The sequence below is a fragment of the Embleya sp. NPDC055664 genome (assembly GCF_053618075.1).
Genome location: NZ_JBSHGZ010000001.1, coordinates 318667 through 432444, shown reverse-complemented (window position 1 = coordinate 432444; position 113778 = coordinate 318667). Strand labels below are relative to the sequence as shown.

The window sequence follows — 113778 nt, the reverse complement described above, 5'->3', positions numbered from 1 at the left end:
CGCCATGTACTCCTGCCAGACCGGCTTGAAGTCGGCGGGTTCCTCGGGCCAGATGTTGGCCAGCGTCCAGGTCGCCCACTGATCGCCGAGCCGACGACGCTCCTCGTCGCCCAACTCGCCCGTGGTGTGCGCGGAGAAGGCTTCGCACAGGTCCGGAGGCGACGTTCGACCGATGCTGCGCGCGGTCGTGCCGCCCATCCGGCGGAAGCCGGATACGCCGGGGCGATTGGCCACCAGGTTCTTCTTCTCGTCCGGCAACGTGAAGAAGCCGTTGGTCGCCGTGTACATGCGGTCCACGAGATTCGCCGGGACACGGTGGTTGACGATTATGAAGAACCCGGAATCCTCGCACGCTCCGCCGATGGCGTCGGCGATCGCGGCGCGCCCCCGGGCGCTGTCCCTCGAAGACAAGTCGATGAGCGGCACGTAGCCGTCCACCACGGTGACCGGTGACCGATCACAGTCCATGACCAATCTCCTTCCCAGCCGCTGCTCTCTCGGTATTCCTCAGGAACCCACTTCGACGCTCGGGACCGCCGTCTCCGGTTGCGGGCTCGGCGCCGTCTGCCTGCCGCGGGAGATCAACCCGACGGCGAGCGCGCCGACGGCGAGCACACCGAAGGCCACCCAGAGCGCCACCGAATATCCGTGCACGATCCCGGACTTCACCGCGGCCTTACCGTTTCCGTGGTCGTCCAGGTAGGACGAGGTGACACTGGTCTGAATCGAGTTGAACAGGGCCGTACCGAGCGCGGCGCCCACCTGCTGGACCGCGTTGTACGCCGCGGACGCGATTCCCGCCTCGTGCCAACCGACGTCGACCATGGCCAGGTTCGTGGCCACCGCGAGCAGGCAGCCGAGGCCGATCCCGGTGAGGATCTGCGCGGGAACCAGGTACGCCATGAACACGTGCGAGCTGTCCGCTTCGAGCTGGGTGAGGATCAACAACCCGGCCGCGGCGGAGAGCAGGCTGAAGACGATCAGGAATCGCGGGGCGACCCGATTGTGCAGCTTCGCGGCGATCAGCATGGAGCCGATGATCGTGCTGACCGCGTTCACGAGCAGCGACATGCCGGTCTTCACCGGCGAATACCCGAGAATCGTCTGCGAGTAGTAGCTCATGAACAGGTAGAAGCCGTAGATCGAAATGAACATCACCCACACCGACACGAAGGCCGCGCCGCGCACCTTGTGCAGGACGATGTGCAGGGGCATCAGCGGGTTCTTCGACTTCGTCTGCACGCCCACGAACAGGGCCAACAGCACGATGCCGCCGAACAGCAGGAGCAGGACCAGCGGGTCGTCCCAGCCGCGCGGCTCGGCCTGGGTGAACGCGTAGACCATCGCGACCAGACCGCTGGTGCTCAGCAGTACGCCGGGCACATCGATCGTGCGCAGGCTGCCGCTGGGTTCGTCGCGCAGGATCAGCGGGACGCCGGCCAGCGCGATCAGGCACATCGGGATGTTGATGTAGAGGCACCAGCGCCAGTCGGCGTATTCGGTGAGCAGACCGCCGGCCACCACGCCGAGGGCCGCGCCGCCCGCGCCGACCGCGGCGAACACGCCGAAGGCCTTGCCGCGTTCGACCGCGTCGGTGAACGTCAGGGTCAACAGCGAGAGCGCCGCCGGGGCGAGCAGTGCGGCGAACAGCCCCTGGGCGGCGCGTGCCCCGACCAGGGTGCCCACGTTCTCGGCGAGGCCGCCGACGGTGGAGGCGACCGCGAAGCCGAGCAGGCCGATCGCGAACGACCTGCGGTGGCCGAGTACGCCACACACACGTCCGCCGACGAGCAGTAAGCCGCCGAAGGCCAGCGCGTACGCCGTGATCACCCAGTGTCGGTTGGCGTCCGACATGCCCAGGTCCTGCTGTGCCGAAGGAAGCGCGATGTTCACGATCGTCGCGTCCAAAACGATCATCAACGTGGCCAGGCTGATTACCGGGAGGGTCCACCATCGCTTGTTCGACTGCGCTGGGGACTCGAAGGCTTCCTGCTGAATGTCCGTCACAACCAACTCGCACTTCGGTCTAGGTACTCGAACATTGGTCTAGTAGTCGACGAGCGTACTACAGCCCGACGCGCGGTAACGCTCCGAATCCGCGCGCCCGACAGCCCGCGCGGAGCCGTCCGAAGGCACCAACTGCCCTTCAAAACAAGGGAGTTCACCACCCGCGCCAAATTTCGAATCGACCAGGCGGCGGCGCGGGTCACCCCTTCGTGGGGGAGCCGGTTCGTCCTCGCCGGTGGCGGGCCGTCACCATGGAGAGGCGGTGCGCGGTCGGACCCGACCGGCACCACACCCGGGCCCGCGCCCGCGCGAATCGGGGCTTCGGCTTCCGTTTCCCGGGGCCTCGACCCCGGAATGCACGACAGCGGAGCGGAAGCAGGCACGACCCGCAGTGATACGTTGTGCGCACCTTTATCGAGGCGGCCACGTGAATATGGAGGTGAAGGTCATCGTAGATAAAGAGCAGAATTCGGGTAGCCACGCCGGCCGGAGCGTAGGCAATGTCTGGCTGCGCCCCTCACGCGGAAACAAAAGCGGTGAGCCACCACTCACCCGGGCCCGCATCATTCAGGCGGCCGTCGCCCTGTTGGACGAAGAGGGAATGGAACGGCTGACGATGCGTCGGCTGGCCGAAAAGCTTCAGGTGGGCGCGACCACGCTCTACTGGCACGTGGCGACGAAGGACGACGTCATCGACCTGGCCGTGGACGCGATCTTCGGCGAGGCACCGGTCCCGACCGGGCACACCGCGAGCCCCCGGGACGATATCGCGGCACTGATCAACGATTGGCGCCAGGCGATGTTGCGCCACCCGTGGGCAGCCACGGTGCCCTCGCGGCAGCGCCCGCTGATAGGCCCGAATTTCCTGACCTGGATGGAATTTCTGCAATCGGCACTGCTCCGTGCCGGGCTGGCCGAGAATCGACTGAACCCGGCAACCTGGGCACTCTATAACCATGTGATGGGCGCGACCGCCACCCAATCCAGCCTCCAGCTTTCACCGGAGGAGACCCGGATCGGCCAGGAATACCTGGAAAGCCAACGCGACTGCTATCCGACCGTCGCCGCCCACAACTACATCGCCGACACCGACTGGGACCACAGTTTCGCCGTCGGCCTCGAATTCCTGCTCGACGGAATGGCAACCCACGTCGATTCCTGACCGCGACCGGCCGGCCCGCCCCCCGGCCGCCCGCGCCGCACCAGAGCCCCCACTCGAACGGCACCCCTCGCCCCGCCCCTGGGCATACGACACGTGCGGACCGAGACAAGTCTCGATCCGCACGTGTCATGTACAACCTGTGGGCGATGAAGTTCGCCGATGTTCCTCGGTGTCCGAGGGGGGACTCGACCCATACCCCCAACCGATCCACCTGAGCGGATCCTTCGCTCCTATCGCTGCGTCCCACGCTAGCGCTGCTGTCCGCGACGATGCGTCACCCACAGGCGTGAACCTCACTCAGTTGCGGAGCCTGCCATGAGCGGCCCCGCGAACGCTCAGGCGTCCTCACCCTTGCGCGCCGTCACCTGGATCATCGGCGCCGTCATCGGTCTGACCTTCCTCTTCGGCTTCGGCAACGTCTGGGACTTGGCGCTCCGGCTTGAAGTCACGCCATGGGTGGCGCCGCTCGTCGCACCAGCCGTCGACCTGTCCATTCTCGGCTTGTTGTTGGCTGTGCGGTACCTCGCGCTCCATGGAGCTACGCCAGAGCAACTGCGCCCTGCGAAGCGACTGTTGATCTTCTCCAGCTTGATTACGCTCGCTCTGAATGTGGCTGAACCACTGATCACCCGACAGTTCGGCAAGGCGGCCTTCGATGCGGTGGGCCCGTTGCTGCTCATCGGCTGGTCCGAGGTTGGACCGAGTCTGCTCCGGTGCCTGAAGCAAGGGCAGAAGCCGGACGTCCTAGGAACCCACGATGCTGTAGTAGAAGGCGAAACGCTCCTGGGAACCTCATGTGCGGCGGTGCGCGACGGCACATCGCGAGTGGATGTTCCTTTGCTTGAGAGGGATCAACAGAAGGTGCATGGCGCCGCGGTGCCGGTCGAAGGTCTGATGACTCGTGCCCGCCATGAGAACGCGCAGCATTGGGCACTGCACCGGCGCCCTATCTCCGCCGAGAATCTGCGCAAGCAACTCCACATCGGTGCCGGAAGGGCCAGGTTGCTGGTCGCCGAGTTGCGGCAGGAAGGCGCCGTCGACAGCAATGCGGCAACAAGTTTCGGCAGCGTCGCATCCTTCTCTGATCACCATGGGCACGCACCCCCAGCGGCCAAGAAGCGTTCCCGGTTCGCATCCAACACGGGCTGATGGTCATCTCTCTTCAACCGAAGGATCAGCTCGGTGCCGCCCGAACTTCACGGCAGCATCGATAGAGGCGCTGGATGTGAGGCGGCCCGCAGGGTTGCGCATCTCAGACCCAGACGATGCGTCCCTCACGCAAGATGTAGTGGCAGCGGGTTGTGCCTCGTCGCTCGTCGATGCTCGGGATGACGGTGAGCGGCGCGGGGTTGAGGATGCTCCAAGCGGGCCAGTTGTCGGGATCCAGGTTGATCATGACTCGATGGTGCTCCCGGCAGGGGCAGTCGAAGACCAGCCACTTCCGATGGGTACCGGAGCCCACCAGGATGGCTGTTTTCCTGCGGAGCCGTTCCGGGACGTCATGCACGCTGGGCACGGTCGAGCCGACGCTCCATCGTCGACGCCATGGCCAGGCCAGCCACGCCGGAACTCCTACGCGGTCCAACCGAGTCCCCAGTAGCGATCCGTGTCCCCAAGCTGGGTGGGGTCTTCGCCGGCGCAGTAGTGACCGGGTGTGGGCTCTTGGTGATTGCTGGAGATCTCCCGATCGTGCAGCCGGAGTAGGACTTCGCTGGGGCGGGAGTCGGGGCCGTAGCCAACGAGGCGTTCAAGAAGCTCGCCGACTGCGGCTGCAGCGGTCGCGGTGGTGTAGGTGACCACGGCCGGCTCGATGCCAGGGAGGGCCGGCGCGTATCCCTCCTTCTGGAGCCTCAACTGTTCTTGCACGGGGCGTTCTTGCGCCGCCGCGATCGGCATCGAGACCCGCCCTCGGCAGGGCAGGCATGCGGCGCCGGGATGCAGGACGGTGACACGTCCGATGATGTCGCGGATGGTGCCGTTGCTCGTTGCGTCGATCTGGATGCCGCAATCGATCACAGGAGTCAGGTAGGCATAGGAGAAGCGCGAGAGCCTGAGACGACCTGCGTCGTCGTCGGTACAGCCGAAGACAACGTCCGCCCCGACAACTTGCCGTGCGATGCGTTGCCGGCTGACTGTTCCGCTGACGCGCGTGATGTGCAGGTTCCTCGCGATGCGTTCGAGGTGATCGGCGATGACGTCGACCTTGTCTCGACCCACGTCCTCAAGGGTGGACCCGTAGACGCGCGTGAGGTTGCTCTCGGAGAGGGTGTCGGGGTCGACGAGAGTGAGATGGCGAACGCCGAGTCGGACGAGTTGTTCTGCCACTGCGGAGCCCGTCCCGCCCGTACCGATGATCGCGATGCGCAGTTCACCCAGAACACGTGGGATCTCGGCGCCGAAGGCGCGGACGTGGCGGTCGTGCAGACTCGGGAGTTTCGGAACCCTGGAGTCGAAGGAACGCAACAGTTCGAAGCGCTCGCCAGCCACGAATATCCGGTCGATCTTCGAGTGCTCTCGTCCTTCGATGTGTCCGGTGAAGGTCAGATGTCCATCGCGGTGGCCGAGTGTGAGCGCGCCGTAGAGTCCCGAGCCGGTACGTTCGGCAAACGTGCATGCGAGTTGCGCGTCCACTTCCCGGTCGTGTCGGCTGGGTCGAGGTGTCGAATCCCGAGTGGGGTGGGTGTGAACCCAGAGGGCGACGCACCCGTATTCCTCGGCCACGCGCAGGGCCGGCATGAAGCCCTCCGAGGGAACGCCGAGGCTCCTGGCTGTCCGCTTCAGATAGAGGTCGTCGGGCACTTCGAAGAGCTGGGCACCGACAAGGCGAAGCCTCTCGTTGTCCAGGCGGGCTGTGCGGGTGAGTAGTACGGCACCGCTCTCTACAGGGCGTTGGACCATTCGCAGGAGGTCGTCGGCCAAGGATTGGGAGAGTGCCAGCGTGGTTGTGTTCATGCCGCGCCTCCTGCTGCGGTGTGCAGTTCGGCCCGGATCAGCGAGAAGTAGCTCTCGAAGCCGTCGATGCCCGCCAACCAGGCCCCTGGTGGGAGATGGCGGGACCAGCGCTGCCACGTGCCTCCGCGAAAGGTCTCTTGGACTTCGGTGGCCGGGATGACAGCGCCTTGGGCGGTGATGAGGGCCGGTGAGACCCACCACATATCGGGAGGCACGTCGGGGTAGAGCGGTGCCAGGCGGACCAAGACATCCGCGTTGCCCGCGCTGAGGCCTTGGGGCAGGTCCACGTTCGTGAGCTGAACGCAGAGCATCCCACCGTCTTCGAAGACCTCGTAATCGAAGCCTTCCCGACGCAGGAACGAGTGGTCCTCGGGAGGAAGATCCATTTGCATGGCTCCTACCGTGAACCGGGGTTGATGCGCCCAGGTGCGGTGAAGAAGCGCATCCCGTCTCGCAGCCGGACGGTCTCGTCGTCGGCGATCTTCTTGTCTTGCTTGTCGACGATGTCCAGCCACAGATCACGGTCGGCCGCCACCGGGGGCACGGGTACGGCCCGCAGCTCGGCTCCGGTCATCCGCTTCCGGGTGACCGTGTAGGCGGCACGATCAATGTGGATCGAGATCTCGCGAATCTCACTGAAGAACCGCATCCCCGGAACCAACGCGATTGTCTCGTCCTCCTCCAGGGGGCGGTCCAACGCGTCGGGGATGTCGAGCCAGATCTCCTTGTCCTGCGGGATCGCAGGCCGCGCGAGGTGGCGGAGGTTCGCTGCGCTGACGTGTTCGGTGCGGGATTCGTACTCGTGGCCGTCGATGAAGATCGGGATGCGACGTCCGGCCGCTTCCGTCGTGCTCATGGCGCTTCTCCTTGCTGACGGACAACGAGTGCCGTCGTGGTTTTCGTCGTGGAACTGCGTGAAGCGAGGCGTCTGATGCCTCAGAGACCTCAGGCGCCACGTCCATGACAGCACGATGATCGCGTGTTTGACTACCCCTTGGAATGACAATTTGGCTGACATGGACGAGTGTGCGAAAGGGCCGCTGTTTGCGGCCCGTTCGTTTCGACTGGGTTGCTCGCCCGAGTGGGCGATGCGTTCTAGGTGGGGTCGGAGATGATGCCCAGGTTCATCAGCCGGTAGTTCATGGCGGTTGTGCTCATTCCGAAGCGCTCGGACAGGCGTCGGACGAGCTCATCCGCCGAACTGAACCGGACCTTCCTGGCTTCGCGTCGCACCATCACTTCCGGCGCCAGGAGGGCGGCGGCGAAACGATTGGCTTCGATCTCCTCTCGATCCGTGGCCATGCTCGAAACGCTGTCGCGAAGGTTCACACGGGTCCCCGTGTCGAGGATGAGCGGTCGGCCTGCGTGAAGCAGGAGGTGGCCGAGCTCGTGCGCCACGGTGAAGCGCTGGCGCACCTCGGCATGCCCTTCGTTCACGCCGATCACCTTCTCCTCATCGCGACGCAACAGCATGCCGGACACTTCGTCGTCCATCTTCTGAGCCACCACGAGAACGTCGAGCTTGCCGGCCAGTACCCAGGGATCGACGGGTGGCTCCACGATCCCGAACTGTGCCAGGAGGGCGGTCGCAGTCGTGTCAGCCCTGGCCATCGGAACCTCGCATTTTTTGTGCCGCCGAAACGACGGACGCGACAACGTCGGCAAGGTGCTCGGGCAGGTCATGGGCGGGCCCGGCGTCCACCAGCGGAGGAAGCAGTTCGGCCGGCTCCACTTCCAGTGCCGCGGCGATGCGTGCCAGGCGGTACGGCGGAGGTGCCTGGACGCCTGATTCGATGTTCGTGATCGATCCTCGGGTCAGTCCCGTCTTGCGAGCCAGGAGTTCCTGGGTCAGACCAGTGCGCACCCTGGCGGCGCGCACTCGTTGCCCGATGCCCGCATTGAACGCACGCTCGTTCACATCTCTCCCGATGTCAGTCTCACTGACATTCAACCTAATGCACTCCACTGGAGAGAGCCACAGCGCCACCCTCCCGGCTTGCGATTGCGTGGAGGGTTCGATGATGTCGACGCGGTAACGGTTGGGGAGGGTCAGGCGGGCGAGCAGGAGAGGGATGTGAGGTTCACCTTGTATGGCCACGCCATGCTCGGACTTGGATGAAGGTTTCGCTGCCGATCGCACGTGGGTGGCCGGTCCGGTCGCCGGAGTGCCGGCGAACGCTCCGGTCACCTGCTAGGGGTTGCCTGCTCAAGCGGTGTTGCGGTGGTTTGAGGCATGGCCGGGGTGGCGGTGAACAGCGCGTGGACGGTGGTGCGGACGTGGTCCGCGACGACGTCCGGGGTGGACGCGTCGAGTTTGCCGTCGAGGTGCAGGAACGCCAGGCCGTGGACCAGGGCCCAGACCATGGTCGAGAGCGCTTCGGGGTCGCCGTGGGGGAAGGCGGCGCGGGCGATGCCGCGCACGTAGTCCTTGATGGCGGCGGTCGCGTCGACCCGGTCCTGGTTGGTGGGGTCGCAGGGTTCGGCGAACATCACCCGGAAGACCGCGGGGCGGTCGAGCGCGAAGCGCACGTAGGCGACGGCGACGTCGGCGAGTTCGTCGGGGGTGGCCGGTGACGGGTGCGCGGCGACGAGGTGTTCGGCGAGTTCGCGGTAGCCCTCGGCGGCCACCGCGGACAGCAGAGCCTCGCGGTCGGCGTAGTGGCGGTACGGGGCGCCGGTCGATACGCCGGCCCGCCGGGCCACCGCCCGCAGGGACAGCGCGGCGCTGCCGTTCTCCTCCAGCAGTTCCCGCGCGGCGCGCAGGCATGCCGTGCGCAGATCGCCGTGATGGTACGAGCCGCCGTTTTGCGACATGGGTCACACCCCTTCGTGTATGCACCGCTTACATCGATGCTCTAATGTGAGCAGTGCACACATTGTAGGGGATTCCGAGATCGAAAGATTGAGAGGAGAACGCGGATGACCAGCGAGTTGTTCTCGCCGCTGGCCCTGCGCTCCGGGCAGGTGCTGGGCAATCGGATCGCGAAGGCGGCCATGGAGGAGAACATGGCCGGACCCGGCCAGGTTCCCGGCGCCGGGCTGATCGCGTTGTACCGGCGCTGGGCGACCGGCGGAGCCGGGCTGCTGATCACCGGCAACGTGATGGTCCACGCCGAGGCGCTCACCGGCCCCGGCGGCGTGGTGCTCGACGAGGCGGCGCCGTTGGAGCCGTTCGCCGCATGGGCCGAGGCGGCCAAGTCCGGCGGCGGGGCGGTCTGGATGCAGATCAACCACCCCGGCCGCCAGGTCCGGGCCGACATGCCGGGCGTCGTGTGGGGACCGTCCGACGTGGGCGTCGACCTCGGCCGGCACAGCAACCGCTTCGGCCGCCCCACCGCGATGACCCCCGAGCAGATCGAGGCCACGGTCGCCCGGTTCGCGGCCACCGCCCGGCGCGCCGAGGAGGCGGGGTTCGACGGCGTGGAGGTCCACGCGGCGCACGGATACCTGCTGTCGCAGTTCCTGTCCCCGCTGGTCAACCGGCGCACCGACGCCTGGGGCGGCCCGCTGGAGAACCGGGCCAGGGTGCTGCTGGACGTCGTCGCCGCGGTGCGCTCGGTGGTGTCGCCGTCGTTCGCGGTCGCGGTGAAGCTCAACTCTGCCGACTTCCAGCGCGGCGGTTTCGGCGTCGACGACGCCCGCCGGGTGATCGCGATGCTCGAACCGCTCGACGTCGACCTGGTCGAACTGTCCGGCGGCAGCTACGAGAGCCCGGCGATGACCGGCCGGCCCGCCGACACCCGCACCCGGGCCCGCGAGGCCTACTTCCTCGACCTGGCCACGGACCTCGTCACGACCAGCCCCCTCCCGCTGATGCTCACCGGCGGCATCACCCGACGCGACACCGCCGACCGCGTCCTCGCCGGCGGCGTCGCCCTGCTCGGCATGGGCACCGCCCTGGCCGTCACCCCGGACCTGCCCGAACGCTGGCGCGACGGCCGCGAGGCCGACCGGGAGCTGCGCCCGGTGACCTGGACCGACAAGTCCCTCGCGTCGGCCGCGAGCATGGCGCAGGTCCGCCACCAGATGCGCCGCATCGCCCGAGGCGGCGCCCCTCGGCCCGGGACCCACCCGGCGCGCGCCCTGCTGTGCGAGCAACGCCTGCAGCGGCGGGCACTGCGTCATTACCGCGCCTGGCTGCCCACCGCCGAAACCTCACGCCCCCTGGACCACGACGAGTAACGGCCGATCGCCCGCGGCCGTACATGGACGGACGACGATCAGGGGTATCCGTGCCGGGTACACGCGGACGGCGCCGGCGTCCGAGCCCCGAACGTGAAGGAGAACGACATGACCAAGGTCCTCATCGTGGTGTCCGCGGCGGATCGCTGGACCCTTCGCAACGGCGTCGTGCACCCCTCCGGCTTCTGGGGTGAGGAACTGGCGATGCCGCACAAGATCTTCACCGGGGCCGGCTGGGAGACCACGATCGCCACCCCGGGCGGAAAGCCGCCCACACTCGACCGGCTCAGCATGTCCTGGACCGCCGGTCGACCGTCCAGACTGCGCGAAGTCCGCCGGTACCTGGACACCATCGAGACCCAGACGGCCGACCCCCGATCGCTGGACGACGTCGACCCGGACGCCTTCGACGTGGTCTTCTACCCCGGCGGCCACGGGCCGATGGAAGACCTCGCGGTCGACCCGGTCTCCGGCGCGCTGCTCACCCGCGTACTGGCCTCCGGCAAACCCCTCGCGCTCCTGTGCCACGCACCCGCCGCCGCCTTCGCGGCACACGACGCCGACGGATCTTGGCCCTTCACCGGGTACCGGATGACCGGCCTGTCCAACGTCGAGGAGAAGTTCAACAGCTTCGGCCGCAAGGCCCAATGGCTCCTTGAGGACCGCCTGCGCGACAGCGGCGCCCACTACACCAAGTCCCGCGTACCGCTGCGCCCGTTCGTCGTCGTCGACCGCAACCTCTACACCGGCCAGAACCCGGCCTCGTCCGAACCCCTCGCCAAGCGTCTCGTCGCCGACGTGGGCTGACCCGACCGCCCGGCCGGACCGCGCGTTCGACCGTCGCGGGGACCGCTGTCTCCGCGCGCCCGTGTATGCGCCCGATCGGCGTCGCTTCCGTCGGGCACCGTCGTGACGTGGGCGGCGCCTACCTGGGCTCGACTGCGGCACCACTTCCGTCGCGCGCTGTTCCAGGCCCCGGTCCGCCGGCTCTTTCGACCGGCGATCGGGCGATGCCCCTTCACGATGGTGTCCGAGATCCTCGCCCTGCCCGCCTTGGAAGCCGCAGCCGTGGGCCGCGCTCGGGTCCGGCCGACGGTTCATGTTCGGCGCACCGGACGGGTTCGGCGCGGCTCACGTCATCATCCGGCGAACCCCGGCCTCGGTCCTCGAAGCGGGGCGTTCGTGCGCCGGTGGTACGCCCTCGGTTCGGCCGTCGAGTCGTTGTCATGAGGGCTGTGGTGAATCGGGACGTGGTCACCGCCGCCGCGGTGACCACGCGGCCGGTGCCGTGGGTGCCGCGGCGGCGCTGCTTCGCAGGTCAGCGGACACGGGCGGCCTTCAGGACCTTCAACGCGCCGGTGAGCGCGGACGCCCAGGCTTCGGGTGAGACGCGTGCCGGCGGGGTGAAGCCCTGGATGCGCTGGTGGGCGACGGTTTGGGGTTCGGTGTACTTGAGGATTCCGTCGGCGCCGTGGCGGCGTCCGAGTCCGGAGTCGCCCATGCCGCCCATGGGGGCGTCGATGCTGCCCCAGGCGGCGGCGAACGCCTCGTTGACGTTGACGGTGCCGGCGTGGACGCGTGCGGCGACGGCCCTGCCGCGGGCGCCGTTGCGGGACCAGACGCTGGCGTTGAGGCCGTAGGGCGTGGCGTTGGCGCGCGTGATCGCGTCGTCGACGTCGCGGTAGGAGTAGATCGAGACGACGGGGCCGAAGGTCTCGTGCTCGTACACGGTCATGTCGGGGGTGACGTCGGCCAGGATCGTCGGTTCGTAGAACAGCGGCCCGAGGTCCGGGCGCGCCCTGCCACCGGCGAGGACGGTCGCGCCCTTGGCGACGGCGTCGTCGACGTGTGCGGTGACGGTGGCCAGTTGGGACGGGGTGGTCAGGCTGCCGACGTCGATGCCGTAGTCGTACGACGCGCCGAGCTTGAGCTTCCCGGTGCGGGCGACGAAGGCGGCGACGAACCGGTCGCGGACGGATTCGGCCACGTACAGCCGCTCGATGGAGACGCAGAGCTGGCCGGCCGAGGGGAAGCACGCGGCGACGGCGCCGTCGGCCGCCTTGTCGATGTCGGCGTCGTCGAGGACGATCATGGCGTTCTTGCCGCCGAGTTCGAGGGACGCGCCGATCAGGCGCGCCCCGGCGTCGCTCGCGATGCGGCGGCCGCTCGCGGTGGACCCGGTGAACATCATGTAGTCGGCGTTGTCCATCAGCGCGCCGCCGATGGAGCTGCCGCGGCCGACGACCATCTGCCACACATCGGCCGGCAGGCCGGCCTCGTGCATCAGGTCGAGCGCCCACAGTGCGGTGAGCGCGGTCTGGGTGTCGGGCTTCTGGACGACGGCGTTGCCGGCCATCAGCGCCGGGATGGCGTCGCCGGCGGCCATGCTGAGCGGGTAGTTCCACGGGGAGATGACCGTGACCACGCCCTTGGGGTGGCGCAGTTCGGTGGTGTGGGTGAGCACCGGGATCGCACCGCGGCGGCGCCTGGGCCTCAAGAGCTTGTCGGCGCCGCGCGCGTAGTAGCGGGAGGTGATGGCGATGTCGGTCACCTCCAGGAACGCGTCGCGGCGGGTCTTGCCGTTTTCCGCCTGCATGAGGTCCAGGGCCTGGTCCCGGCGGGCCAGGACCAGGTCGTGGAAGCGCAGCAAAATCCTCGCGCGCTCGCGCAGCGGTGTGGCGGCCCAGGCCCGCTGGGCGGTCCGGGCTCGGGCGAACGCGTCCTCGACGTCGGTCGGCGTGGACACGGGCAGGTCGGCGAGCGGGGCGCCGGTGTACGGGGCCTCGGTGGTGACCCGGGTCGCGTCCGCGGCCGCGGCAACGCGGCGGGTCAGGCGCCTGATCAGGTCCGGGGTCAGCGATGCGGGCAGGCGCGCGGTGTGGGTGTCGAGAAGGGCGTGGTCGGTGGACATAGGGGCTCCTGTGCCTAGCGGCGGGTCGGGACGGAGACGGGGACCGGCATGTGCAGGGCGAGTTGTCCCTCGGTCATGACGTCGAGCCGTACGGTCCTGGTGGGGTCGAGTGAGCGCAGGTCGTCGGCCATGCGGCCCTCCCCGACCTCCAGGACGAGGTCGCGGGGGCGGCGCCTGGTGCCCGCCGACAGCACGTTGGTCTGGCTGAAAGTGGAGTGCCACGCGCCGTTGATCGACGTGTACGAGGTCAGGGCCGAGACGCGCTCGCCGCTGGGATACGCGGTCTGGCGGGGGGTGGGCACCGAGAGCGAAACGTCGGTCCCGCCCGTGTCGTTGGCCACGCGCGCGGTCGTTCGTTCGGCGTCGATGTCGACGTCGAGTCCGGTCACCCACTTGGGGAAGCCGTAGCCGTCGTGCCCGCGGACCTGCGCGATCCGTGTGCTCACCGGCAGGGACAGCACGTACGAGTCGAGGTGCTCGTTCTTGAGGGCGGCGGCGAGGTCGACGAGTCCGAGCCCGCCGTGCCGGGCCGGTTTGACGGCGATTCCGACGGCGGCCTCGGTGTAGAAGTCGATGTCGCACACGTCGTAGCGGAAGAACATGACCGAGACCAGCCCGAAGCCCGGCGCGACCTCCAGCGGCGCGAGCTCGGCGGGCAGGCGCCCGCGGATCGCGCGGGAGCGGGCCAGCATCGTCAGCCGGGCCGTCGAGACCCGGTAGTAGAAGTTCGGGGTGAGCGTGCTGCCGATCGGCGAGTCGACGCGGGTCTTCGGCAGACGCCGGAAGAAGTCGACGCCGCCGACGCGGGGGTCGCGGGCGACCTCGTCGAGATCGGTGTCCATCCGGTACCGGTCGTACAGGCCGCCCTTGGGGACGGTGACGGCACGGCCGCCCAGATCGACCTCGACGGTGTCCTGCTGGGGCGATGACATCGGCTTACTCCTTCATATGTGAGCAGTGCATACATCAGATTAGCCGGGGATGTAAGCACCGTCAACAATGCGGTGGGCCCGGGACCCTGCGTCACCGGCCGAGAACGCGAAAGGGCCGGCCCCGCCCGCGCCACGTGGGCGCCGGCGGGCCCGGCCCGGTGTCTGTGCGAGGAACGCCGAGCCGCGTCAGCCGCCGTGCAGCGCGGTGCGCAGGGCGTCGACGGCGAGTGTGCGGGCGACGTTCGCGGCGCGGGTGTCGCGCAGGCTGTCCAGGAGGAGGAAGTCGTGGACCATGCCGGCCACGCGGACGGAGGTGACGTCGACGCCGGCTTCGCGCAGCCTGTTGGCGTACTGCTCGCCCTCGTCGCGCAGCACGTCGGCCTCGTCGGTGATGACCAGGGTGGTCGGGAGGCCCTTGAGCTGGTCGAGGCTCGCCCGCAGGGGGGAGGCGTGGTGTTCGGCGCGTTGGGCGGGGTCGGTGGTGTAGGCGTCCCAGAACCACTTCATGCCGTCGCGGGTGAGGTAGTAGCCCTCGGCGAACTGCAGGTACGACGGGGTGTCGAAGTCGGCGTCGGTCACCGGGTAGAGCAGGACCTGGGCCTTGAGGTCGATGCCGCCGCGTTCCTTGTTCATCAGCGCGAACACCGTCGACATGCAGCCGCCGACCGACTCGCCGGTCACCGCGATCCGCGAGGTGTCCAGACCGTGCTCAGCGCCGTGCTCCAGGACCCACTGCCCCACGGCGTAGTTCTGCTCGATCTGGGTGGGGTACTTCGCCTCCGGCGCCCTGTCGTAGACCGGGAAGACACCGGCGGCGCCCGCGCCGACGGTGAGTTCGCGGAAGAGGCGGTCGTGGGTCTTGTCGTCGCCGAAGACCCAGCCGGCGCCGTGGATGTAGAACACCACCGGCAGCGCACCGGTGGTTCCCTTGGGCCGGATGATGCGGGTGCGGACGGTGCCCCACTCGCCCGCGTCCACGTCGACCCACTCCTCGTCGACGTCCGGGCGGGGCACGCTCGGGTCGCTCTGCAACTCCAGCAGGATCTCGCGCCCCTTCTCGGGGGGTACCTCGTAGATCCGGGGATGCGGGTCGGTCGCCGCGCACAACTCCCGGGCGGCGGGTTCGAGGTAGGGCGTGATCGGCGGGGGAAGCGGGGTCATGTCGGCTCCAATCACGGGCACCTGCGTGCCTTGGAAGGTGCGGCCCGCCCGCACGGCTGCGGTCGGCGGCCCGCGGGACGAGGCCCTCTCGACCAATCCTGGTGCGCGGCCCGCGCACCGCAACCCGACGCGAAGGCTCCACGCCGCCGACCGTCCCGTTCCCCGTTGCGGCGTGCACCCATTCGGCCGCCCGGACCTGCGTATCGGAGCATCGCGCCGGACCGTGGGGACATGACACAGAGTGTGTGGGCCGAGGTGAAGGACGCCGTCACCCCACGCGCCACGGTATTGGTGATCGGCGTGATCGCCCTCCAGATGCTGTTCATCGCCTCCTACGTGGGGGCGCTGCACGACCCCAGGCTCAAGGACGTGCCCTTCGGAGTCGTGGCGCCGCGGGCAGCGGCGGAGCAGACCGTGGCGCGTCTCGACAAGCTGCCGCGCTCGCCGTTGGACCCGCGCGCGGTGGCCGACGAAGCAGCCGCCCGGAAGCAGATCAAGAATCGGGATATCGACGGCGCCCTCGTGGTGAACCCGGCCGGCACGACCGACACTCTGCTGGTCGCCTCCGGCGGCGGCAAAGCCCTCGCCCTCGCCCTGGACGCGCTGACCGCGACCGTGGACCGGACGCAGGGTCGCACCGTCCGCACGGTCGACGTGGCGCCGGCCTCGTCGCACGACTTCAACGCCCTGTCGGCCTTCTACCTCGTCATCGGCTGGTGCGTCGGGGCCTACCTGTGCGCGTCGATCCTGGCGATCAGCGCCGGCGCACGCCCCGCCAACCCCACCCGCGCAGCGACACGGCTGGGCACGATGACGCTCGTCGCGATCGCCGGCGGACTCGGCGGCGCGGTCATCGTCGGACCGATCCTGGGGGCCCTGCCGGGCAGCGTGGTGTCCCTGTGGTGGCTCGGCACGCTGATCATCTTCGCGGTGGGGTCCGCCACCCTCGCCCTCCAGGGACTCTTCGGCATCATCGGCATCGGCCTGGCCATCCTGCTCGTGGTCATCGCGGGCAACCCGAGCGCGGGCGGCGCCTTCCCTCAACCGATGCTGCCGCCGTTCTGGCAGGCGATCGGCCCGGCCCTGCCACCGGGGGCGGGCACCTGGGCGGCCCGCTCGATCGCCTACTTCCACGGCAACGCCACGACCTCTTCCCTCCTGGTCCTGTCGGCCTGGGCGCTCGGCGGAATCCTCGTCACCATGCTCGCCGCCGTCCTGAGGCAGCGGCGCACAGCAGCCCCGGGCGCCCCGGCGACGGAACCCGGCAACCGCCGCGACGGGCACACCGGCGGGTAGCAGACCCGCGGCAGAGCGACGCTACCGGCGCCGGGCGCCCGGCCGATCCAGTTGGCCGAACATGTCCTCGATGGACTCCTGCGCAGGCCGGTAGCGCACACCGAGCGCCCGGCGACTCCTGGTGGTGTCGGCGCGCAGGTGAAAGCCGATGTTGCGGCGCAGGTACGCCCGGTCGAGTCCGGCCGCCGGGGCAACCGCGACCGCGACGGACTTGGGGAGCGCACGCCGCGGCAGCGCGTACCGCGACCCGTAGGCGGGCAGGAGCCTGCGCCCGAGGTCGACGGTGTCGGTGCTCTCCGCGACGACGAGATGACGCCCCTGCGCGTCGGGCAGGAACGCGGCCGCGAGGTGCGCGTACGCCACCTCGCGCACGTCGACGACGGCCAATGCAACGCGGGGAGCACCGAAGCGCACCGCGGCGCCCGCCATCTGCCGGGCGATGGTGAAGCTCTCGCTGGTCGGGTCGGGGTTCAAAGCCGGCCCGACCACCAGGCCCGGGTTGATCACGACGAGGCGCCATCGGTCCTGCGCCTCCGCGATGCGCCACGCCTCCTGCTCGGCGAGGGTCTTGGAGTAGCTGTAGGGCTCGCGGGTCAGCGACGAGGTCGTGTTCCAGACCTCCTCGGTAACGATCCGGCCCGGCAGGTGCACGATGTCCTGGGCGTCGCCGATCATCGCCGCGATCGAACTGGTCAGCACCACCCGCTCGACGCCGGGCACCGTGTCCGCGGTGCCGAGCACGTTGCGTGTGCCGCGTACGGCCGGGTCGACCAGATCGCGCTGCGGGTCCCGGACCACGCGAACGAACGGGGAAGCGGTGTGGATCACGATCCGGCACTCCTGCATCGCCGGGGCGTACGAGCCGTCCCGCAGCAGGTCGGACGCGAACAGGCGCAACGCCCCCGGCGCGGCGCCGGCAGCATCGAGCAGGTGCCGCACCTTCCCGGTGTTGCCCGGGTCCCGGACCGCCGCATGGACGGTGGCGCCGGCGTCGAGCAGGCCCTTCACGATCCAGCCCGCCACGTAGCCGGTGGCGCCGGTGACCAGGACCGGCGAACTCGTGTCGACGGGCAGACCGGCGAGGTCGATCCGGGTGTCCATGGGACTCCTTTCACCGCTTACGCGCACGTCGCGGCTGTTGGTTCCGCGCCGCCGCCACCGGGGCGGCCACGCCGCCACGGGATCGGGCCGCCGGGCCGGCACCGGACGGCGGCGCGGTCTGCGCCTCCGTCTCGGCGTCGGTCCCGACGCACCCCCGTCGGCACGGCGTGCCTCAGGCGTTCACCAGCACGATCTTGCCGGTGTGCCCACCCGACTCCATCACCCGATGCGCCTCGGCGGCCTCGGACATCGGCAGCGTCCGGTCGACGACCAGCCGCACGGCCCCGCTCTCGATCATCGGCCAGACGTGGCGCTGCACGTCCGCGACGATGGCGGCCTTCTGCGCCGCGGATCGGGTGCGCAACGTGGTGCCGAACACCGACACCCGCTTGAACACCAGCTCCGCAAGGTTCAGTTGACCCTCCAGACCGTCCTGCAGACCGATGACGACCAGGCGCCCGTCCGCGGCCAGCGAACGCACGTTGCGTTCGAGATAGCCGCCGCCGATCACATCGAGGATCACGTCGTAGGGACCGTGCTCGCCGAAGTCCTCCGTGCGGTAGTCGATCGTCACATCGGCGCCCAACTCCCGCGCCCGCGCCGCCTTCTCGGGCCCGCCGACCGTGGTCACCACACGGGCCCCGAGCGCCTTGGCGATCTGGATCGCGAAGGTGCCGATGCCTCCGCCCCCGCCGTGCACGAGGAGCGTCTCCCCCTTCTTCAGCCCCGCGGTCATGACCAGGTTGGACCACACCGTGGCCGCCGCCTCGGGCAGGGCCGCCGCCTCGACCAGGCCGACGTTCCCGGGCACCGTCAGCAGTTGCCCCGCCGGAACGGCCACCCTCTCGGCGTAGCCGCCCCCGGTCAGCAACGCGCACACCTCGTCGCCGACCCGCCAACCGGTCACGTCCTCACCGACGGCGCCGATACGGCCCGAGACCTCCAGGCCCGGATACGGCGACGTGCCCGGCGCCAGCGGATACAGCCCCCACCGCTGCATGACGTCCGCCCGGTTCAGAGCACCGGCCGCCACCTCGACGACGACCTCCCCCGCCGCCGGCACGGGATCGTCGACGTCGATCCACTCCAGGACCTCCGGGCCTCCCGGCTCCTTGATCGATACAGCCTTCATGGCACTCCGTTCACACGACCTGTGAAGGGCTCACTCCCAAGTCGAGGCGAACACGGCCGCACGCCCCCGTCAAAACGTGCACGCGTCGCCCGCCCGGACCGCGGGGCCGTCACCGCGGTTCCCGGCGATCCACGCCTCGAGGAGGATCGCCGCAAGCCCAATGTATGCAGTGCTTACACTACGGGTCGAAGTATGCACCGTCAACATCGGTGGGCGATCCCGCGCAGATTGATCTTCGAGAAACCCCCGTCCCGAAACTCAAGGCGTGAGGAGCTACGCGCCAGCCGCATCCCGCGGGCCGCCTCGACGACGGGACGCGGTAACTCCCGGACGAGGGGCGGCAGCGCGAGTACATCCGCGGCCGCTCCCTCGGATGCCATGAGTCCGCCCACAGGTGTGGCAAGACCATCGGCGGTGCGAGTGTCACCGACGAGGACATGCCGTCCATGGCTCTCCATCTGCATGACCAGGAGATGAGCCTGTGCGACATCGCCGAGCAGCTCGTCTGCGCCCGGGCGGGCGGTGCCGGCCGAATCTACCGAAGTATCCCCGCCGATCTGTCGGAAGTGCGAGGTCTACGCACCGGTAGGAGGCATGACGCTGATCTCGTGGGCGAGTTCAATGAACAAGTCGGTGTTCCGCAGAATCAGACGAGCGGTCAAGTAGCGCTGGAAAAGCAAACGGCATACCCGGATACCAGCGGGGCCTGTTCGGATAAGCCGGTCGTGGCGGGCCAGGCGCTTCGCCGTGATCAGGTGCGTGAGGTTCTGCTCAAGAAGTCGGGCCCGGGTCGGGTAGCGGCTGCCGAGCCACGGCAGGATCAAGTGGCTTGGCATGAGTTCCCACACCACGGTGTCCTGTGGCCCTGATCTGCCGACGACCGTGACCAAGTGTGCGATTCGTGCAGCCTGTTCGGGCCGTCGGGGCCGGGCGGGGCTGGTTACGCACGGGATCCTGAGGCCGCAGGCGGCGCGTTGGGCGCGAAGGTGGGCGGAGTAGAGCAAGGCCAGGCCCGAGCGTGCCGGCGGGACACCGGGCGGTAACAGGGTGATGGCCTGGACACGGGGGCCGGTGAACTCGAAGACAGTCCTGCTCTCGGGCCGTTCCGAAGGAGTGTGGACGGACACGGAGGGCGTCCACCCCGCGGCGGATTCGTCTTCGGGTCGAGTAAGTACCAGGATTCGCGTGCGCGGAGCGAATGTCTGCGTTGGTGGCGGGATTTCAGGGATCTCGCGGTGGGTGAACCACCGCTCGCCGTGCCATCCCTTCATCGCTTCCCCCTGCCAGGGGGCTCCGCGATGTCGTCGAGGGTGATGATCCCCATGCGTAGTCCGGTGACGGTTGCGGATGTGCGGTTGTCGACGTTGAGGCACGTGAACAAGCGCTTGATGTGACTCTTCACAGTGTGCGGGGCAATACCCAACGCGGTGCCGATCTGGCTGTTGGTCGCGCCGCGGGCGATGCCCACGAGGATCTGTAGCTGGCGGGCGTTCAGCTTCGGCGCCCGGCCGTACCGGCACAGGGGCGGGACGATGGACTCGGCGGAACGTGCGGCTTCGTACGCCAGGATCCCGACCTGTTCCGTGGTGAGCGGCAACGCCTTGAGACGCGCGGTGCCAAGCAGGGTGCGGAATATGCGGACCCGCAGTTCGGGCGCGGGAGCGGTACGAGGCATTGCTGCTGTCTCCTTCGACGAGCGTGGAGTGGAGCAAGGCGGGGCGGGCAATCCTGTGGGCCGTTGGGGGAACGGTGGTTCGCCTCGCCCCGCCTTGCCGCTTGTGGTCGCCGCCGGATCGCGAGGTCAGATGTGACTGTGATCCGAGGCGGGGCTCGGTGGGAGCTTGAACGCGACGGCGACGGTCTTGCCGTGCGGTGAGATTCGATAGTCGAAGCACGCCGACAGGGCTTTGACGATGGCCAATCCCCGGCCGCGTTCTGACAGTTGATCGCCCGGGGAAGAGTCCGGGAGGCGGCAGGGAAAGCCGTCTCGGACGCGGATCCACAACAGGTCCCCGTGCCGCGCGATGGACATTTCGAAGCCGCCCCGATGGCCGGCGTGCTGGACGGCGTTTGCGGTCAACTCCTGCACGACCAGCTCGGGTTCCGAGCCGTCGATGCCCACCGCTGCGCAGATGAGGCTCACCCGCTTGCGGGCCTCGACAACGGAGGAGAGGTCGGGCGGCAGGGAAACGACGGCTGATTCGAACTCGGCCAAGGCGACCTCCTGTTGCTGGAAGCGCGTAACACCTGAAGGCCGTACCGCGTGCCCTGGTCGAGCGATCGACCGAGCGGCGACGTCGGATACGCCCGCAGCGACCCTGCCTCCGGAATCAAGCAATGCGCCGTCCGCAGGCCGCATGCATGCTCACGGCTGCTCGATGTGAGTCAGCGTGAACGTCTACCAACACAGTGTCAGTGAGATGTGCCTCATGCAATGTGCATGGCGTTATTAACGCAAGATCTTTGTGCCCTCAGTAGGATCCGGAGTCGCGACCCTCGACAGGGGTTCGCTTGCTGGGCCATGCGCCGCCAGACACACTGTCGGCAGACCTTCGAGGGGGTGTATCCGTGACCACGGGGTCACCTACCGTGCGGCGCCGCAGACTTGGCTTGGAGTTGCGCCGCATTCGCCTTGCTGCCGACCTGACGCTGGAAAGCGTCGCCGCCCGGCTCGGCTGGAGCCACACCAAGGTTTCGCGTCTCGAAACCGGGCAGGGTCGTGTTTCTCAAACGGACGTGGACGCGTTGGCCCGGCTGTACGCGACCGGCGACGACATGCACCAGGCGCTGGTCACCCTCGCGCGCGAATCGCGGGCCAAGGGATGGTGGCACGACCATGCGAGTGCCGTGCCGAAGTGGTTCAACTTCTACATCGGTCTGGAGGCGGCCGCCGAGGATCTGCGCAACTACGAAGCGGAGTTCGTCCCAGGCCTCTTGCAGACCGAGGACTACATCAGGGCGCTGTACCGAGCGGTTCGTCCACGCCCGGAGGACGAGGTCGATCGACTCATCCGGGTACGGCTCGAACGTCAGCGGATTCTGGTTCGCGACGACCCGCCCACGCTCTGGGCCGTCATCAACGAAGCGGTGATCCGCCGAGCGATGGGCGATCCCCACGTCATGCGCGACCAGTTGACGCACCTCGTGGAGATGAGCGAGCTCCCGCACATCACGCTGCAGGTCTTGTCGTTCGCCGCGGGCGGGCACGCCGGTATGGACGGCGCGTTCATGATGCTCGGGTTCGAAGGCGATGATTCCGGGGTGGTCTATCGGGAAAGCATCACAGACGCCGCGTACGTCGAAGATCCCGACGGCGTCGCGCTCTACACGGCCGCCTTCGATCAGATGCGCGACCGCGCCCTCGATCCGGCGGCATCGCGAGACATGATGACCGCAGCGGCCACGGAGTTTCGATGATCGATCCCGAACACACCATCGCACCTGTCGGCGAGGGGTGGCGGACCAGCAGCCACAGCAGCGCCAACGGCGGTCAATGCGTGCAAGTCGCCCTTGTGGCCGCAGAGATACGGATCCGAGACTCCAAGACGCCGGACCTGGGCCACGCCGTGTTCTCACCGGCCGCCATGGGTCTGTTCCTGTCGCGGGTATACCCGGCCTGCTGACCCTGTCCACACCTCGGCCTTCGGGTCGAACTTCGCTTGCGGAGGTCTTCCGATGGCTCGCCCAGGTACCGCGTCCACCGACCCGCACGTGACCTTCCGAAGCCTGGACGGTCTTCGTCTCCAGGGCACGCTGGTGCGCCCGGATCGAGATCCCTTGGGCGCCGTGGTGCTGGTGCACGGCGGCGGCGTCACCCGCGAGGAGGGCGGGTTCTTCGGTCGTCTCGCCGATGGGCTCGCGGAAGCCGGCTTCGCCTCCCTGCGGTTCGATCTCCGTGGGCACGGAGAGAGCGCCGGCAGGCAGGAGGACCTGACCCTGTCCGGGATCGTCAACGACATCCGGGCCGCCGTCGACGTCGCGAACGAGGCGGCCGGCGATCGGGTACACCTGATCGGAGCCAGCTTCGGCGGCGGCGTCAGCGCGCTCTACGCCGCCCGCCACCCCGGCGCGCTGCGCAGCCTGATCCTGTTCAACCCGTTGCTCGACTACAAGAAGCGCTTCGTCACGGACAAGCCCTACTGGCACGACGACCACATCGACGGCGACGCCGGCCAGGCGTTGACCGAGCGCGGATTCGTACCCCATTCGCCGACGTTCCGACTCGGACGTCCGCTCCTGAACGAGGTGTTCCACCTTCGCCCGCACGACGAACTCGGCGCGATCGGCATCCCGACGCTCTTCGTCCACGGGACCGGTGACACCTTCATCCCCGTCGACAGCTCGCGGCGATACGTTCGCGAACTCGGTGGAAAGGCGGAACTTGTCGAACTGGACGGCGCTCAGCACGGGTTCGCGGTGCACGATGATCCCGGCTACGCCGACCCGCAGACGCAGCACTGGCAGGCACAGGTGGTGGAGACCGTCGCCGAGTGGGTGACTACCCACCGCTGACGACCATCGGCTCCGCCTCGACCTGCGCCCGCAGTTCGCGAACGCTCGCGTGCGAACGCCAAGGTTCCAGGTGGCTTAGCAGACGCACCAACTCCCGGTACGTGCGGACGGAACCCGACGCGCCGGCGATGGTGAGTGCTTCGTGGCCCGCCTCGACCGCCCGAGCCGGCTCGCCCGCGGCGGCCAGGGTGCCGGCCATGAGAGCGAGGAAGTACCCGTAGTCGCGGCGGGAGAACGCCTGCGGTGTGAGGTGGGAGTGGTAAACGTCGGTAGCCCGTCGCGGGTTGCCGGCCTCCGCCAGACAGATCGCCTTCTGCACACCGAAGAGGGCCGGGGCGTAGTGCGGGCTCAGGGCCGAGGCGGCGCCGGCTTGCCGATCGGTGTGGCGGGTGAAGAGTTCCTGGGCTTTGTCGAGCTTGCGCTCCACCGCGTCCAGGTCACCGGTGAGCATCGCGTGCGCGCGAGCCTCTTGGAGAGCGGCCTCGGCAAGAACCGCCGGCGGCAACAGCCATGGCCCTGTTTGCACGGCCTCTGCGAGTTCCCGCATCAGTTCGGGATTCCGTTCGTCCCACGCGGCCTGCGCCTGTTTCAGCAGGACGTATCCCTGCAACGGCTCCGCCTCGGCCGCTCGCGCCCATTCGAGCGCCTGACCTCGCCACGACTCGGCAAGTCGGGGTTGGCCCGTGTCGCGGTAGAGCCATCCGGCGAACTCGGCTGCCAGAGTTCCGACTATGAGCAGGTCCGCTCGGACGTTTGCCTTGACGTGCTCGACCGTCGCGGTTACCGCTGCGATCAGGCCCAACACGGCGGGGAGCGTTCGTCGCGGGCCGCTCGCGCCGTCGTCGAGAGCGCAGGCCGAAAGCCTCTCTCGGAAGTACCCCACCACATCGTGGTCGAGGTATCTCCGAGCGTCGTCGAGTGCCGCGGCGATGTGTCGGAGATCGCCGATGTCGAGGGCGGGAAAGGGCGCCTGCGCATGAGTCTGTGCGCCGGGCTCTGCGGGGGCACGTGCGGGCGTACTGAACAGAGACTCGACGTCTTCGCCGAGTAGTTGCTCCAGAACGCGGCACGCATCCGTCCGTGGAACTCCGTCGAGGTCACCGGCCAGCCATCGTGCATACGTGCGACGCGAGACCTCAAGGTTCTTCAGACGCGGCTCCGCCTCACGTGCGGCCAGCTCTGCGGCGGCACGTGCGAACTGCGTGCAGAAGGAGTCGTAGGTCTGCCATCGGCGTTCCTGCAGGAGCTGTCGGAAGCGCGTGGTCGGAGCCATCACCGATTCCCTCCGGCGGAGAGCAGAGAGACGAGATCCGCCAGGCTCTTCAGGTCCGTGCACCCGGTTGGGGCGAGGAGGCACCTGCTCGCTTCGCCACGATAGGAGCCTGACGCAGCGTCGTCACGTTCATTGGACAGGATCGCTCGGCAGGCTTGGGCCTACCGGAGTGCTGCCGCGGATCAGCGCTGTGGCTTCAGCAGCAACTCGGCTCGGCTCAGGTCCTCCGGTGTGTCGACGGCCATGCCGATGTCCTGGACGACGAGCATCCGTACCCGATGCGAATGTTCGAGGAAGCGGAGCATTTCGATGCCCTCCGCCCGTTCCAGTGGGCCCTGCTTCAGGTTCTGGAAGGACGCCAGGCCCTCGGCCGTGAATCCGTAGAGTCCGAGCTGCCTCAGGTAGCACGGACGATCATCCCTCGGATATGGAATCGGCTGCCGGGAGAACATGAGGGCGGAACCGTCGATTCCCAGAACGACCTTGACGGCGTTGTGATCGACCAAGGTCGCCGGATTGTCGATGGGCGCACATGCGTTGACGGCGGAGACGCCCGGGCCCACTTGGCTCAGGCAACGCGATACCGCGTCGATCGCCGCGGGGTCGATGAACGGTTCGTCGCCTTGGACGTTGATGTAGGCGTCGGCATCGAGGTATCCCGCGCACTCGGCAACGCGGTCGGTTCCGGTGGCGTGTGTGCCGGTCATCAGGCAGGTGATGGCGAACTTCGCGCAGACATCCGCGATGCGTTCGTCGTCCGTGGCCACTACGACCTCGTCCAGGCGGGTGGCTTGCCGACATCGCTGGTGGACATGCCACAGCAAGGGCCTTCCGCCCAGATCCGCCACGGGCTTTCCGGGGAATCTGGAGGATCCCCAACGGCATGGGATGACGGCCACGTGGCGTTGACGGCGTGCCGGCCCTGACACCTTGCTCATGGGCACCTTTCCCCGTACGTATTCGGATGGTTGGGCTTCGTGCTTCCGTCACCTCGTGAAGCTGTCGAGCCAGACCGTGGAGATGATCCGGCGCCGGCAGGGTGAGAGCTCGTGCAGGCCGGGAGGGATATCACCGGTGACGATTTCTGCCGTGGCGGCGAGGATCTCGGCCTGGATGAGGTGGATGAACGTGCCGACGGACGCTCCGTGCAGAAAATTGACCGCGCCGCCGTCGGCAAGCAGGTAGAAATAGTGGCCTGTGACGTCGTAGCGCGTGAGATGTGGTCCGACAGTGATGCGCCGATAGAGACCATCGAGGGACGCGAGGTCGAGTTCGTCTTCGGACGAGGTGACCGAGGCGACGTAAGCGCCGTTCCGCAGGGAGTGGAAGTCGGCCTGGCGAAGTGCGAGGTTGCCGGTTGCGCACAGCACGACTCCGGCATCGCGGATCGCCTCAGTGCACGAGTTCGTGACTCGGAACCCCTGGGCAAGGGCTTGGACTCGTTTGACGGGGTCTTCGTCGTAGACCGTTACCCGTAGGTCCTGCGCGTGCAGGGTGCGGGCGATGGAGCGTCCGACCTTCCCGTAGCCGATGACGCAGGCATCACGACTGGTGAGGATGTCGCCCCGAGAGCGGACGAGTGCTTCGGTGGAGAAGACGATCGACCGGCCGACGAGGTCGTCCTCGCACTCCTTCAAGGGCGAGCGAGCCACGGAAAAGACCGGACATGGCAGTCGATCAAGAGATGTGTATCGCCGATGACCGTTCTCCGTGTCCTCCACGACGCCGAGGATCCGGCCGGAGAATTTCTCGACCAGGGCGTCGAGAACAGGAGCGAAGTAGCCACCGACGTCGAGGAGAACGATCTCGCGCTCGGCCGCCCGGTCTTCGAGGAATTCCAAGGCGCTGCCCGGGTCCGCGAACAGGCCCCGGCTGAGCGGGTAGACCGGGTGGCAGGAGCGCACCTCTGCGAGCGGCTGAACCATCACCGAGCGCGGCTTGGGCAAAACGGCGACCACATCGGTCATTCGAGCCAGCGCGCGCAGAAACACCGGGCGCTCGGGAAGTACGTGGGTAATGACGAGGCAACTGGCTTTGGACGGTGCTGCGAAGCGCTCGGTGATCCGCTGAAAGAAGGTGTCGAGGCGAGCGATCTCGGGCATTTCCACGACGACTCCCGGATGCGTACTCGAAGCCTCAGACTGCGGTCGGTTGGGTCGCTGTGGTGAGGGCGTGCAGCTGATGCCGCATACCCGCGGGAAGATCGACCCGGGGCCGCCAACCGAGCCTTGAACGGGCGCGTCGGAGATCGGCGAGGGTCACGGGGACGTCGCCGTTGCGGGTGCTCCGGGATTCGATGATGATCTCGCGGCCGGTGAGCAGCCGCGCGAGGTCGATGACATCACGCAGCGATGCGCCTGTGCCCGCGCCGACGTTGACAATCCCCCTGGCCGTGGACCGGGTGCCGGCCGCGATGGTCGCGGCGACAACGTCATCCACGTACGTGAAGTCGCGTCGTTGACGACCATCTCCGTACAACCGGAGCGGATTACCGGTGAGGGCGGCGGACAGTGCTCGGTGGACGAACATGTCGGTGCGTTGCCGGGGGCCGTAGACGGTGAAGTACCGCAGTGCCACGACACGGGTCGGGCAGTCCGGGCGAGCCGCATGAGCGAGGCACAACTGTTCCTCGGCCAGCTTGGTGACCGCGTACGGCGAGGCGGGATGCGGATGGTCCCTCTCGACACTGGGCCCCCTCGTAGCCCCGTAGACGCTGGACGACGAGGCCACGACCACACGCGGGACCCGTAGCCTGGTGGCCGCTTCCATGATCCGTTGCGTGGCGAGGATGTTGCAGCCCACGTACTCGGCGAACTCGGGTCCCCAGGAGGAGCGGACACCAGGGATGCCGGCAAGGTGGTAGACCGCGTCGGCGTCGACCAGAAGCGGCTCGATGGCGCAGGTCAGCAGGTCTGCCGTGATGGCGATGTACCCGGGCCGACCGGCCAACGACATGAGGTTGGCCGCAGCCGCCGGATCCGTCGTCGGATCGCGGCGGTCGACGCCGATGACGACTGTGCCGGCCTTGAGCAGGGCGTCGGCAAGGTGCGAGCCGATGAAGCCGGCAGAGCCGGTGACGACCGCTCGACGTGGCGCCGCCTGGGTCGTGGAACGTGGTGTGTCAAGCACTGGGTTCTCCGGACGGGAGTGAGGCAGAGTCGAAGGGGTCACATCAGGAGGTCGAGGATTGCCCGGCCCCGAGCGCTCAGCGTGTGGTCGGCTTCCTCGTGGCCGCGCACGAGGGCAGTGGCGGCCTCGATCGCTCCGAAGCGGTTCAGCAGACGTTGCTCGGGTTCGGTGAGCTGCCGTCCGTAGCCCTCGAAGAAGGCAAGACGTAGTCGCGGTGTTGCGGCCCATTGCCGGAATTCGAGTCGGGCGAAGTCGCGTATTCGGGCGTCCGGTCGCATGTGCTCGAAGTCGAGGACCCGAAAGACCTCCCCGAGTAGCCAATTCCGGGGCTGATAGTCCAAGTGGCAGACCGCACCGGAGATTTCCGAAGTCGCTAACTCGGTCGCGATGACGCGGAGATGGCGGGCTTCTGCGGACGTGAGCAAAGCAAGTCCTGCCGCTCGGTCGATCCACCCTTCGAGGCGCCCTGCGAGCATTGATCCGAGCATGCCCTTGGCGTCGAAGGCGGTCGAGTCGTGTAGGACGCGCAGGGTCGCTCCTGCGGCCTCGTAGGCCTGCCGGAGATCCCTGGAACCAGAGGCCAAGACGTCGCCGCGCGTTCCGGGGAGAGCCGTGAGCAGCAACGTGTGGCTTGCTTCGTCATGGGCGACGAGCCGCGGTGCGTGGTGCGCGAGATGCCGAGCCCAGGTCATGTAGGCGCGTACCTCTTGGGTGAACCGATCAGGCCGATGATGCTGCTTGGCGATGTATTGGGTGCCTTCGACATCTACAAGCCGCAGTACGTGAGAGGGCAGCGTGAGGTCGTCGATGACGTGGACGGCGCCGAGGGTTCGCCGGCCCAGCGCAAGCCGCGGCTCGGGGGAGGTTGCCTTCATGACGAACTCGTTGTCTTCGGGAGATGACCGGTGTCGTTGTGTCGGTCGAGGACCCAGCGCTGTTGTCCGAGGCGATTGCGGTGGCGCTGCCAGCGGGTGAGTGAACCGTGCGAGATGGTGAAACCCGTGGTGGTTCCGGGAGCCAGACCGAGCAGGAGGGCATGGGCAGAGAGGATGGTCTCGCCGTGGGCGGCCAGCAGCAAACGATCGCCGTCGTGCCGGATGACGAGTTCGTGAAGGAAGCCGCAGGATCGGCGTAGATACCCGTTCCACGTTTCCGAGCCGACGGCCCAGGCCCGGTCGGGGTGCATCTCCGGTCCTCCGTCGGCGGCGGTCTTCACGTCGTACCAGGACCTGCCGTCCGCCTCACCGTGAACCGGCCCGTCCAGGCCGGATTCGACGGTGAGCGGGAGGTCGAGGTGTCGAGCGAGGATCCGGCCGCTGTCTCGAAGGCGCAGCCGCGGCCCGCTGTACAGGGCAGCGAAAGGCCGCTGCCTGTGCTCGGTGGCCAGGTGGATCGCGGTTGATTCCATCTGGGCCCGCCCGAGGGCGGTGAGGCCAGTGCAGGTCGCGGGCCCGCCGACGAGGCCGTCGACGTTGCACTGGGCCTCGCCGTGGCGGACGAGGACGAGTTCGGTGGTGATCACGCACCCTCCTGAGCCGGATGACGGTAACCCCCGCGACCCATGTAGGGGGCCGTGAGCGCGGCGTGCAGGGCCAGGAAGCCCTTCAGATCGGCTCGGGTCGTGTGGCCGAGGCGAGAGGCGTGTCCGGCTGCGGCGTTGTTGTACCTGCTCAGGGCCTCGTCGATCTCGGCTTGCGAGAGTGCGCCGTGTGTCATGGCGAGCGTGGTGATCAACTTGGCCAGGTCGTAGCCGAACGGTGCGAGAGTCAGGTCGTCCGTGTCGACGGTGTAGATGGTGTTGTTCTCGGTGATCAGGAAGTTGCGCGGATTGCTGTCCTTGTAGAAGGCGGCTGGTCCGTCTACGGCGGCGCTCAACACCCCTATCAGGGCATCCCGGGCGTACTCGCCAGGCAGGTAGCCCTCCACCAACCTCGCGTGCAGGGCCGTCTCGCGGCAGCTGAGGAAGTCGGCGAGCGCCGAACCGCCGTCGAGGGGATGTGCGCTGTCCAGGCGGGCCCGGTGCAGCTCGGCGGCCCACGCTGCTCCGTGCGCGTCGCCCATGTGAGTGGCCAGACGAAGGAGATCCGGTGCGCTTGCGTGGCGGCCGTCGATGTACTCGAAGGCCAGGTCGGCTTGTCCGCTTGTGATGAGAGCCGGTAGGCGAAGAGGGGCCGCGTGGCGGACGAGCCAAGTGTGATGGAGCTCGGCCAACGCTCGCTTCTCGGCGCCGGCGAAGTACTTGACGAAGCGCTGGAGGGTCACGATCCACCGCCGAGCGGGCGGGCCACTACGTACGTGACGCATGAGGAGGTCGCAACGGGCCGGTCCGGGTGACGAGCGCGCAGTGCCGCAGCGAGCGCCTGTGGACTGCCGTACAGACCATCGGCGAGGTGATATTTGGGGTTCGTAGCCAGGTACTCGGCGGCGTGGTCGAGGTTGGCGAACGTGAATCGGTGCTTCTCGTGTTCGACCGCGACGACGTCCAGGTGGAAACGGGCGAGGTCGGCGAGGTTGGTGCTGTGGGCGGACGCGTAGAGGCTCCCATGTTGCTCGGCTGTCGGGTCGAGACCCGTTCGGGCGAGTAGCCAGTCCAACTCGCGGTAGCTGTCACGAGACTTCGTGACGAGCACTGCGACAGCCTTGTCCGCCAGCACCCGGGCGATCTGGGCGATCACCTGCTCGGGGTGGGGCGAGTGGTACAGACAGAAGGCGGCCACCGCCGCGGCGCAGCGGCCATCGGAGAGTGGCAGGCGGTGAAAGTCCGCTTGGACGAAGTCCACCTGAGTGTGTGGCCACGCTCCCACGCGACGCCGCGCCTCGTTCAACAAAGCGGGAGCAGCGTCGACACAGATCAGGCGGCGTGGTGCAAGGCGCTCGGCCAAAGCGCGGCTGCTCGTACCGCGCCCGCATCCGATGTCCACGATGGTGCCCGCTCGGGCCGCGCGAGTAGGCCGATGCGCCTTGATCAGGTCGGCGATGGTGGGAGCTACCGGACGTCCTGAAGTCTTCGCGCGCAACAGCGCCTGGGTCCGACCCGCGAGCCGGGCGGAGTTCCCATACAGCAGGTGCCGAAGATTCGGATCGAGGAAGGGGTTGGCCGTCATGGCTCCGCCCTCCCTGCCGTGGGAGCGGAGCGTTTCGATGCGGTCAGGCGGAGCGGGAGGCCAGACTCTCCAGCCACCGGCGGGTGTGCCGTCGGTTCGTGAGGAGGACGACGTCGGCGTGGCGGGCGAATGCGTCGATCTTGGCCAGCACACGTGGACGCATGCGGCGACGGTAGGTCGCCACGTACTTCAGGACGCCCCAGGTGATGCGGTTGTGGACACCGTTGCCTCGGTGTCCGGCGCCGTGCCGGACCTGCCGGGACAGGATGCCCCACAGCGCGGCGGGCGTGGAGACGTCCATCAGCACAACCGTGTCGCAGGCTTCGAGACGGATCTGCAGCGTCGAGTTGTAGTTGCCGTCGATCACCCAGGAGGGCGCGGCCACCAAGTCGTGCTGGAGAGCGGCGAACTTCTCCATGGGCAGCGGGTTCCACTCGTCGTCGAAGAACGCGGCGTCGAGGTGCGTCACCGGTGCGTGCAGAATCGCGCCCAACTGCCGGGCCAGGTGCGACTTGCCGCTTCCGCCACAGCCGATGACGGCGACCTTGTCCATGGTGCTCCAGGGTAGAGGGGTGGCCCGGTTCGATCGGCTCGCCGCCCGCGACACGTCCGGGTGATCGCACGCTGGTTACGCGCAGGGCTGCCTTCATCGAGCGACCTCGCGGTGTGAGGTATCGGCGGAGACGACGGCGTCGAGGATGCGTTCAAGGGCGTCCACCTGGCGGGTCAGGCGGAAGAGTTCGAGGCGGCGCACGCTCTGTGCGAGCAGATCGACGTGCCTGCAAGTACCGGCGATTTCGCGCAGGTACCGAAGACGTCGGATCACCTGGTCGCCGTTGTCGACGATCAGCGCCCCGGGAACGAAATGCTCGACAAGTGCGATGTGAGCGGGGGCCAGCGGCAGACATCCCGCCAGAACGGCCTCGAAGATGCGCTGGGTCATCTGACCTACGCGGGCATAGCGCTTCGGGAGCAGCAGAGTTGTGGCCAATGCCGTGCCGTAGAGACGGCTCACCTCGCCGAAGGGCACACGTCCGAGAAAGGTGACGTGTGGCCAGCGAGTGGTGGTGGACCACTTGCCCCCGACCCGGTGCTCGAAGACTGCGGCGGCCGGCGCCAAGAAGCGGTCGAAGTCGTCGTCGCGGTCGTATTGATTGCCGACGTAGGCCAGTGGAATCGGTCTCGGTGACGCTGCCAGAGCGCTGACATCGACGGCGTCCAGGAGCGCGTCGTCGACGGGGAAAAGCAGACGGTGAGCACCGGGACTCGGCAGAAGCGCGGCCTCGCACATCGCGACGTTGGGAAGTTGCCGCCAAACGTTGTCGGTGGCCAGCTGTCGGTCTTTGTCCCAAATGATCGTGGGAGTTCGACCCTGCCGGGTGTAGTGGTCGAGAAGCGTGGCCTGCCGGTGCAGGTCACATGTGTGGCCAGGGCTGCCGCAGGGGGTGGTGTTGCGTCCCGGGATCGGCCAGCGCCATTCGAGAAACAGCACGTCGATTTCGGGCAGGTCGGAGTCGAAGCTGTACGTGCCGCCGAGATCATCGCCGGATTCGACTCGGTCGCGGTTGGCCTGGAGAAATACGACGTCGTACCCGCGGGCGAGTAGTTCGTCGATCAGAGGCCGTCGGTGGCTGCGCCCTCCGTCCGGGGTGTCGGTGATACCGGTGCCGAGAAAGCCCCAGAAGCTGTAGCCGATCCTCATGACGTGATCCACCGTCCTTGCAGGAGGAGGCCGTCCAAACCGGAGGCGGCCAGACACTCCAAAGCCATGGCCGGTGTCCCGCAGATCGGCTTGCCCTTGACGTTGAGGGAGGTGTTGATCAGCACGGGAACACCGGTGCGATCGGCGAAGGCAGCGAGCACTTTGTGCAGAAACGGATTCTGCGCGGCGGTCACGGTCTGGACCCGAGCGGTGCCGTTCGCGTGCACGATTGCGGGAATACGTCGACGGGTTTCGGCAGTCACCTTCGAGGCCATCGACATAAACGGTGCGGCCTGGCCCAAGGTGAAGTACTCGGCGGCGTGGGACGCCGCGACCACGGGAGCGAACGGGCGGAAGGCTTCACGGAACTTCACGGTCGCGTTCAGCCGCTCGACCACCCCGGCCTCCAGCGGGGAGGCGAGGATCGAGCGATTGCCCAGGGCCCGGGGGCCGGCTTCGACTCTGCCCTGGAAGAGACCCGCAATCGTGCCACGTGCCAGCTGCTCGGCCAGAAACTCCGCTACGTCGCCGTTGGGCATGTGCTGGGTGAGCCCGGGCCATGCGGCAAGGTCGAAGTCGGGTGTAGGGAAAGCAGGGCCGAGGTAGCACGTTCCGGCGATTCCCGACAGCGGGTGAGGATTACCGCCATCGAGGTGGACCGCGGCGGCGGCACCGATGGCGGTCCCCGCGTCGCCCGGAGCCGGGGGCACGAAGACCTCGTCGAAGATCTGCTCGGCGATGATGCGCCCGATCGCGACGCAGTTCGTGGCGACGCCTCCTCCTACACACAACCGCGGTGAACCGGTGAGGGATCGTGATCGGCGAGCAAGATGCACCATGACCTCTTCGGTGCGCTCCTGAAGTGCGGCTGCCAGGTCCTTGTGTACGTCCTCGATTGGGGCACTCGGCAGCCGCCGCAGACACGTTGCCTCAACGAACGCGGTAGAGGTCCGCGCGTACCCGGAGGTCAGGACGCGCGGTGGGAGAAGGCTGGGATCGAGTGCGAATCCGTCGGACGTGATGGGGACGGCCCGTACGAACAGATCGCGAAACCTGCTCGGATCGCCGAGCGCGGCGAGGGCCATGACGGTGCCCTCCTCATCGCCGCGGCGCCACCCCAGATGTTCGGTGATCGCTCCGTACACGTAGCCGAGCGAGGCCGGGTCGCGCAGAGACTGCACCGTGCGGACGTCGGGGCGGCCGAGCACACGCTGGTGAGCGTGGCCGATGGTGGTCGTCTGTCGCTCACCGAGGCTGTCGACGACCAAAACGGCGGAGTCGTCCCACCCACTGGCTGCGAACGCGGCGAGTTGGTGGGTGCGGTGATGGAGCACGGCGGTGACGTCCGCCTCGGGGAAGCCCAGTTCGAGTTCCCGTACACGGCGGCGGGTGCGCAGCCCGACTTTCGCGAAGCCGACAGCCCGGGGAAGCGTGCGGGAGCGAGTGTGTCGCGATAGCGCGAAGCGCATGGTGGCGGGTACTTCGGCAAGGTAGTCGGCGGGACGGAAGTTGTAGGCAACGGCTTCGACGTCACCCGCCTTGATACCGGCCTCCGCGAGCAACCACTCGACGGCGTGGTGAGGGTAGGCGTGAGTGTGCTTGACCTCGGACAGGCGCTCCTCTTCGACGAAGCCGACCAACTCGCCATCGATCAGCAACGCGGCCGATGAGTCGTGGGTGAAGGCGCACATTCCGAGGACCACGGACGGCGCCTGCCGTTTCCCTTTTGCTGTCATGGGGTTCCTGCCGATCCGGCCACAGAGTTGCGTTCGGCGGTACGGAGCCGCAGTTGGCCATACCAAGCGGCCAGCGCGTCATCGAGTGGGCCGTGGATGGTCTCGGCGAGGGCCGTGGCTCGCTCGTGCATTCCGGCTTTCCACAGTCGGTAGCTGCGCATGGTCTTGGCCAGGTCGTCCCACCCCGGATGTCCGGTGGCAGCACCGGTTCGGACTCGTTTCAGCAGCGTGTCGAATCCCTGCCAGGGGGTGGTCAGTTCCGGCATTTCAGGGGCAGCGGTCAGGAACCCGAGCGCATCCGCATGTTCGATGTCGCGCTCGTAGATGTGGAGCGAATCGACGTGATGGTGGTAGTCGCCCAACTCGGCGTCCAGCCATCCGGCGACCAGTTCGTGCAGCGTGGTGAAGAAGAACAGGTCGTATGGCATGCCGATCCAGACGTCCTGGCCGCGCATGGTCGTGGACATCAGCAGGCGACCCTCGCGCAGGTGAAAGCGGAACCCGAGCGTGCACGGGACGTCGCTGTGGCCGGCGGTGTCCCGGCCGGGGTCGTACAGCTGGATGACGGCTCTGCGAGAGTCGGGATCGGCCTGGAGAATTTCGAGAACGCGACGCAACTGGTCCACGTAGCCATGCCAGTTACGCAGTCGTGGACCGTACGCTCCACGAAGCACACCGTCGTCGGCGTACTGGGCGAGCCGAGTGTTGTACTCGAAGATCCATGGATCGTCGGTCCCCGAGAGAATCCACACGGTTTCGGCCACTGCGAAGGCGGGGTTCAGCACACGGGCCGGTGGAGCGAGGAGAAGCCGTGCACGTGGGCGAGTCAGGCGCAGGTTCACGTCGAAAACTTCGCGAGTGGCCATCGCGCGCGGACTGACTCGTCGACCGTCCTTGGTCAGGGCCACGGCTCGGGTGAACAATTCAGCGACGCTGTCGGCCGCCAAGTTCGTCATCGGAATGAGCCTTCCTCGTCTTCGACTCGGTTTGATCCCGGCACAGAGCGAGTCCTCGGCTCGTAAGTGGGGGCGTACCTCGCACCGACCGCCGCAGGCTTCATGACCAGTTGAGCGATCGCAGCGGCGCTGTGACCGCGCCGGACACACACCGCATCGCGAGCCGCCGCAGCAACATGGGCTTCGCCGTCGACGACCTGATCGAGTGCCGCAGCGACATCGCTTGCCGTATGTGCGGAGCAAGCGGCCTCTTGCTCGGCCAGACGCAGCGAGCGTTCGCCGGCGAGACGCAGTTCCACGACGGGGACTTCGAGAAGGATGGCCTCGATGCCGCAGGTGGACGAAACACTGATCAAGGCGTCCGCGCCGGCCAGACAACCGCGCGCCCCGACAGCCGGATCGGCCAGGGCTATCGAAGGCTCTTCGAGCCGGCGCATCAGATCATCCAGAACGGCCCGGCTCTGGGCAGGGTGCGGCGCGACAACCAGGCCCCACGGCCGCTTCACACGCAGGAGCGCGTCCCGGATGATGTCGGCTTGGGCCTGAAGCCGCTGTGGGCTGAACGGTTGGCAGGCCCAGACTGCGATCCGCGGGGATTTGCCCGCGGGGCCGAGGCCCAAGAGCCTTTGCAGATAGTCGCGTTGCATGTCTCGATCGAGGAGATCCAGGCGGTCGAGGCGCGGCTGGCCCAAGGCGTGGATCTCTGCGTCCGGATGGCGAGCCCACGCCTTCGCCATGCGCACGTCGCGTCGACCCATCACGACGATTCGACGGCTGTGCAGCGCTTCCACCGCCACTGATCCGGGGACCCAGGCCCCGTGCTGGATCAGCGTGCTCGTGATCCCGCGACGTTCGGCCGCGTGGACAGCGATGGCACCCAAAGGGCTCGTGTCGTTGGCAAGCAGTAGGTGGTTGGGGCGGACCTCGGCGAGTAATTCGTCGAGCCATGCCTCGAAGGCCACTGTGGAGGCCCAGGACGGCTGGGTGCATCCGCCGGCACGCTCCAAGAGCGCGCCGGCGATTCCACCCAGCCTGTCCAGCAAGACGGCGTGTGGTCCGACCCTGACGGTGGCGTGTTCGCCGAATGGTGCCTGATCGACGGGCCACAGACGGGGGACGGTGCCGGAAATCGACAGGACATTCGTTGGCGCCGTCCATACGGTGATTGCCGGAGTCGAGGGGTTTGGACAGCGATCGCTCGCGTCGGTGGCGAGGTCGATGATCACGCTGGGCCGCCCGTGACGGCTCAACTCCTGCAGCACCGGCAGTAACGTCTCCGCGTGCCGGGAAGACCAGGACAGCGCCACCACGGCGTCGGAAGGCAGCCGCTCCGCGCCGATCGCGATCGTCTCGCACAGAGCATTCGGTAGAGGGGGCACGTGCGTGGTCCCAGTCGAGAGGGACGACCTTGCGGGCATGTACGGCGGGGGCGTTCCGAGGGCGAACGCGATGCCGGAGTCGGTGACGGTGTACGAGCGGTACTCCCGCGAACTGGTCGCGCGCAGAGCGATCAGGTCCTCGCCGCACACGGACGGCGTTGCACTCATCCGGACCGGCGGTACGTACGCGGCATCGAGTTCGAGGAGTTTGCGGACCAGTTGCGTAACCAGGCGACGGACAGGTACTTGGTGGATGTACAACCAGGAGGCTCCACCCGGCGTGGTGGCCTTTCGGGAGCTGTGCTCCCAGAAGGCGACCATCACCCTTTCAACATGCAGTTGCGTTCGCTTGGCGGTGACCTTCGGCGTCGAGGCGGGAGCGGGCCGCGGCCGGTTCATCCGAGATTTTCGGCGTTGAGGCGAGCATGCCCGCCAAGGGTCATGATGCGGAGGAGTTCCTGCGGGGATTTCGCGATGGCGGGGAGTGGTTCGTGGGCTTCGCCGAATCCCCAGGAGGCGTGGATGTACGCGATTCCCGCCCGACGTGCCGCTTCCTGGTCGACTCCCGTGTCACCGACGTACACGGCCGCAGACGGGTCGACGCGCAGGTCGAGCACTGCCAGAAACAGCGAATCCGGGGCGGGTTTTCCACGCTCCAGCCCGGGCGTTCGAATCGTGGAGAAGGGGCAGCCGAGCTGCACGAGGAGGGGCGCCGCTCGTCGCAACGGCTTGGAGGTGACCACGCCGAGGAGCCAGTCATCTGCGGCCAAGGCAAGTAGCGTCTCCGCGATGCCGGGGAAGGGACGCGCGAGGTGGGCTGCGGAGAGGGAAGCCCTGTCGTAGGTGGCCTGCAGCCGCTCGCCGTTCGGCAGATCAAGGAGCCTCATGATGTCCTCGAAGGGACGGCCCAGGTGCTGCGCGTACACCTCGAACGGCTCCCGCACACCGTGGTGTTCACAGACGGCGGACCACGCAGTACGCATTACGGGGAGGGTGTCGAGCAACACACCATCCAGATCCAACAGCAGCGCGCGCCGACCGTGAGGTGGCCTTGCGGCGAGGAGCTTGTCGATTGCGTGCACAGGCGCCTCCGTCAATGCGGAGCTGCCCGGTTATCCGTACTTCCGGACAGCTGCTCGTCGATGTCGTTGCGGTAGCCGTCCAAGCACGGCCTACCGGTGTCGAAGACATCCACGATCGACGTGTCCGAGTGGCGTCGACATGCCATCCCGGTGCCATTCGTTTGCCACTTCGCATCCACCGGCCGGCGCGACCCGACCAGTCGCGTGGAGCGGGGGAGCGCTTTCGGCGCGGCAGCCGGGCGCGGTGCAGGCGCGCATCGGACGGCTACGGGCCCTGAACTCAGGTCGTGGTGACCTCAGCAGTCGACGTCCCGCTCTGCCAGGGACCGGAACAAGACTGCGATCTGGAGGCCGTCGGGGAGTTCGGTCACGGTGCCGAGTAGGTGTACGTCGCCGTGGCGAGGGTGAATCGCGTATCGGTCGACGATGTTTCGAGGGGTGACTGCCGTTTGGGCGCGCCAGTACTTGGCTGCCTCGGGCAAGGCCATGAGTCGATCGAGAATGGCCGTCAGGACGGCGTCGTCGGGGTAGCGGATTCGCGTCTGGCGGATGTGGGCCACCGCGGTTGCCCGGACGTTGTCGAGGTCACGGATGCGCTCTTCGGCATCCTTTGTGAAGACCCACAGGGCTGCGTTGAGTGGCAGGTCGCCCGGAGTGGGATCCGAGAGGCCCAGCCATCGGGCGCAAGTCTCATTCGTGCCCAGGACGTTGCCGGCGTAGTCGAGAATCGCGGCCAGGTGGGGCTCGGCATACCGGAGCAACTGGCGGTGCACATCCGTAAGCGTGGTGGCCGGATGGACCGGAGCTGAGGGCGGATGACCCGTTGCGAGAAGGAAAAGGGTCAGATTGTCCTCCTCCGACATACGTAGTACGCGCGAAACCGAGCTGAGCAATTCGGCTGCGTCCGGAGCGTGTTCGCCGCTCCAGCGACGCGTACCACCTGGAACTCACCCCGGCCAGAGCAGCGACCTGGTCCTGACGCAGGCCGGACGCGCGCTGGCGCGTCGGTTCGGGAAGGCCGACGTCCGCAGGGCGCAAGCGGGCGCGGTAGGAGGTCAGTAGAGCGCGCAGATCCTCGCGACGCACGTCCTCACCGTCGATCTCCCCGTTCATGCAACCCCCCAGTCGATAAGTCTGCATTCAATAATTGAGCTTCACGCTAAAGAGAGGGTCGCTGGTTCCACAGGGCTCCGCTTTTGCCCTCCGGCGGCTCGGCGTGAATCGTGTTCCTTATGGTGCCACCTCTTCGATCTTTCTCCACATGAGATTCGATCCACGTGGCCTCGGGCAGGCGAGCAAGATCGGGAAAGCAAGATCGGGATGGCATAAACGAGGGCTATACCTTCCGCTTATCGGAGAGCACGATGGGACCGCGATCCTCGGAGATCGCCCAAGGAACTCGGGCCGACGGGGGCTTCGCAGAGGAAGGGGCTGGTCATGTGCACCCCGCGGTGTGGTCGGACGTTGTCGAGCCTGGCCTGCGTCATGGTGCTCGTGGCTGTGGGGGCTTGTACGAACGGTAGGTCCACACCCACCCCCGAATCCCGCACGACCTCTTCTTCGCCGCCGCCCGGCATGGCTCCGACAGTGGACCAGTCCGGGCAGGCCGCAGTGGCCGCGTACCGCGGGATGTGGGACGCCGTGGTTCGAGCGAAGGCAACCTCGGACGCGCAATCACCGGAACTCCGCCGATTTGCCTCCGGTCAGGCCCTCCAGTATTTCGTTCTCACTACCCAGGACGATCGCGAGCACGGCTTGGTGGCAAAAGGCGATGTGAAGATTTCACCGCGAGTGATTTCCACATCACCCACGAGAGTGTCGATCACCGATTGCGTGGATGCCTCGGCGTGGCTGCGCCATCGCGTTGTCGACGGACAACTCAAAGACGACACACCGGGTGGGCACCACAAGGGTGAGGCGTCCGTCGTCCTGACGGACGGGCGATGGCTCGTGGAGCAGCTGACGCTTGGTGGGGTGGGTACATGCTGACCGGCCGACGCTTCGTCCGTGCCGCCGTCGGCGGCGCCCTGGCAGCGTCCCTCCTGCTCTTGGCGACGTCACCGGCATCCGCAGACGACCCCATCCGTGGCGGCACCGGGGATGTGACCTGCCAAGGGAACACCTGCTCCCTGACGGCTCGAAGCCCTGCGCACGAAGGTTCGGGCGACTCCGGCACGATGCCGATCTCGCGGCCGGGAAGCGGGTCGTCCCGCTCGGAAACAGCGAGTGAGACGTCAGGGACGACGCCTTTGTCCATCCTGGCCTTGGTTCGGCTGCACGGCCCTCAGGCCATTTCGTTGCCGGGCGGCGTGCCCGCGACGCAGATGGTGGGCAAGGGCTTCCCCGCCGGCGCCCCGAGCGGAGCATCGGGGGCTGCACCGCCGGCCCCTCCGGATCCGGCGGTCGTTGCCCGGACCGCGATGGCGCAATTGGCCCTCCCCTCACCGGTGTTGAAGACGAGCCCGGCCGGCGAGCAGCTGGTGCATATACCGACTTGGTTGTGGATCTCGCCCGCGGAGTGGAGACCCGTTTCCGCGACAGCACAGGTCCCGGGCGTCTCGGTGACGGCGACGGCCACGCCACGGTCCGTCGTCTGGGTGATGGGCGACGGGAGTTCGGTGACTTGTATGGGCCCCGGGACCCCCTACAGCACAGTGGTCGATCCGGCGTCCCCGTCGCCGGACTGCGGTTACACGTACGCCCGATCTTCGGCCAGGGAGCCTGCTCTCGCGTACTCCGTCGTGGCCACGATCACCTGGGATGTGACCTGGGCCGGAGCCGGTCAGACCGGCGTGTTCCCGGGTTTGCAGTCCTCTGCTCAGGCTGCGTTGCGGGTGGCCGAGGTCCAGGCGGTCGTGATCGACGCGTCGTGACGTTTGCTCGTGAAGAAGAGTCTTGTTCACCTCAATGGAGCCGGATGTGGGCACCGAATCGGGATCAGCAGCTCGCCCATCGATGAACTCGCGGGCAGCGTCCGGTGGGCGAGCCGCCATCGATCACAAACCGCCTCGTGCCACGGGCCCGACGAAGGCGGGCCGAGCACTCCGCCGGCATGGGCGTCTGTGGGTCGGGGTGCTCGTGGTCGTGATCTGCACCTTGGTCTTCGCCCTTGTAGCCCAGAAGCTGGGCAAGAAGCACGAAGCCCTCGCATTGTCGCGGGCTGTGCCCGCCGGTCACCAGCTGTCGGCTGACGACCTGAGACCCGTATCCGTCGCCGCGGATGGCGGTGTCGGCCTGGTCTCGGTCAACGAGAAGGCATCCATCGTCGGCCGTATCGCCCTCGGCGCTCTGCCCGCCGGAACGCTCATCCAGCGCGACCTCTTGGGATCGGCCGACGCATACCCGCCGCCGGGCCATGCGGTGCTCGCGCTACCCGTGAAACAGGGCGGCCTGCCCGCGCTTCGACCGGGCCAGCGGGTTGCGATCCTGGACGGCGGCACCAGACAGCCCGGGAACACCGGCGGCCCGGGCGACGCGGATCGGTCCATTCCTGTGGTTGCCACCGTCATCGCCGTCGACGCGATGTCGGACAACGGCCCCGGGGCGGTCGTCAGCCTCCTGATGGAGACGGCGGCAGCTCAAGCGGTGAGTCGCGTCGGCGACCCGCGGTTGGCCATCCTGCCGTTGGCCTCGAACGAGGTGCCCTGATGAGAATGACAGTGCTGTGCTCGCTGACCGGCGCTCCCGGAGTTACGACGACCGCGCTGGCGCTCGCCACGGCTTGGCCGACAATTGCGTCCGAGGGTCGTGAGCGGTCGGCGCTCGACGTCGACCGGGTGCTTGTCGAAGCGGATCCGTCGGGTGGCGACATCGCCGCCTGGCTCGGGCTCTCGGACACGCCGGGGCTCATCGATCTCGCCGCGGCCACCCGGCGTTCGTTCGCCATGGGCGATCTCCTCGCCGCGGCCGGCCAGACGTTGACGGGGCAGTGTCACGGGGTTCTGGCGCCTGCGAGCGCGGCTCAGACCGGCGCCGCCCTGGCCTTCCTGGAGCAGGGCCGGTTCGCCGTACTCCGGCGGCTGGGAGCTCAGAGAACACTCTTCGTCGACGTCGGGCGTCTCTCCGCCGCTTCCCGTTCTCTGGCCGAGCAGGCGGACGTCGTCCTTCTGTTGAGCCGCGGCGGGGTGGACGCGCTCTCGCACGTTGCCGCAGAGGTCGAGGACTTCGCGAAGACGCGAACCCTTTGTCTCGTGGTCGTCGGTGCGTGTGCGTACTCGCCGGACGAGATCCGCAAGACGCTGGGCATCGATTGGGTGGGGCGACTTCCCTGGGATCCACTCGCGGCCACCGACATCCAGATCGGAAGAGGCGGCATCCGCCGCTTCCGTCGCTCCCGTCTGCCTGCCGCCATCGAAGTCCTGGGCGCGGACATGCTTCGCCGAGTCGAGTCGCTGCACTCACCCGACGCGCACATTCGTGCGTCCGGAAGGGCCGATACCGAATGAACGCCATGGACGACCCGGGTTTTCGTCTTCGGCAGCCACCAGAGGAGTTTGTGGACGAACGGGTGATCGCGCTGACCATCCGGCAGCGAATCGCACACCGAATGAGCGCATACACGCAGTCGTTGGAGGAAGCGGGGCTCCCTGCCCAATCCTTGGAGCAACAGCGAGACACGGTGCGCTCCTTGATCGGCGAGGAGCTGACCGCGGACGCCGCGGCTCGGCTCGGTGCCGGGAGCCCTCCGCTCTTCGAGGAAGTCGAGGAACGGGTCACCCGCATGGTGCTGGACGGCTTGTTCGGCCTGGGGGCCATTCAGCGGTGGCTGGATGACGACAACGTCGAGAACGTCATCGTCAATGGCTGCGACACGGTCTTCGTCCGCTACGCCGACGGCCGCAAGGAGAAGGTTCCGCCGATCGCCGGGTCGGACACGGAACTGATCGAACTCATCCGCGCCGTGGCTGCACGAACCGGCGAGGAGGAGCGGCACTTCGATCGTTCCTCACCGTGGCTGAACCTTCAACTCCCGGATGGATCACGCCTGTTCGCGGTCATGTCGGTCACGGAGCGAGTTTCGCTCTCGATCCGGCGTCATCGATACCCCCGCCTCACTGTGGCAAAGCTCCAAGAAATGGGGGTCTGCGACGAGTCCCTGGCATCGTTCCTGGCCTCGCTGGTGCGAGCGCGAAAGAACGTCATCATCGCCGGCGGTGTGAACATCGGGAAGACGACGGTGCTTCGCGGCTTGGCGGCCGAGATTCCGAGCCATGAAAGGCTCGTGACGATCGAGGACACCCTCGAACTCGGCCTAGACCACGACCGGGTCGCGCATCCTGACGTCGTGGCGATGCAGGCCCGCGAGCCCAACATCGAGCGCCAAGGGGCCATTGATCAAGCCGAGCTGGTGCGTTGGGGGCTGCGCATGGCGCCGGATCGGGTGATCGTCGGGGAGATTCGCGGAGCGGAGGTCATCCCCATGTGCAATGCCATGAGTCAAGGCAACGACGGGTCGTTGAGCACGATCCACTCGTCCACGTCCGCCGGTGTCTTCACGAAGCTGGGCGCCTACGCCGCGCAGAGCCCCGAGCGGTTGACTCTCGACGCCACGAACCTGCTCGTGGCGTCGGCACTGCACTTTGTCGTCCACCTGGGCTGGTCGGCGGACGGAAAGCGAGTCGTGGACTCCGTCCGGGAAATCGTCGGGTCCGATGGTCCTCAGGTGATCTCGAACGAGGTGTACAGACCCGGTCCTGACGGCCGTGCGACGCCGTCCACCCCGCCGCGCGCCGACACGCTGGACGAACTCATCGCGGCGGGACTCGATGCACAGGCCTGGTGGACCCCTAACTGGGGTGACTCCTTGTGAGGCCATACGTGTTCGTCTCGGCCCTGCTCGGTGCCGGCGTGGGGCTCGGGATCTTCCTGGTGCTCTCGGACCTGCGGTCCGCACACTCCTCGGCGGCCGACGACCGGCAAGGGCCGGGACGATTGGCCGCCGGAGTACGGGAAGTTCTCGGCCATCAGCGCCTGGTGGTGAGTGCGGTGGCGGCAGGTGTGGCGATGGGCGTGCTGACGGGCTGGCCGGTGGGCGGATTCCTGACGACGATCGCCGTGCTGTCGATGCCGCAGGTCGTTCGACCCGATCGCGACGCGAAGGCACGAACCGCTCGCATCGAAGCCATCGCCGTCTGGGCCGAGATGCTTCGGGACACCCTGTCGGCCGCAGCCGGACTTGAGCAGGCGATCCGCGCGACGGCCGACAGCCCACCGCCCGCCTTGGTCGAGGAGGTGCGCGGGTTGGCGGCCCGCATCGAGTCCGGGCAACGAACCGGCGATGCGCTCCGGGACTTCGCCGATGACCTTGACGATCCGACGGCGGACCTGGTCGTCGTGGCGCTGATCCTCGCGGCCGAACGACAGGCCAGGCAACTCGCCGAATTGCTCGGATCGTTGGCCGACTCGGCACGCGAGCAGGTGGTCATGCGGCTGAAGGTGGATGCGGAACGAGCCCGGGTGCGGACATCCGTGCGCGTCGTGATGGGGGTCTCCCTGGCCATGGCAGCCGGGCTGGTGCTGCTGAACCGCGGCTACCTTCAGCCCTTCGATTCCGCGGTGGGTCAGTTCACGTTGGCGATCGTCGGATCCCTGTTCGGAATCGCATTCGGATGGATGGCCCGTATCGCGAGGCTCGCGAAACCACGACGTCTGCTGACCGAAGCCGGTGTTCAGGGTGAGAGGGTGTGGCAACCGTGATCATCGCGGCGATACTCGGAGCCGGCTTCGGCGCCGGGACTCTCGTGATCCTCCACGCCCTGTATCCACCACGTATCTCGCTCCAGGACGCCCTCGCCGCACTGCACCGACCTCCGACGGTCGCGCCCATCGCGGTTCAGGAGGAGCCGGGCTGGGCGTCGCGCCTCGGCCGCCTGTTGGTGCCCCTGCTGCGGGCGCTGGGATTGCCGACCGAGGGTGTCGGTCGCGACCTGCGAGTACTCGGCCGAGATCCGGAGCGGCACTTGGCCGAGAAGGCGGCGGCAGGGCTCATGGGGTTGATGCTGCCTCCGGTACTTCTCGGCCTGATCGAACTGCTGGGCATCGTGCGCACGGGCATCACACTGCCTGCGGTTGTCACCGTCGGATGTTTCCTGGTCATGTTCACGGTTCCCGATCTCGCCGTACGATCCGCGGCCAAGGCACGACGTGATGACATGCGGAGCGCCTTGGCCGTCGTCCTCGACCTCACCGTCGTTTCGCTCGCGGGCGGGGCAGGTGTCGATCAGGCGCTCCGGGACGCAGCTGCTGTACCCCAAGGGTGGGCAGCCGCGCAGATCCGCCGGGCGTTGTCGACGGCAGCGATGTCGCGCATACCGCCGTGGGGCCCGCTGGGGCGACTCGGCGGCGAACTCGACGTCCAGGAGCTCCGTGAGCTCGCAGCCGCCGTCGCCCTGGCTGGCGCGGAAGGTGCACGCGTGCGAAAGTCCTTGGCCGCCAAAGCCGCCGGGCTTCGGGCTCGGCAATTGGCCGAAGCACAGGCCGAAGCCGTCGCGTCGACCGAGCGGATGACGTTGCCGCTCACGTTGCTCTTCGCCGGCTTTCTGCTCTTCATCGGCTTCCCGGCCATGAGTCATGTGATGTCCGGCCTGTGACGGTCGGAGGAATAAAGGAGGTTTCGATGGTGCGCACGACCAGGACGTGGAAGGGGTTCCAGGCGGCAATCAAACGAGCGATGTGGCGGATGACCCATGAGGACGACGGCTACACGACGGAGACCGTAATCGTCACGGCCTTGCTGGCCGCCGCAGCGATCGCCATCGTCGCGATCATCGTTGCCAAGATCACCGGCAAGGCGAACGGTATCGACCTGGGGCTTGAGCCTGTCGTGCAGTCGGGGACGACGATCGTGACGTCGATGTTGGCGCTCCTGTAGAGGATGACCAGCCATGTTGCGCCAACAGGCATCGAGTGATGGGCGACTTCGGGGCTTGGCGAAAGCACGCACCGGAGAGTCGGCTCCCGCCCGACACGGGATTCGAAGTCGCAACCGGTGCGGTAATGATGCGGGTGCCGTGTCGATGGAGCTGGTCATCGTCACCCCGGCGCTGATGCTCGTGATCATGCTGATCGTGCAATTCGCGATCGCTCTGCATGCCCAGCATGTCGCGCAGGCCGCGGCATCTCGGGGTCTTGCCGCTGCGCGTGCGGACAACGGCACCGCCGCTTCCGGGCAGGCCCGTGCCACGTCGACCTTGAATGCCCTGGGACACGCCGTGTTGCAGAACCCACGGGTGTCGGTTACGCGGGGGCCTGATCGCGTACGGGTCGTGGTCAAGGGGACCAGCGCCGCAGTGGTACCCGGCCTGCACCTGGGGGTCACAGGGATAGCCGAGGGTCCGGTCGATCGGTTCGTTCCGGATGCACCGGCCACATCACCGCGGAGGCGCTGAGCATGCTCTGCCGTCCATCGCGGCAACAGCCGAGAATCCGAAGGCGCGTGGGACGAAGGGACTCCGGATCGGTGACTGTGGAGTTCGTCCTCCTGTTACCGCTGCTCGTCCTCGTGCTGCTCCTGGTGGTCGCCGTGGGCCGTCTGGCGGGCAATCGGCAGGACCTTCACGACTCGGCTCACCAGGCAGCCCGAGCTGCGTCGCTCGCGCGAGATCCCGAGTCCGCTAGACAACGGGCGTTCGACACGGCTCACGCAACCCTCGACGGGGTCGGACGCGTGTGTCAGGAGTTGCAAGTCGACGTCGGAACCGCCGACTTTCGACCGGGGGGCTCGGTTCGGGTCCGAGTTGCGTGCACGGTCAGGCTGAACGATCTCATGCCCCTCGGACTGCCCGGAACGAAGACCCTGAGTGCCGAGGCAAGCAGTCCTGTCGACCGGTATCGAGGCAACGAGGTGACGGTTTCGGGGACGCGAGAGGCGTTCGGTTCGGTGGGGTCGAGATGAACCTCGTGGGGTGCAGGCATCGTTGCCCCGACTCCGGGCAGGTCACCGCCTTCGTGGCCGTGTTGATGGCGGTCCTGCTCCTGGCGGCCGGGCTTGTACTCGACGGCGGACTGGCGCTGGCAGCCAAAGCGGACGCGGTGGACGCGGCCCAGGACGCCGCTCGTGCAGGGGCCCAGGCCATCGATCTCGCCGCCGCCCGCGGCGGCGCCGTCTCGCTCGCCCCCGACCGTGGACGGCAGGCAGCGCTGGCGGCTCTGCGGGGAAGCGGCTATGAGGGAACCGTCGAGGTGAACGACAGACGGGTGACGGTCCGGGTGACTCATCGTCAGAAGACGCAGCTCCTGTCCCTGGCCGGGCTGCACGAGCTGACGGTCACGGCTACGGGGACGGCGGAGGCGCAGCATGGCGTGTTGCGGAACGAAGCCCCGGCCGGCGGCACGCGATGATGTTCGTTCGCCGAGCCCGACGCTTCGTCGCGCGGATGGCGGCGGGCTGTCGAGCGCTGCTCGTTGCCGGAGTCTTCACCGGCTTGGTGATCGGTGTGCCCTGGATGCTGGTGCGATGCGTCGGTGATCCGAATCCCTGGCCGGGAGGCTGGGGTTCCCCGTCGGAAGCGTGGGATCGCCTGAGCGCGCCGATCGACGACGAGGTGCTGATCAGGCTTCTTGCCTCCATCGCCTGGATTTGTTGGACCGCGTTCGTTGTGGACTCGGTCGTCGAACTCGCCTGGTACGTCAGGCGGCTGCCTGCGCTGACGCACCAGGCCGGCGCTCGGGCCGTCCACACAGGCCACCTTCGAGAGCTGCCTCCATACCGCGCCGTGGCCGCGCTGGTCATCGGTGGATTGATCCTCGCGGTCCTGGCGACGTGGCGTACGGCTTCGGCGACGGCGACGTCACCCGCGTCGATGGGAGGTGGAGTACCTCCGGGGGTCGTCGCGGCTGCGTCGTACTCGGCGTCGGAGTCGCAGGCTGAAGTCGCTACCTGGCAGCGAGCCCCCGCTGCTACGCGACGTGAGAGCCAAGGGGCCTTCACTTCGTATACGGTCCAGCCCGGCGACACGCTGTGGCTCGTCGCCAAAGCTCGCCTCGGTGATCCTTTGCGGTGGCCCGAGATCTACCGGCTGAGCAAGGAGGTCGTCCAGGAGGACGGGGCATCCCTGATCGACCCGGACCTGATCTACCCGGGATGGACGCTCCACGTACCGGCCTCCTCATCCACATCGACCCCGGCCACACCCCCGGAGAGCTCCGGGTCGGAACCGTCGCAGTCGGCCGATGAATCGGTGCCGTCCCGGACGCCACCTTCCGTGTCCGCGCCGCCGAACACAAGCGTCCCGATCGTTCCCGACAGCGGTCATGCCCGCTCTTCCGGGAAGGGCGGCGGCCATGGCTTCACTGTGACGGAGGGGACGTACGTCGGATTGGGCTTGGTCGGGGCGATAACCGCGCTTGCCTTCACCGTTCGACTGCGCAGGCGCCGGCAGTACGAACCGGGAAGCGGCCGTCGCGACGACCTGACCATGGCCCCGATCGTGCGAGCGATGCGCCACACCTACGAAGAACTTGCCTCGCCCGCCTCGATCGCGGTCGAGACCGAGGGAAGCGAGGATCCAGCCGTTGCGGCGCGCTCGCGGGCGGAGGCCTTCGCCACTCGGATGCGCACGAACGACGCTGCGGCGCTGGGCACACAGGACGGTGATCAGCGAACCCTGGATATCTTCCAGGCATCTGGATTGGGCCTGTATGGAGAAGGCGCTGCTGCGGCCACCAGAGCGCTCGTAACGGGCCTCCTGGCTGAACGGAGAGGCAACCGGCCGCCCGGCATCGAGGTCCTGATTCCCATGCCCGACGCCCGAGCCTTGTTCGGTGACTCGATCGCGACGTGGCCACGGCCCTCTCGCCTTCACTTGACGCCGGACGCGGGCAGTGCTTTGGACCTTGTCGAAGCCCAAATCCGCGCCCATTCGGGGCGGGATCTCCGGCGCGCAGACATCGATTCCCGCGCGGGATTGGTTCTCGTCGTCTCTCCCACCCGGGACGTGACGTCGCGCCTGGAAGAGCTTCTTGTGCGAGTTGCGCCTGGACGTCGAGTCGCCGGTGTCGTTCTCGGACGCTGGTCTTCGGGACATGACCTACACGTTCAGCGAGACGGGACCGTCAGTTCCGGAACAGCCGGCGACCTGATCGGCACCCGGTTGTTCACTCTGGGCAGTAACGAGGCACGCGCCCTACTGACATTGCTGCACGAGGCTGAGGACCCATCACTTCCGCGCCCGCGGCGCTCGCGGCCGAGAGAAGGTATCGAGAATGCAGACGAAGGACCCGAGGAGCCTGTCCCGGCCAAGGTTGATGGTGGCTCCCGAGTCTCCGACTCGTCCGGGTCGATTGCTTCTCCAACCAGGCGCGAGTCAACCTCCGAGGCCCCGGCCGAGCCGGTCGCCCGGCCAGGGCTCAACCTCATCGTCCTCGGCAGAATCCGCCTCGAACAGATCGGCTCCGAAGGCCGGCCCGACCTGACGGCGGCGTTTGCGCCGAAGCAGCTGGAGATCCTTGTCTACCTCTCCCTGCACCCCGACGGCGTCCGAGTAGACAGCATCGCGGCCGACATGTGGCCGACCGCACCGAGTGGGCGGCCGTCCAACTCTTTCCATGCAACGCTGAGTCAGCTCCGCCGATCGCTGCGCCGCGCGGTCACCGAGGTGTCGGAGGACATCACGGTGCACGAGGGCGGTCGGTACAGCCTGAACCGGCGACTTGTCTCCGTGGACCTATGGGAGGTCAGGGACTCCTTGCAGACGCTTCGGTCGACTGCGGACCCGGCGGTCCGTGCAACCGCCCTACAACGCCTGATCGACCACTACATCGGGCATCTCGCGCCGGAGTCGACCGGGGACTGGCTCGAAGCTCCACGCGAGCAACTGCGCCGTGACGTCCTCGACGCGTTGAGCGCCGAGGCGCGAGGTTGGACGGAGACCGATCCGGCCAAGGCGCTGGGGCTCCTGGAGCACGCTCGCCTGCTCGACCCGTACAACGAGCCCCTGTACCGAGCAATTGTCGAACTTCAAGCGGCACTTGGTAGGTACGATGAAATTCCCCGCACAGTAGGGCTGTTGACCACCAAGCTCGCCGAGATCGACGAGGAGCCGAGCTTGCACATCATCCAAGCGTGCGAAAACCTGCAGCGGTTGAGCGACTGAGAGCTTGCTCCCCGCAGGAGATCTTGAGTCCAGAATTCCCGAAAATGAAGCTAGCCGGCAAGCCTTCCAGTCGGTGGGCTCGGACTCTTTCCGATGGGGTATCCGATAATGTGGATACCCCATTTGCCGGCGAAATAGCAGGTCGGCGGACCGTCGGTCCTTCCTCGGCGCCGCGCGACTCGCTAGCCGGAAGGCTGGTCGGCAGTAGCTCGGGGATCGGGGCCGGGTAGCCTTCAGTCTTCGGCCCAGCAAGTTCAGTTCGGTGATTTTGCCGAGTTGGTTGACATGAATCTAGATATCCAAGCGAAGAATCTTTCATCCGGCTGCTTTATGGCATAAATAGCTCGTTCGGATTCGCCTTACCAATGATGATGTGGTCCTGTGGAAATCCCTTCAAATACATTGCCGGCAGCACTTGATTTCCTTTGTCGAAGCGAGATAATCGAAGTATCGGACGCCGCGCATCGGGGTGCGCGTCACGGATAGCCGGAAGTGATTGCAGTGGATCATTCCCTAGGCTCTGAAGAATCCGTTTGCATGGCGGATATCGTCACGCCCGAAGATTTCGCAGTGATTCAGCGGATGGCGCGCGGTTACTGCCGCCGGCTCGACGCGAGTCGGTCAAGGAAGCGCATGGACGGAAGCGCCACCATCACGCTTGGCGGGATGGGCAAGTACGGGACGGACGACGTCAGTGACGACGTGACCCAGGATGCAACGATTCGGTTCGCGGACCGACTCCGTCACATAGCCGCAACCTGCGAACCCTCGGCAGCTGAGGACGGCGCCGGCGGGCCTCAGGCTTGGACTTACGTGCGGCGGGATGGGGAGAAGATCATCGCGACGCGCGAAGGGATCATGTACTGGGCCGTTCGGGACGCCGCAGCGCGCGTCGGGTATCGGTCGGACATCAGGCCCAGCGAAGTTGATGGGTCTTTGGACGCACACTCCGGTCCTGGAATTCCGCATGTCGACAAGCTGTCTGCCATGGCTTTGGAGCCGGCATTGGCGGGGCGTAGTGCCGAGATCTTCCAAGCGGCATGGGGCAACGGCTCCGAATATCCGACACTGAAGTGTGCGCTGAAGATCGCGGAGGAAGCCGATGATCTCGGGCGCGCCGGGGTGATCGGCCGCACGGCGGAACGGATCTACGGAGGTCCGCGAAACTCTTCGTCCAAGATCCGACGCACGAGTGACGCCGCACGCAAAGAGCTGCGCGAACTGATCGGGCGACTCGACGAAGCCCGCGACGAAATGGTCTATCGCGGTATGAGGCACGAAAGCTAGGCGAGTGCCCCACGCAGGCCCGGCGGATGATCACCGCCGGGCCTGTTGCTGTGCAGGAGTCCGGCTTTCTTTCGACACGCCCAAATTACCCCGAAAATCATCGAGCAAGATCGGTATTCGGGGCTTCCCCTGGAACGTATTTAAGTGAAAGGGAAAGAGAGCGGGCAGTAAGCCCGGAAAGGACGAGGAAGCCATGCATATCCACGTCGGGCACAATGTGGCCGGCGAGCAGTCCGACCACGAACCCATGTGCTTTGATCGACTGGAAAGCGCACTTGAGGGATTCGCTCACGAACTACGCGACACACAAAGCGAGTTCTGGTACGACAGGTGCGAACGCGTCCACCGCGAGGGCAGCGACTCGGAATGGTGCGAGTGTCCGTGGTGTGACCTTGCGGCCACGGTCGAAGCCGTCCTGGCCGCCATCGCGGACGGCGACGTGGCGTACGCCTTGCGTTCGCACAGGTCTCGGGACGACGCCGAGTACACCTACGCCGTGGCTCTGTGCACTCCGGATGGCCCGGACGCGTGCCACTGGATCACCGTCTTGGGAACGACCCGGACGTTGTGCGTCCACGCGGACTGAAGCCCCACTGGGCGGTCGACGCCTGCCTTCCGGCCGCGCTCCGCCCACCGACGGACGCCCCGTACGTAGCCGCGCCCGTCGCCACGAACACCCGGGTGTCCCGCGATCGCCCCCGTGGGACACCCGGGGCCAACTGTTCACATCGCAAGGGGGAACGATGCTCGAAGCCGAACTCCCCGCGATCACGCACGTTTGGTCCTCCTTCGGACACCGTTTCATGAGCGACGGGTGCGCTCACGAAGACGGCTCCTCCTGCGAGACGTGCTTGACCTGCGGCGCCTGCTTCGAACTGCGCCGACGGCTCGACGATCCGACCGGTGGCGACTACCAGGCCGCCAACGGGGACGACCCGATCGAGTGCACCGGAGACGTCGCCATGTGCCACGGGGAAATGCCGTGTCAGGCCGACAACGGCAACCCGTGCAACGACGAACAGACGCCGTGCGCTCACCGGACGCACGGCTGCAATTGCCTGCTCTGCACCGGCTGAACAGGCTCGACAGCTCACCCCAACCAGCTTGCCATTCGGCACGGCCCGAACCCCGATCCGGGAGGAGGGCCGTGCCTCGTTCGTGCTGGAGACCACGCCATGCGCGCTATACGTACTCGCAGTTGGGATGTGTACAACGCCCTCGCTGCCCACGAACCGTTCAAGACTTACGGCGCTTTCCGGGCGGTATCCGGTCCACCGCCGACCCTGGGTCGCCTTCCGAACGTTTGGCGGCCGGCTGTCCAGGGGGCGCACCGGGACCGGATCACCTACACCGTCATGAGCTACCGCACCCCGATCGGGTGGGTGTTCAACGACGGGGCGATCGTGATCCCGGACGTGCACTACTCGACCACCACGACTCGTCATCAGGGACTGCTGTACGCCCTTTACGAGTTGAGGGGCAGCTTTCCGTCAAGGTCCCTGACGCCCGCGTCGGCGCCGCCCCGGGGGTTACGGCCCCAGACGTGGCGCCGGGCTGATTGCGGCGCGGAAGAGGCCCCTGAACCCCGGGAATCGGCATCTACGTGGGTGCCGCCGGATGAATCCGCGCCGATTGTCTCGCGCATTCGTCGAGCGTGCGAGCAGGCGGATCGAACGCCACCCGAACCGCTCGACTTCCAGGGACCTCCCTCGTTGGCCGGCGTCCCGGATCTCGCCTACATCGACACCGTCCCACCGCACCACAACGCGTGACGAGAGGCCGGTGTCCGGCGCCACGCCGGACACCGGCCCCCCGATCACGGGGAAAACCGTTGGAAGGTGGAACACACGTGATTCCCTCGCAACCCCTCAACCGCCACACGCTGACGGACGCGGAAATGGATGAGATCCGGAACGCGATCGACGGAGTCGACTCGCCGGACGCTCTCGCGGAAGTCACGCTTCGGGCCGTCTTCACTCCACTACTGAAGCCCTTGGGCGAGTCGCTGGCCGGCTACGGTCCGGCACACCGGTTGCACGTTCACCAGTTCGCGATTCCGGCCACTCAGTGGCACATGATCGTGGGTGCGTGCACAGCGAAGGCCGACGTGTTCGGGGCTCGGATATCGGTCATGTCCGATGTCGTCCGGATCATGCCGTATCCCGAAGTCGAGCCGATGACGTACGACGACGAATCGGCCGACTATCCGGACGAGTTCACCGTCACGATCACCCGCGACGCCGCCGAGACGATCGACGCCTGCACCGTCTACTGCGCTCATATCGCGAACGCCTACGGGACGGAGGACACGGGCTACCGGGTCACCGTCGCGAGTTGGCTGGGCAACCTGTCGCGAGTGTTCTCCACGCCTGCTCCCGCGCCGATCCGGATCATCGCGTCCGACGAGTTCTCACTGCGCGTCGAGACCACGCAGGGGACTTGCACGCTCGTCTACCACCCGGAAGCCCGTCGGTGTGCGGTCGACGGTTGTCTCGCGGTGATCGAGGACGACGGTTCGGTGTGGACGTACCGAGCGGACGATCCGGTGTGCCCGGACGGAGATCACCTACCGACGTTCCCGATTGACGCGCCGCATCCCGCGACGTGGGCCATAGAGGCCTGACGGAAGCCACCGACCGTACGTATCTGCGTCGGGGCGTTGGGCCGCAAGGCCGCTCCGAGACGTCGGGTGTGGCGGCCCGAACAACGCTGTGCCGGGCCGCCACGCCCTGAACCTCATCCGCGCGACGCGACGCGCGCCGTTGTTCCGAGAAACACCCCAACAGTGAAGGAAAAATCGCATGTCCAAAGAGACCTTGGAAGATCTCAACCGCAACACGTTGATCGGATTCACCGCGAGCCGGGGCACGGCGTGGCACTACCGGTCCGACTTGCAGAGCACCACGCCCAATCACTACCCGGGCGCCGTTCCCGTCGACGACGTCAAGCGGCGCCTGTTCGACTGGGAAGCCGTGTCCAACGTGATCTACGTCGAGAACCCCATCACGGGCGGGCTCGATCAGGTCCCGGGTCGGCAGGCCATCCTGCGCAGTGACACAGGCGCAGTCCTGGGCCTGTTCGCCGAGGGCTACCAGCCGCATCCGTACAAGGAGTGGTTGGTCGACACCGTCGCCCGCCTCCTCGACAGCGATCTCTCGATCGGCTCCGCCGGACTCCTCCGGGGCGGCGCGGTGGCCTGGGTCTCGGTCGAGGTTCCCGAGTCGATCACAACGCCGGAAGGAGTCGAGTTCCGGCCGCACTTGCTCGCGGGGACGAGCTTCGACGGATCGATCGCCACGACGTTCAAGCGGATCGTGACCAACGTCGTGTGCGACAACACGATGGCGGCCGGCCTCTCCGAGATGGGTCAAGAGGTCAGGATCAAGCACTCCCGGTACTCCCAGCTTCGTCTGGGCGAGGCACGGGACGCCTTGAACATCGTCTTTCGCATCGCGGACGACTTCGCCGCCGAAGTCTCGCGACTGTGCGGGGTGTCCGTCACGAACAGGGAGTGGGACGCCTTCCTCGACGCACACGCGCCGCTCCCCGAGGAGCCCGGCCGCGGTCGCACCTTGGCCGAGCGGAAGCGGGACGTCCTGACCACCCTGTGGGAGGAGGACGACCGGGTCGCCCCGTGGCACGGCACCGCGTACGGGGTGCTTCAGGCGGTGAACACCTTCACCCATCACGAACAGGTCGTCCGCGGCGCCCACCGCGCGGAGCGCAACATGCTCCGGGCCGTCACGGGCGGCGTCGACGAACTGGACCGAACCACGCTCGACACGCTGAGCGGCGTCCTCGACCGACCCGTGCTTGCGGCGTAAGGCACTCCGAGCGCGTGATGCTCCCCTGCGGAGCATCACGCGCTCGGCCGTCGACGAGCACCGCGACGGACCCACACGGTCCGGCAATCCGAAGCCGCTGGCCGCCGGCCCAAGACTCCGACGGATTTACGCTGGGCCGCCCTCTGGGGCAGGCTGCTGCGCAGCGTTGAAGACTCGTCAGCCGGAGGTGGCCGTGAACGAGGACCGGCAGGCGCCGCTGCGAGGGACGCCCCGCCCTGCGGCGTTCGAACCCGTAGCAGCTCTGTGGCGCAGCCAATCGCTGGCGGCACACTCACGGCGGCGGTCACTGGGTAGCCAGGCGAGCGTATGCCCGTTCGTCGAAGAGCTCGTCCGCCAGGATCGGGGACCACGATGACACCGGACATGATCGGCCTGCTGGAGAGCGTCCTCGACCGAGTCCAGCGTGCAATCCTCGCCCACGATTGCCCGGCGATCGCAGCCCTCGACGGACCAAAGCCGCTGATCCTGTCCGACTACGACTACCTGCGTGACGAGGCCACGGCCAACGCCTTCGAACACCGAGTGGCCGAACAGGTAAGAAGCACCAAAGCATCCCGCTGGGTACTCGCCGTGCCCCTCGTGTGGTTCGAATCCTCCGCCGGCCTGTACGTCCGAGCCGTATCGAACCTCCCGCTACGCGCCGGCGAACAGGAAACAATCACGTGGACGGCATACGACAGTGCAACCGGCGTCGACTACGGCCGAACGCCCTACACCCGCCGCCCAAACGGCGCCCCGATCTTCGACGACCCCGAAATCGTCACCGTTGCCGTTCAAGCCACCGAGAACATGCCAGGAAGAACCCTGCTTCGCCTATTGACCGAGGGCAGAAGTTGAATCTGAGGCTTGAACGGAGCGCTGGCACGGCGGTTGACGCTTCGCTCTGAAGAATCCACCTGGATCAAGGGCGTGATCTTTCCAAAGCCCGGCGGAGAGCGGGGCGTGTTGTCATGATGGCCGGTCATGGAACGAGGTGGGGGACGCACGGCCGGCTGGGCCTGGGGCGTGTTGTGTGTGGTGAGTGTGGTCTGGCTTGTTGTCTGGGGCTCGCGCGGTATCCAGCGTGGTGACATCGACTGGTTGAGTGCTTCGATCGCCCTGCCGGGGTTGGGCGTCGCGGTGTGGTCGGCGTTGATGTCTCGGACAGCTTTGGGTCTGCAGGCTGCAGACTTGGCGGCTCTGGGCGCGAGTCTGGCCGACCGGGTTGCTTTGGCTGAAACTCGTGAGCGTTCGCGCATGCTCGGTGGGGCGGGCAAGCCGATCGATGTGCGATTCGTCTTCCGCCCCGGCCACGTCCAGGCTCACGATGCTGCCGGCGCAGACCCCGACGGACGGCTGGGAACGGTGGTGGACTACTACCGGCGTTTGCGCCCCGGTCGCTTGGTGATCACAGGGCCCCCGGGGTCTGGCAAGACGGTGTTGGCCCTTGAGTTGCTTTTGGCACTGATCGAGGATCGCGATCCCCGAGACCCTGTGCCAGTGCGCATGCCCCTCGGCTCTTGGACAGCCCTCGACACCACCCCGATCGATGAGGGCGTCCAGGGAGCAGAGGTGGGGGACGCGCTTCGTGTGTGGGTGATCGATCACTTGCAAAGCACCTACCGGCTGCCGCGCGCGGCAGCACGGTTGTTGGTCGAAGCGAACATGATCCTCCCGATCCTGGATGGGCTGGACGAGATGGATGCGGCGGACTTCCGCAACAGCACTGGCCCATCGGCTCGGCCGGGACGTCGGGCCCGGCGGGCGCTGGAGATCATGAATGCCTACCAGCACGGTCGAGACCGAGCCTGTCTGGTGGTGACTTCCCGGAGCGACTCTTACGACGCGCTGAACACTTGGGCCAAGGATGCCGCTCGCATCGACATCACGCCCGTCACCCCCGGACAAGCAAGGGAGTTCATCCTCGCCCGCGTCGACGACCCCCGACGGTGGCGCGATGTCGTCGATGCGTTGGCAAGCGCCCCCTCGGGGCCGTTGGCACGGGGCCTGTCCACGCCGTGGCGGCTGACCATGGCGGTCGCCGTCCATGAGCAGCGCGATCGCGGGTTCGAGGCGTATTCACACGCGCCGAGGAATCTTCTGGCGCCCGATCTGGCCGACGATGCGACGATGCGGGATCACCTTCACCGCCTCTACGTTCGTTCCAGGACTTGCCACGTCGTGCCCCGCGGCCACAGTCAGACCCCGGAACAGGCACACGTCTGGCTTGGTGTCTTGGCTCGCTATCTTGAGGACAACAGCCGAACCGGGCGAATTGTGGGCGGCCGGACGCTGTCCGGAACAGATCTGGTACTCCACGAACTGTGGCCCCTGGCTGGCGACAGCCGCGCCTACATCGCGCATCTGCGCGTGGTTGCGGCCAGTACCTTCGTGGCGATTGCCGTGGCAGTCGCAGTTTGTCTAATTGACTCCTCACCCCTCCTTATTCTCCGGATGGGGCAACCCTTCTCCTTGGTGTGCGGCGCCATGGTGATCACGGGGATCGGCACGTGGCCTCGGCGCGCACCCCTTGCTCCGGCACGATTGCGTACGGCTCGGGGTCAGCACAGGATCCGCCGCGGCGTTGTGGCCGGACTCATGCTAGGGACAGCATTTGCGATCGTGGGCTGGTTCGAAAACGCGCCGATGAGCAATGTTATGGCCAGCATTGCGGTCGTAGTAGGTGTTGCGGTGCTGGGCGGCATCACGACTGCCCTGGCGGGCGGCATCAGGATCAGGCGTTCGGGCGTCGGGGTGAGTGTCAAGACGATCGATGACGATGGAGGTGCAGCCCGCGATCCCCGTGACCTCATCCGTGCCGAGCTCACCACCGCCATCGTGCTCGGTCTAGTGACCGGGCTCTTGTTGGGCAACGACGTGGATCTCGAACTCGATTCCGGAAGTAGGGCCATTCTCGGATTTGGGCTCGGAATCCTCTTCGGACTCGTGTGTGCACCCGCCGGTCTGCGATACGCGATCTTCCTGTTGTACGCGCGCACAGGACCGCATCGGCTGCCATGGCGCCTGGGCCGCTTTCTCCACTGGGCGACCCAGGCCGGGCTGCTGCGCACCGCCGGGACGGCATACCAATTCCGCCACCGCGAGCTTCAGGATTGGCTGGCCCGCAACCCCACGCCCTGAACCCTCCGCCGCTGGCCCGTCTGCACACTTGGATGGGGGCATGTCCGGTAGTTGTGCACAATGCGGACCGGACCTTGCGCCTCTGGTTCGCCCGCTCGATGTTCCGGCGATCCTGCGCATGCGCAACATGGGCACAGGATCGACGGGAAAGCACAAAGTGTTATGGGAATCTACGGCAACGAGGCTCGTTCACGGCCGCGTTGCTCCGTAGAAGTCGTCTCCGGGATAACGCAGAGATGTAATGCGAACCACAGCGCCTGGGTGCGGTGCGTCGATTATCTGGCCACGTCCGATGTACAAGCCGACGTGGTGGATGTTCGACCGCGTGCCGTAGAAGACGAGGTCGCCAGGATAGAGCGGTGAACCTGGAGTGACCTTGGGTGTGCTGCCGTACTGATCCGCGGCTACACGTGGAAGTTCGATGCCTATGACCCGATAGGCGGCTTGGGTTAGCCCGGAGCAGTCGAAGCCGGCGTCGCCTGTTGCTGGACCGTCGCCGCCCCAGACATACGGGAGGCCGAGTTGGGCTCTTGCGAAGGCGATTACCGCTGCTGTCTTCCCGGACGGGGCTGTGGATTCGGGCGCCGCGTACTTGGTGGCTTGGTTCCGCACGAGCTTCACGTACCAGTCGGCATGGTTGTAGCGGAAGATGGCGCCATTGAGATCTCGGTTATCGCGGGCGCCTTCGTGGCAGAGCTTGTTGGCGGCGGCGTAGATGGCGTTGGTTGGGTTGTAGGGCGAGGGCGGGTTCGAACCACCCGTTGGGATGGGGTGGTTGTACGTTGCCCAGGTGTCCGGGATGAACTGCATCGGGCCCATGGCTCCGGCGGGGTTGGCTCCCGATTGCACGCCGGGGAGTTGCGAGCGGCCGTGGTCGGACTCGACCTTGCCGATCGCGGCGAGGATGGTCCAGGAGAGGCCCGGGCACGTGGCCGCGGCCTGTTGGTAAAGGGCCAGGTAGGTGGGCGGGATGTCCGACGTGGCCTGTTCACTCGCGGCGCTGTCCTGGCTCGCTGCGTTTCCGCCGAGATTGCCGATCGATCCGATCAGCGCCACGAGTGCGGCTGTGGCCAGGATGATGATCAAGAGGAGGGCTGCCAGGGCAGCGCCGGCGAGCTGAAGCATTCGGTACTCAGTCCTTCCGAGCAGCGATCCCGGCCGTCGGCGGCATAGGCGTGGGAGGCGTCAACCGAACGGAACCCTTGCCGCCGATTTGGTTCGAGCCACGACTCGGCGGCGCGCCCCCGCTGGGGCCTCGGAGTTCGGGCCAGGCGGTGCCGAGATCGACGAGTTTCACGCGTGGGAGGGTCCGACGCGGGCCCAGAGGCAGCCATTCGGCCTCTGACGGGTCCTTGGCGTTGGCCGAGGTCGCCTGCTCGATCGTGGCCGTGGCGAGCGGTACGAGGTCGGGCTCGGCCAGGAGGGACAGGATGTCCACCAGGGCGTGGCGGAGGGCCGATTCGCGGCTGACGGTGGGGGTCCAGATCAGGACCGGGGTGGTGATTCCTGTGATGGTCGCCAGCTTGGCGTAGCCGTTGATCTTGCTCGCGAGGCGGCGGGCGGGGCGTTCCGTGCCGGTGTCGAACTCCAGGAACCACTCCATGTCGCCGCCGAGTTGGCGCCACCGTCCGTATGCGTCGGGCCGGACGTGCTCGCCGAAGTACTCGAAGCAGGTGGTCTCGGACCACCATGCGCTCAGCCGACCGGGGCTTTCCGATCGACGGGCCGTTTCGATCATGGGGGTGAAGAAGCCGTTCGTTCCGACGGTGTGGGCGAGGCGCAGGGAGTGGGCGTGCCCCATCACCTGGTCGTGGCGGAACTTCAGCCGGCTCGGCTCCAAGTCCTCCTCGTAGGCCAGGATTGCGGCGCCCGCGACGTCGAGCACGTAGTGCATGGGGGCGGTGCCCACGTCCAGGCGCGGCTGGAAGCGGTCGACGACGCGCCACCTGTACAGGTTGAGCAGCCGCAGGTTGGCGCCCCGCAGGCCGCCCCAGGCGAGTTGGGCGATCTGGTGGGTGGTGAGCACGGTGTGCTCGAAGAGCATGCGGGCGAGCCAGCGGTCACGTGGGGTGAGACGGTGGGCCAGGAACGCGAGGTGTTCGGCGCTCGCGGCTGCTCGTGGCGTCGGGCGCATGGCGACTCCACGCAGGCCGCGTTGTGGAACGGGGTTGTGGATCACGGCGGATGCCTCCCGAAGTGGGGTGGTCAGTTGTGTCGGCGCGGATCCGGGCGGGCCGGGGCGACACGCACCGCCGACTCGCGTGGGCGGGCGTTGACGCGCGCGGCGAGGCGGATCTCTTTCGCCCGTCCCGGAATCGCCGGTGGCAGCTTCTGGGTGACTGCGGTGAAGGCCGCTGCTTCGGCGCCGTGCAGGACGGGGCGTACGGCTGCCTGGAACGCGCCGAGGTTGGCGAGGTCGTGTTCGGTGAGTCTGGGCTGGGTGTGTCGAGCGAGGTGGTGTGCGTCCTCGGGGCTGGCGCTGAAGAAGATCTTGCTGCGCGCATTCGTGCTGATCCCCTCGGCGAGTTCCTTGGGGAGCTGCCCGAGGTATTGATGCGCGAGAGTCATCGCCAGTCGGTAGCCGCGGGCTTCGGCGAGCATGTCCGAGAGGGAGTAGGGCAAGTTGAGGAAGTTGTGGGCCTCGTCGATGAACAGGCCGCTGTCGCGACGTTGGGATTGCGGGAGGCGGGCTCGGCGAGTTGCCGCCTGCCAGGTGCGGGCAACGATGATGGAGCCGACCAGGCGGGAGGATTCGGTGCCGAGGGCATCGCGGGCGACCCGTACCAGGCAGATGCCCCCGTCGAGGACCGAGTCCATGTCGACCGTGGACTCGCCGCCGGCGATCGCGGCGCGGACGAAGGGACGCAACAGGAAGCCGCGCAACTTGTTCATCAACGGTGCGGTCACCTGTGCACGGGCCGGGACGCTCAACTGTTCGTACCAGGACCAGAATCCGCGCAGCACGTCGTCTCGGACCCCGGCGAGGGCGTTCTCGCGAAAGGCGGCGGAGGTGAGCAGCTTGGGGAGATCGGTGAGGGTCGGTGCGCCCGGCATTGCGCACAGCGTCAGCAGTCCGGCGCGGCAGATGTCGTCCGTACGCGGACCCCAGGCGGCGGAGTAGACGCGAGAGAAGATGCCGACGAGGTTGTCGACTGCGCGGGCGGTGTCGGTGCCGTCGAGCGGGTTGATGATCGGTGGTCGGTAGCGACTGTCGGCGTCGAAGAGGACCACACGGTGGCCGAGTTGCTTGGGCAGGCGCATCATCACGTCGGTGACGAGGTCGCCTTTGGGGTCGACGACCACCACACCGCGGCCGGCCTCGGCGTCGTCGAGGATCATCCGCGCCATCAGCTCCGACTTGCCGGATCCCGTGGCGCCCAGGATGTGCAGGTGATGTCGGGCGTCGGCGACGCGCAGGCCGACGGGTCGGACGTGGCCGCTGTCGCTGAGACCGATGGGCTTGATGTCCGTGCCGCGGGTTGGGACGCCTTGGGGCGGCGGTACAGCGCGGGCCCCCGCGCGCTGCAGGCCCGGGACGGAGGCGTCCCACGGGAGGTGCGCGATGGCTGCGAGTTCGGGGACGGACAGGAGGTCACCACGACCGAGGCGTCTCCCGGCAAGCGCGGCGACCGGATGCCGGTGAAGGCGTACTCGACGAAATCGGTTGTGGTCGGTAAAGGTGGCGAACGCGGATGCGATTGCGTGTGCACGTCCGCGCAGGCGGCCGTTGAGCGCGGCCCGTACCTCATCGTCTTCGGCGGCTTGTTTGTCCAGGGCCGCGGTGACGATGTAGCGCACTCGGACCTCGTACTGGGGCCCTCGTTGCTTCGTAACGATCATGCGGTCTTGGGCGGATGCCTCCAACGTGCTCTGCTTGTCGGCCGGAGGCGCCTTGGGGCGCCGATGCGAAGATGTCGTGGGGCTCAAGGTGACCAGGTCGAGCAGCCCTCCGAGTGAGCGCGCCGTGCGGTTCGCCCGCACGTCGTGCGCGGCACGACGTGCCTTGGCCAGGCGATGGCCCGCGACCGGCCGTGCCAATACCTGGACCACCGCTCGCTCGTGTGGACCGAGACCGATGGGTGCCCCGAGTAGCGGGCGGATGGGATCCGCTGCGAAGTCGGTGCGAATCGGCAGCGCCTCGTTGCGGCCGAGCCGGAGTTCACCGGCGACAACTTCGAGTGGAGCTTCGCACTCGGCGGAGCGCGCCCGATCGGCACCCGAGCCTGCCGGAGCGGTACGAGTCTGGGATCCGGGCCACGCTGCTTCGACCGCTCGCTCGACCATGCCCGGCGGGATGACGCCCGGCACCCAGAGCTGGACGCGGATGCCGTCTCGGGTGAAGACGTACTCCCAGGCCAAGTGTGGCTGACCACTCAACAGCCGTTGCCAAGCGGGCCGCAGGAGCCCCACCAGGTTCGCCCAGAGCGCCGCTGCATCGGCGTCGTGGGCAATCGGCGGCGCCAGGATGGTCACCAGCCGCGCATCGGCGGCGAACCGCTCGTGGCGGCGCCGAAGCAGGCGGATGTGGACGTGCACGAGGGATAGCACGGCCAGCAGCGATATAGCGCCCGCGACGGGCCACCAAACACTCGCCCATGCCTCGGCGTGCGTCAGGACCGCGCGAAGGGCGCCGTCCGGGTCTCGGATGAATGAACCGACTGGGGATCTGCCGTGGACGTAGGTCATCGACCGCTCCCTGGCTGTCCGTGTCCGTCCGCGTCGAGCCGTTCAGGCGCACGGCGGGATGACAAGTGGTCTCGGCTCTCCGAACCGCGTCCCTCGCTGCTCGCCGCGCGCAACAGCCGGTGCTGCGCCCGTTCCCGTCGTTCGGCGTCCACCTCGGCCTGCCACGACCGGAAGGTTCGACGTTGCAGCCGCTTCAGGTAGTGCGGGATCCGGTTCGCCGGGATGCCCACCAAACGTGGTCCCAGGACGGCGAGCAGGTCGCTGGCTTCTTGCGAATGCCATCCGGCGGCCTCGATCGCCTCTTCATCCGGGAACACGTCCGCCACGCGATCTTCATCCGGATCGAGCGCGGCGTCCTGTGTGCCGCCGAAGCTGTACACCCACAGGAAGTTCGCGGGTGCAGCCGGCTCGACCAACGCGCGGAAGCGGGCTATCTCCTTCGTGTAGGCGTAGAAGTTCGTATCGGGGCGCTCTCGCATCACCTTCAACCACGCCATCAAGTAGGCGTCGGAGAAGAAGTCGCCAGAGTCGTGTATCCGCACCCAGGCGCCACGGAAGCGAATCGCCCCCAACTCGGTGGTCATGGCCTGCTCCCAGCGAGGCAGCTCGTCGAGGACCATCAGCAGGTTGCGCTGGTGTCGAGCGAGTACGACGGGCCAGGTGTAGGTCCCGTTTTGCTGGTAGACACGGGAGTCGGAACTTGCGGAGTTGCCCACGGCGGTGACACCGGTGTTCCCATTTTGGGCCCCTGCCAGCTGTGAGGTTGGATCTGTGAGGGCTGCGGGGCGGCCGCATTCGGATCCCGCGTTTCCAGTCGGGCCGTTCCGGGGAGATCGTCCAAGTCCTGTCAGAGAACTGATAGTTGTGTTGGAGGAGCGCTTGTGACCAGCGACGAGACAGAGTCCACCGTGATCACCGCTGCTGGAGGGGCACAGCAGATCCCGGCGACGTTGGCGGTGGAGGGGGTGTCCGCTGTGACCGAGGCGCGTGACAAGTTGTTGCAGGCCATCGGGACGGAAGCCCAGGTTGTGGCGGAGAAGTCTCCGGGCCAAGCGTCCACAGCGCTGGAAGGGCTGGCCCGCGCCTTCGCCTTGGTGACCCGCGGCGTAGAAATTCAGTTTGCCGATGCCGGCGGCGCGGCGGTCCGGACGCCCATCAGCCTGGACATCAGGCCTCCGATCTCGATGGACGTGGAGAATGTGCAGTTCACTGCGTCCGAACAGTCGCAACGGCCGATCGATCCGCCTCGCCCGTCGCTGGGCTGAAGTGGCGGCAACCACCTGAGACAGCCGAGCGCGGCTCCCTGACCGGCACGACGTCACGGGAGCCGCTCCGGTCCCTGTTCCGCATCACCAGGGCGCGCCGCGTGGGGAGGATCGGGGATGGAGGCCAAAGGCATATGGAGTTGCCCGCGACGGGCGAGCTGTGCGGCGTAGCCAGGTCGGGTGTTGCCCGCGTCTTGGGTCCAGCGTGTTGCTCGGTCGAGGCTGATGCCGAGCATCCGCGTGATGACGGCGGCGGGCATCTCGGCGGCCATCTCCATCAGCGCGGTGTTCCGGCCGAGGGTGGGCGAGATGCCGAGCTCCAGCAGACGCGTCGTCAGGTCGCTCCGGGCGATCGATCGTCCAAGCCGGGTACCCGGATAGAGCCAGACGGCATCGTCAGGCGCAGTCGCGGTGGCCCCGCGGCGGTCCTCGACCAGCCTGACGAGCAGGTCTCCGAGTGCTGTCGGCAGCAGGATCGGCGTCTCGCCGAGACGGAGTTCCACACCGGCGTCGGTGACGGCGACGTGCTTGGTCGTCAGCTGCGTGATGTGCACGACGCGTTGGGCGTAGAGCAGGACGAGCGACCCCGCGACGCGGTCGGCCACCGGGATCGAGTCATCGTTCAGGAGCCGACGGGCCAGATCCCAGCGCTGGTCGTGCTCGGGCAGCACGTCGCGGACAGGTGCGTTGTCAAATCGCCGGATCTCGATGGCGGTCGCGTGGCGGCGCTGAACGGCCCAGGTGACGAACCCACGGGAGCGGGAGAACTGGTCGTTGGGGAGCCAGTCGTCAATGTCGTGTTGCGTGCAGGTGAGCAGGGTCTGTCCGCGATCGGTCAGCCAGTTCAGCAGGCTGGCGGCGGTGGTGAGCGAGTTGACCGCGTAGTGGACCTGGTCTTGGGTCAGCGGTCGTCGGCCGGCGATTGTGCGTAGTCGTCGTAGAGGGTGCCAGGCGGCGAAGCTTTGCAGGATCTTGCGGTGTTCGGGGTCTGTGACGCGCTTGATGCGGGCCTCGGCGGAGGTCTCCAGGCTGATCAGCCACTCGTCGCGGGCGGGTAGCACGCCGGCTTCGACCAGGACCACGCGGAGGCGGGTGGCGGCGGTGGCCGAGCCCAGCTTGTCCAAGACCTGATGGGTGACCGGGCCGGTGGCCGTCGCGAGCTGTGCCAACGAGTTCTGGGTACGAAGCCGGGCCACGAAGTTCAGGCCGGCGGCGGCATCGGTGGCGATCAGCGTGACCAGAACCGGCTCGATGTCCGGCCGGACTGTGCCATCCGGTCCGGTGAGCAGCTTGCGGATCACGTCGGGCCAGGCACAGGCGGTGCACAGCCCGAGGCGGTGCTGCGGACCGATGGCACCGCACTCGTCGCAGGCTCGACGGGCGGCGGTGTCGTGTTTGAAGCAGGTCGGACACAGGCCGCCGGTCTCGGTGCGGATGCGCAGTGGCAGGACGCGCTGGCATCCCGAGCAGGTGCCCGTGGATCCGCATCCTTGGCACAATGGCTCGCCGTTGGAGGTACGTCGGTTGACGATGCGTTCGCGTCCGCATGCCGAGCAGATCTCGGCACGCAACTTGTCGGCGCAGTGCTTGCACCGCGGCGAATCGGAATCGGCCTGGTAGCAGGGCTTGAGCTGCCCGCACGAGGAGCATGTCGCGGTCGGAGGGTGGCAGCAGTTCTTGCAGAGCACGACCTGGCCATCGCGGCGTGCGGGCAGGGCGAGCCGACCGCAGCTGTGACACTCCTCCATGAGCGACGGCTCGACCTCGGCGCAGCCGCCGCACAACGACTCGCCTGCCTCGGTGCGCCGGTCCATGGTGCGGACCTCGCCGCACCGGGCGCAGGGCTTCGTGTGTGCCTTGTTCCAGCAGTTCATGCAGCAGCGCAGCCCGTCACGGCCGCGTGGGAGGCGGATGACGCGGTCGCAGAACGGACAGGCCGGCGCGGTGATCCCGGCGACGCCGCGTCCGCGCAGCGCCTCGATGAACGACACGACGGTCTTCGACCCGTGGGCGCCGGCTCCGGTCAGCAGGTCCGGCCGTTCCTCCAGTTGGTCGGCGAGCTTGTGTTGCCAGCGCGGGTAAGGAACCATCTCGACGATCAGCCCCGCCACACCGTGGCGGTCGACGGCCGGATCAACCCGGGCGACGGAGTCGATGATCGCCTGCACTGCTTCGGCTGACGCCTCAGGCCTGCGGGGTTTGGCGCGGGCCATCACTCAGTGATCCTTGCTCGTTTGGGCCGGAGGGCTCCAAGGCTGTTCGACTGCCCGGTAGCAGAGCCGGGGTTCCCGCCGACCGCCTTGGCGCGGCGCGAAGCGGCGGCGGTCGGGACGATCAGCTCCTCCATCGCGCAGTCCAGGATGTCCATCAGAGCCACCAGGACCTTCAGGCTCAGCCGCTCGGGCTTCTCGGTGACCAGCCGCCAGACCTGGGTCGGGGACAGCGTGATGCCGCGCTCGATCAGCAGTGGGCGGATGTCGGTGGTGCTGAACATGCCGCGGGTGGCCATGATCTCCCGCAGTCTCCAGGTGTAGTCGAGCTTGGCGGTCAAGGCCGCTCCTCCTTCAAATCGGTGGCCAGTCCACGGTCGAGGTGCCGCCGCAGCATCGTGTTCATGAAGTCTCCCGACACGCCGGTGTAGATCCCCGTCGTGCTGGCGAACCTGTGCCCGACCTGCTCCTGGACGAACTTCGGGTCGGCTCCGTCCTCGATCAGATGCGTGACGTAGCTGTGCCGAAGGCAGTGCGGCACCAGGTCGCTGTCCATGCCCAAGGCGTCTCGGTAGGACGCGAACCGCTCCTCGATCTCCCGAGGCCGCAGCCGGCCTCCTCGCTCGGTCACCCACATCGCCGGATGATTGCTCAGCCCGAATCGAGGCCGGACGTTGACCAGGTAGTCCTCGATTGCCTCCACGGCCCACGGCATCACCGAGGCCACCATCCGTCGTTTCGGCGGCGATCCTTTGGAGCGCTTGCCCCAGCGGACATTGAGCATCCCGAACTTGCCCAGCTCAGGGGCCTTCGGGTTGCGATACCAGTCCGGGCGGTCCAACTTGCTGGCCTCGGTGACGCGCAACCCCCAGCCATAGATCAGCTTCAGCGCCGTGGAGTCGCGGTAGGCGGTCAATGCACCCTTGCGCCCGAGCCGCACAGCCCGCTCGACCTGTTCATCGGCGTAGTCGAACAGCGCCTGGCACTCCTCGCGCGTCAGGGGCCTGCGACCCGGACCGCCCTCGTAGTCGACCAGGTGGGCGACGGTGTTCCACTCGTGGACGATCTGCACCGGATGCGTGCCGAACCGCGCCTCGCACTCCTCGGCCCAGCGGTAGTAGGGCGAGGTGATGTAGTCGCAGAACATCCGGATCGCACCCTGGTAGTTGCGCAGCGTCGACTCCGCGAGTGTCTGCTCCATCACCAACTCCGCGGTCCACTCGTCCATGTGAGCCGCCGTCCAACGCCACGGGTACTCGTTCGTGTACTCAACGAACCTGCGTACCACGTTCTTTCGGTTGTCGACTGTCTCCTTCTGAAGCCGTCGACCGCCGCGCTGCTGCTTCTCCCAGCCGACCACCATCGCGTCCAGCACCGCATCCTCGGGCCGCAGCAGCACCACGCCCTCACGCAGCTCCAGCCGTGCCGCACCAGGGGGCAGATCCTCTCGAACTCCCATTAAGCTCCCTTCCATCTTCAGGAAGAAAATTGCATCAGATGAAAGACGATTGGCAAACCCGCAGGTGAGACGCCGAAGGATGGGCTGTGGCAGGCTGACACCGAACGCTGAGGTCGCAGCTCGGACTTCGCGGGAAACTTGCGTTCGATGCAATTCCGCGGGGAGCGGGCGTAGCAGACATGACGGCAGATCCCGGCGGAGGGGCACGTGTTGTAGGTGCGTCCATCCGGCGGCGGGAATCGCCCTGCCCACGCGGGAAGACTCCAATTCCAGACGCCGATGGCGCGCAGCTCGCGGTTCTGGGTGAGCAGGCGCTGGGGGCGGGCCCTGGTCACGGCTCGCCTCCCGAGTCGAAGGCTTGGGTGAGGTCGATGTCGTTGTCGGGGTCCTCGTCGAACTGGTCGTTCAGGTACTCGGAGTTGCCGTCGAATGCCACGAACGGCGTCTCGGCCTCGTCGGCCGATGCCGCTGCGTACTCGTCGAGTTCGGCGGGGTCGGTGGTGATCAACCTGTGCTCGACGGCGGATGCGACCGCCTCGAACGCCGCGCGCTGAGTCCCGGTCGACAGGAGCCCTTGGCCGCGGTCGGCGGACAGCAGGAACTCGCGTTCGCCCTCGGACAAGTCGAACGTCGTTGCCACCTCGTCGATGGCCTGCGGTGCCTGGCGTAGCAGCACCTGTGTGGCGGAATTGGCGACAACGGCCCGGCCGAGGTCGGTGGCCAGGACATCCGCGGTGTCCTGAGTGGCGATGGTCAGTCCCGCCCAGTGTTTGCGACTGGCTTTGGCCATTCGATAGAGGAAGTCCGCACCGGCCTGCTCGCGCATCAGCAGCCACGCCTCGTCCACGACGACGTACCGCCGTCGGCGAATCGCCTGGTTGGCGACCTGACGCCAGACCGCGTCGAGGGCCAGGACCGAGCCGATGGACCGGAGTTCGTCGGGGAGGTCCCGGAGCGAGAAGACCACGAGGTGACTCTCGGGGCGCGTGCTCGTGGCGCCGTTGAACAGTTCGGCGAACGCCCCGTGGACGAAGGGGTGGAGCCGAGCCGCGAGGTCGGACGCGACCCGCTCCCGGGACTTGCCGAGAATCGTGGCGAGATCCGCGAGCACGGGTGCCGGGCGATTCCACGTGCGGGGGTCGGTGGTGATTCCCGCCTTCTTGTAGGTCGCGGCGATCGCCTTGTCCAGCGCGGCCCGTTCGGCAGGCGCCGGTTGTGCGCCGAAGAGGACGGAGACGACCGTGTGGATGAACAGTGAGCGGCGCAGGACGGCATCTCGGGGCGCTGTGCGGCGTCCGTCGGGCGTCGTATGGATCGGGAGATCGAACGGGTTGAGCCGGACATCCGGAGCCCCGAGCCGGACGTAGGCGCCGCCGACCGCCGCCGCGAGTCGGGCGTATTCGTCCTCGGGATCGACGACGTGGATCTCGATTCCCCGGTAGAGCGACCGGAGGAGTTCGAGCTTGACCAGATACGACTTCCCGGCTCCCGATCGACCGAGCACGACGCTGTTGTGGTTGTCCTGGGCGAAGCGATCCCAGTGGATCAGGCTCTGGCCACCGAGGTTGTATCCGTACAGGACGCCGGTGGGGGTGGCGAGGGATGCCGGATCCGCGGGCGGCAGATCCGCGCTGGTGAACGGGAAAGCGGTGGCCAGGGCGCTGGTGTCGAACGTGCGACGCATCCGAATGAGGTCGAGCCCGAAGGGCAGGGAGGTGGTCCAGCCCTGCAGGCTGCGGAACGTCGTGGGCTTGGCGTCCATCAGCAGGCTCGCGGCCAACGCGCGAACGGCGCCGGTCTCGTCCGCGAGTTCGTCCTCGGAGGTCGCGTGGACGGTCAGGTACAAACCCAGCCGAAACAGCTTTCCCTCGCCCCGGGCGACCCTGGCCGAGAGGTCGTATGCGTCCTCGGTCGCGACCTCGACCTGCGGATCCGCCAAGCGTCCCTTGTCGTAGCCGTAGCGCCGTCCCGATTCGAGTCTGGCGAGTTGCTTCTTCAACCCGTGTGCGGCGGTCGCCGGGTCGATGGGCTCGATGTGCAGCGAGACGTCCAGGCGGCCGGGGTAGGTCAGAAGCGCCTGGAGCCATCCGGGATGCACCTCGCGGGGATAGCCCGTGACCGCGAAGGAGGCGACCCACTCACCGCCGATCATCACGTGCCGTGCGCCGACGGTGAGAGCATCCGGAGCGAACGCGACGGCGGTCTCGGCGGGTCGGGACTCTGTAGTCCGATTCCGTTGCGGTTTCCGAAGCCTCACGAGCCGTACCTCCCGTACTCGTCGTCGTCCCAGCGGTCGGGTTCGCCTTCGTCGTCCTGGACCCGTTCGTCATCCGGATCCCAGGTGTCCCGGTCGTCGGGCGCGAGCGCCTCGCGCGGTCCGGTGATGACCTCGCCGGCGCCGGCGAGATTCGTGGAGTGCCGAACACGTCGTTCCGGGTTGCACGCCGAGGCCAGGACGCCGGTCGCCGTCGCGGCATCCAGAGGAGTGACCGCGATCCCGGCCGGGCGTAGGAGCCGGATCGCCTCGTCGATGCGCCGAGCCAGTCGGGACTCCGCTGCGCGACGGCCGCCGCGCTCCGCGCCCGTACGTGCACCACGCCTCAAACCGGGCAAGCCGAGGGTCGGATCGTGGGCACGAAGAGGCTCACGCAGCACCAGGAGAACCTGCCGACGCAAGAGTTCGTGTTGCCGATCGAGCTGAATCAGAAAGTCCGCGTGCTCGTGGGCTGCGATCTCCAGGGCCGGGTGCGGCAAAGCCGTTGCCTGTTCCCGCAGTTCCTCGATCTGGGCGGAGAGGTCGAACCGCTCCACGCGCACGAGGACCTGGACCGGGGCGGTGAGGGAGTGCAGGTAGCGACCGAAAGCGGCGATCAGGGATTCCTGTTCACCCACCGTTCGGAGCCCGAAGTTCACCGTGCCGCAGAGCGCCACCACCGCGACGCCGTCTATGCCGAGGTCCACAACTCCCATGTCCGTCACGGTCCGAGCGGCCAGGTTCAGCGGGACAGGAGGCTGATCGGCATCGGCCGAACGAGTTCGCCTGCTCAACCACTCCGGAGCAGACGGCGCGCCCTCCGGGGCGCTGACCAGTCGCTTCGGTGCGAGTCGCTGCCGCAGCGCCGCCACCGTCAGCCGATCCAGCGACAGCCCATCTCGTTCTCCCAGGGCGATTGCGGTCGCGAGTATCGCGACGGGCATCGCCACGGCCACCAGGGCCGGCCAAGCCACCCACGCGCGGCCGACCATCCAACCGGCGTACAGGATCGCCACGGTGATGGTGAGGATGACGAGCTGGCGGACGGTGAGCCCGAGCAGGATCGTGTCTTCCCGATCCACATCGGAAGGAATTCGCACCGGTGCGGGAGCCATGCCGCCCTCATCGCGTAGGGAATGCGTCATCGCCGTCCACCTGCTCCGAACTGAAGATCAAGGTCCGCTGTCGGCCGAAGGGTGAATCCGCCTTTGCGATCGGGTTGCAGCCAACTCCTGGGGATGGGGCCACGGAGCGGGTAGTTCAGGCGGGGGTTCTGCGGCTGCCCCTGGGCGTCGAAGGTGTGTGCTCTCAGCGCCTCACGTTGGGCGGGGGTGACGGCTCGCCATGTGGGTTCGACGTCCCAGTCCTGTCGAGCCCGCTGCGCGGGCTTCGGCGCGGCTGATGCCCGGGGGCCAGCCGCTGTCTGCGGTCGCGGAGTGGGTTGCCGCCGCTGATCCTGCACAGGACCGCCTGCGGGCGGTGGAACGGACGGGCGCGGAACAGCCTTCTTCGCCGATCCGGGTGGTCTCGCCGGCTTGGGCGGAGTCTTTGTGCGGGTGTCGGGTGGAGCAACGGGACGTCGAGTCGCCGGTGTACGCGTCGGCTTTGGGGGTGGGGTATCGGTCCCGGTCGGCGGCTTCGCCGATGCCGGGCGAGCGTTCGACGGCTTCCGGGGCTTGCCGGGGTTCGGCACATGGCCGGACCGCCCGCGTGGCGCTGGGCCGGCTGCCTGAGAGGGCGCTCCGCGTGAACCTGGCGCGGGACCTCCGGTTCCCGAAGCGCCCGAGGCCTGAGTCCTCCCGCTCCCGGGGACCGAACCGGAGCCCGACGGTGGCGGTTTGGGCGAACCACCCCCAGGGCCTGCGGGCCCGGACGAGGCGGCAGAGGGAGGCGCCGATCCTCCGGCCGAGGAAGCTCCGGGAGCGTTGTTCGGCGATGATCCACCCGGACGTTGGCGTGATGCCGGCTGCGCCGAACCACGCCTTCCGGCCGGCCCACTCCCACTCCCACGGTTGCGACGAGGACCGCCCGGTCCGCGACCGCCGCCGGGGCGTGCCCCTGACCCTCGTCCTCCGCCACCGGGGCGCGGTCCGGGGCCGCCCGGGCGGCCCTGCTGCCAAGGATTACCGCCGCCGCCCGAGCCGCCGCCTCGACGAGACGCCAGGCCGGACCTCAGCGATCGGAAGGCATAGGCCATCGCCACCTGACGCGCGATACGAACAAGAAGGGGCCCACCGCGGCTGGGGCTCATCGGTGTCGATTGGAAAACGAGCCGTCCCGTCCAACCCGGGATCTTGAACAGAATCCAGAACAGCGCGATCCCGGCCAACATGGCCCCGAGCCCGTCGCCGGTCGGCATGCCCCAGGTCGTGTTGCCCTTGGCGAACAAGGCCCTCATGCCCACGATCAGCGTGATGGATTGGGCCACCTGAATCGTCAGGGCACCGATGAATGCCCTCCACCACAGACGCGCGATCCCCTCGGTGAGAGGAGTCGCATGCCCCGCGAGAGCAAGAGGGGCACAGGCGGCGAGGAGCATTACCAGCGCGACACGAACGACAAACCCGATCAATACCCCGGCCAGCAATGCCAAGGCGGCCATCGAGAAGAGGATCAGGTAGACCTTCGAGAGGGAACCCACCATCGTCTGCGCCAACGCCTGCGCGAGCCCGGCGGCATCGACTCCCTCGCCGACGATGGCCTGCGCCAAGGCATTGGCCAGTGCCACGCAGCGACCCATCACCTCCATCGAGGTGACCGCGGCCACGATGCCCAGCGGGATTCGCGGCGCGATGTCTTTGAAGGCGTACCGGGTCTGCAACGTCTGATGCGTCATCACCAGTACCCCGCCGCCCAGGATCAGCAGCCCGTAGAGGGCGATCGTGATGCGGAGATTGTTCTCCCACACCCCGTGGATCGGCCCGTTCGTGGACACGTCGGGGGTGGAGAGCAAGGTCTTGGACAAGGCGTTGAGGAGCGGATGCGCGGCTTCGGCCACGATCCGTCCGAGGAGGGAACCGACGGCGCCCCACAACATCTTCGGGAGATCGAGCGGATTCCCAATGTCAGGCACCCAGCCGAAGGGGTTGGGGATGTCCCAGTCACCCGGATTCCACCAGTCGGCGGGCATGACGGGTCCGGTCCCGGGTCCCAACGGATCACCACCGCCCGGGGGCTGCGACGGCACATCGGGCGGGACGGTGGCGGCAGGGGTTCCAGGTTGCCCGGGCGGCGGGGAACTCGGCGGCGCAGGCGCGGGATCATGCGGTGCGGAGACCACCTCCAGCCTGTACGACACCGGCGTGGTCTCGGCGCTCGCCGAGACGTTCAGGCCGACCGACACGGCCACGATCAAGACGGCGGCCCACAAAAGGCGGCGCCGTCCGGCCGGGCGCCGAGGCGATCGTCTATGGGAGCGCTTCAGGGCGATCACGCGGTGTTCCCGGGAAGTTTCGCGGCTTCCGACGGTGGGGGCTTGGGTGGGCCGGGGGTGGTCTGCGCGGGATCGGATCCCACGATGCCCTGCAGGACGGTCAGCAGCACCGGGGCGAGGATCGCCAACGCATAGCCGATCGCGGCGGCCTTCAGCGCCGATTTCGCCTTCTCGACCTCGCCCGGATCACCCGCCGCGAGCACGTAACGCAGCCCGCCGACGGTCAGGAACAGGGTGGCGAGTCCCGCGAGGATCCCGACGACCCACGCTCGGGTGTTGGCGATCACGGTCGGGATGTCATTGGCCGCGTAGGCCTGGGCGGCTCCACCGAAGACCAGCAGAAGCACCGCTACACCGATCACGGTGGCCGCGAAGACGACGCCGAGCAACCGGGCACGGTTGCGAGACTTCCGAATCTCGATCAGGCGCATCGATCGGCCTCCGAGCTGATGCGTGGCCGGGCGGGCGAAGCCCCCTTATGAAGTGGAAGGCCCATTGCCCGGGGCGACTTCGACATCCGATCGCGAAGCGAACCGTGGGCGGGCGATGCCGAAGTCGCGTTCCCTGCTACAGACCGTGACGGCGGCGCCGGCATCGGACGGCCGAACCTTGGGCTCGTTGCCGCAGGGAGCGGTTCGGCAAGCACGTGACCGGCGACAGGGTCGGTGGCATCGGTCGTCACGGGTGGCTCGCGGAGGAAGGCGACGAGACGTTGTTCCGCGCGGCGTCGAGCCTTGTACGCGGCGCCGACGGTCCGTTCGTGAGTCCGGGCCCAGTCCGCGATCCGGACCCGGTCCAGGCGTGTGGTCCCGATCAGGTCCGCCTCGGTCCGGGTCAGGACTCCCCAACGAACGGCTCGGGCAAGCACGAGATCGAGGTGTCCGTCCGGGGTGGACACGATGGGCGTCTGCGTCCCCGGCGCGATGGGCATCGGTGCGTCGAGCGCTTCGTGGAGAGCCGCGTAGCCGGCCCGGAACGCCGTCCACCGGAGCCGGATCATGATCCCCGGACGGTCGACGTCGACGCTCCGCAGCCCGGCCAGGAATCCGGCCAGTACCTCGGCGTGGATGTCGTAAGGGCTGTCGGGGAAGCGACGGCTCATCCATGCGCAGATGGCGGCCAGGGCAGGCAGGGCCATCCCGCAGCATGCGATGTTCCAGGGCATCCCGTCGGTCCGTGCGCGAACCACCAGGTGTTCCCATACCGCGTCTCTCGTGGCCAGCGGGCAGTCCCTGCGCAGAAGCACACCCTGAAGCTCGCCCAGCGTGATCCGTCGGGCGGGCAGTCCCGGGAAGCAGCCGCCGTCGATCGACAGAGGCGCTTCGCAGGCCACCAGGAGATCGAGCGCCTTCCGGACCGAGTCCAGCGGCAACGCCTTCTCGAACCCCGGCCCGTGGCCGGGTCGACGGTGAACGGATGCGGACATCGCAAGCGCCTCCTCGCTGATGGCGGACGAGGCGACCAGCAAGTCAGGGCGACGACAAGCAAAGACCAAGATCGAAACAAGGCGCTCGGCGGCCGGAATCGGCGGAACCGCGATCAGTGTTCGCGTGATTGGCGGCGAGCCAAGCGGGCGACAAGCCACAGGCGTTGGCACTCCCCGGTGGCGATGGCGGAGGACGTTCGGACCCGTCGCCCGGGCGCCGGTCAGGGTTGCTCGGCTGGATGGTCGATAGTGGGCCAAGGCTGCCCTGAGCTGCGAATTTATTGGTGATCTTGGAGATCCTTAATAGCGGCCAAGCCGGTTCTTGGCGGCTTGTCGTCCGGGTGCCGGATGTCCAACGGCCCTTCCTCCCGCGCCTTTTGTCATGCACGGGGTTCGCTGTTCGAGCAGCGAGGGGGTGCAGGTGAACCCGGCGAGGATCTGCACACTTTGTCCAGGGCGCCCGCGACGTGCCGAGCCCCGGCTGGATCGCGAACGGCGGTCCGAATCCGGACTCGGCAGCGAGATCTCCGCCTCGCTCGGCGCCACCGGGCCGGGGTGGACCCCCATGTCCGAGTCCGGGTTCGGACCGGAGCGAATCGGCGGTCCGGACTCGGTCGGTCGGGTGGCGGACTCACCGGGACGAGTCGCGAGCACGACGCCCGGAGCGTGGTCGTGCGGGCCGCGCTCGCGTCCTCGTCCCGCCGGCGCCCATCCACCAAGGTGCACGCCCAAAGTCGGCGCCGGCCCCGCCGTCATGACGGTGCGTCACCGCATCGTCGAAGTCCCGATCGTGCGCATCCGGATGGCTTCCGCACAGCGTCGCGGAGGGCCCGATGCCTGACACGAACGCCACTTCGCGACCGTCTCCGATTGCCGGCCCGAGAGCCCGGACGACGCCGCGCGACTGTGAGAGCATCGAAGAAGAGCAACGTGCCGACGGTCGAGGCGCATCGGCGCCGCAGGTCGGGCGATCGCATCACGCCGATCCACCTCCCGGCCGGCCGCGCGCGGCGAAGGGCGATCACGCCGCCCCCGTGGTGACGGTGATCGTTCCCGAGACCTCGCCGGTGGTGACGCCGTCGGTGGCCAGAGCTCTCCTGCGCCTGCTCGTATCGGTGCGGGAACAACATCGGCAGGGGCGAAGTACCGGTGGCTCATCCACCGATGACGAGGCATCGTCGTGACGACCCTGTTCGCCTTCGCCGGGCGCGTGTCCACCGAGGATCAACAAGACCCCGACGCATCGCGGAACTGGCAACTCGGCCGCGCCCAGGCCTTGATCGAACCCACCGGCGGACGAGTCGTCGCCGAGTACTTCGACATCGGTGAATCCCGCTCCCTCCCGTGGAAGCGCCGCCCCCGCGCCGCAGCCCTCCTACAGGCATTGAAGGAACCCGACCGCGGCTTCGACGCGGTCGTCATCGGGGAACCCCAACGCGCCTTCTACGGCAACCAGTACAGCCTCACCCACCCCGTATTCGTGCACTACGGCGTCGAGTTGTGGGTGCCCGAGGTCGGCGGCCCCATCGACCCCGCCTCCGAGGCCCACGACATGATCATGTCCGTCTTCGGCGGCATGTCGAAGGGCGAACGCAGCCGCATCCAGCTCCGCGTGCGCGCCGCGATGGCCGCCCAGGCAAGGATCGAGGGCCGCTTCCTCGGCGGCCGACCCCCGTACGGCTACCGTCTCGTCGACGCCGGCCCGCACCCCCACCCGGCGAAGGCCGCCGAGGGACGGCGCCTGCACCGCCTGGAGCCCGACCCGGACACCGCGCCCGTCGTCGTCTGGATCTTCACCGAATACCTCGCCGGCCGCGGCATGTACGCCATCGCCGAGGACCTGACCCGCTCCGAGATCCCGTGCCCCTCCGCCCACGACCGCGCACGCAACCCGCACCGCTCCGGCGAGGCATGGTCCAAGAGCGCCGTCCGCGCGATCCTCACCAACCCCCGCTACACCGGCCACCAGGTCTGGAACCGCCAGCGCAAACACGAGGTGTTGATCGACGTCGACGACGTCGCCCTCGGCCACGAGACCCGCATGCGGTGGAACAACCCCGACGACTGGGTCTGGTCCACCGCACTCGCCCACGAACCGATCATCGACATCGAGACCTTCCGCCGCGCGCAGGCGATCCTCGCCGGCCGGGGCCGCGCACGCGGGACACGCGAGCGCCACACCACCCGCCACTGCTACCAACTCCGCCGCCGCCTGCGCTGCGCCATCTGCCGGCGCCGCATGCAGGGCCAACGCAGCAGCGGCCTTCTCTACTACCGCTGCCGCTTCCCCAAGGAGTACGCCCTCGCCGGCCGCATCGACCACCCGACCAACGTCTACGTCGCCGAGCAGGACCTGATCCCACCACTCGACGCCTGGCTCGCCGAAGCCTTCGGCCCCGACAACCTCACCGACACCATCGACCGGATGTACGCCGCCCAGCCGGACCCCACCCAAGCCCTCGCCACCAAGGAGGCAACCCAAGTGATCACCGACTGTGACCGAAAGCTCACCCGATACCGTGCCGCCCTCGAAGCAGGCACCGACCCCGGGCTCATCGCCACCTGGACCGCCGAAGTCCAGGCCACCCGCGCCCAGGCCCTCGCGCGCACCCACACCCTCACCGAAGGCCGACGCATGGAAAGGAGCGAGGTGGAAGCCCTCGTCCACGAAATCGGGAACATCCGAGCCGCACTCGCCGAGGCCGAACCGCAGCTCAAGGCGGACACCTACGAGGCGCTGGGGCTGGAACTCACCTACGATCCCACAACGCAACAAGTGCGGGCCGAGGCAAGCCTCGACCCGCACAAGTTGGGGTTACGGTCTGTGTCCGAGGGGGGACTTGAACCCCCAAGCCCTTTCGGGCACTAGCACCTCAAGCTAGCGCGTCTGCCAATTCCGCCACCCGGACGAGTGGTGCGCGGGGGTTTCGCCCCGCGTGCATGGCAAGGATAGCAAGGTTCGGGAGAGCTTTGCGACACGGTTACCTGTTGGTTGGTTTGGCCGGATCCGATGGGTGGTTTGTGTCGATCGGGTCGTGGGGTGTGGGTGTGGGCGTGGCGGGTGAACATTCCTGGGAAGCGTGCACAGCGCTGCCGTCGGGCGGGTCTCCGGCGGTGTCGGTGGGCGGTATCCATCCCGGGAGGGGAACCCCATGCAGCTCGGCAGGCCGGTGGCGACGGGTGAGGTCGTGGAGCGGACACGACGGGACGAGGGGGTCGTCGGCACGGCGGCGACCGGGTCCGGGGACGGGCGGGAGCGCGGCGAACGCGCCCTCTCGGCGCCGCCGGCCGAGGTGCCGTCGGCGGCCGGCGGGCGATGATCGGCCGGCGGCGGCTGCCCGAGGAGCGGCCGGGCGTCGCGCCCGTGGGGTACAAGGTCGCCGGGCTGCTGCTGTCGGTGGACGGTGATCGGGCCGCTTTCGCCGGCGTGTCGATCGGGCGGAGCCGGGCGTACGAGGTCGACGCCGAGGCGCACTGCGCGTACGGACGGCGGCACGCCCCACCGGCGCCGCGCTGCGACTGCGGGTTCTACAGCCTCGCGGACCGGGCGGAGGCGCGCGCCCTGATGTGCGTCACCGAGTATCGGCACGCGGCGCTGCTGCGGGTGGACGTGCTCGGCCGCTACATCCGGTACGAGCGCGGCTTCCGGTCCGGCCGGCAGCGGGTCACCTCGGTGTGGGTGGGCGCGTGCCGGTGCGGCAATCCGGCCGAACTCCTCGTCGACGCCGGTACCGGGGTGGTGGGCCGACGCGGCTTGGTCGGCAGCTGTACCGGGTGCGCGGTCGGGCGGGTGGGTATGTCGTTCGGCTCGTACGCGCGCCTGGCCGACGTGCCGGTGGCCGCCGACGCGAGCCCCTATGTGCCGCGCGGCGGGGACGACCTCGTCCCGCAGCTGGTCGCCGAGGTCACCCTGCTCCAGGCCCGACTCGACCGCTGCCAGGAACAACTCGGCCGGCTGCTCGGGGCGGATCCCGAGTGACCGGGCCCGAGGAGGCGCCCGACCCCGGCCTGCGCGCGCTGCTCGTGGGCTGGGCGCTGTTCCTCGGCACGGTGGTCCTGGTCGTGGTCGACTGCACCGTCGTGCTCGCCGGCTACTGGAACGCCACGAACGACTGCATGGAGCGTTGGGGCTGCCGGGAGCCGACCGTCGGTCCGGCCGACGGCTCGCTGGTGGCGTTCGGCACGAGTCTGCTCGCGCTGCTTATGGCCACCCTGTCGATGGCGCTGCCGGGATGGACGCCGCGCGCGGTACGGCGGTGGCTGGGCCTGGTGACCGTGGCCGGCCAGGTGATCGGGATCGTGGTCGTGGTCGACGCCACGGGCTGATCGGGAAGCAACCACCCGGCCCGTCTGTTCTCGCTCGTGTGACCGAGACGGTGAACGCGACGAGGACATCGGCCGGGGCGGCTCCCCGGCCCGCGGGCGGGGCTTCGGCCGGGACGGACCGCGCGGCGGTGGACGTCGTGGTGATCGGCGCCGGACAGGCCGGTCTCGCCGCGGCCTACCATCTGCGTCGGTCGGGGCTGTCGTTCGTGGTGCTCGACGCCGACGAGGGGCCGGGCGGGGCGTGGCGGCACCGCTGGCCGACCCTGCGGATGGAGGCCGTACACGGCATCCACGAGCTGCCGGGGATGGCGGTGCCGGACATCGACCCGACCCGGCCCGCGTTCCAGGCGCTGCCGGAGTATTTCGCGGCGTACGAGGCGGCTTTCGAACTCGCGGTCGTACGGCCGGTGGTGGTGCGCGCGGTGCGGTCGGGGGCGGGCGGCGAGGCGGCGGCCGGGGGCGGTGAGACGGCGTCCGCCGGCGTGGCCCGTGGCTCCCTCGACGTCGGCGCCTCCCCCGCCGAGGTGCTGACGGTCGAGACCGATCACGGCGTCTGGACGGCGCGGGCCCTGATCAACGCCACCGGGACCTGGCGGCATCCGTTCATCCCCTACTACCCGGGAGCCGGCGAGTTCCGGGGCCGGCAACTGCACATGGCCGACTATCGCGGCCCGACCGAGTTCGCCGGGCAGCATGTGGTCGTGGTCGGCGGCGGCACGTCGGCGATCCACGCGCTCGCCGAGATCGCCGAGGTCGGCACCACCACGTGGGTGACCCGACGGCCGCCGGTGTTCCGCGAGGGCGACTTCGACGCCGAGGTCGGCCGGGCCGTGGTGGCCCGGGTGGAGGAGCGGGTCCGGGCGGGGCTGCCGCCGGAGAGCGTGGTGAGCGTCACCGGGCTGCCGCCGACCGCCGCCGTGCGGGCCGCGCGCGAGCACGGGGTGCTGACCCGACTGCCGATCTTCGACCACGTCACCCCACTCGGCGTGGCCTGGGCCGACGGCACCGAGATCCGCGCCGACGCGATCGTGTGGGCGACCGGATTCCGGGCGGTACTGCGGCACTTGGCGCCGTTGGACCTGCGCGAGCCGGGCGGCGGCATCCGGATGGAGGGCACCCACACCGCGCGCGACCCGCGCATCCACCTTGTGGGGTACGGTCCTTCGGCGAGCACGATCGGCGCCAACCGGGCCGGCCGGGCCGCCGTACACGACCTGAAGGCACTGCTCTCCACCGAGAGCAAAGCTCACATCGCGGCCTGACCCGGAGCCGGTCCGCGAGCCCGGGGCACGTGCCGGCACAGGTGCCCGTACACGTATCACCGTACGTGTCGAAGCTCCCGTCGACGTCACCCTCCGCACACACAAAGGATCTTGCACCGGCGACGCCGATGCGGCATAACAATGATCACGCAACCGGTGGGAGACCAGGTGCCGCAGGATGTGCTGTTCTCGATACCGTTCGAGGCCCCGATCAGTCCGTACCTGGACCACGCCCGAAGCCGCCACCTCGACTGGGTCCGCGAACGCGGGCTGATCCGCACCGAGGACGGCATGCGCGAATACATCGCGTGGGATCTGCCGGAAGCGGTCGGCCGCACCTACCCGTACGCGTCCGCCGACGATCAGTTCCTGTTGATGAACTGGTTCGCGCTGGCCTTCCTGTTCGACGACGACTGCGACACCGGCCCCGGCACCGAGGCATATTCGCGCACCGACGCCAAGTCGAGCCCGGACGGCGCCGCCGCCCTGCGCCCCCGCTCCCCCGAACGCCCCGACCGCGTCGCGGAGATCGCCCGCGAGCTGATCACCATCCCGTTCCGCGAACCCGGCACCCCACCCGACCTGGTCTCCCCGATCACGCTGGCCTGGTCCGAGGTGTGGGCATCGATGTCCGAGGGCACCTCGGTGACCTGGCAGAACCGATTCGCGGCGAATTGGGCCAGATTCCTGGCCGCGCACGCGTCCGAGATGCGGATGAGCGAGTCCCGCGCGGTGCCCGACCTCGACTCCTACCGGGTGATGCGCCGCAACACCGCCGGCATCCCGCACTCGCTCGACGCGATCGAGCGCAGCCGCCGCTTCGAGGTGCCCGCGCAGATCCAGGCACATCCGCTGATGCGCCGGCTGCGCGAGGCGGCGACGGACACCATCGCGTACATCAACGACATCCAGTCGCCGGGCCGTCGGGGCCGCCGGGTCGCCTCGCACAACCTCGTCGCGGTGCTGCGCGATCGGCTCGACTGCTCGTACGACGTCGCGCTACGCGAGGCGACCCGGATGACCTACGAACAACTCGACACGTTCATGACGCTCCAGGCGTACATGCCGCAGATCTGCGGCGAACTCGGCCTGGGCACCGCCGATCGCATCGCGGTGGAGATGAGCGTCGAGGGCATGCGCAACTGGATCCGCGGCTACTACGACTGGGGCCTGCACTCGGGCCCGTACACCGTGCCGGACGTCGTAGCGGACGAGCCGATGCACGGCCGTGCCGAGGAGTCCGCCGACCCGACGACCGCTCCGCTCCGTAGTCGAACCGCCTGACGCTCCGTCACCAGCCGTCACCGCCGGGCCGGTTGCCCGCACCACCCGCCCGGGTCACTGCGCCGGTCCCGGATCCGCGCTCGCCGCCCGGGCCATCCACCCCTGCGTCTCGATCGAGAAGACGTTCTCGCACCGCTCCACGAACCGGGCCTCCTCGGCCGGATCCAGCGGCATCCGGGCGAGACGATCGTCGCGCAACCGCCGCAACTGCTCGGCCGTGCGGGCGAACGAGATCAGGTTCTCCTGATACCGCATGCCGTACCCGTACAACATCACCGACGCCGACACGGTGGTCACCACGGGCACCCACGCCCCCGCCCCGGCGCCGCCGCTCGTGCCCGCCACCACCGCGAGGGCCATGCCGGTGATCGCCAACACGAACTCGGCGAACTGGATCCGGACCAGCCCGCGCCGCATGCGGATCACCTGCGTGCCGTAGTAGCCGTCCGCCTGGTCGTCGATCCGCTCCCGCACGTAGCTGTCCACGTCGTGCACGGGCGGCGGCAGCGGGTACGCCCCCGGCACCGGCTGCGGTAGCAGCGCGAGCAGTTCGGCGGCGGCGTCCTCGAGGGCTGCGCGCCGCGCGGTCAGCGTCGTCCGGCGCTCGGCCTCGGTGCCCGCGTAGGGCCGGCTCGCCGTCAGATACAGGTAAACCTCGCTTTTGAGCGCCTCGCTGACCGACCTCGTCCGGGTCCACGCCTCGATCCGCTCCGGTTGCAGGCGCAGCGACGTCACCAGCGGCACCAGCCCCACACACAGCGCGCCGATCAGCGACAACACCGTGCCGAGGTCACCGGACGCCTGGGTGCCGGCCGTCACCAGGACCGCGCCCGTCACACCCAGGATCAACCGGACCAGGCGCCAGCGCCGCACCGAGTTCTTGGCCGTCGAAGCCGCGAGCGACCACCGTCGTTGTGCGCGCCAGGTCTGTTCGAGCACCGGATCCGTACCACCGGTCACGCGGGCCTCCAGGGCGGGTTCGGTGCCTCCGCACGCCCGGCCAGCTGCATCGCGCGGCCGTGCGTACGCTTCAACTCCTTTTCGCCGGACGCGGATAGCGGTGCCAGCTCGATCGCCTCGACCGCCACACCGGTGCCGGCCCGGTCGGTGACGAACAGCAGCAGCAGGCGAGGGAAGCACGCCCGCAACTCGCGCACCAGCGCCACGTCCGGCAGGTGCCGGATGACCACCACGATCGGCCCGGTCTCCAGTGCGTGCGCGTCGAGCACGTCGCGGAACCCGGACTCACCGGCCAACTCGGGGTCGTCGTAACCGTCGTAGCCCAGATACCCGGCCACCGCGTCCCGGATCGCGGCGACCAGGTCCGCCGCCATCCGCGCCCCGGCAGGCACCGTGACCTCCAGGTGCGGCCACGGACGCGGGCGACCGCTGGCGCGGAGCAGGTAGGCCCGCAAGGTACCGTCCCGGGTCGCCGCCAGCACCGCGACCCGTCCGTCCGCGCAGGCCCCCAACTCGCCCAACTGCGCGGCGGCGAGCGCCGGAACCCGCGCATACACCACACTCAACTCGGCCACCGTGTACGCGGGATCCGACCGCAGCACGGGCAACACCTCGCCCAACGCCCGTACCAGCGGGTCCGGTCGCGGCGGCGGAACCGGGACACGCTCGGTCAGCAGCGCCTCGCTCAGCCGCTCGCGCAGTACCTCGCGGTCCAGCGGGCCGCACACCTCCAACACGTCGGCCGCGGCCCGCAGTCGGTCTTCGTAGGCACCGTCCAGGGCGGAGGTGACCGCGTATCGCGTGGGCGAGGAACGGTCGAGGTGCCACAGCATGATCTGGTCGAGGTCGGCGCGCAACTTGACGGGCAGGCGACCTCCGGTGATCTCGTCGTCGGCCCAGTCGCACATGTCCACCTCGCCGAGGTGGATCGCCTTGAGCGCACTCGTGGGCAGGTCCGCGCGCCGTACATCCGGCAACTTCAGTGCGATGAAGCGGTATCGGGCGTCGACCCGCCGCCGGCCGTCCGCGATGCCGGCCTCGTAGCCGACGTTGGCCGACTCCATCGCGTGTCGCGACAGCAGCAACACGGTGGCCTGACTGCGGTGCAACTCCAGGGCGATCTCCTGCTGCCAGACGTCACCGCTGCGCAGGAAATCCTTGTCGTACACGGCCTCGAAGCCCTCGGCCGCCAACTGCGCGACCAGCGCCTCACGCGCGTCCAGACAGCGGCAGCAGACCGCGTCGGGCTTGGCGCGGGTGCTGTGGCTGACGAAGATCCGGGGCCGCGGCGGCGACGCGCCGTGCGGATCGGGAAAGTGCCGGATGGTCACGGGCCGCTCGCATACAGCTCGTCGGGGCCGAGCAGGCGGAACCAGCGGTATTCGTACGGGTCCAAGGCAAGCATCGTGGGCGATCCCGTACGGATGTCCGGAGTTCGCGGCGTCTCCGTGTCCAGGAGGTCCACCAGGGTGCCCTGCGGCGTACCGGGCGTGGTCAGCGCGACGGCGCGGCGCGTATCGCCGAGGTTGGCCGCGCAGAGCACGAACTCGTCTCCGTAACGACGCTGGAGCACGACGACGTCCTCGTGCAGGGAGGGCAATCGGGTGGCCGTGCCGCGGGCGAGCGCCGGCTCGTCGTGGTGCGCGCGCAACATCGCGGCCAGCCGGGCGTTCGTCGGGCCGGGCGGCAGCGTGGCGACGGCGCGAAGTCCGGGCCGGGCGAGCAGGAGAGACGCGGACGCCCAGGTGAGTGGTCTGGCGTCCTCGGTCAGGGCGGACAGGGACACGCTTCGGCCCAACGGGCCTTCGTAGGGCGCGATGGAGCGCATGCGGACGTGCTCCTCCGAGGGGTCCAGGACCAACGACGCCTGAGCGACCCGTAGCGCCCGACCGCCCTGTGGCGGTGGGCTCCTGGTCATCGCAGGCGGGTATCCGTCGTTCTCGTTCCACCCGGTGGGATCGTGCGGCAGGTCGTGGTCGAGCACGAGGATCCGCCCCGGGTACTCGTCTACCGGAGCGCGGAAGATGCCCAGCAGTTCGCTCGCCCTCGCCACCGGCGGCTCACCCCGCTCCACCTCACTCCACCAGTACCGCGACTGCACGATTCGGATACCGACGGCGCCCGCACGCATCAGTGCGCGGCAATACCGCAGCACATTCGCCGCGTCGATCTCTCCCCGGACGCGCGCCACATGCTCGGTGGGCACGTCCACCAGCACCCGCAGCCCCGCCGCGCCCGCCGCGCGCATCCACGCCCACGCCTCGGCGTCGGGCACGCCATCGGCGGCGGCGGTCGGCTCGGCCCGGAACGGCAGACACACACAACCGATCCCGTAGCCACGGATCCGGGCGAAGTCGGCGCCTCCCGGGCCGAGGGGCATCGTCGCGATGAGGGTGTCCGCCGCCCGATCGGTCTCCGGCTCGTCCCTGTGCCGTGGGGTGACCAGGACGGATCGGCCGTCCCCGGTGCGGAGTTCGACCGGACCGCCCCGGCCGACGATGGTGAACGTCGAATAATCCCCCGGCGATACGCTCATCGGTCGGAACGGCAGCGGCACTTCGTCGGGCGGGTCGTTCGGCAGGTCTCCGTCCCACCGCAACAATCGTCCATCGCAGTCCACCGCCAGCGACGTGTCGCCGACGATCGCGAGCGAGGTGAGGTCGGCCCGAAGGGCTTCGCCTTCGACAGTCTGGGCAGGCCCGGAACCGGGCACGCGCACGAGCCGCGGGCCGGTCTGGGCCAGGACCAACGCGCGGCCCGGCGCGCCGCGGGAGATCGCGGTGATCGGCCGTGGCTCGAAGCGCGAGTCGAGCCTGGTCCGTGCTCCCGTGGAGAGGTGAACGATCTCCACCTCGCCGCCGGCGGATGCGATCAGGACATCCTCGTGCCCGTACGCGGCCTGGATCCGGGTGCCGGCCTCGGCGGTCCGGGACAGCTGCATCATCCGGTCGGAGCGTGCTCCGACCGGGGTTGCCCAGACCCCGCGTTCGCTCACGACGATCACCCGAAAGCCCACGATCGCCACCTCCCGGATGCCGCCCGCAAGCAGTCGACGGGGCTCGGCAAGCAAAGTCTGCTCCACCACGATCACCTCGGCGCCCGCCCTGAGCAGCACGATTCCCGAAGTGCCGTCCAGGTCGGACAACTCGGCGCTCTCCTCCAGCCGCTCGGTCGACCACGGCTCACCACGGAAGGAGCACAGCAGCTCCGTCCCGCCCTCCGTCGGCCGCAGTGCCGCCCGCAGGTTCCTGTCCGCCAGCGCCGCCGTGGCCCCGAACACCGTCCGGGTACGCAGCAGCAACCGCCGCCGCTCGGTCGGGGGCTTGGACCCGGCCCGGCCCGCCGCCAGGTCCGCGAACACCACGATCGGCACGTGCTTCGACTCACTCGCCCCCAACTCCACCGCGTATCCGCCGGAATCCCGCTCCCCGGGCGGGGCCAGTTCCACCCGCACCCGTTGCCCACCAGGTACTTCGAGCACTCGATCACCGGCCTTCGGCGGTCGACTCAGCGTGAGCCCGTCGTCCTCGAACCGCACCCCCAGCCGCACCCCTCGGCGCGCCGCCGCACCGAAACCCGCCGGCGTGCCCGCACTCGTCGGCGGCTCGACGTGCAACCGCGCCGCCGCCGAGTCGACCAACGTCCGGGCGAGTGCGCTGGTTGCGAAGACCCCCGGCAGCCTCGGCAGGAAGTGCACGAGCCAGCGGGCCAGGTCGTCGCCCGTCGTGCCGTCCGGGATCAGTGCGAACCGAAAAGCCGTCAGATCCGGCTCGACGTCCCGGGGTTCGGCGCCCATCGCCTCCGCCACCGCCAACCTGGTGTACCGCCGCACCAGTTCGGGGGCCTGCTGCTGCATGTGCTCCGTGAGTCGAAGCACGCGCGCCCATCGCCGGCGGTCGAGCGCCAGCCGGGTCCGCAACACGGCCGCGACGTCCGGTGCCAGGACCAGAGCGTTCGCGTCGGCCGACTCGACGAGCGGGGAGAACCACAGATCCGCCTCCAGGCTCGCCGTGCTGTTCGGGACGAACTCGATCCGGGCACGTCGTACGAACGCCGGTGCGGCATGGGACGCCAGACACAACACCTGGGCCAGCAGCGGCAACGCCGGTTGGCGCTCGGCCACGGTGCGCAGCAACTCCGCGGCATCCAAGGGCCCGTCGACGGCGTCCGCCCACTCGTCCCGCGCCGGATCGGGCCGGTCCCAGCCCGCCGTCACCGCCGCACCTCCCCCCGCACCCGACGGGTCTCCCGTCGGGCCGCGCGGATCGAGGTTCGCCGGTCCAGCGGCACCAGCGACACCCGCTGCCGCAACGACCACGGATGTGCCCGCGCCGGGTACGGCGTCACACAGACCACCGGGCAACCGGCCCGGCGCACCGCGTCGATCCAGTCCCCCCACTCGCCGGGGCCCGCCGCCGCGTCCCCGCTGAACGGCAACCGGCGCAACCCCAGGTCCGAGATCAGCACCACGGGCGTACCCGCCGCCGGCGGCCGGTAGGCCGCCCGTTCGCGCCGCCCGACCCACCGCACCCCCCGCGCGGGTGTGCCCCAAAAGCGCAGCACCTCGACCCGGTCCCGGCCGACCACGCCGCCGGCCAACTCGCGCAACCAGCGCTGATCGGCCCGGAACGGCGTCATGGACTCGCCCGCGTCCAGGAGGAGCTGCACACCCAGACGGGTGGTCGGCCGGGCCCGCCGGGGAAGTTCACGCAGGAAGGATCGAGCCGCCACACGCCGGACGAGGGCCCGCTCGTCCACGGAACGACCGACCACATCCGTCGAGCCGACCGCGAACATCACACCCGGCGCCCAACGGCCCACCCACGGCGGCTCCGGAGAGCCGGCGCGATCGTCCGTGCCCGCTTCGAGCAGGCGATCCACCTCGCCGGCCTGCTCCTCTACCGGCGCTTCCGACGACTCGGCCGGTTCTTCGGTCGCCTCGTTCGACGCCTGGGGGCCGCGCAACACCAACAGCGAGCAACCGGCGTCGGGCAACACCGGCATCGCGACGACCTCCCCCGGAGCCGGCGGCCCGGCCGGCTCGTCGGCCGGCAGCGCCTCGTCGAGGCCGGCCGGCGACTCCGGCGCGTCCGCGTCGCCGGCGATGCCGAGCATGCGGGCGATCTCGGCCGCCGTGTCCGCGTCGCTCACGTCGAGCGCGACGATCGCCCGGACCAGGTCGCCCAGATGGATCCGCCCCCGTGCGGTACTCACCCGCGCAGCCTCGCACTCCCTCGGCCCTTGTCCAGGGCGACCTCCAGGACCAGGTCCCAGGTGCGGCTCCCGGGCTCGACGCCGAGTTCGTGGCAGGCGCGGAGGGTGTCCAGGAACTCGGCCGTGCTGGGCCCCGCGGCCCACTCGGACTCGGCGGCGACCTTCAGCAGGTGCTCCGCCACCCGATCCGCCGTCGACTCGTCGTAGCCGGCGCCGAGATGGCCGCGGGCCACCTTCAACAGGTGCTCCTTGTCCGGAGCGTCCAGCGACAGCACGATGCAGCGGCGGACGAACGGCGCGGGCAACTCCCGTTCGTTGTTGCTGGTGATCACCACCAGCGGCTCGACACCCGGAAGTGCGGTCACCTCCTCGCCGTCCGGTCCGGGGAAGCTCAGCGTGTCGAGCGGTACGAGCAGGCTGTTCGGCAGGTCGGGATCGGCCTTGTCGATCTCGTCGATCAGCACCACGGACCCGGGCGCGGGCCCGGTGTCCCGGCCGGCCCCGGGCATCGTCGCCGGCTTCCCGTCCCGCGCCGGCGGGGTCCGGTACGGATCGAACGCCTTCCACAACACCCCGGACGCGCAGTAGGCGCCGATCGTGGGCGCGACCTCGCGGGTCTGTGCGTCGTTGAGCCGGCGCAGCGCGTCGAAGCGCCAGAACAGGTCCTCGGGTTCGGTCCGCGCGGTGATCACCTCGGTGTGGCACAACCGGCCGAGATGCCGGGCGACGATCGGCGCCAGCGTGGACTTGCCGGACCCGGGCGGCCCGAAGACCAGGAGCGGTCGCCGGGTCGCGAGCGCGACGTTCACGGCGAGCACGATCCGCTCGTCGTCGAACACGTATACCCCGTCGTCCGGTACGGCGCCGGCGCCCGCGAACTCCGGGCCGGGCGCGGGAGGAAGCTCGCGGGAGGGGTCGAACGCCATGGCTGTGGGCACCTGTCCAGTGTGCCGCCCGGCCCCGCGCCCGGGTGGGGATTCCGGCACAAGCGGGCCCGTCCGGGCCCGATTCGATCCGGGATCGGTCACCGGTTCGCCCCCATCCGGTGCCGGGCCGGTCGCCGGTCTGACAGGATCCGATGCCGTGCGGAAATCTCCGATCCACCTCGACCCGGACACCGCGGGTGTGCTGCGGCGCGACCGGGTCGCGATCGTGGCCGGGTTCGTCGTCTACGCAGCCGTACTGGTCTGGCGGGTCGGCGCGCAGGCGGTGCTGCCCGCGCTGCTGATCTTCGGGTTGCTCGCCGCTGCGCTCGTGGTCTGCGACATCCGGCTGCTCCGGCTGCCCGACGCGCTCACCCTGCCCGGATACCCGCTGCTCGCCGCGCTGTTGCTGATCCCCTTCGACGGGGACGCGTACGGGCGGGCGCTGATCGCGATGGCGGCCTGCTACCTCGTGCATCTCGCGCTCGCCCTGGCCGGTGTGGGGGTGGGCCTGGGCGACGCCAAGGCGGCGGGCCTGGTCGGGCTGGTGGTCGGCTGGTCGTCCTGGGCGGCGCTGATCCAGGCGCTGGTGCTCGCGTACGTGGCCGTCGGCCTGTTCGCGGTCGTCCTGGCGGTCACCCGGCGGGCCGGGCGCGGCAGTTCGGTGCCGTTCGGGCCGTTCCTGCTCGGCGCGGCACTGGTCGTCGTACTGGTACACGGTGCATGACGGACCGTCACGGGACGTGTTCGTCCGGCTCGACGCGCCGCCGGCCGGGGGGCTGGTGCCCGCCCGGCCGGATGTGGCTCAGTCGTCCAGCAGGTCGCGCAGCAACTCCACGGTGAGCGCCTCCGGTTCGGCGCCGAGTCCGGCCAGCAGGCCGTCCAGGCGGTCCACGTAGTAGTCCAACTCCGCGCGGTCGCCCGTTATGTGCGTGGCCCGGAACATGGTCCGGTAGAGCATCTGCGACTCCGGGCACACCACCAGGCCGACCGAGCAGGCCCGCTTGGCGGCCTGCGGGTCGTGGTTGTCCAGGTGGTACTCGGCCAGCCGGGCCGCCACGTCGACGATCTCGGCGATCATCTGCTGGCGGAACGGCTCGGCCCACACGTAGCGGCGCGGGCCCACCCCGTCGAACGGCGCGTCGCGCACTATGTCCAACGCCCGTGCGTAGTCCATCGCCACCTCGTGGCTCCCGTACAGACCGGGCGCGACCAACTCGCGGAAGCGGAACCAGTCGCAGGCGAAACCGGGCCCGAACGCGTAGCCCTCGCCGCCGGCCGCGGCGGGCAGGTGGCTCGTGCCGTCCTGGCTCGTGCCCACCCAGCGGCGCAGTTGGCTGATCGCCGAGTTGCGCGCGGTCGCGGTGACGCCCAGCGGCCAGACGGCGGCGTCGAGTTCGGTCAGCGGGCGACCGGGGTGCAGGGCGATCCACGCGGCGAGTTCGGTCAGTCGGGCGCGGCGGCCGTGCTCGACCTCCTCGCCGACACCGATCAGATCGACCTGACCCAGTATCCGGATCTCCGGGTAGGTCGGCGCGAAGCCCTCGGCCGCCTGACCGATCGCGGCCGGTGCCTCGGCCGGCAACGCGGCCACCGGCGGGGCCACATCCCACGCCGAGCCGACCTCGGGCGCGTCCGCCACGGCCGGTTCGGCCTCCGGCGCGACCACCAGGAACGTCCCGGAGTCCTCGGCGGTCGGGGCCTCCCGCACCTGCCCGGGTGCGCCCCAGTACTCGGCGGACGGCATCTCGACGCCACCGACCACGTCGGCGGCGCCGACCGCGCCGGTCGCCGCGACCGCCGAACCGGGCGCCGCCGAACCGGAGTCCGCCGACCCGAACGCGGCCGGACCCGCGATCTCCGGGCCCGGTTCGCCCGGTGCCGGGGCGATCCGCTCGCGTCCCCGGCCCTGCATCAGGTCGACCTCGTCGTCCGGGCCCAACACGTGGACCCCGGGGGCGGCGAGCACGTCCGCCCGCACGCCTCCGTGTCCGTTGGCGGCGTGCGCCGCGTAGGTCTCGTAGGTACCCTCCGGGGCGTCGGCGACGTCCCACGACGGGGTTTGCTCACCGGTGCTGGTCCGAGCGTCGATCGGCACTGCCGTTCCCTCGTCCGGGGCCTCTGCGGCCGCCACCGGTTCGGCCGACTGCCCGACTTCCCCGGTGGATGCGTGGGGGTGGTCCTCGGGATCGTCCACCCCTTCGAGTCCTGTGTCGCCGTGCCCGTCGTCCCCCGACGAGAACCCCGCAGGCGGGCTCGCGGGACCCGGTAGGGAGCCCGTCTCGGGCGCGGCGGGCGCGCCGAAGACCGGCTCACCGAGCGTCGAGTCCGCGAGGTCCGGTGTCCCGAACCCCGGCGCCTGGGTCGCATGGGCCACGAACTCGGCCGATTCCGATGCCGGTTCCTCGTGGCCCGGGGCGACGACGACCGCCTCGTCGGCGGTCGGCTCGGCATGGGCCGACCCGGCACGGACCGATCCGTCGGCGATCGGCTCCTCGAAGGATGGCGGCACCGAGGCTTCTCCGCCATATGCCGGATGCGGATACGGCGGTTCCGCATAGGGCGGTTCGGTATACGACTGTTGCGCGTATGCGGCGTCCGCGGCTACCGCATGTCCCGGTTTCCCGGCCGGCGCCACATCCGGGCCGGTCACGGGCGCTTCGTACTCCCGGGTCGGCGCCGGGGGCGGCCCGGACGAGCCGTTCGCCGGCTGGAACAGTTCGGGCTCGGCGGCCCGTTCGGCCTCCGCGGTCGCGTGCGCGGTGTCGCCGGATCCGGGTCCGGTGTCCTCGTGCTGGTCGTCGGGCAACCACGGCAGCGGCAACGAGCCGGTGTCCTCCGGCGATCCGCCGCCACGCTCGATCCGTTCCGGCGGGGCCAGCGGCATGCCCGCGACGGGGAATACGGCGGCCCCCCACGAGCCGGTGTCGGAAGCCGACCCCGACCCGCCGCGACCGGCGCGGCGCGTGGTCGGCGCGGGCCGTCCGGGTGCGCCGAACACACGCTCGTCGGGCTCGGGATCGGTGGGGTCGGGCTGGTAGTACCCGGGCGAGACCTCGAACTCGGCCGCCACGTCGGCCACAGTCGCCCCGCCGACGCGGGCCGGTCGCTCCATCCCGCCGACCGCGGACCACGCGGCGGAGGACATGCTCCCGCCGCCGGCACCGACGCCCACCTCGACCGACTCCGGTTCACGCTCCGGCCGTTGGCCGGGGATCAACACCTCGTCGGCGGGCACGCCGTCCAGGTCCTTGGACACGGTGAACATGCTCACCAACGCCTGGTACTGCGAGTCCTCCAGGCGCTGGACGTGCACGTCGGTGTTGATCCGACTGGGCGTCACCACGCCCGGCACGGTGGGCAGTCGGGTCACCCCGAGCCCGCTGAGCCACGGCTCCGAGTGCACCGGCGCGATGATCGCGGCGGCGGCACGCGGGTAGGTGTTGGTCAGCCGCTGGATGTGCGGGACGTGCGCCTCGGTCAGCGGCTCCAGGGACAGTACGATCTCCGGCGGCCAGGTGTCGGGCAGGATGCCCTTGGTCCGGGCCTGCCGGGGCGAGGTCAGCTTGGCGTCGTCGAGCAGGCCGACCACCTCGTCCGACCAGGTCGCCAGCCGGCTCAGCGCCTCGTCGAGCGAGTAGGCGTACCGCAGTTGTTGGCGCCCCTCGCGTTCCACGTCACGCAGTTCGCGACCGAAGCCGACCACCGTCACACACAGGTCGTCGCTCCACACGTTGGACAACAGCTCGACGGCGAGCGCGCGCAGCACCGCGAGGTTGTCCTCCCCGGAGCCGTCCGTCAGGCCGACCACGCCGAGCGATTCCAGATCGACCAACAGCTGGCGTCCGTCGTCGGTTTCGCCGAGCACCGCGAGGGCCGGATAGGGCGCCGGTACGTTGGCCGCCGCGCTGGTGTGCAGCAACTCGGCGTCGGCCGGGCAGGTCCAGTGCATGTGGTCGCCGTGTACCGCCTCGAACGGATACAGCGGCGGGGACGGCGCGGCCAGGTGCAATTCGAGCTGCCGGTCGGTGAGTTGCACCGAGTCGATCAGGGGCAGTGTGCGGCCGGTGTCCGACATCCGGGCACACAGCGTGCGCAGTGTGCGGTCGAACAGGTCCAGCGCGTCGGGCGTTTCGGTTGCCCGCAGCTGCTGTTCCAGGTCGGCGGCGGCCGGTGCGGGCATCGCGATCCGGCGCCCGTCCCGACGCACCGACTGCTGTAGTCGACGGCGTACCAGCAGCGCGCCGAGCACCCCCGCGGCGCCGACCGCGCCCAGGGCGAGCGCGCCCACCGGTACCGAACTCTCGTCCCCACCCGGGCTCGGCGCCTCGGCCCGGCTGCCGGTGGGGTTGGTGTTGTCCGATTTCTTGGGCGTCTCGGTCGACGCCGCACCGGGCGCGCCCGCACCGTCGGGGGCGTTCGGAACCGCGATCGGGTCCTGCTTGGCGATCTGCGGCGGGGTCTCGACGAACGGCTTCTGCGGCTCGGCGGGCGGTTGTTGGGCGGGGGGCTGCTGCCGGGGCGGCTGCTCCGCCGGCGGTTGCTGCTGGGGTGGTTGTTGCTGGGGTGGTTGCTGCTGCGGGGGCTGCTGTTGCGGCGGCTGCTGTTGCTGCGGTGCCGGGTCCGCGCCGCCTCCGCCCGGGATGGACAACGTCCACCCGGGCTGGATCGAGTTCGGGTCGGTCAGCGCCGCGCCGCCCGACTGCGGCTGGTCCCTGTTGGCGGCGAAGATCTCGGGATAGCGGTCGCCGTCGCCCAGGAGTTCCTCGGCGATGTCCGACAACGTGTCGCCCGGCTTGACGGTGACCGTCTTCGGCAGCGCCTTGTGCTCCTCCCCCGGCAACTCCGGTGCGTGCGCGGCCTTGACCTCGGCGGGCGGCCCGGCATTGGCGGGCAGCGCGAGCACCCAGCCCTCCTCGACGTAGTCCGCCGAGTCGAACCGCTGCCCGTTCGCCATCGTCTTGCCGTCGTTGAGCCTGGCGATCTCGTTCCAGCGTTTGCCGTCGCCCAATCGCTCCTCGGCGATCGTCCACAACGAGTCGCCGCGTTGCACGGTGTGCGTAGGTCCTGCGGTCGGCCCGGGATCCTGTACCCGGACCGGAATTTCCTGCTCCACGGCTCGAGTGGGCGCACTCGACACGTGTTCCGGCAGCTGCGGCGCGGCGTGCGCCTCGCCGGCGGCCAGCGCGGTACCGGCGGGGAGCATCAGCATGATGCCGCCGATCAGCGCGCCCGCCGCCTTCTGGCTCCAGCCCAGGCCGCGAATGCGCGGCGCGGACAACCCGCGGAGCTGGGCGGGGATTTCCACGATCACCGAGACGGCGAAACACAGCCAGGCGCCCCAGAAGACGAGGGCGAGTGCCGCGAGGAAACCCCGTCCGTCGTCGGGTTGGGTGAGAATCTTGCCGATCTCGTCGAGTGCGGGCAGCCGGTGGGGCAACACGTCGGTGGTGGCCACGACGAGCGAGGCGGGCAGGCCGACGAGCAACGCGAGCAGCACCACGAGGCTGAGCAGGCCGCGTATCAGGTCGAACAGGAATCTTCCGGGTCCGCGACGCCTGCCCCGGTCGGCACGATTTCGTGCGTGTGCCCCGGTGCCCGGACCGGCGCCGGGACGAGGGCCTTGGGTAACGGTCACGGTGCGTCCTCCGGGTTTCGGATCCCATGGACGAGCCCGGCACGGGCATGGCCTTTGACGGTGACGGTGGAGACGCCGAAGAAGGCGGCCACCTTGGTCTTGTATTCGATGGTCACGTAGACGTCGATCTGGCGACCGTCCTTGGTGACCACGGCGTTTCCGCTCTTCACCATGGTGTGAGCGTCGAGATAGTTCTTTGCCGCCTGCTTTGCGTTGTTTTCCGGGACCACGATCGCCGTCCCCGGGATGGCCTTGGTCGGATCGATCGCCTGCCCGGCGGCGCGGGCCGCCTCCTGGGCGAACGCGTCGGCCTTGGAGTCGGCGCGCAACTTGCCGCCGCCGTCGATGACCAGGCCGACGAGCAGGATGATCACCGCCATCATGATCGCGAGCATGATGGCGAGGCTGCCGCGGTCACCGGGGTCGGGGTCGACGTCGGCGCCGCGAACACGCGTGCGGGCCACGGATGTCATCCGTTCCTCCCCCGGTAGGTATCCAGCACCGAGGTGAAGGTGCCGTGCAGGGTCTTCGAACCCGGGATGCCGGGGAAGGCCACATCGGACAACGACACGGTGCACGTGACCGAGACGGTGACGATCCCGGGCGTACCGGGCTCGGTGGTGAAGCCCGGCAGCTTGACCTCGGTGTGTGGCGTGCAGTGAAGCCCGTCCTGGGCAAGCGAACTCTTCACGGCCGCCCTGGCGTTTGCGTCCGCCCTGCCCGGATCCCGGGCGATCGACGCCTCCCGGGCCCCCGCCTTCGCCGCCGCGTCCACACCGTTGCCGGCCACCGAGGTTCGGCCGAACGCGATGATCAGACACAGGAACGCGATCAACACGGGCGTGAGTATCGCTGCCTCCAGAGCGAACGACCCCTCGTCCGCCCGCGGGCTCCCCCTGTACACCCTCGCCCCCCACATGTTCATCAGCCCGAACTCGTCCACCGCTCGACGACACCGTCCGCGTGCTGCGTGATGGTCAGACTCCCGAGGCCGGGCACAATCGACAACGACGTACCCCGAACGGTCACCCGGATCCGCCCCTCGCCGGTTCGCTCCGGAATCACCTTCGGATCCTTGAGCATTCCCCCGCCGAGGTCCTTGACCACATCTCGGCCGCGCTGTTCCGCCTTCCCGCGGTCCCCCTTCGTCGCACGCCCCACCTCGACGCCCTCCTGGGCCGCCTGCAACGCCACTTCACGGGCGTACCACCACAGGCAGACCTGGATCACCGACAACAGCACAAGAATGAACACCGGGAAGATGATCGCCATCGAAATGGACATGCTGCCGCGATCCGACCCGCCTGCCTGGCGCAGGCGGCGTCGGATCGCGGCGATGGGTCGGCTTCGTCGCACGTCGGTCACGGAGGGTTGGGCCGTGCTACTGGTCGTTCTGCGGAGCCGGCGGCACGTACTTGTCGTCGGATTTCTTCAGGCCGTCCTGGTACTTCTTGTACATCGTGTAGATCACCGCCGCGATGCTGACCGCGGCCACCATCAACACCGCGACGATGATCGCCGTCTCGATGCTGACCGCGCCGTGGTCGCGCTCCTTGCGCAGTCGCCGATAGCGGTCCACCAGGCCGCCGGTGACGACCAACACGAAGGCGACCGGAGCCGGGGCGACTCTGTGCACGGCGGTCTCGACACGATCGAGCACCGCTGGGGACGAGGAACCGGTTGACATTGCCTGTACTCCTTCCGGAGAACGGCTCGGAATCCGAAGGTCGTTCATACCGAGAACATCCGGGAAATTGCCGGGAATCCGAGCAGGATTCCCATGATCACCACGAGCATCGTCCCCGGAACGGTGAGCCGTTCCGAGTCCGCGTTCGCCTTTTCGTGTTCGTTCGCGAGCAGTTCCACGCGCAGCGACTGGGACCGGGCGCGCAACGTGCCGTACACGGCGGCGCCTTCGGTCCCGGCCATCTCGATGATGTCGGCCACGTCGGCCAGTTCGGGCAGGTCCAGGTCCTTGGCCAGGTCGCGCAGTCCGTCCCAGGGGTCGGCGCTGCCCACGCGGGCCCGCGCCAACGCGTCCTGGATCCGGGCGAAGGCCCAGCCGTCCCCCACGGCCGCGGCCCGTTCCAACGCCTCCGCCGGGCCCGCGTCGCCTGCCCGGCCCAGCGCCACCAGGTCCAGGTAGGCGGCGGCCGCGTGTTGGAACTCGATCCGGGCGGACTTGGCCTGGTCGCGCAGCGCATAGTCGGGGATGAACCACATCCCCGCGGCCACCGCCAGGGACAGGAACAGCGGTACGTAGAACGCGATGCCGATCCCGGCCGCGGTCAGCACCGCCGAGAGCATCGCGGGCAACAGCAGCCCGAGCAGGGCCAACAGCGCCTTGGTGCGCACGAATTGTGCGACGGTCTCGCCGACCAGGTCGAGTTCGCGGTGCGGCACCTTGAAGCCCGGGACGTGTCGGACCATGGCGACCAGTCGGTCGTCGTACTTGCTGCCCGTCTGCTCCGTGCGCCGCTTCGGCATCCCGGACAGGCGGTGCAGCGCGTTGCCCAGGTCCGGCGGCGCGGGCCACAACTCGCGGACCAGCACCGCCACTCCGGCGCCGAGCACACACCCGCTGACGATCACCATCGGTGGGATCACGACCACTCACCCCGCAATACGGGCGCGGTGTGCACACCCTGCTCCTGCTGCACGTCCACCGCCCTGGCCGCCTTGACCACGCTGCGCGGATCCGCCACCAGGAAGCGGGGCTTGACCCGATCGGCGGCCAGCGAACGCATCCAGACCAGGGTGCCGACGTAGGCGATCGCCATCAGCAGCAGGACCATCTGCCCGAGCGCGGTGCCGTACGGCGCGGCGTAGTCGCGGTTGATCACCACGACCAGGGAGGTGACCCCCAGGGTGATGTAGGTGATCCAGCGCACGGCCATCCGGGCGCCGGCCCGGTCCGCCTCGATCGCCCGGCGCTGGCGCACCTCTTCGCGCACGGTCGTGGCGAGGTCCTTGAGCGCCATCGCCAGGCCCGGCCCGCGGTCCGAGGAGCGCAGGATCAGCGCCGCCGCGATCTTGTCCGCCGTGGCGTCGCCCAGATCGGCCGCGAACGCCCGCAGCGCCTCCTCGGGGCGCCACCGGGACTGCAATCGGCTGACCAGATCGCCGACTTCCTCGACGATCGGCTCCGGGCAGGTGGCCCGCGAGGTGAGGATCGCGTTCTCCAGCCCGGCGCCCAGTTCGATCAGGTCGGCGATCCGTCGGGTCCACTCGGCGAGTGCGTCCAGGCGCTTGATCACGCTGTGGTCGCTCCTGGTGGGCGCGAGCAGCCAGGGCAACCCGGAGAACGCGGCGATCACCAGGAGCCCGGCGCCCAGGAATCCGGTGAACAGCCAGACCAGCGCGGCCACCACGACACCGACGGACAGCCGGATCCGGCGGGCGGTGCGCTGGCGGGCCGTCACCGGTCCGGACCGCATCCGGCGGATCGCCGACTCCATGCGGCCCGGCGGCTTGGGGGTCGGGTCGTCGTAGGTGCCGACGAGCCCGACGATCAATCCGATCACACCGCCGACCAGCAGGCATCCGCACACCGCGACCAACAACGCGTCACCCATACGATCACCCGGCCTGGTGCAGCTTGAGCCGCAACGGGCGCCAGCCGTGCGGTTCGTCCAGCAGATGCGGACTGAACCCGGCCCGGATCAGATCCGGCATGTCCGAGGGGTACATCCGGGCCGTGGCGCGCGGATCGTCGGCGGTCGGCGCGAAGATCGTGTTCACGGCCGGGCGGCGGTGTTCGCCCATCCCGGTCACCTCCAGGACGTGCGAGACGAAACGATGCCGTTTGCCGCCGATGGCCGTCTCGTCGATCATCCGCACGAAGACGACGTAGTCGACGGCGTTGGAGGCCAGCCGGTAGGCCAGTTCGGGACTCATGTGCGCGCCGTACTCCAGGCAGAGTTCGGCGATCCGGTCGAAGATCATGTCCGGCTCGCGCACGTGCAGCGTGCACATGGAGCCGCCTTCGCCGTTGGTCATCACGCGCAACATCGGCACGATCTCGCTGGAGCGCACCTCGCCGACGATCATCCGCGACAACGACATGCGCAGCGCGGAGGGGATCAGTTCGCCGATGGTCAACTCGCCCGCCGACTTGCCGTCGATGCCGCGTTCGCCGTTGCCCTCGCGGGCCTCGATCGCCACCACTTGGCGCAGGTGGCCCAACTCGTGCAGGAACAACTCCAGTTCGGTTTCGAAGGTGCCGATCCGCTCGTCCCGGGGAATCTCGTGGGACAGCGCACGCAGCAGCGAGGTCTTGCCGACGCCCTGGGTGCCGCAGATGATCAGGTTCTTCTTCGCCCGGACCAGCGAGCCGAGGAAGGCCGCCAACGTGCGGTCCAGGGTGCCGAGTCCGATCAGCTCGGCGAGGCGCACGTCACGCACCCGGTGCCGGCGGATGGTCACGTAGGTGTGCGGGGTGACCTCGGTGATCGCCTGGAGCCGGGAGCCGTCCGGTAGACGCAGCGCCAGGGTGGGCTGCGCGGTGGACAGGGTGCGCTCGCCGCTGCCGTGCCGGCGGGCCAGGTCGCGCAACAACTCGCGGAGTTCGTCGTCGGAGGCGGTCAGCGGGGGCACCTGGACGCGGGGGCGGTCCGCGTAGTCGACCCAGACCGTGTCGTAGCCGTTGACGAGGATGTTCTCCACGGCCGGGTCGGTCAGGTACGGCTCCAACGGCCCGGCACGGAACAACCAGTCCCACACCGCGCGCGCCATCGCCCGGTCCTCGGCGGGCGTGGTGGAGATGCCGCGCTCGCGGGCGGTGATGTCGGCCCACTCGGCGACCACCTGGGCGACGATCGCGCGACCGCGCTGCTCCCGGTCGCCGGTGGTCATGCCGGGCGCAGACTTGTCGAACTCGTGCAGCTGTTCGGCCGCCCGGTCCTTCAGTATCCGCACCACGGCCGGGTCCACGACCGGTTCTCCGGACGGGTTGCGGGGCGGCTTCGGGGCGGCGGTGAGCGGGGCGTGCGGGCCGGTGCCGGTGGGGGCGGGCGCGGCGGACGGGCGGCGGCTGACCGTGCCGACGCCGTTGGCGCTCACGCTCGCGGTCGGCGGCACGGTGAACATGCCGTCGCGCGAACCGGTCGGGCGGGCGGCGCCGTTGACGTGGCCGTTCACCCCTGGCACGGCGTGCGGTGGGGCCGGCACGGCGGTCGGCGCGGACATCGCGGTCGGCGGAAGGGGTGTGCCGTTGGCGGGGGTCGGCGGCGGGACGTGGCCCACGGCGGGCGTGAGCGAGCCCGCGCCGGCCGACCAGGTGTGCTCCGGGCCGCTCGCGGGATCGGCGCCGGCCCGCTGGAAGCCCTCCGGCCAGGTGCGCAGCGGGGGCGGCGCGTAGAACACGTCCTCCGTCTCGGGGCGCCCCGGGACGACGTGTATCTGCGGGTGGCCGCCGGTCTCGGCGGGGGGTGGGGGTTCCGGTTTGTTGTGCGGATCCGGGTGCAGGGGGCGGGCGTTATCGAACATGACCGGCCTCCTCGCCGGCCGGGCGGTGCGCCGGTTCGGCCTCGGCGGGTGCCTCGGGGTGGGCCTCGGGACGCGGCTCGGGGCGAGGCTCGGTGTCGGATCGGCGGATGTACGCCGCCGCCTGGGCCCAGCCGTCGCTCGGCGCCGGCGCCTCGGGACCGGCGGGCAACTGCCCGCCGGACGTGGGGCGTGGAGCAAGGCGCATGCGTCGCTGTGCGGCCAAGTTGATCGCCGCGTCCGCGGTGGTCCGCGCGGCCCGCATGTACCTCGAACGCAGGAAACGTTTGCCGGTGTCGCCCTCACCGTCGGACAACACCCGCGCGCGTTCCGGGTCGAACGGCACCAGGCCGAGTACGGGCGCCTCGAGGTGTTTGCCGATCTCCTGCCGGGAGTAGCGTCCCTGTTCGATCACCACGAGGGCGATCGAGTCGGATCCGGTCCCGTGCGTGTCGAGGTCGTTGCGCAGCGCGGTCAGTCGGGGCTGGGCCTGGGCGAGCGAGGGCAATGTGCCGCGGACGACCGGCAGTACCAGGTCGGCGCGGCGCGCGACGATCGCCGACGCGCCCGTGGTGCCGCGCCGGCCGAGGTCGACGATCACGTCGTGCGGAATCTGCTGGTTGCCCAGCCCGGCGGCGAGTTGCGAGATGGGATCCCACGTGTAGGCGAGTCCCGAGGCCTGGGTGGGGTCGACCAGGCCCGGCAGCAGCAGGCGTTCGCGGCGGCCGTCGGACAGATCGACGAGTTGCCGGAAGAAGGCGTCGACGAGATTTCCCTGACGGTGTGCCACGCCCAGTTGGTGCAGGCCGTATTCGGCCGAAACCCGACCCTGGAGCGCGCCCGCGAGGATCGAACCCCCGTCCGGATCGGCCTCGATCAGGATCACCCGGCGGCCGGCGGGCAGCGGCCAGGTGAGCAGGAGTGCGAGCGCGGTCGAGGTGGCACCGGGCGCGCCCGTGCCGCCGGTGACCGCGACGACGGTCATGGGGTGCCTCCGGCCTTGCCCGGCGCGGGGTTGGGCGCCGCGTCCGCGTTCCCGGTGTTGAGCACCACGATGGAGAACCGACCGTCGACCACCTGCAGGGCGAGCGTGGGGCCGTCCTTGGCGGGCACGGCCACGTCCAGGACGGCCTTGCCGGAACCGGAGTTCGGGTCGGCGGCACTGGCTCGGATCACGGTGGCCGCGATGGTGACGGGCTGCGCCGGCACGGCGTTGGCCCCGGCGGGCGCGGCAACCGAGGTCACGACCAGGATCCGGGTGCCCGGGGTGACCCGCTGGACCGGCATCCTGGTGGCGTCCACGGCAATCGGGACCAGCGTCTCGCCGGGTTGGATCGCGATCTTCTCGGTGACCTGATCCGAGGTCAGCAGCGAGCCCGCGCGCAGCTCGACGGCGGCGCGTTTGCCCACGATGACGCCCTTGGAGCCGGATCCGATCGGGCGCAGCCCGGGCGCGTCGTTGATCTCCACGACCCGCAGGTCCTCGGCGGCGATCGTCTGGCCGTAGGGCACCGTGCGGGCCACGGCGAGCACCGGCACCCGTTTGTCGCCCATCTGATAGAACGCCGCCGAGCCCAGTCCGCCCGCCGCGATCAGCGCGACCGAGAGCGCGATGAGCGCGGGCCGCCGGCGTCTGGCGCCGAGGCTGCGCGTGGGCGTGACCGGCATCGCGCCGGCGGTCGCGCCCGGTGTCGCGACGCCGTTGCCCGATGGCCGTTCCGTAGCTGCCTTCACCACCGGCTCCGCCCCCTTGCTCTGCCGGGTCCACCCAGGTTCCGCGCGGACCGTGATCCACTTCGGAGCTACCGCTCGTATCTTCCACCACACACACTGTCAGGTGAATGGTGAACGGCTCGAAAACCGCCGCCGAAGTTGATCATTCGATGCATTCCGCGACTTCGACGCACCCCGTCAACCAGCACGATCGCGGACGCCATGTGACGAACCCGACCCCACCCAAGATCACGGGCAAGCATCTCGTTCCGGACACCGAACGGGCCCCACGATGGTCCCGAAACGAGCCCCGCCGCAAGCACTTTCGGGCAATTGTTGGCCGGCCGGGTTCGGACCGCACCGCGCGCGCCCGAACGTGATATCGCGCGGCCGAGCCGACGCCGCGCACGGTACTCGATCCGATGTGCGAGGAACTCTCGGGCGCTGTGGGCCGATCCGGCAAAACGGCGGATCTGTCGTCATGTCGATGCGTTGACGATCGGGTGGCATGGCGGCGAAGTCCGCACCCTTCGGCGGAGTTCAGACGCGTCGGCGGATGGCCCGTACCGGCAGGTGTCCCGGTCGCGGGAGCGCGCTCGTCCGTGGCCGGGACGGCTTGCCGGGCACCGGCTCCAGATGCCATCGCGCGCACACCACCGCCACGGTGGTCACGATCTGGGCCAGGAACAGGTGTTCGCCGACGCACCGGTGCACGCCCGCGCCGAAGGGCATGTACACGCCGCGCGCACGCCCCCGGAAGCCGGGCTCCGCCCAGCGGTCCGGATCGAAGCGCTCTGGGTCGGGGAACAGCTCCGGGTCCCGGTGCAGCGCGTGATGGCTGTACAACACGTCGCCACCACTCGGGATGTGATGCCCCATCACGTCGACATCGCGATTGGCCCGACGCACCACCAGCCAGGGCGCGTACAGCCGAAGCGTCTCGTCGACAACACTCCTTGTATATACGAGGGCGCCCAGGTTCTCCGCGGTCGGCGGCCCGCCGGCCAGTACCTCGTGCAACTCGGCGTGCAGCCGCTTGCGGACGTCCTCGTTGCGGCCGATCTCGTGAAAGGCCCACGAGAGGGTGGCGTTGGTGTTGTCGTTGCCGGCGATCAGCATCGACACCACCTCGTCCCGCACCACCTCCGGCGACATGCCCATCCCGACGAACTCGCCGAGCAGCCCCTCCCCCGAACCCGCGTCCACCGCCGCGGCGATCGTGTCGCGCAACCGGGCGCCGGTCTCGGCGAAACGCCGGTTGCCGGGAGTGGGCAACCGGCGCGCCCACTCGGGCAGCACCGTGCGGGTGAACACCTCCTGGATGAACACCGGCAACGAGCGCCGCAGTTCGGCAACGGCGGCGTCCGCGGCCGGGTCCTCACCGAAGATCAGTCGACCGAGCGTGGCCAGGCCGAGCTCGCTCATCTCCCGCTCGAGCGCGAGTGTGGATCCGGGCAACCACTGCGCGCTCGCGTCCTCGGCTTGCCGCCGGATCACATCCACGTACCCGCCGATCCGGGACCGCTGGAACGCGGGCTGCACGGTACGCCGCCGGGCCCGATGCAGCGGCCCGTCGGAAGCGGCCAGCCCGTCACCGATGTGCAGCCGGGCCTGCTTGAAGAAGCCGTCCCGCTCGACGGTGTCCGCGTGTTCGACCAGCACGCAGCGCACGAGCGCGGGATCGTTGAGGACGTACAACTCCTTCGGTCCGACCCGGATCCGCACGATGGGCCCGTGCGCCCGCAACGAGGACACGAAGTCCCAGCGCCCGCGCAACAACGCCGGGGTATGTCCGAGCAACGGCACTGCGCCCGGGGCGATCGGAACCACGCGGCAACTCCTCGACGGGGATGGGGACGAGACGACGCGGTCCCCGAAGCGGCCGGGGCCCGCAGCCGGCATCCGCGCCGCGCGCCGGTTCGGGAGTGGACCCGGGCCGGTGCGCCGACGTGTTTTGCGGCGGGCTCGAGCGTATTCGCCGCTTGCCGCCCCCGCTTCACGGCCTCGCGTCCGGCTCGCGCGCCGTGCGCGGGAGCACTGCCGTTTCGGGCCCCCGTCGGCCCGTGGTCGGCTTCGGGTCCACGCGCGCGTTGCGCTCCAGGTCCGACTTCCTGGCCACGTACGGCTTCCCCGGCGTGACCACCGTGGGCCGGCCCGTGGCCGCACGCGGCCCGGGCACCGTGTGCGTCGCGGTCGGGTCCGCGGTCGGGTCGACCACCGAGGTCACCGAGGCGGGTACCGACTTCGGCTCCCCGGCGCCCGAGGCGGACGCGATGCCGACCCAGGACCCCACCGCGATCCCGACGGTGGCGAACACGGCGGCGACCGGCCCCACCAGACGCATCGCCTGCCCGGGCGGCCGGCTTTGACGATTCGTCATGTGCGTACCCCTTCACTGGACAGTCGGACATTCGGACCTTCCACAAGAGAAATACGCCCGCCGACCGAGCCACGTTGCACCGCCGACCCACGCCGCCCACGTGCGGAACATCTCCGAACCGCCATGCAACCCGGGGCCGTCGGCGCGCGTATCCCCTGTGACAGGCCCCTCGATATGCAGGCAAACGCACGCCCCGGCACCGGCCGGGCGCTCTCGGGCCATGCCCGCGGGGGACCCGGTGAGGAGGAGATCACGGTGCGCGATTCCCGCGACCACCCCCTGGCAACTCCGCTGCCGACCGCGTGAGGGAGGCAGCCCGTGAACGGGAGTTCCGCGAGTACGCCGAGGCCCGCCAGGCCCAGCTGCGTCGATCCGCGTACCTGCTGTGCGGCGACTGGTACGAGGCGCAGGACCTCACCCAGACCACACTGATGAAGATGTACACGGCGTGGGGCAGACTGAACCGCGACGGCAATGTGGACGCGTACGCCCGCGTGGTGCTCACCCGCACGTACATCGACCAGCACCGCAAGGGCCGCTGGCGCGAGGAGCCGGTGGACGAACTCCCGCAGCGGCCGAGCGAGGAGTCCTCGTCGCCGGATCTGCGGATGACCCTGCAGGCGGCGCTGCTCCGGCTGCCGCCTCGCTATCGGGCCGTGCTCGTGCTGCGCTTCTGGGAGGACTGGAGCATCGAACAGACGGCGGAGGCCCTGCGGATCAGTACCGGCACGGTCAAGAGCCAGAGCGCGCGCGGGCTGAACCGGCTGCGCGAACTCGTCGGCGAGCAGATGTGGGAGCTGTCCGAACGGTGAGGCCGACCATGAACGATCGCGACCTGTTCGCGCTGATGCTCGATCAGCCCGAGCCCGATTTCCCGAGCGTGGTGGACGCGGCCGTGGCGGGTGGCAAGCGGATCCGCCGGCGCCGCCGCGTGGCGGCCCTCGGCGCCGGGGTGGGCGTACTGGTGATCGCCGGCACGGGGCTGTTCCTGACGCCCTCGCAGCAGGCAACCGTGCGGCCGGGGACCGACGTTCGGCCCGCGGCGACGACGGGGGCCACGGAGACGGCCCGGCCGAACCCCGCCGTGGACGCGCCGGCCTCCGCCCAACCCGCGTCCGCGGCACCGGAGTCCGCCGGCGACCGGCCGACGGCCCAGGCGGAGACGCGACAGGAGCGGACCCCGCCGGAGACGCAGCCGAGGAGCGGCGGGCGCACGACACCGCCGACCACCACGCTCGAAGACGAGCGCAAGGCCAAGTGCTTGGCCGTCAAGGGGGTCAAATGCTAGTGAATAGCCGGAAATTGAGGGATTGTCACCTATCGATGCGGATCGCCATCCACCGAATGCGGATTGTCATCTGCTGATCACGTCGTAGCCCCCCACACCCGGGCTCGGCCCCTAATCTGATCCCGGATCATTCGTCCGGAGTGAGGAGAGGGCCGGCGTGAACAGCACGGACCCGTGGACCGTGGATCGCATCGCGCATGCGCTCCCGCACCCCGAAGCCCGCCACGAATTCCTGCGTCTGGTGAATCTGACGCCGATCGGCGATCTGCCGGGCCTGCTGGCCCGCTACGTACAGGCGGCGGAGGAACTGATCGCCGGCCTGCCGCACGCACGCGCCCTCGCGGCGCAGGTTCGGGCCACGGGCCTGGACCCGGACCTCGACGAGGTGGACGAGGAAATCGTCCGCAAGTGGATCTCCCGCGGCCGAGCGCAAAGCAGTGCCGCGTGACGTGGCGCCCGAGGATCGGCATCGAGCACCAAGAGGTCATCGACCGCTTCCCCGAAACCACGCTCAACCACTGGGGAATGCTGCTGTACAAACTGGTCTGCGACCCGTACACGGCCACCGTCCGCTACGGCGAGGACGACCGAATCGTCCGCACCGCAGCGGCGGGGCCCCTGATCGTGGTGGTACTGCTCAACGAAGGGACGACAACCGTCACCGTGCTGCAGGTCGTGCACCTGGGTTGACCTTGTGGTGCTTCCCGCCACCCGGTACGCAGTAGTGGTCGGCCACTTCACCCATCACGCCGTCGTGTCGCTGCCGGTGAACCTTCGGCTCACCGGTGCGACCGACGTGGTTGCCGCGCTTGGCCTGCTTGACCTCGGGGTCGAGGACGCGACACACCTTGCGCACCTGCGGATGCTGACCGGGAATCGCATACGCGGAGGCCACGCCCGCGAAGGCGAGGCCGAAACATGCCACAACCATGATCGCTGTCTTACGGATCCTGCTCATTCGGCAGAAGATAGCGGAGCCGGCCCCGGCACACTAACCACGTTCCCAAACCATTTCCCGCAACCCAGGCCCCAAAGCCCCCACCCCCACACATCCACCCCCACCGGCCACCCTCCCTCACCCACCCCACCCGAAGGCCCCAAACCCCCAATCCCCCCCAGAACCGAGCCAACCAACGCCACCCACCCGGAAGCCACAAACCACATCGGGGCAACCAACGCCACCCAGCCAAAGCCGCAGACCACGTCGGGGCGACCAACGGCACCTGGCCGGAAGCCGCAAGACCACCAAGCCCCCAGAACCGGGGCGGCCAACGGCACGTCAGGCGGGCGAGCGGGTCTCAGGGCCACGGGGTCCCCGTGTCAAGAGCCCCACGCCTCTCAACCATCCGATCCCCGCATCCCGCATCTGACACCTCGACCTCGCATCCCGCGCCCCGCGCCCCGCGCCCCGCCGCATCACCCACACGGCCCCACCCCAGCACGCCCCGCCACCGCAGCACCCAAACGCCACCCCGCAACCCCAACACCCGCACTCACAAGGGCGATCCCACCGCGTCGCCCCCACCCCCGGCTCTCCCTCCCGCCACATCCACCATCCAGTCGGGTGGTTGACCGCCCACCCCTCCGCCTAAGCTGCCGCCCGCTCCGCCGTCGGCAGCCCACGGAGGGACCCCACATGCCCCGAACCCGCACCCGCGCCAAGTTCCGCGGCTGGGCCATAGCCCCGTTGGCCGCCGTCCCGGCCATCGCGCTGCACGACCTCTTCGACTCCCTCGGCATCAACGGTGTCGACGCCTGGCTGGCCACCTCCGCCGCCCTGGCCCTCCTGTGCGCGACCGTCCACCTCGCCACATCAACCCTGAACCAACGCCCCGACCCCCCGGACGACCGCGACTTCGAACTCCAGATCGCCGACCTCTGCCGCCGCGACGGCCTCCTCGCCGTACAGGTAGCCCCCGACGCCAACGTCAAGGCCTACTTCCCCAACGGCAGCCTCGTCCTCATCCGCTGCGCCCCCATCACCCACGAGGCCCGCCCCCTGGACCTCCACGCCTTCATCGGCACGGCCCACCACAACCACCGGGCCGACATCCCGGTCTTCATCACCCGCCACGGATTCACCACCGAGGCCCGCCGATTCGCCCACCACCACGGCATCGTCCTACTCGACCAGTCCCGCCTATACCAATGGCAACAGGGCCACGGCCTGACCACTCTGGTCACCACAACCCCATAACCCCACCCACCGACTCCCCACGAACACCCCCGCCACCAGCCCGAATCCCCCAGAAGCCGCCCCCACCCAACAACCCCGGCTCCACCCCTACCAAGTGGCCGAATCCCGCTACCCGCAGTGATCTCCCGAAGACGCTTACGACCCACCCGATCAAGTGCAATGATGCTTCGGCAGATCAATAGCGCACCGAACTCCGAAGATCGCACCTGCTGCGGGGGTGGCAGTTTTGGCCCGATCCACCAACACCCAACTCCCGGCAACCCTGCTGGCAGCCCTGGCCACTCTCACCCTCCTGACCACGGCCTGCTCCTCGGATAAAAAGGCGAAAGAGCCCAAAATCGGTCAAGCGGCACCCAAAACGGCAGCTGCTCCGCTCCCGACACCGTCTCAGAGCACTGCAGCGGCAGGCCCGCCGATCAGCGAGGCCGATGCGACAAGCACTTCGCAGGCCTACTTCGATGCCAGCAAAAAGGCCCGAGCAGCACGCGATATTCATTCAATCTCGGAAATCGAGGCGGGAGCCCTGCTCGAGGTATCCACCGCTCGCCTCGAGCGCATTTTGAAGTACGGCGACAATATCGGCAACGACGAGGATTTGGCCGCGAATAGCAATATACACGTCGCCTCACCCCAAGGGGCTCCCGGCGGTGACGACCGGTGGCTCATGTCCCTGGGTCGCCAAACCATCGGAAAGCAATCCCGTGGATCCCTCGGAGTCCTGCGCCAAGACAAAGGGGTCGGCCCCTGGAAAATGTCATTTCTTGCATTCACAGAGGTTGGCAAGGATTTCCCTATCGTCACGCAAATAGCGACGGTCGACAACAAAGAAAGCGCAGCATCCGCGAACATCTACTACGGGCAGGAGATCTGCCAAGATTTTGCCAACTATTTGGATGGAGGTTCAACCACGACTAACTGGGGACCTAGGGCAAAAGCAGTCATCCAAGAAGACCGCAACAACAAACGGGACACAGAAGGACTGGCGAAGGGCGGATCGGTCACCTTCAAGACCGAGATCCGTGACGGTGAAAAATCGCCGGCCTGGAAGACCTCAGACGGCGGCAAATTGGTCATGTGCACCACACGATCATCCTCCAATCTCACGGCGGGTTCATCCCCGATATCCGTCACCAATAGCCAGAGCTTTCAGAACCTGAACGGCCGCACCACCAAATGGAAGACACTAAACGTAGTCAATGTGGGCATGACCGTATTCAAGATCCCGGCAACTCCGGATTCTCCGATCGACATCGTTGCGGACTCTGTTCGGGCACTCTCAAGCGACGGTACGCCCGCCTGATATCCATCCCCACCGCCATGTGAAGATGCCCGCCAGGGAGGACTCATGAATAGATCGAAAGTTCTACGAAGTGTCGCCTTGGCCTGCACAGCCGGCTCCATTGGCGCCTTCTTCCTTCTTCCACCGGCTTCTGCAGGTGTGACGAATTGCGGCGACCTCATCATCTGCATCGAAGTACCCGGCCCGGGAGGAAGCAGCGGCGGGACCGGTGGCGGCGGAGGTGCGGGAGGTGGCAGCGCGACAGGCGGCAGCGGGGGTACCGAACCCGGCTTCACTCAAGGCAACGGAGAACACACTGCCGTTGGGGCCACGGCTGCCGGTGGCGGCGGAGGCCCCGCTCCCCAGCTCCCTGCACCTACGGACGCTCAGGTTGCGACCCTCGCCATGGCCCAGCTCGAGCTTCGCAAGCCCAAGGTCTTCATGACCCCGGAACCCGGAAAGATGGGTCTCGTAGGCCTCCCGGTTTGGCTATGGATCGACGCATCCGATCCGCACCGATGGTCACCCGACGGAATCTCCAAGACGGTAACCGAACGAGGTGTAACCGTTACGGCCATCGCTCGATCCAAGTACGTTCTGTGGTCCATGGGCGATGGGTCCACCGTGGAGTGCCCGACTCCGGGCACAAAGTACGACCCATCCTCCCCGAGTACTTCCTCACCCGACTGCGGCTACGTGTATAAAACTACATCCGCAAAGCAGCCGGAAAGTCGTTTTACAGTCACCGCCACCGTCCACTGGGAAGCAAGTTACGTAGGGGCCGATGGCATATCTATTTCGCTCCCGGCCATGGAGGGGCAAACCGAAACAACCGCTCGCGTGGGTGAACTTCAAGTCATCAACTAGCGGCTTGAGATTCATATGCGGGCACGCGAGGACGTCGCACGATGGTTCGGGTCGACGAGGCACGGAAGGTTCCCCAGGGAAGGTCCATCTCGCCACTGACCGGATGACATGAGCACTCGAATGCCTCTGCGCTCACGCCTTTTCAACGCAGCGCCGATGTGGCTCAGGTGACGGTCCAGCCTGTGGTTTTGGCTAGTGTGGTGGCTTGGGGTGGGGTGATTTGGGCGCTCTGGAAGTCGACTGTTCGGGGGTCCAATGAGGATAGGTTGCTGCCTCTTAGGTCGGCGTTTTTGAGGGTTGCGCCCTGCCAGGTTGCGCCGGATAGGTCGCAGGCTGTTATCACGGCCTTTTGCAGGCGGGCTGCGGTCAGGTCGGCCTCGCGCATGCGGACGCCGGTGAAGGTTGCCCGGGTCAGGTCGGCTCCCGGTAGGCCGACGAACGACCAGTCTCCGCCCGTTACTTCGAACACCGTGTAGGTGCACTGGCGGAACACACTGCCGACCAGTTTGCAATCGACGAACCTGGTGTCGAAGAACGTGCAGCCTTTGAATGTGCAGTTCGTGAATGCCGCTCCCGTGTGCCGCGACGCGTTGAATCGCACGCCCGCGAACGTGCACTCGTCGAACACCGCGCCCTCGTTGACGACCTCGGTCCAGTCCGTGTCCAGGAACGAACAGCGCGTGAATTGAGCGGTGTCCGTCAGCTCCCTCCCGTACCAGTCCTCGTCGCGGATCACGAGTGCTTTGTCGGGGATGGGCATCTCTCCATTGAACACGCCGCCCCCGACATCCGCCCGCCCCGCCGTCGCGGGCCCGCTCAGTCCGGTGAGGCGATGCCCGCGACCATCCCCTGCGCGAGTGCTCGGGCGGCGGGGCCCGTGGCCTGCCCGGCCTGTCCGGTGACCAGGGTGTAGAGGGCGCCGGCGAAGAGCGTGATCAGCGTGGCGACGTCCGCGCGCGACGTGTGCAGGCCGAGGGCGCGGTGCTGGGCCAGGGTGAAGTCCACGGCCTCCGTCTGCATGTGGTCCAGCGTGCGCTGGAGTTCGGGGCGGCGGGTGGCCTCGAGGGTCAGTTCGTACACGGCCAGATAGCGCGCCCGGTGCATCGTGGCCGAGAACTCCAGCGACACCGCGATCAGGTCGACCAGGCCGCCCCGGTCGATCGGACCGGCCACCATCTCGTGCGCGGCGGTCATGTCGGCGCGATGCAGTTCCAGGACACGCTCCGCCGCGGCGCCCAGCAGGACGTCGCGGCTGCGGAAGTAGTTCGACGTGGTGCCCGCCGGCAGCCCCGCCGCCTCGTCCACCGCGCGGTGGCTGAAGCCGTGTACGCCGGCCCGGGCCAGAACCTCGATCGCGCCGTCCGCGATGGCGCGCCGACGGGCGCTGTTGGGGGGTGGTGCCATGCAGGGAGATTATCAAGACTGTGATAGTACTATTCGAGTAGTGGCATCCCGGGGTCTCCGGTCGAACCCCACCGCACCCACACACGAGGGGGCACCATGCGAATACTGGTCATCGGCGCGGGCATCGGCGGACTCGCGGCGGCGCGCGCCCTGCGTATGGACGGACACGACGTCACGGTCCACGAACGTGCGTCGGCACTGCGCACCTCCGGCTCGGCGCTCACCCTCTGGAGCAACGGCACCGGCATCCTCGCCGACCTCGGCGTCCCCACCGAAGGCCTTGGCGCACCCATCGATCTGCTCGAACAACGCGACTACGACGGACGCGTCCTGATGCGGATCGACGTCTCGCTCGCCGCCACCCACTACGGCCACCCGCACCTCGCCATGCCCCGCCGCGACCTGATCCGCCGCCTGGCCGAAGCCCTGCCCACGCCCCGAACCGAAACCGGAACCCGAACCGGACCCGGAGCCGGAACCGGAGCCGGAGCCGGAGAAGGAACCGGAGCCGGAGAAGGAACCCGACCCCGAACCGGAACCAACAGCGCGAACGCGACGACGACCCCCACGATCGCCTTCGACAAGCCCTGCACCGCGATCACCCAAACCCCCGACCACGCCCAGGCGACCTTCGCCGACGGCAGCACCGAAGCCGCCGACCTGATCATCGGCGCCGACGGCGCCCGCTCGGTCGTTCGCCGGCACGTATGGGGCTCCGACCCCACCACCCCGACCGGCTGGGTCACCTGGCAGGGACTCACCCCGGTCGACATCGACGTGGTCCACGAGCGCCGCGGCCTGATGATCGTCGGCCCCGAGGGCATGTGCGGCCTGATGCCCGCCGGCAACGGCCTGCTCCAGTGGTGGTTCGATGTCCGCCGCGACCCGTCCGAACCGCCGCCGACGTCGCCGATCGCCGCGCTGCGCAAACGTTTCGGGCACTGGGCCGCGCCGGTCCCCCACGTGCTGGCAGCGGTCACAAACGCGGACATCGAGTACTTCGCCCACCGCCGGCACAAGGTCCCGCGCACCTGGAGCCTCGGCCGGGCCACCCTCCTCGGCGACGCCGCGCACACGATGCCGCCGACCGTCGCGCAGGGCGGCAACCAGGCCCTGGAGGACGCCTGGGCCCTGGCCCGCGCCCTGCGACGCACCGCCGACATCCCCGAGGCCCTTGCCGACTACCGGAGTTCCCGCGCCCGCCGCGCCTCCCTGACCGCCCGCCGCGCCGGCTCGGAGACGACGAACAAGTACCTGCCGACCCTGTCCCGCCTGACCCCCGACGCCCTGATCAGCCGCTACCACACCCGCTGGCTACGGCAGATCAGCACCTACCTGTCGGACGGCCCGACCACGCCCGACGCCGTATCCGCATCCGCGTAGCGCATGCGCAACGCCGCGGCAACGAACGCCCCGCCCGCTACCCCCCGTCCACCACCACGAACCGAAAGCCCAACGCATCCAGAAAGGCCCGCAGCAGCTCGTCCGGCGTCCCCTCCGCCCGCAACGCGGAGTCCAACGCCACCTCGTCCGGGGTGAGTCCGGCCTCGCGCGCCCAACCCACGGCACGCGGCAACACCCGCTCCGGCGGCGGCCCGAGCTCCGGATCCAACGCGTACGACCTGGCCGCACGCGGCGCCAGCGCGCAGTGCCATACGTCGCCCCCACCCGGACTCTGCGCGTCGATCATCGCGAAGTGGCCGGACACCACGTCGGCCGTCAACACCGGCGCGTCCGTATCCGCCATCAACGTCGGCCCCGGATCCAACCCCGACGCCAACAGCAGAACCTGCCAGTCGCCGTCGCGAGCCGACCACCGCGGTTCACCGCCGGCCTGCTGAACGGCCGGCAATTCCAATAGGGGCCACGCCGATCGGGCGACGACATATACACCGAAGTTACCCATCACCCCCAGCATAGGACGCACCGACGACCCATCGCCGCGATTCGTCCCGGGCGACCGGTTGCCCGCGGCCCATCGAGCCTGTACCCCCGCCGATCCCCCATGAGAACGTGGCCCAATGGACATTGCCACGCACCTCGACATGCTGCGCGCCGACGGCGAGGCGCTCGCCCGTTCGGCCGAACGGGCCGGCCTCGACGCGGAAGTGCCGTCCTGCCCCGACTGGCGGGTACGTGATCTCCTCGAACACCTGGGCGGCGTGCACCGATGGGCCGCGTACATCGTGGAATCCGGCAGCGTCGAACGGCCGAGCCGGGAGGACACGACCGAGCTGTTCCGCGCCCCCACCGACCGGGACCTCTTCGAATGGTACCGAAGCACCCACGCCGACCTGGTGAAGACACTCGGCACGGCGGCCCCCGACGCCCCGGGGTGGACCTTCTTCGAGGCGCCGTCCACGGTCGGCTTCTGGACCCGACGCCAGGCGCACGAGACGGCCGTTCATCGCGTCGACGCGGAACTCGCGGCCGGTCTGCCCTCCGCCGTGCCCGCGGACTTCGCCGCCGACGGAATCGACGAACTGCTGTGCGGGTTCCTCGCCCACGCCCGGAACAAGGCGGTCACCGACCCGCCGCTGAGCATCGCGATCACCCCGGACGACGCCTCGGCCGCCTGGACCATGCGGCTCGGCACCGCCGATCGACGCGTCGTACGCGCCGCCGAACCCGCCGACCTCACGGTCTCCGGCCCGGCCGAAAGGCTGTACCTGCTGCTGTGGAACCGGGCCGATTCCACCGGCTGCCGCCTCGACGGCGACCCCGAAGTCCTCACCCGCTGGCGCGAATCGACGAAATTCTGAGTCCGAACAAG

109 protein-coding genes, 1 tRNA gene and 1 pseudogene (1 of these 111 only partly in view) are annotated in these 113778 nt (G+C 68.6%); 46 read left to right on the top strand and 65 right to left on the bottom strand.

Features of this window, described 5'->3' with window-relative positions; genetic code table 11:
• Positions 1-468, bottom strand: the start of a protein-coding gene (locus tag ACWGR4_RS01855; protein ID WP_379996736.1) for an isopenicillin N synthase family dioxygenase. 540 nt of this gene lie to the left of the window's left edge; only the first 468 of its 1008 coding nucleotides appear in the window; the start codon lies at positions 466-468; its stop codon lies off the left edge, out of view.
• 39 nt (positions 469-507) lie between these two features.
• Entirely contained in the window at positions 508-2007 is a 1500-nt protein-coding gene (locus ACWGR4_RS01850) for an MFS transporter (RefSeq protein WP_379996734.1), read from the bottom strand.
• Between the two features lie 433 nt (positions 2008-2440).
• On the opposite strand from ACWGR4_RS01850, the gene ACWGR4_RS01845 reads away from it, so the two are divergent.
• A complete protein-coding gene (locus tag ACWGR4_RS01845) occupies positions 2441-3169 on the top strand; it encodes a TetR/AcrR family transcriptional regulator (RefSeq protein ID WP_126639629.1) in 729 nt (242 codons plus the stop codon).
• Between the two features lie 315 nt (positions 3170-3484).
• Entirely contained in the window at positions 3485-4318 is an 834-nt protein-coding gene (locus ACWGR4_RS01840; protein WP_452128329.1) for a DUF2637 domain-containing protein, read from the top strand.
• A gap of 103 nt (positions 4319-4421) precedes the next feature.
• On the opposite strand, the gene ACWGR4_RS01835 is transcribed toward ACWGR4_RS01840, so the two are convergent.
• From ACWGR4_RS01835 to ACWGR4_RS01805, 7 genes are all read right to left on the bottom strand, one after another.
• The gene (locus tag ACWGR4_RS01835; RefSeq protein WP_452128326.1) at positions 4422-4631 is read right to left on the bottom strand and encodes a DUF6527 family protein; all 210 of its coding nucleotides are present in this window, start codon (positions 4629-4631) and stop codon (positions 4422-4424) included.
• Between the two features lie 110 nt (positions 4632-4741).
• A complete protein-coding gene (locus tag ACWGR4_RS01830) occupies positions 4742-6121 on the bottom strand; it encodes a HesA/MoeB/ThiF family protein (RefSeq protein WP_452128275.1) in 1380 nt (459 codons plus the stop codon).
• Complete coding sequence (locus tag ACWGR4_RS01825) at positions 6118-6507, bottom strand: E2/UBC family protein (protein ID WP_452128274.1); 390 nt, start codon at positions 6505-6507, stop codon at positions 6118-6120. The genes ACWGR4_RS01830 and ACWGR4_RS01825 overlap by 4 nt, the downstream gene beginning before the upstream one ends.
• Before the next feature lie 11 nt (positions 6508-6518).
• Entirely contained in the window at positions 6519-6977 is a 459-nt protein-coding gene (locus ACWGR4_RS01820; RefSeq protein ID WP_452128273.1) for a multiubiquitin domain-containing protein, read from the bottom strand.
• Positions 6978-7216: 239 nt separating this feature from the next.
• A complete protein-coding gene (locus ACWGR4_RS01815; RefSeq protein WP_452128272.1) occupies positions 7217-7681 on the bottom strand; it encodes an ImmA/IrrE family metallo-endopeptidase in 465 nt (154 codons plus the stop codon).
• Between the two features lie 37 nt (positions 7682-7718).
• Positions 7719-8309 carry a helix-turn-helix domain-containing protein gene (locus tag ACWGR4_RS01810; RefSeq protein ID WP_452128271.1) on the bottom strand — a complete coding sequence of 197 codons (591 nt, stop codon included), beginning with the start codon at positions 8307-8309 and terminating at the stop codon, positions 7719-7721.
• Positions 8306-8935, bottom strand: a complete 630-nt coding sequence (locus ACWGR4_RS01805) for a TetR/AcrR family transcriptional regulator (RefSeq protein ID WP_452128270.1) — start codon at positions 8933-8935, stop codon at positions 8306-8308. The genes ACWGR4_RS01810 and ACWGR4_RS01805 overlap by 4 nt, the downstream gene beginning before the upstream one ends.
• 105 nt (positions 8936-9040) lie before the next feature.
• On the opposite strand from ACWGR4_RS01805, the gene ACWGR4_RS01800 reads away from it, so the two are divergent.
• On the top strand, positions 9041-10303 hold the full coding sequence (locus ACWGR4_RS01800; RefSeq protein ID WP_452128269.1) for an oxidoreductase: 1263 nt from the start codon (positions 9041-9043) through the stop codon (positions 10301-10303).
• 108 nt (positions 10304-10411) lie between these two features.
• Complete coding sequence (locus tag ACWGR4_RS01795; RefSeq protein ID WP_452128268.1) at positions 10412-11110, top strand: type 1 glutamine amidotransferase domain-containing protein; 699 nt, start codon at positions 10412-10414, stop codon at positions 11108-11110.
• A gap of 511 nt (positions 11111-11621) precedes the next feature.
• Here the strand turns inward: ACWGR4_RS01795 and ACWGR4_RS01790 are convergent.
• The 3 genes from ACWGR4_RS01790 to ACWGR4_RS01780 all read right to left on the bottom strand — a co-directional run bounded on the left by ACWGR4_RS01790 (position 11622) and on the right by ACWGR4_RS01780 (position 15307).
• Entirely contained in the window at positions 11622-13214 is a 1593-nt protein-coding gene (locus ACWGR4_RS01790; RefSeq protein WP_452128267.1) for a succinic semialdehyde dehydrogenase, read from the bottom strand.
• A 14-nt stretch (positions 13215-13228) separates the two neighbouring features.
• Complete coding sequence (locus ACWGR4_RS01785; protein ID WP_452128266.1) at positions 13229-14146, bottom strand: acetoacetate decarboxylase family protein; 918 nt, start codon at positions 14144-14146, stop codon at positions 13229-13231.
• 186 nt (positions 14147-14332) lie between these two features.
• Complete coding sequence (locus ACWGR4_RS01780) at positions 14333-15307, bottom strand: alpha/beta hydrolase (protein WP_452128265.1); 975 nt, start codon at positions 15305-15307, stop codon at positions 14333-14335.
• A 231-nt stretch (positions 15308-15538) separates the two neighbouring features.
• Between ACWGR4_RS01780 and ACWGR4_RS01775 the strand changes: the two genes are divergently transcribed.
• On the top strand, positions 15539-16603 hold the full coding sequence (locus ACWGR4_RS01775) for a DUF3533 domain-containing protein (protein ID WP_452128264.1): 1065 nt from the start codon (positions 15539-15541) through the stop codon (positions 16601-16603).
• Between the two features lie 21 nt (positions 16604-16624).
• On the opposite strand, the gene ACWGR4_RS01770 is transcribed toward ACWGR4_RS01775, so the two are convergent.
• Together ACWGR4_RS01770 and ACWGR4_RS01765 are read right to left on the bottom strand one after the other, a co-directional pair.
• A complete protein-coding gene (locus tag ACWGR4_RS01770) occupies positions 16625-17704 on the bottom strand; it encodes an NAD-dependent epimerase/dehydratase family protein (protein ID WP_452128263.1) in 1080 nt (359 codons plus the stop codon).
• A 172-nt stretch (positions 17705-17876) separates the two neighbouring features.
• Complete coding sequence (locus tag ACWGR4_RS01765; protein WP_452128262.1) at positions 17877-18836, bottom strand: NAD(P)H-quinone oxidoreductase; 960 nt, start codon at positions 18834-18836, stop codon at positions 17877-17879.
• A gap of 446 nt (positions 18837-19282) precedes the next feature.
• Between ACWGR4_RS01765 and ACWGR4_RS01760 the strand changes: the two genes are divergently transcribed.
• Positions 19283-19705: a hypothetical protein gene (locus ACWGR4_RS01760; protein ID WP_452128261.1), complete on the top strand. Its 423-nt coding sequence runs from the start codon at positions 19283-19285 to the stop codon at positions 19703-19705.
• A 398-nt stretch (positions 19706-20103) separates the two neighbouring features.
• On the opposite strand, the gene ACWGR4_RS01755 is transcribed toward ACWGR4_RS01760, so the two are convergent.
• Both ACWGR4_RS01755 and ACWGR4_RS01750 read right to left on the bottom strand, forming a co-directional pair.
• Positions 20104-20511 (bottom strand): response regulator transcription factor, encoded by a 408-nt coding sequence (locus ACWGR4_RS01755; RefSeq protein ID WP_452128260.1) that lies wholly within the window; start codon positions 20509-20511, stop codon positions 20104-20106.
• Between the two features lie 126 nt (positions 20512-20637).
• Positions 20638-21051 (bottom strand): ATP-binding protein, encoded by a 414-nt coding sequence (locus tag ACWGR4_RS01750; protein WP_452128259.1) that lies wholly within the window; start codon positions 21049-21051, stop codon positions 20638-20640.
• A gap of 395 nt (positions 21052-21446) precedes the next feature.
• Between ACWGR4_RS01750 and ACWGR4_RS01745 the strand changes: the two genes are divergently transcribed.
• The 3 genes from ACWGR4_RS01745 to ACWGR4_RS01735 are packed head-to-tail and all read left to right on the top strand — an operon-like array spanning position 21447 to position 23348.
• Positions 21447-22253, top strand: coding sequence for a helix-turn-helix domain-containing protein (locus ACWGR4_RS01745; RefSeq protein ID WP_452128258.1), 807 nt, complete (start codon positions 21447-21449; stop codon positions 22251-22253).
• Complete coding sequence (locus tag ACWGR4_RS01740; protein WP_452128257.1) at positions 22250-22459, top strand: DUF397 domain-containing protein; 210 nt, start codon at positions 22250-22252, stop codon at positions 22457-22459. The genes ACWGR4_RS01745 and ACWGR4_RS01740 overlap by 4 nt, the downstream gene beginning before the upstream one ends.
• A 52-nt stretch (positions 22460-22511) precedes the next feature.
• A complete protein-coding gene (locus ACWGR4_RS01735) occupies positions 22512-23348 on the top strand; it encodes an alpha/beta hydrolase (RefSeq protein WP_452128256.1) in 837 nt (278 codons plus the stop codon).
• On the opposite strand, the gene ACWGR4_RS01730 is transcribed toward ACWGR4_RS01735, so the two are convergent.
• From ACWGR4_RS01730 to ACWGR4_RS01660, 15 genes are all read right to left on the bottom strand, one after another.
• Positions 23335-24621: an XRE family transcriptional regulator gene (locus tag ACWGR4_RS01730; protein ID WP_452128255.1), complete on the bottom strand. Its 1287-nt coding sequence runs from the start codon at positions 24619-24621 to the stop codon at positions 23335-23337. The two genes, ACWGR4_RS01735 and ACWGR4_RS01730, sit on opposite strands and share 14 nt — an antisense overlap.
• A 182-nt stretch (positions 24622-24803) precedes the next feature.
• Entirely contained in the window at positions 24804-25559 is a 756-nt protein-coding gene (gene kdsB / locus ACWGR4_RS01725) for a 3-deoxy-manno-octulosonate cytidylyltransferase (RefSeq protein WP_452128254.1), read from the bottom strand.
• A gap of 48 nt (positions 25560-25607) precedes the next feature.
• Complete coding sequence (locus ACWGR4_RS01720; protein ID WP_452128253.1) at positions 25608-26729, bottom strand: adenosylhomocysteinase; 1122 nt, start codon at positions 26727-26729, stop codon at positions 25608-25610.
• 28 nt (positions 26730-26757) lie between these two features.
• The gene (locus ACWGR4_RS01715; protein ID WP_452128252.1) at positions 26758-27750 is read right to left on the bottom strand and encodes an NAD-dependent epimerase/dehydratase family protein; all 993 of its coding nucleotides are present in this window, start codon (positions 27748-27750) and stop codon (positions 26758-26760) included.
• Between the two features lie 38 nt (positions 27751-27788).
• Positions 27789-28625 (bottom strand): phosphotransferase, encoded by an 837-nt coding sequence (locus ACWGR4_RS01710; RefSeq protein WP_452128251.1) that lies wholly within the window; start codon positions 28623-28625, stop codon positions 27789-27791.
• Entirely contained in the window at positions 28622-29272 is a 651-nt protein-coding gene (locus tag ACWGR4_RS01705) for a histidine phosphatase family protein (RefSeq protein WP_452128250.1), read from the bottom strand. The genes ACWGR4_RS01710 and ACWGR4_RS01705 overlap by 4 nt, the downstream gene beginning before the upstream one ends.
• Positions 29269-29811 carry a hypothetical protein gene (locus ACWGR4_RS01700; RefSeq protein WP_452128249.1) on the bottom strand — a complete coding sequence of 181 codons (543 nt, stop codon included), beginning with the start codon at positions 29809-29811 and terminating at the stop codon, positions 29269-29271. Before ACWGR4_RS01700 ends, ACWGR4_RS01705 begins: the two co-directional genes overlap by 4 nt.
• Positions 29812-30008: 197 nt before the next feature.
• On the bottom strand, positions 30009-30854 hold the full coding sequence (locus tag ACWGR4_RS01695) for a class I SAM-dependent methyltransferase (protein WP_452128248.1): 846 nt from the start codon (positions 30852-30854) through the stop codon (positions 30009-30011).
• A 43-nt stretch (positions 30855-30897) separates the two neighbouring features.
• Positions 30898-31407, bottom strand: coding sequence for a topology modulation protein (locus ACWGR4_RS01690; RefSeq protein WP_452128247.1), 510 nt, complete (start codon positions 31405-31407; stop codon positions 30898-30900).
• Positions 31408-31500: 93 nt separating this feature from the next.
• Positions 31501-32556: a glycosyltransferase family protein gene (locus ACWGR4_RS01685; protein WP_452128246.1), complete on the bottom strand. Its 1056-nt coding sequence runs from the start codon at positions 32554-32556 to the stop codon at positions 31501-31503.
• On the bottom strand, positions 32553-34292 hold the full coding sequence (locus ACWGR4_RS01680) for a carbamoyltransferase family protein (protein WP_452128245.1): 1740 nt from the start codon (positions 34290-34292) through the stop codon (positions 32553-32555). The genes ACWGR4_RS01685 and ACWGR4_RS01680 overlap by 4 nt, the downstream gene beginning before the upstream one ends.
• Positions 34289-35248 carry a thymidylate synthase gene (locus ACWGR4_RS01675; RefSeq protein WP_452128244.1) on the bottom strand — a complete coding sequence of 320 codons (960 nt, stop codon included), beginning with the start codon at positions 35246-35248 and terminating at the stop codon, positions 34289-34291. The genes ACWGR4_RS01680 and ACWGR4_RS01675 overlap by 4 nt, the downstream gene beginning before the upstream one ends.
• On the bottom strand, positions 35245-37026 hold the full coding sequence (locus tag ACWGR4_RS01670; protein WP_452128243.1) for a hypothetical protein: 1782 nt from the start codon (positions 37024-37026) through the stop codon (positions 35245-35247). Before ACWGR4_RS01670 ends, ACWGR4_RS01675 begins: the two co-directional genes overlap by 4 nt.
• The gene (locus ACWGR4_RS01665) at positions 37023-37709 is read right to left on the bottom strand and encodes an HAD family hydrolase (protein ID WP_452128242.1); all 687 of its coding nucleotides are present in this window, start codon (positions 37707-37709) and stop codon (positions 37023-37025) included. Before ACWGR4_RS01665 ends, ACWGR4_RS01670 begins: the two co-directional genes overlap by 4 nt.
• Positions 37710-38005: 296 nt before the next feature.
• On the bottom strand, positions 38006-38482 hold the full coding sequence (locus ACWGR4_RS01660; RefSeq protein ID WP_452128241.1) for an MmyB family transcriptional regulator: 477 nt from the start codon (positions 38480-38482) through the stop codon (positions 38006-38008).
• A gap of 814 nt (positions 38483-39296) precedes the next feature.
• Between ACWGR4_RS01660 and ACWGR4_RS01655 the strand changes: the two genes are divergently transcribed.
• The 19 genes from ACWGR4_RS01655 (at position 39297) to ACWGR4_RS01565 (ending at position 58053) form a co-directional block, all read left to right on the top strand.
• Entirely contained in the window at positions 39297-39698 is a 402-nt protein-coding gene (locus tag ACWGR4_RS01655; RefSeq protein WP_452128240.1) for a hypothetical protein, read from the top strand.
• A 752-nt stretch (positions 39699-40450) separates the two neighbouring features.
• Positions 40451-40582, top strand: a complete 132-nt coding sequence (locus tag ACWGR4_RS01650; RefSeq protein WP_452128239.1) for a hypothetical protein — start codon at positions 40451-40453, stop codon at positions 40580-40582.
• Between the two features lie 211 nt (positions 40583-40793).
• Positions 40794-41357, top strand: a complete 564-nt coding sequence (locus tag ACWGR4_RS01645) for an SAF domain-containing protein (RefSeq protein ID WP_452128238.1) — start codon at positions 40794-40796, stop codon at positions 41355-41357.
• Entirely contained in the window at positions 41357-42154 is a 798-nt protein-coding gene (locus tag ACWGR4_RS01640; protein WP_452128237.1) for a hypothetical protein, read from the top strand. Before ACWGR4_RS01645 ends, ACWGR4_RS01640 begins: the two co-directional genes overlap by 1 nt.
• On the top strand, positions 42151-43518 hold the full coding sequence (locus tag ACWGR4_RS01635) for a CpaF family protein (RefSeq protein ID WP_452128236.1): 1368 nt from the start codon (positions 42151-42153) through the stop codon (positions 43516-43518). Before ACWGR4_RS01640 ends, ACWGR4_RS01635 begins: the two co-directional genes overlap by 4 nt.
• A gap of 8 nt (positions 43519-43526) precedes the next feature.
• Positions 43527-44405 (top strand): type II secretion system F family protein, encoded by an 879-nt coding sequence (locus ACWGR4_RS01630; protein WP_452128235.1) that lies wholly within the window; start codon positions 43527-43529, stop codon positions 44403-44405.
• The gene (locus tag ACWGR4_RS01625; protein WP_452128234.1) at positions 44393-45298 is read left to right on the top strand and encodes a type II secretion system F family protein; all 906 of its coding nucleotides are present in this window, start codon (positions 44393-44395) and stop codon (positions 45296-45298) included. The genes ACWGR4_RS01630 and ACWGR4_RS01625 overlap by 13 nt, the downstream gene beginning before the upstream one ends.
• A gap of 26 nt (positions 45299-45324) precedes the next feature.
• Positions 45325-45579 carry a hypothetical protein gene (locus tag ACWGR4_RS01620; protein WP_452128233.1) on the top strand — a complete coding sequence of 85 codons (255 nt, stop codon included), beginning with the start codon at positions 45325-45327 and terminating at the stop codon, positions 45577-45579.
• A gap of 145 nt (positions 45580-45724) precedes the next feature.
• Positions 45725-46096 carry a TadE/TadG family type IV pilus assembly protein gene (locus ACWGR4_RS01615; RefSeq protein ID WP_452128232.1) on the top strand — a complete coding sequence of 124 codons (372 nt, stop codon included), beginning with the start codon at positions 45725-45727 and terminating at the stop codon, positions 46094-46096.
• Between the two features lie 2 nt (positions 46097-46098).
• The gene (locus ACWGR4_RS01610; protein ID WP_452128231.1) at positions 46099-46602 is read left to right on the top strand and encodes a TadE/TadG family type IV pilus assembly protein; all 504 of its coding nucleotides are present in this window, start codon (positions 46099-46101) and stop codon (positions 46600-46602) included.
• Positions 46599-47048, top strand: a complete 450-nt coding sequence (locus ACWGR4_RS01605) for a pilus assembly protein TadG-related protein (protein WP_452128230.1) — start codon at positions 46599-46601, stop codon at positions 47046-47048. Before ACWGR4_RS01610 ends, ACWGR4_RS01605 begins: the two co-directional genes overlap by 4 nt.
• Entirely contained in the window at positions 47045-49801 is a 2757-nt protein-coding gene (locus tag ACWGR4_RS01600; protein WP_452128229.1) for a hypothetical protein, read from the top strand. Before ACWGR4_RS01605 ends, ACWGR4_RS01600 begins: the two co-directional genes overlap by 4 nt.
• Before the next feature lie 537 nt (positions 49802-50338).
• The gene (locus tag ACWGR4_RS01595; protein WP_452128228.1) at positions 50339-51088 is read left to right on the top strand and encodes a hypothetical protein; all 750 of its coding nucleotides are present in this window, start codon (positions 50339-50341) and stop codon (positions 51086-51088) included.
• Positions 51089-51281: 193 nt separating this feature from the next.
• Positions 51282-51674 carry a hypothetical protein gene (locus ACWGR4_RS01590; protein WP_452134161.1) on the top strand — a complete coding sequence of 131 codons (393 nt, stop codon included), beginning with the start codon at positions 51282-51284 and terminating at the stop codon, positions 51672-51674.
• 157 nt (positions 51675-51831) lie between these two features.
• Entirely contained in the window at positions 51832-52164 is a 333-nt protein-coding gene (locus tag ACWGR4_RS01585; protein WP_452128226.1) for a hypothetical protein, read from the top strand.
• Between the two features lie 1055 nt (positions 52165-53219).
• On the top strand, positions 53220-53711 hold the full coding sequence (locus ACWGR4_RS01580; RefSeq protein WP_452128225.1) for a hypothetical protein: 492 nt from the start codon (positions 53220-53222) through the stop codon (positions 53709-53711).
• Positions 53712-53889: 178 nt separating this feature from the next.
• Complete coding sequence (locus ACWGR4_RS01575; RefSeq protein ID WP_452128224.1) at positions 53890-54912, top strand: DUF932 domain-containing protein; 1023 nt, start codon at positions 53890-53892, stop codon at positions 54910-54912.
• Between the two features lie 384 nt (positions 54913-55296).
• Entirely contained in the window at positions 55297-55770 is a 474-nt protein-coding gene (locus ACWGR4_RS01570) for a hypothetical protein (protein ID WP_452131194.1), read from the top strand.
• A gap of 180 nt (positions 55771-55950) precedes the next feature.
• Positions 55951-58053: an NACHT domain-containing protein gene (locus ACWGR4_RS01565; protein ID WP_452131193.1), complete on the top strand. Its 2103-nt coding sequence runs from the start codon at positions 55951-55953 to the stop codon at positions 58051-58053.
• 189 nt (positions 58054-58242) lie between these two features.
• Here the strand turns inward: ACWGR4_RS01565 and ACWGR4_RS01560 are convergent, their stop codons facing one another.
• The 4 genes from ACWGR4_RS01560 to ACWGR4_RS01545 form a co-directional block, all read right to left on the bottom strand.
• The gene (locus ACWGR4_RS01560) at positions 58243-59178 is read right to left on the bottom strand and encodes a C40 family peptidase (RefSeq protein ID WP_452131192.1); all 936 of its coding nucleotides are present in this window, start codon (positions 59176-59178) and stop codon (positions 58243-58245) included.
• A 7-nt stretch (positions 59179-59185) separates the two neighbouring features.
• The gene (locus ACWGR4_RS01555) at positions 59186-60187 is read right to left on the bottom strand and encodes a replication-relaxation family protein (RefSeq protein WP_452131191.1); all 1002 of its coding nucleotides are present in this window, start codon (positions 60185-60187) and stop codon (positions 59186-59188) included.
• 71 nt (positions 60188-60258) lie between these two features.
• Positions 60259-62739, bottom strand: a complete 2481-nt coding sequence (locus tag ACWGR4_RS01550) for a type IV secretion system DNA-binding domain-containing protein (protein WP_452131190.1) — start codon at positions 62737-62739, stop codon at positions 60259-60261.
• Complete coding sequence (locus ACWGR4_RS01545; protein ID WP_452131198.1) at positions 62736-63599, bottom strand: GP88 family protein; 864 nt, start codon at positions 63597-63599, stop codon at positions 62736-62738. The genes ACWGR4_RS01550 and ACWGR4_RS01545 overlap by 4 nt, the downstream gene beginning before the upstream one ends.
• A gap of 21 nt (positions 63600-63620) precedes the next feature.
• On the opposite strand from ACWGR4_RS01545, the gene ACWGR4_RS01540 reads away from it, so the two are divergent.
• Positions 63621-64004: a hypothetical protein gene (locus ACWGR4_RS01540; RefSeq protein ID WP_452131199.1), complete on the top strand. Its 384-nt coding sequence runs from the start codon at positions 63621-63623 to the stop codon at positions 64002-64004.
• A 53-nt stretch (positions 64005-64057) separates the two neighbouring features.
• Here ACWGR4_RS01540 and ACWGR4_RS01535 read toward each other — a convergent pair whose 3' ends face one another.
• From ACWGR4_RS01535 to ACWGR4_RS01510, 6 genes and pseudogenes are all read right to left on the bottom strand, one after another.
• Positions 64058-66217 carry a hypothetical protein gene (locus ACWGR4_RS01535; RefSeq protein WP_452131189.1) on the bottom strand — a complete coding sequence of 720 codons (2160 nt, stop codon included), beginning with the start codon at positions 66215-66217 and terminating at the stop codon, positions 64058-64060.
• Positions 66217-66555, bottom strand: coding sequence for a helix-turn-helix domain-containing protein (locus ACWGR4_RS01530; RefSeq protein WP_452131188.1), 339 nt, complete (start codon positions 66553-66555; stop codon positions 66217-66219). The genes ACWGR4_RS01535 and ACWGR4_RS01530 overlap by 1 nt, the downstream gene beginning before the upstream one ends.
• Entirely contained in the window at positions 66552-67673 is a 1122-nt protein-coding gene (locus ACWGR4_RS01525; protein WP_452131187.1) for a tyrosine-type recombinase/integrase, read from the bottom strand. Before ACWGR4_RS01525 ends, ACWGR4_RS01530 begins: the two co-directional genes overlap by 4 nt.
• A 164-nt stretch (positions 67674-67837) precedes the next feature.
• Positions 67838-68008: pseudogene (locus ACWGR4_RS01520) on the bottom strand (GP88 family protein); the annotation flags it as partial.
• Positions 68005-69825, bottom strand: coding sequence for a VirB4 family type IV secretion system protein (locus tag ACWGR4_RS01515; RefSeq protein WP_452131197.1), 1821 nt, complete (start codon positions 69823-69825; stop codon positions 68005-68007). The gene ACWGR4_RS01515 and the pseudogene ACWGR4_RS01520, both read right to left, overlap by 4 nt.
• A 101-nt stretch (positions 69826-69926) precedes the next feature.
• Positions 69927-71042, bottom strand: coding sequence for a PrgI family protein (locus ACWGR4_RS01510; protein ID WP_452131186.1), 1116 nt, complete (start codon positions 71040-71042; stop codon positions 69927-69929).
• Between the two features lie 1179 nt (positions 71043-72221).
• Between ACWGR4_RS01510 and ACWGR4_RS01505 the strand changes: the two genes are divergently transcribed.
• On the top strand, positions 72222-72359 hold the full coding sequence (locus ACWGR4_RS01505; RefSeq protein WP_452131185.1) for a hypothetical protein: 138 nt from the start codon (positions 72222-72224) through the stop codon (positions 72357-72359).
• Positions 72360-73356: 997 nt separating this feature from the next.
• On the opposite strand, the gene ACWGR4_RS01500 is transcribed toward ACWGR4_RS01505, so the two are convergent.
• Entirely contained in the window at positions 73357-73791 is a 435-nt protein-coding gene (locus ACWGR4_RS01500) for a pilin (RefSeq protein WP_452131184.1), read from the bottom strand.
• Positions 73782-74786 (bottom strand): hypothetical protein, encoded by a 1005-nt coding sequence (locus tag ACWGR4_RS01495; RefSeq protein ID WP_452131183.1) that lies wholly within the window; start codon positions 74784-74786, stop codon positions 73782-73784. The genes ACWGR4_RS01500 and ACWGR4_RS01495 overlap by 10 nt, the downstream gene beginning before the upstream one ends.
• An 833-nt stretch (positions 74787-75619) precedes the next feature.
• On the opposite strand from ACWGR4_RS01495, the gene ACWGR4_RS01490 reads away from it, so the two are divergent.
• Positions 75620-75970, top strand: a complete 351-nt coding sequence (locus ACWGR4_RS01490) for a hypothetical protein (RefSeq protein WP_452131182.1) — start codon at positions 75620-75622, stop codon at positions 75968-75970.
• Entirely contained in the window at positions 75967-77655 is a 1689-nt protein-coding gene (locus ACWGR4_RS01485; protein ID WP_452131196.1) for a recombinase family protein, read from the top strand. Before ACWGR4_RS01490 ends, ACWGR4_RS01485 begins: the two co-directional genes overlap by 4 nt.
• Here the strand turns inward: ACWGR4_RS01485 and ACWGR4_RS01480 are convergent.
• A tRNA-Leu gene (locus ACWGR4_RS01480) sits at positions 77612-77695 on the bottom strand. The two genes, ACWGR4_RS01485 and ACWGR4_RS01480, sit on opposite strands and share 44 nt — an antisense overlap.
• A gap of 243 nt (positions 77696-77938) precedes the next feature.
• Between ACWGR4_RS01480 and ACWGR4_RS01475 the strand changes: the two genes are divergently transcribed.
• The 5 genes from ACWGR4_RS01475 (at position 77939) to ACWGR4_RS01455 (ending at position 81658) form a co-directional block, all read left to right on the top strand.
• Positions 77939-78106, top strand: a complete 168-nt coding sequence (locus ACWGR4_RS01475) for a hypothetical protein (RefSeq protein WP_452131181.1) — start codon at positions 77939-77941, stop codon at positions 78104-78106.
• Positions 78103-78765: a hypothetical protein gene (locus ACWGR4_RS01470; RefSeq protein WP_452131180.1), complete on the top strand. Its 663-nt coding sequence runs from the start codon at positions 78103-78105 to the stop codon at positions 78763-78765. Before ACWGR4_RS01475 ends, ACWGR4_RS01470 begins: the two co-directional genes overlap by 4 nt.
• Positions 78762-79112: a hypothetical protein gene (locus ACWGR4_RS01465; RefSeq protein ID WP_452131179.1), complete on the top strand. Its 351-nt coding sequence runs from the start codon at positions 78762-78764 to the stop codon at positions 79110-79112. Before ACWGR4_RS01470 ends, ACWGR4_RS01465 begins: the two co-directional genes overlap by 4 nt.
• Before the next feature lie 128 nt (positions 79113-79240).
• Positions 79241-80374: an FAD-dependent oxidoreductase gene (locus ACWGR4_RS01460; RefSeq protein WP_452131195.1), complete on the top strand. Its 1134-nt coding sequence runs from the start codon at positions 79241-79243 to the stop codon at positions 80372-80374.
• A 168-nt stretch (positions 80375-80542) separates the two neighbouring features.
• The gene (locus ACWGR4_RS01455; protein WP_379996724.1) at positions 80543-81658 is read left to right on the top strand and encodes a terpene synthase family protein; all 1116 of its coding nucleotides are present in this window, start codon (positions 80543-80545) and stop codon (positions 81656-81658) included.
• Positions 81659-81712: 54 nt separating this feature from the next.
• On the opposite strand, the gene ACWGR4_RS01450 is transcribed toward ACWGR4_RS01455, so the two are convergent.
• From ACWGR4_RS01450 to ACWGR4_RS01430, 5 genes are read right to left on the bottom strand one after another with little or no spacing between them, the layout of a single operon-like run.
• Positions 81713-82618 (bottom strand): DUF4231 domain-containing protein, encoded by a 906-nt coding sequence (locus tag ACWGR4_RS01450; RefSeq protein WP_452131177.1) that lies wholly within the window; start codon positions 82616-82618, stop codon positions 81713-81715.
• Positions 82615-83949, bottom strand: coding sequence for a TIR domain-containing protein (locus ACWGR4_RS01445; protein ID WP_452131176.1), 1335 nt, complete (start codon positions 83947-83949; stop codon positions 82615-82617). Before ACWGR4_RS01445 ends, ACWGR4_RS01450 begins: the two co-directional genes overlap by 4 nt.
• A complete protein-coding gene (locus tag ACWGR4_RS01440) occupies positions 83946-86834 on the bottom strand; it encodes a hypothetical protein (protein WP_452131175.1) in 2889 nt (962 codons plus the stop codon). Before ACWGR4_RS01440 ends, ACWGR4_RS01445 begins: the two co-directional genes overlap by 4 nt.
• Positions 86831-87832, bottom strand: a complete 1002-nt coding sequence (locus ACWGR4_RS01435; protein ID WP_452131174.1) for a hypothetical protein — start codon at positions 87830-87832, stop codon at positions 86831-86833. The genes ACWGR4_RS01440 and ACWGR4_RS01435 overlap by 4 nt, the downstream gene beginning before the upstream one ends.
• A complete protein-coding gene (locus ACWGR4_RS01430) occupies positions 87829-88770 on the bottom strand; it encodes an AAA family ATPase (protein WP_452131173.1) in 942 nt (313 codons plus the stop codon). The genes ACWGR4_RS01435 and ACWGR4_RS01430 overlap by 4 nt, the downstream gene beginning before the upstream one ends.
• 145 nt (positions 88771-88915) lie before the next feature.
• On the opposite strand from ACWGR4_RS01430, the gene ACWGR4_RS01425 reads away from it, so the two are divergent.
• On the top strand, positions 88916-89482 hold the full coding sequence (locus ACWGR4_RS01425; RefSeq protein ID WP_452131172.1) for a prepilin peptidase: 567 nt from the start codon (positions 88916-88918) through the stop codon (positions 89480-89482).
• A gap of 78 nt (positions 89483-89560) precedes the next feature.
• Here the strand turns inward: ACWGR4_RS01425 and ACWGR4_RS01420 are convergent, their stop codons facing one another.
• The 12 genes from ACWGR4_RS01420 to ACWGR4_RS01365 form a co-directional block, all read right to left on the bottom strand.
• Positions 89561-94393, bottom strand: a complete 4833-nt coding sequence (locus ACWGR4_RS01420; RefSeq protein WP_452131171.1) for a LysM peptidoglycan-binding domain-containing protein — start codon at positions 94391-94393, stop codon at positions 89561-89563.
• The gene (locus ACWGR4_RS01415; protein WP_379996708.1) at positions 94390-94857 is read right to left on the bottom strand and encodes a pilus assembly protein TadG-related protein; all 468 of its coding nucleotides are present in this window, start codon (positions 94855-94857) and stop codon (positions 94390-94392) included. Before ACWGR4_RS01415 ends, ACWGR4_RS01420 begins: the two co-directional genes overlap by 4 nt.
• A 5-nt stretch (positions 94858-94862) precedes the next feature.
• Positions 94863-95312, bottom strand: coding sequence for a TadE family protein (locus tag ACWGR4_RS01410; RefSeq protein WP_379997316.1), 450 nt, complete (start codon positions 95310-95312; stop codon positions 94863-94865).
• 5 nt (positions 95313-95317) lie between these two features.
• Positions 95318-95677 (bottom strand): TadE family protein, encoded by a 360-nt coding sequence (locus ACWGR4_RS01405; RefSeq protein WP_379996706.1) that lies wholly within the window; start codon positions 95675-95677, stop codon positions 95318-95320.
• A 97-nt stretch (positions 95678-95774) separates the two neighbouring features.
• Complete coding sequence (locus ACWGR4_RS01400) at positions 95775-96080, bottom strand: hypothetical protein (RefSeq protein ID WP_379996704.1); 306 nt, start codon at positions 96078-96080, stop codon at positions 95775-95777.
• 44 nt (positions 96081-96124) lie between these two features.
• Positions 96125-97000 carry a type II secretion system F family protein gene (locus tag ACWGR4_RS01395; RefSeq protein ID WP_452132493.1) on the bottom strand — a complete coding sequence of 292 codons (876 nt, stop codon included), beginning with the start codon at positions 96998-97000 and terminating at the stop codon, positions 96125-96127.
• Complete coding sequence (locus ACWGR4_RS01390; protein ID WP_379996700.1) at positions 96997-97968, bottom strand: type II secretion system F family protein; 972 nt, start codon at positions 97966-97968, stop codon at positions 96997-96999. The genes ACWGR4_RS01395 and ACWGR4_RS01390 overlap by 4 nt, the downstream gene beginning before the upstream one ends.
• Before the next feature lie 4 nt (positions 97969-97972).
• Positions 97973-99880, bottom strand: coding sequence for an ATPase, T2SS/T4P/T4SS family (locus ACWGR4_RS01385; RefSeq protein WP_452132494.1), 1908 nt, complete (start codon positions 99878-99880; stop codon positions 97973-97975).
• Positions 99870-100862, bottom strand: a complete 993-nt coding sequence (locus ACWGR4_RS01380) for a hypothetical protein (protein WP_452132495.1) — start codon at positions 100860-100862, stop codon at positions 99870-99872. Before ACWGR4_RS01380 ends, ACWGR4_RS01385 begins: the two co-directional genes overlap by 11 nt.
• Positions 100859-101611, bottom strand: a complete 753-nt coding sequence (locus ACWGR4_RS01375) for an SAF domain-containing protein (RefSeq protein WP_379996694.1) — start codon at positions 101609-101611, stop codon at positions 100859-100861. The genes ACWGR4_RS01380 and ACWGR4_RS01375 overlap by 4 nt, the downstream gene beginning before the upstream one ends.
• Before the next feature lie 519 nt (positions 101612-102130).
• Positions 102131-103420, bottom strand: a complete 1290-nt coding sequence (locus ACWGR4_RS01370) for a cytochrome P450 (RefSeq protein WP_452132496.1) — start codon at positions 103418-103420, stop codon at positions 102131-102133.
• Positions 103421-103586: 166 nt separating this feature from the next.
• Positions 103587-103970: a hypothetical protein gene (locus ACWGR4_RS01365; protein ID WP_452132497.1), complete on the bottom strand. Its 384-nt coding sequence runs from the start codon at positions 103968-103970 to the stop codon at positions 103587-103589.
• Between the two features lie 302 nt (positions 103971-104272).
• Between ACWGR4_RS01365 and ACWGR4_RS01360 the strand changes: the two genes are divergently transcribed.
• The 4 genes from ACWGR4_RS01360 to ACWGR4_RS01345 all read left to right on the top strand — a co-directional run bounded on the left by ACWGR4_RS01360 (position 104273) and on the right by ACWGR4_RS01345 (position 105948).
• Entirely contained in the window at positions 104273-104782 is a 510-nt protein-coding gene (locus tag ACWGR4_RS01360) for a SigE family RNA polymerase sigma factor (protein WP_379996688.1), read from the top strand.
• Positions 104783-104790: 8 nt separating this feature from the next.
• Positions 104791-105258, top strand: a complete 468-nt coding sequence (locus tag ACWGR4_RS01355; protein WP_379996686.1) for a hypothetical protein — start codon at positions 104791-104793, stop codon at positions 105256-105258.
• Positions 105259-105415: 157 nt separating this feature from the next.
• Positions 105416-105706, top strand: a complete 291-nt coding sequence (locus ACWGR4_RS01350; protein ID WP_126639535.1) for a DUF1759 domain-containing protein — start codon at positions 105416-105418, stop codon at positions 105704-105706.
• Positions 105703-105948 carry a hypothetical protein gene (locus ACWGR4_RS01345; RefSeq protein ID WP_078974732.1) on the top strand — a complete coding sequence of 82 codons (246 nt, stop codon included), beginning with the start codon at positions 105703-105705 and terminating at the stop codon, positions 105946-105948. Before ACWGR4_RS01350 ends, ACWGR4_RS01345 begins: the two co-directional genes overlap by 4 nt.
• Here ACWGR4_RS01345 and ACWGR4_RS01340 read toward each other — a convergent pair.
• Positions 105917-106216, bottom strand: coding sequence for a hypothetical protein (locus tag ACWGR4_RS01340; protein ID WP_379996684.1), 300 nt, complete (start codon positions 106214-106216; stop codon positions 105917-105919). The two genes, ACWGR4_RS01345 and ACWGR4_RS01340, sit on opposite strands and share 32 nt — an antisense overlap.
• Before the next feature lie 678 nt (positions 106217-106894).
• On the opposite strand from ACWGR4_RS01340, the gene ACWGR4_RS01335 reads away from it, so the two are divergent.
• The gene (locus tag ACWGR4_RS01335; protein WP_452132498.1) at positions 106895-107455 is read left to right on the top strand and encodes a restriction endonuclease; all 561 of its coding nucleotides are present in this window, start codon (positions 106895-106897) and stop codon (positions 107453-107455) included.
• Positions 107456-107672: 217 nt separating this feature from the next.
• Complete coding sequence (locus tag ACWGR4_RS01330) at positions 107673-108755, top strand: hypothetical protein (RefSeq protein WP_452132499.1); 1083 nt, start codon at positions 107673-107675, stop codon at positions 108753-108755.
• Positions 108756-109764: 1009 nt separating this feature from the next.
• Here ACWGR4_RS01330 and ACWGR4_RS01325 read toward each other — a convergent pair.
• Positions 109765-110361 (bottom strand): pentapeptide repeat-containing protein, encoded by a 597-nt coding sequence (locus ACWGR4_RS01325; protein ID WP_452132500.1) that lies wholly within the window; start codon positions 110359-110361, stop codon positions 109765-109767.
• A gap of 56 nt (positions 110362-110417) precedes the next feature.
• Positions 110418-111005, bottom strand: a complete 588-nt coding sequence (locus tag ACWGR4_RS01320; RefSeq protein ID WP_379996676.1) for a TetR/AcrR family transcriptional regulator — start codon at positions 111003-111005, stop codon at positions 110418-110420.
• Between the two features lie 96 nt (positions 111006-111101).
• On the opposite strand from ACWGR4_RS01320, the gene ACWGR4_RS01315 reads away from it, so the two are divergent.
• The gene (locus ACWGR4_RS01315; protein WP_452132501.1) at positions 111102-112388 is read left to right on the top strand and encodes an FAD-dependent oxidoreductase; all 1287 of its coding nucleotides are present in this window, start codon (positions 111102-111104) and stop codon (positions 112386-112388) included.
• A 37-nt stretch (positions 112389-112425) separates the two neighbouring features.
• On the opposite strand, the gene ACWGR4_RS01310 is transcribed toward ACWGR4_RS01315, so the two are convergent.
• Complete coding sequence (locus ACWGR4_RS01310; protein WP_452132502.1) at positions 112426-112911, bottom strand: hypothetical protein; 486 nt, start codon at positions 112909-112911, stop codon at positions 112426-112428.
• A 115-nt stretch (positions 112912-113026) separates the two neighbouring features.
• Between ACWGR4_RS01310 and ACWGR4_RS01305 the strand changes: the two genes are divergently transcribed.
• A complete protein-coding gene (locus tag ACWGR4_RS01305; RefSeq protein ID WP_452132503.1) occupies positions 113027-113767 on the top strand; it encodes a maleylpyruvate isomerase family mycothiol-dependent enzyme in 741 nt (246 codons plus the stop codon).
• The last annotated feature ends 11 nt before the right edge of the window (positions 113768-113778 follow it).

Excerpts from the sequence above, each read along its gene's own strand:
- ACWGR4_RS01845 (WP_126639629.1), top strand. The coding sequence starts at position 2,441 with ATGGAGGTGAAGGTCATCGTAGATAAAGAGCAGAATTCGGGTAGCCAC.
- ACWGR4_RS01840 (WP_452128329.1), top strand. The coding sequence starts at position 3,485 with ATGAGCGGCCCCGCGAACGCTCAGGCGTCCTCACCCTTGCGCGCCGTC.
- ACWGR4_RS01830 (WP_452128275.1), bottom strand. The coding sequence starts at position 6,121 with ATGAACACAACCACGCTGGCACTCTCCCAATCCTTGGCCGACGACCTC.
- ACWGR4_RS01825 (WP_452128274.1), bottom strand. The coding sequence starts at position 6,507 with ATGGATCTTCCTCCCGAGGACCACTCGTTCCTGCGTCGGGAAGGCTTC.
- ACWGR4_RS01820 (WP_452128273.1), bottom strand. The coding sequence starts at position 6,977 with ATGAGCACGACGGAAGCGGCCGGACGTCGCATCCCGATCTTCATCGAC.
- ACWGR4_RS01805 (WP_452128270.1), bottom strand. The coding sequence starts at position 8,935 with ATGTCGCAAAACGGCGGCTCGTACCATCACGGCGATCTGCGCACGGCA.
- ACWGR4_RS01800 (WP_452128269.1), top strand. The coding sequence starts at position 9,041 with ATGACCAGCGAGTTGTTCTCGCCGCTGGCCCTGCGCTCCGGGCAGGTG.
- ACWGR4_RS01795 (WP_452128268.1), top strand. The coding sequence starts at position 10,412 with ATGACCAAGGTCCTCATCGTGGTGTCCGCGGCGGATCGCTGGACCCTT.
- ACWGR4_RS01790 (WP_452128267.1), bottom strand. The coding sequence starts at position 13,214 with ATGTCCACCGACCACGCCCTTCTCGACACCCACACCGCGCGCCTGCCC.
- ACWGR4_RS01785 (WP_452128266.1), bottom strand. The coding sequence starts at position 14,146 with ATGTCATCGCCCCAGCAGGACACCGTCGAGGTCGATCTGGGCGGCCGT.
- ACWGR4_RS01780 (WP_452128265.1), bottom strand. The coding sequence starts at position 15,307 with ATGACCCCGCTTCCCCCGCCGATCACGCCCTACCTCGAACCCGCCGCC.
- ACWGR4_RS01775 (WP_452128264.1), top strand. The coding sequence starts at position 15,539 with ATGACACAGAGTGTGTGGGCCGAGGTGAAGGACGCCGTCACCCCACGC.
- ACWGR4_RS01770 (WP_452128263.1), bottom strand. The coding sequence starts at position 17,704 with ATGGACACCCGGATCGACCTCGCCGGTCTGCCCGTCGACACGAGTTCG.
- ACWGR4_RS01765 (WP_452128262.1), bottom strand. The coding sequence starts at position 18,836 with ATGAAGGCTGTATCGATCAAGGAGCCGGGAGGCCCGGAGGTCCTGGAG.
- ACWGR4_RS01760 (WP_452128261.1), top strand. The coding sequence starts at position 19,283 with ATGGCTCTCCATCTGCATGACCAGGAGATGAGCCTGTGCGACATCGCC.
- ACWGR4_RS01755 (WP_452128260.1), bottom strand. The coding sequence starts at position 20,511 with ATGCCTCGTACCGCTCCCGCGCCCGAACTGCGGGTCCGCATATTCCGC.
- ACWGR4_RS01740 (WP_452128257.1), top strand. The coding sequence starts at position 22,250 with ATGATCGATCCCGAACACACCATCGCACCTGTCGGCGAGGGGTGGCGG.
- ACWGR4_RS01735 (WP_452128256.1), top strand. The coding sequence starts at position 22,512 with ATGGCTCGCCCAGGTACCGCGTCCACCGACCCGCACGTGACCTTCCGA.
- ACWGR4_RS01730 (WP_452128255.1), bottom strand. The coding sequence starts at position 24,621 with ATGGCTCCGACCACGCGCTTCCGACAGCTCCTGCAGGAACGCCGATGG.
- kdsB (WP_452128254.1), bottom strand. The coding sequence starts at position 25,559 with ATGAGCAAGGTGTCAGGGCCGGCACGCCGTCAACGCCACGTGGCCGTC.
- ACWGR4_RS01710 (WP_452128251.1), bottom strand. The coding sequence starts at position 28,625 with ATGAAGGCAACCTCCCCCGAGCCGCGGCTTGCGCTGGGCCGGCGAACC.
- ACWGR4_RS01700 (WP_452128249.1), bottom strand. The coding sequence starts at position 29,811 with ATGGGCGACGCGCACGGAGCAGCGTGGGCCGCCGAGCTGCACCGGGCC.
- ACWGR4_RS01695 (WP_452128248.1), bottom strand. The coding sequence starts at position 30,854 with ATGACGGCCAACCCCTTCCTCGATCCGAATCTTCGGCACCTGCTGTAT.
- ACWGR4_RS01690 (WP_452128247.1), bottom strand. The coding sequence starts at position 31,407 with ATGGACAAGGTCGCCGTCATCGGCTGTGGCGGAAGCGGCAAGTCGCAC.
- ACWGR4_RS01685 (WP_452128246.1), bottom strand. The coding sequence starts at position 32,556 with ATGAGGATCGGCTACAGCTTCTGGGGCTTTCTCGGCACCGGTATCACC.
- ACWGR4_RS01680 (WP_452128245.1), bottom strand. The coding sequence starts at position 34,292 with ATGACAGCAAAAGGGAAACGGCAGGCGCCGTCCGTGGTCCTCGGAATG.
- ACWGR4_RS01675 (WP_452128244.1), bottom strand. The coding sequence starts at position 35,248 with ATGACGAACTTGGCGGCCGACAGCGTCGCTGAATTGTTCACCCGAGCC.
- ACWGR4_RS01670 (WP_452128243.1), bottom strand. The coding sequence starts at position 37,026 with ATGAACCGGCCGCGGCCCGCTCCCGCCTCGACGCCGAAGGTCACCGCC.
- ACWGR4_RS01640 (WP_452128237.1), top strand. The coding sequence starts at position 41,357 with ATGAGAATGACAGTGCTGTGCTCGCTGACCGGCGCTCCCGGAGTTACG.
- ACWGR4_RS01635 (WP_452128236.1), top strand. The coding sequence starts at position 42,151 with ATGAACGCCATGGACGACCCGGGTTTTCGTCTTCGGCAGCCACCAGAG.
- ACWGR4_RS01620 (WP_452128233.1), top strand. The coding sequence starts at position 45,325 with ATGGTGCGCACGACCAGGACGTGGAAGGGGTTCCAGGCGGCAATCAAA.
- ACWGR4_RS01615 (WP_452128232.1), top strand. The coding sequence starts at position 45,725 with ATGGAGCTGGTCATCGTCACCCCGGCGCTGATGCTCGTGATCATGCTG.
- ACWGR4_RS01610 (WP_452128231.1), top strand. The coding sequence starts at position 46,099 with ATGCTCTGCCGTCCATCGCGGCAACAGCCGAGAATCCGAAGGCGCGTG.
- ACWGR4_RS01605 (WP_452128230.1), top strand. The coding sequence starts at position 46,599 with ATGAACCTCGTGGGGTGCAGGCATCGTTGCCCCGACTCCGGGCAGGTC.
- ACWGR4_RS01600 (WP_452128229.1), top strand. The coding sequence starts at position 47,045 with ATGATGTTCGTTCGCCGAGCCCGACGCTTCGTCGCGCGGATGGCGGCG.
- ACWGR4_RS01595 (WP_452128228.1), top strand. The coding sequence starts at position 50,339 with ATGGCGGATATCGTCACGCCCGAAGATTTCGCAGTGATTCAGCGGATG.
- ACWGR4_RS01590 (WP_452134161.1), top strand. The coding sequence starts at position 51,282 with ATGCATATCCACGTCGGGCACAATGTGGCCGGCGAGCAGTCCGACCAC.
- ACWGR4_RS01585 (WP_452128226.1), top strand. The coding sequence starts at position 51,832 with ATGCTCGAAGCCGAACTCCCCGCGATCACGCACGTTTGGTCCTCCTTC.
- ACWGR4_RS01580 (WP_452128225.1), top strand. The coding sequence starts at position 53,220 with ATGTCCGATGTCGTCCGGATCATGCCGTATCCCGAAGTCGAGCCGATG.
- ACWGR4_RS01575 (WP_452128224.1), top strand. The coding sequence starts at position 53,890 with ATGTCCAAAGAGACCTTGGAAGATCTCAACCGCAACACGTTGATCGGA.
- ACWGR4_RS01570 (WP_452131194.1), top strand. The coding sequence starts at position 55,297 with ATGATCGGCCTGCTGGAGAGCGTCCTCGACCGAGTCCAGCGTGCAATC.
- ACWGR4_RS01560 (WP_452131192.1), bottom strand. The coding sequence starts at position 59,178 with ATGCTTCAGCTCGCCGGCGCTGCCCTGGCAGCCCTCCTCTTGATCATC.
- ACWGR4_RS01555 (WP_452131191.1), bottom strand. The coding sequence starts at position 60,187 with ATGCGCCCGACGCCACGAGCAGCCGCGAGCGCCGAACACCTCGCGTTC.
- ACWGR4_RS01550 (WP_452131190.1), bottom strand. The coding sequence starts at position 62,739 with ATGACCTACGTCCACGGCAGATCCCCAGTCGGTTCATTCATCCGAGAC.
- ACWGR4_RS01535 (WP_452131189.1), bottom strand. The coding sequence starts at position 66,217 with ATGGCCCGCGCCAAACCCCGCAGGCCTGAGGCGTCAGCCGAAGCAGTG.
- ACWGR4_RS01525 (WP_452131187.1), bottom strand. The coding sequence starts at position 67,673 with ATGGGAGTTCGAGAGGATCTGCCCCCTGGTGCGGCACGGCTGGAGCTG.
- ACWGR4_RS01515 (WP_452131197.1), bottom strand. The coding sequence starts at position 69,825 with ATGATCGGCGGTGAGTGGGTCGCCTCCTTCGCGGTCACGGGCTATCCC.
- ACWGR4_RS01510 (WP_452131186.1), bottom strand. The coding sequence starts at position 71,042 with ATGGCTCCCGCACCGGTGCGAATTCCTTCCGATGTGGATCGGGAAGAC.
- ACWGR4_RS01500 (WP_452131184.1), bottom strand. The coding sequence starts at position 73,791 with ATGCGCCTGATCGAGATTCGGAAGTCTCGCAACCGTGCCCGGTTGCTC.
- ACWGR4_RS01495 (WP_452131183.1), bottom strand. The coding sequence starts at position 74,786 with ATGTCCGCATCCGTTCACCGTCGACCCGGCCACGGGCCGGGGTTCGAG.
- ACWGR4_RS01490 (WP_452131182.1), top strand. The coding sequence starts at position 75,620 with ATGCCTGACACGAACGCCACTTCGCGACCGTCTCCGATTGCCGGCCCG.
- ACWGR4_RS01475 (WP_452131181.1), top strand. The coding sequence starts at position 77,939 with ATGCAGCTCGGCAGGCCGGTGGCGACGGGTGAGGTCGTGGAGCGGACA.
- ACWGR4_RS01470 (WP_452131180.1), top strand. The coding sequence starts at position 78,103 with ATGATCGGCCGGCGGCGGCTGCCCGAGGAGCGGCCGGGCGTCGCGCCC.
- ACWGR4_RS01410 (WP_379997316.1), bottom strand. The coding sequence starts at position 95,312 with ATGTGGGGGGCGAGGGTGTACAGGGGGAGCCCGCGGGCGGACGAGGGG.
- ACWGR4_RS01405 (WP_379996706.1), bottom strand. The coding sequence starts at position 95,677 with ATGTCCATTTCGATGGCGATCATCTTCCCGGTGTTCATTCTTGTGCTG.
- ACWGR4_RS01400 (WP_379996704.1), bottom strand. The coding sequence starts at position 96,080 with ATGTCAACCGGTTCCTCGTCCCCAGCGGTGCTCGATCGTGTCGAGACC.
- ACWGR4_RS01390 (WP_379996700.1), bottom strand. The coding sequence starts at position 97,968 with ATGGGTGACGCGTTGTTGGTCGCGGTGTGCGGATGCCTGCTGGTCGGC.
- ACWGR4_RS01385 (WP_452132494.1), bottom strand. The coding sequence starts at position 99,880 with ATGTTCGATAACGCCCGCCCCCTGCACCCGGATCCGCACAACAAACCG.
- ACWGR4_RS01380 (WP_452132495.1), bottom strand. The coding sequence starts at position 100,862 with ATGACCGTCGTCGCGGTCACCGGCGGCACGGGCGCGCCCGGTGCCACC.
- ACWGR4_RS01365 (WP_452132497.1), bottom strand. The coding sequence starts at position 103,970 with ATGACGAATCGTCAAAGCCGGCCGCCCGGGCAGGCGATGCGTCTGGTG.
- ACWGR4_RS01355 (WP_379996686.1), top strand. The coding sequence starts at position 104,791 with ATGAACGATCGCGACCTGTTCGCGCTGATGCTCGATCAGCCCGAGCCC.
- ACWGR4_RS01340 (WP_379996684.1), bottom strand. The coding sequence starts at position 106,216 with ATGAGCAGGATCCGTAAGACAGCGATCATGGTTGTGGCATGTTTCGGC.
- ACWGR4_RS01335 (WP_452132498.1), top strand. The coding sequence starts at position 106,895 with ATGCCCCGAACCCGCACCCGCGCCAAGTTCCGCGGCTGGGCCATAGCC.
- ACWGR4_RS01325 (WP_452132500.1), bottom strand. The coding sequence starts at position 110,361 with ATGCCCATCCCCGACAAAGCACTCGTGATCCGCGACGAGGACTGGTAC.
- ACWGR4_RS01320 (WP_379996676.1), bottom strand. The coding sequence starts at position 111,005 with ATGGCACCACCCCCCAACAGCGCCCGTCGGCGCGCCATCGCGGACGGC.
- ACWGR4_RS01315 (WP_452132501.1), top strand. The coding sequence starts at position 111,102 with ATGCGAATACTGGTCATCGGCGCGGGCATCGGCGGACTCGCGGCGGCG.
- ACWGR4_RS01310 (WP_452132502.1), bottom strand. The coding sequence starts at position 112,911 with ATGGGTAACTTCGGTGTATATGTCGTCGCCCGATCGGCGTGGCCCCTA.
- ACWGR4_RS01305 (WP_452132503.1), top strand. The coding sequence starts at position 113,027 with ATGGACATTGCCACGCACCTCGACATGCTGCGCGCCGACGGCGAGGCG.